This window comes from Pontitalea aquivivens, assembly GCF_046507575.1.
GTDB lineage: Bacteria > Pseudomonadota > Alphaproteobacteria > Rhodobacterales > Rhodobacteraceae > Pontitalea > Pontitalea aquivivens.
This window is the reverse complement of record NZ_JBKFEY010000003.1, coordinates 54,928-164,513: the sequence shown is the minus strand read 5'-3', so window position 1 is coordinate 164,513 and position 109,586 is coordinate 54,928. Positions and strand designations below refer to the sequence as shown.

At 66.5% G+C, this 109,586-nt stretch carries 109 protein-coding genes (2 of these 109 only partly in view); 59 read left to right on the top strand and 50 right to left on the bottom strand.

Annotation, left to right across the window (positions count from 1 at the left end):
- The 7 genes from ACK8OU_RS06845 to ACK8OU_RS06815 form a co-directional block, all read right to left on the bottom strand.
- On the bottom strand, window positions 1-638 hold the start of the coding sequence (locus tag ACK8OU_RS06845; protein WP_410302622.1) for a PHA/PHB synthase family protein. Its footprint begins 1,195 nt before the window's first position; only the first 638 of its 1,833 coding nucleotides appear in the window; it begins with the start codon at window positions 636-638; its stop codon lies off the left edge, out of view.
- A gap of 31 nt (window positions 639-669) precedes the next feature.
- Window positions 670-1,056 carry a phasin family protein gene (locus ACK8OU_RS06840; protein ID WP_410302621.1) on the bottom strand — a complete coding sequence of 129 codons (387 nt, stop codon included), beginning with the start codon at window positions 1,054-1,056 and terminating at the stop codon, window positions 670-672.
- A gap of 184 nt (window positions 1,057-1,240) precedes the next feature.
- Window positions 1,241-1,396, bottom strand: a complete 156-nt coding sequence (locus ACK8OU_RS06835) for a hypothetical protein (protein WP_410302620.1) — start codon at window positions 1,394-1,396, stop codon at window positions 1,241-1,243.
- Window position 1,397: 1 nt separating this feature from the next.
- Entirely contained in the window at window positions 1,398-2,738 is a 1,341-nt protein-coding gene (locus tag ACK8OU_RS06830) for an amidase (protein ID WP_410302759.1), read from the bottom strand.
- Window position 2,739: 1 nt separating this feature from the next.
- On the bottom strand, window positions 2,740-4,167 hold the full coding sequence (locus ACK8OU_RS06825) for a TRAP transporter large permease (protein WP_410302619.1): 1,428 nt from the start codon (window positions 4,165-4,167) through the stop codon (window positions 2,740-2,742).
- Window positions 4,164-4,754, bottom strand: coding sequence for a TRAP transporter small permease subunit (locus tag ACK8OU_RS06820; protein WP_410302617.1), 591 nt, complete (start codon window positions 4,752-4,754; stop codon window positions 4,164-4,166). The genes ACK8OU_RS06825 and ACK8OU_RS06820 overlap by 4 nt, the downstream gene beginning before the upstream one ends.
- An 82-nt stretch (window positions 4,755-4,836) precedes the next feature.
- Window positions 4,837-5,976 carry a TRAP transporter substrate-binding protein gene (locus tag ACK8OU_RS06815; RefSeq protein WP_410302616.1) on the bottom strand — a complete coding sequence of 380 codons (1,140 nt, stop codon included), beginning with the start codon at window positions 5,974-5,976 and terminating at the stop codon, window positions 4,837-4,839.
- A 315-nt stretch (window positions 5,977-6,291) separates the two neighbouring features.
- Here ACK8OU_RS06815 and ACK8OU_RS06810 point away from each other — a divergent pair, with 315 nt between their 5' ends.
- The gene (locus ACK8OU_RS06810) at window positions 6,292-6,531 is read left to right on the top strand and encodes a sulfurtransferase TusA family protein (protein ID WP_410302615.1); all 240 of its coding nucleotides are present in this window, start codon (window positions 6,292-6,294) and stop codon (window positions 6,529-6,531) included.
- Here ACK8OU_RS06810 and mobA read toward each other — a convergent pair.
- Window positions 6,528-7,175 carry a molybdenum cofactor guanylyltransferase MobA gene (mobA, locus tag ACK8OU_RS06805; RefSeq protein WP_410302614.1) on the bottom strand — a complete coding sequence of 216 codons (648 nt, stop codon included), beginning with the start codon at window positions 7,173-7,175 and terminating at the stop codon, window positions 6,528-6,530. The two genes, ACK8OU_RS06810 and mobA, sit on opposite strands and share 4 nt — an antisense overlap.
- Before the next feature lie 83 nt (window positions 7,176-7,258).
- Between mobA and ACK8OU_RS06800 the strand changes: the two genes are divergently transcribed.
- The 4 genes from ACK8OU_RS06800 (at window position 7,259) to ACK8OU_RS06785 (ending at window position 10,810) form a co-directional block, all read left to right on the top strand.
- Complete coding sequence (locus ACK8OU_RS06800) at window positions 7,259-7,786, top strand: DUF2478 domain-containing protein (protein ID WP_410302613.1); 528 nt, start codon at window positions 7,259-7,261, stop codon at window positions 7,784-7,786.
- A gap of 242 nt (window positions 7,787-8,028) precedes the next feature.
- Complete coding sequence (rpsD, locus tag ACK8OU_RS06795; RefSeq protein WP_410302612.1) at window positions 8,029-8,649, top strand: 30S ribosomal protein S4; 621 nt, start codon at window positions 8,029-8,031, stop codon at window positions 8,647-8,649.
- A gap of 140 nt (window positions 8,650-8,789) precedes the next feature.
- The gene (hisC, locus tag ACK8OU_RS06790; protein ID WP_410302610.1) at window positions 8,790-9,881 is read left to right on the top strand and encodes a histidinol-phosphate transaminase; all 1,092 of its coding nucleotides are present in this window, start codon (window positions 8,790-8,792) and stop codon (window positions 9,879-9,881) included.
- On the top strand, window positions 9,878-10,810 hold the full coding sequence (locus ACK8OU_RS06785) for a prephenate/arogenate dehydrogenase family protein (protein ID WP_410302609.1): 933 nt from the start codon (window positions 9,878-9,880) through the stop codon (window positions 10,808-10,810). Before hisC ends, ACK8OU_RS06785 begins: the two co-directional genes overlap by 4 nt.
- A 3-nt stretch (window positions 10,811-10,813) precedes the next feature.
- On the opposite strand, the gene ACK8OU_RS06780 is transcribed toward ACK8OU_RS06785, so the two are convergent.
- Window positions 10,814-11,785, bottom strand: a complete 972-nt coding sequence (locus tag ACK8OU_RS06780) for a DUF2125 domain-containing protein (protein ID WP_410302608.1) — start codon at window positions 11,783-11,785, stop codon at window positions 10,814-10,816.
- A gap of 62 nt (window positions 11,786-11,847) precedes the next feature.
- Here ACK8OU_RS06780 and ACK8OU_RS06775 point away from each other — a divergent pair, with 62 nt between their 5' ends.
- The 3 genes from ACK8OU_RS06775 (at window position 11,848) to ACK8OU_RS06765 (ending at window position 15,060) form a co-directional block, all read left to right on the top strand.
- A complete protein-coding gene (locus ACK8OU_RS06775) occupies window positions 11,848-12,384 on the top strand; it encodes a gamma-glutamylcyclotransferase (protein WP_410302607.1) in 537 nt (178 codons plus the stop codon).
- A 63-nt stretch (window positions 12,385-12,447) separates the two neighbouring features.
- Window positions 12,448-13,644 carry a biopolymer transporter ExbB gene (locus tag ACK8OU_RS06770; RefSeq protein ID WP_410302606.1) on the top strand — a complete coding sequence of 399 codons (1,197 nt, stop codon included), beginning with the start codon at window positions 12,448-12,450 and terminating at the stop codon, window positions 13,642-13,644.
- A gap of 3 nt (window positions 13,645-13,647) precedes the next feature.
- A complete protein-coding gene (locus tag ACK8OU_RS06765) occupies window positions 13,648-15,060 on the top strand; it encodes a peptidoglycan -binding protein (protein ID WP_410302605.1) in 1,413 nt (470 codons plus the stop codon).
- Window positions 15,061-15,249: 189 nt separating this feature from the next.
- Here ACK8OU_RS06765 and clpA read toward each other — a convergent pair whose 3' ends face one another.
- The 3 genes from clpA to gloB all read right to left on the bottom strand — a co-directional run bounded on the left by clpA (window position 15,250) and on the right by gloB (window position 19,780).
- Entirely contained in the window at window positions 15,250-17,565 is a 2,316-nt protein-coding gene (gene clpA, locus ACK8OU_RS06760; protein ID WP_410302604.1) for an ATP-dependent Clp protease ATP-binding subunit ClpA, read from the bottom strand.
- A 192-nt stretch (window positions 17,566-17,757) separates the two neighbouring features.
- On the bottom strand, window positions 17,758-19,005 hold the full coding sequence (locus ACK8OU_RS06755; RefSeq protein WP_410302603.1) for an HPP family protein: 1,248 nt from the start codon (window positions 19,003-19,005) through the stop codon (window positions 17,758-17,760).
- A gap of 7 nt (window positions 19,006-19,012) precedes the next feature.
- On the bottom strand, window positions 19,013-19,780 hold the full coding sequence (gene gloB, locus ACK8OU_RS06750) for a hydroxyacylglutathione hydrolase (RefSeq protein WP_410302602.1): 768 nt from the start codon (window positions 19,778-19,780) through the stop codon (window positions 19,013-19,015).
- A 62-nt stretch (window positions 19,781-19,842) separates the two neighbouring features.
- Between gloB and ACK8OU_RS06745 the strand changes: the two genes are divergently transcribed.
- The 7 genes from ACK8OU_RS06745 (at window position 19,843) to ACK8OU_RS06715 (ending at window position 26,171) form a co-directional block, all read left to right on the top strand.
- The gene (locus ACK8OU_RS06745) at window positions 19,843-20,601 is read left to right on the top strand and encodes a class I SAM-dependent methyltransferase (RefSeq protein WP_410302601.1); all 759 of its coding nucleotides are present in this window, start codon (window positions 19,843-19,845) and stop codon (window positions 20,599-20,601) included.
- Between the two features lie 290 nt (window positions 20,602-20,891).
- Complete coding sequence (locus ACK8OU_RS06740; protein ID WP_410302600.1) at window positions 20,892-21,452, top strand: F0F1 ATP synthase subunit delta; 561 nt, start codon at window positions 20,892-20,894, stop codon at window positions 21,450-21,452.
- Window positions 21,452-22,981, top strand: coding sequence for a F0F1 ATP synthase subunit alpha (gene atpA, locus ACK8OU_RS06735; protein WP_410302599.1), 1,530 nt, complete (start codon window positions 21,452-21,454; stop codon window positions 22,979-22,981). Before ACK8OU_RS06740 ends, atpA begins: the two co-directional genes overlap by 1 nt.
- A gap of 21 nt (window positions 22,982-23,002) precedes the next feature.
- Window positions 23,003-23,872: a F0F1 ATP synthase subunit gamma gene (locus tag ACK8OU_RS06730; RefSeq protein ID WP_410302598.1), complete on the top strand. Its 870-nt coding sequence runs from the start codon at window positions 23,003-23,005 to the stop codon at window positions 23,870-23,872.
- An 18-nt stretch (window positions 23,873-23,890) separates the two neighbouring features.
- A complete protein-coding gene (atpD, locus tag ACK8OU_RS06725) occupies window positions 23,891-25,312 on the top strand; it encodes a F0F1 ATP synthase subunit beta (RefSeq protein WP_410302597.1) in 1,422 nt (473 codons plus the stop codon).
- Window positions 25,313-25,322: 10 nt separating this feature from the next.
- The gene (locus tag ACK8OU_RS06720) at window positions 25,323-25,721 is read left to right on the top strand and encodes a F0F1 ATP synthase subunit epsilon (RefSeq protein ID WP_410302596.1); all 399 of its coding nucleotides are present in this window, start codon (window positions 25,323-25,325) and stop codon (window positions 25,719-25,721) included.
- A gap of 99 nt (window positions 25,722-25,820) precedes the next feature.
- Window positions 25,821-26,171 (top strand): H-type lectin domain-containing protein, encoded by a 351-nt coding sequence (locus tag ACK8OU_RS06715; protein WP_410302595.1) that lies wholly within the window; start codon window positions 25,821-25,823, stop codon window positions 26,169-26,171.
- Window positions 26,172-26,253: 82 nt separating this feature from the next.
- On the opposite strand, the gene groL is transcribed toward ACK8OU_RS06715, so the two are convergent.
- On the bottom strand, window positions 26,254-27,894 hold the full coding sequence (gene groL, locus ACK8OU_RS06710) for a chaperonin GroEL (RefSeq protein ID WP_410302594.1): 1,641 nt from the start codon (window positions 27,892-27,894) through the stop codon (window positions 26,254-26,256).
- A gap of 54 nt (window positions 27,895-27,948) precedes the next feature.
- The gene (locus ACK8OU_RS06705) at window positions 27,949-28,236 is read right to left on the bottom strand and encodes a co-chaperone GroES (protein WP_410302592.1); all 288 of its coding nucleotides are present in this window, start codon (window positions 28,234-28,236) and stop codon (window positions 27,949-27,951) included.
- A gap of 180 nt (window positions 28,237-28,416) precedes the next feature.
- Here ACK8OU_RS06705 and ACK8OU_RS06700 point away from each other — a divergent pair, with 180 nt between their 5' ends.
- The 7 genes from ACK8OU_RS06700 (at window position 28,417) to ACK8OU_RS06670 (ending at window position 34,501) form a co-directional block, all read left to right on the top strand.
- The gene (locus ACK8OU_RS06700; RefSeq protein ID WP_410302590.1) at window positions 28,417-29,412 is read left to right on the top strand and encodes a TraB/GumN family protein; all 996 of its coding nucleotides are present in this window, start codon (window positions 28,417-28,419) and stop codon (window positions 29,410-29,412) included.
- An 89-nt stretch (window positions 29,413-29,501) separates the two neighbouring features.
- Window positions 29,502-30,422 carry a manganese-dependent inorganic pyrophosphatase gene (locus ACK8OU_RS06695; protein ID WP_410302589.1) on the top strand — a complete coding sequence of 307 codons (921 nt, stop codon included), beginning with the start codon at window positions 29,502-29,504 and terminating at the stop codon, window positions 30,420-30,422.
- A gap of 97 nt (window positions 30,423-30,519) precedes the next feature.
- Entirely contained in the window at window positions 30,520-31,398 is an 879-nt protein-coding gene (locus ACK8OU_RS06690; protein ID WP_410302588.1) for a TIGR01459 family HAD-type hydrolase, read from the top strand.
- A gap of 160 nt (window positions 31,399-31,558) precedes the next feature.
- Window positions 31,559-32,002 carry a MaoC family dehydratase gene (locus ACK8OU_RS06685; protein ID WP_410302758.1) on the top strand — a complete coding sequence of 148 codons (444 nt, stop codon included), beginning with the start codon at window positions 31,559-31,561 and terminating at the stop codon, window positions 32,000-32,002.
- 31 nt (window positions 32,003-32,033) lie between these two features.
- Window positions 32,034-32,957 (top strand): bifunctional riboflavin kinase/FAD synthetase, encoded by a 924-nt coding sequence (locus tag ACK8OU_RS06680; RefSeq protein WP_410302587.1) that lies wholly within the window; start codon window positions 32,034-32,036, stop codon window positions 32,955-32,957.
- A 45-nt stretch (window positions 32,958-33,002) separates the two neighbouring features.
- Window positions 33,003-33,452: a YcgN family cysteine cluster protein gene (locus ACK8OU_RS06675; protein ID WP_410302585.1), complete on the top strand. Its 450-nt coding sequence runs from the start codon at window positions 33,003-33,005 to the stop codon at window positions 33,450-33,452.
- Entirely contained in the window at window positions 33,449-34,501 is a 1,053-nt protein-coding gene (locus ACK8OU_RS06670) for a threonine aldolase family protein (RefSeq protein ID WP_410302584.1), read from the top strand. Before ACK8OU_RS06675 ends, ACK8OU_RS06670 begins: the two co-directional genes overlap by 4 nt.
- Before the next feature lie 143 nt (window positions 34,502-34,644).
- Here ACK8OU_RS06670 and ACK8OU_RS06665 read toward each other — a convergent pair whose 3' ends face one another.
- Window positions 34,645-35,439 carry an alpha/beta fold hydrolase gene (locus ACK8OU_RS06665; protein ID WP_410302582.1) on the bottom strand — a complete coding sequence of 265 codons (795 nt, stop codon included), beginning with the start codon at window positions 35,437-35,439 and terminating at the stop codon, window positions 34,645-34,647.
- Window positions 35,439-36,050: a 2-hydroxychromene-2-carboxylate isomerase gene (locus ACK8OU_RS06660; RefSeq protein ID WP_410302581.1), complete on the bottom strand. Its 612-nt coding sequence runs from the start codon at window positions 36,048-36,050 to the stop codon at window positions 35,439-35,441. Before ACK8OU_RS06660 ends, ACK8OU_RS06665 begins: the two co-directional genes overlap by 1 nt.
- 117 nt (window positions 36,051-36,167) lie before the next feature.
- On the opposite strand from ACK8OU_RS06660, the gene ACK8OU_RS06655 reads away from it, so the two are divergent.
- Entirely contained in the window at window positions 36,168-37,187 is a 1,020-nt protein-coding gene (locus ACK8OU_RS06655) for a ribose-phosphate pyrophosphokinase (RefSeq protein WP_410302580.1), read from the top strand.
- Here ACK8OU_RS06655 and ACK8OU_RS06650 read toward each other — a convergent pair whose 3' ends face one another.
- The 4 genes from ACK8OU_RS06650 to ACK8OU_RS06635 form a co-directional block, all read right to left on the bottom strand.
- Window positions 37,188-37,637 (bottom strand): NUDIX domain-containing protein, encoded by a 450-nt coding sequence (locus ACK8OU_RS06650; RefSeq protein WP_410302579.1) that lies wholly within the window; start codon window positions 37,635-37,637, stop codon window positions 37,188-37,190. It lies immediately after the preceding gene.
- 40 nt (window positions 37,638-37,677) lie between these two features.
- On the bottom strand, window positions 37,678-38,751 hold the full coding sequence (locus ACK8OU_RS06645) for a 5-(carboxyamino)imidazole ribonucleotide synthase (RefSeq protein ID WP_410302577.1): 1,074 nt from the start codon (window positions 38,749-38,751) through the stop codon (window positions 37,678-37,680).
- A complete protein-coding gene (gene purE, locus ACK8OU_RS06640) occupies window positions 38,744-39,229 on the bottom strand; it encodes a 5-(carboxyamino)imidazole ribonucleotide mutase (RefSeq protein WP_410302576.1) in 486 nt (161 codons plus the stop codon). The genes ACK8OU_RS06645 and purE overlap by 8 nt, the downstream gene beginning before the upstream one ends.
- 89 nt (window positions 39,230-39,318) lie before the next feature.
- Complete coding sequence (locus ACK8OU_RS06635; RefSeq protein ID WP_250041659.1) at window positions 39,319-39,537, bottom strand: YdcH family protein; 219 nt, start codon at window positions 39,535-39,537, stop codon at window positions 39,319-39,321.
- A gap of 237 nt (window positions 39,538-39,774) precedes the next feature.
- Between ACK8OU_RS06635 and ACK8OU_RS06630 the strand changes: the two genes are divergently transcribed.
- Window positions 39,775-40,188: an Hsp20 family protein gene (locus tag ACK8OU_RS06630; protein WP_410302574.1), complete on the top strand. Its 414-nt coding sequence runs from the start codon at window positions 39,775-39,777 to the stop codon at window positions 40,186-40,188.
- A gap of 15 nt (window positions 40,189-40,203) precedes the next feature.
- On the top strand, window positions 40,204-40,431 hold the full coding sequence (locus ACK8OU_RS06625; protein ID WP_410302573.1) for a DUF1150 family protein: 228 nt from the start codon (window positions 40,204-40,206) through the stop codon (window positions 40,429-40,431).
- A gap of 184 nt (window positions 40,432-40,615) precedes the next feature.
- Here ACK8OU_RS06625 and ACK8OU_RS06620 read toward each other — a convergent pair whose 3' ends face one another.
- Both ACK8OU_RS06620 and trxB read right to left on the bottom strand, forming a co-directional pair.
- The gene (locus tag ACK8OU_RS06620; RefSeq protein WP_410302572.1) at window positions 40,616-41,650 is read right to left on the bottom strand and encodes a Hint domain-containing protein; all 1,035 of its coding nucleotides are present in this window, start codon (window positions 41,648-41,650) and stop codon (window positions 40,616-40,618) included.
- A gap of 102 nt (window positions 41,651-41,752) precedes the next feature.
- Entirely contained in the window at window positions 41,753-42,694 is a 942-nt protein-coding gene (gene trxB, locus ACK8OU_RS06615) for a thioredoxin-disulfide reductase (protein ID WP_410302571.1), read from the bottom strand.
- A 183-nt stretch (window positions 42,695-42,877) separates the two neighbouring features.
- Here trxB and ACK8OU_RS06610 point away from each other — a divergent pair, with 183 nt between their 5' ends.
- Entirely contained in the window at window positions 42,878-43,378 is a 501-nt protein-coding gene (locus tag ACK8OU_RS06610) for an Lrp/AsnC family transcriptional regulator (protein ID WP_410302570.1), read from the top strand.
- Between the two features lie 231 nt (window positions 43,379-43,609).
- Here the strand turns inward: ACK8OU_RS06610 and rpoH are convergent, their stop codons facing one another.
- Window positions 43,610-44,509 carry an RNA polymerase sigma factor RpoH gene (gene rpoH / locus ACK8OU_RS06605; protein WP_410302569.1) on the bottom strand — a complete coding sequence of 300 codons (900 nt, stop codon included), beginning with the start codon at window positions 44,507-44,509 and terminating at the stop codon, window positions 43,610-43,612.
- Between the two features lie 176 nt (window positions 44,510-44,685).
- Window positions 44,686-45,720: an RluA family pseudouridine synthase gene (locus tag ACK8OU_RS06600; RefSeq protein ID WP_410302568.1), complete on the bottom strand. Its 1,035-nt coding sequence runs from the start codon at window positions 45,718-45,720 to the stop codon at window positions 44,686-44,688.
- On the opposite strand from ACK8OU_RS06600, the gene ACK8OU_RS06595 reads away from it, so the two are divergent.
- Entirely contained in the window at window positions 45,710-46,033 is a 324-nt protein-coding gene (locus ACK8OU_RS06595) for a DUF6476 family protein (protein ID WP_410302567.1), read from the top strand. The genes ACK8OU_RS06600 and ACK8OU_RS06595 overlap by 11 nt on opposite strands.
- Window positions 46,034-46,110: 77 nt before the next feature.
- Here the strand turns inward: ACK8OU_RS06595 and ACK8OU_RS06590 are convergent, their stop codons facing one another.
- The gene (locus tag ACK8OU_RS06590; RefSeq protein ID WP_410302566.1) at window positions 46,111-46,401 is read right to left on the bottom strand and encodes an accessory factor UbiK family protein; all 291 of its coding nucleotides are present in this window, start codon (window positions 46,399-46,401) and stop codon (window positions 46,111-46,113) included.
- Between the two features lie 110 nt (window positions 46,402-46,511).
- Here ACK8OU_RS06590 and lgt point away from each other — a divergent pair, with 110 nt between their 5' ends.
- Genes lgt through pgeF form a run of 3 tightly spaced genes read left to right on the top strand, consistent with a single transcriptional unit; the run spans window position 46,512 to window position 49,228 of the window.
- The gene (gene lgt / locus ACK8OU_RS06585) at window positions 46,512-47,390 is read left to right on the top strand and encodes a prolipoprotein diacylglyceryl transferase (protein ID WP_410302565.1); all 879 of its coding nucleotides are present in this window, start codon (window positions 46,512-46,514) and stop codon (window positions 47,388-47,390) included.
- Window positions 47,387-48,463, top strand: a complete 1,077-nt coding sequence (locus ACK8OU_RS06580) for a class I SAM-dependent methyltransferase (protein ID WP_410302564.1) — start codon at window positions 47,387-47,389, stop codon at window positions 48,461-48,463. The genes lgt and ACK8OU_RS06580 overlap by 4 nt, the downstream gene beginning before the upstream one ends.
- A gap of 3 nt (window positions 48,464-48,466) precedes the next feature.
- Window positions 48,467-49,228, top strand: a complete 762-nt coding sequence (pgeF, locus tag ACK8OU_RS06575) for a peptidoglycan editing factor PgeF (RefSeq protein WP_410302563.1) — start codon at window positions 48,467-48,469, stop codon at window positions 49,226-49,228.
- A 66-nt stretch (window positions 49,229-49,294) separates the two neighbouring features.
- Here the strand turns inward: pgeF and ACK8OU_RS06570 are convergent, their stop codons facing one another.
- From ACK8OU_RS06570 to ACK8OU_RS06545, 6 genes are all read right to left on the bottom strand, one after another.
- Entirely contained in the window at window positions 49,295-51,112 is a 1,818-nt protein-coding gene (locus ACK8OU_RS06570) for a M3 family oligoendopeptidase (RefSeq protein WP_410302562.1), read from the bottom strand.
- 135 nt (window positions 51,113-51,247) lie between these two features.
- Window positions 51,248-52,294, bottom strand: coding sequence for an ABC transporter ATP-binding protein (locus ACK8OU_RS06565; RefSeq protein WP_410302561.1), 1,047 nt, complete (start codon window positions 52,292-52,294; stop codon window positions 51,248-51,250).
- A gap of 1 nt (window position 52,295) precedes the next feature.
- A complete protein-coding gene (locus ACK8OU_RS06560; RefSeq protein ID WP_410302560.1) occupies window positions 52,296-53,078 on the bottom strand; it encodes an ABC transporter permease in 783 nt (260 codons plus the stop codon).
- Entirely contained in the window at window positions 53,075-53,956 is an 882-nt protein-coding gene (locus ACK8OU_RS06555) for an ABC transporter permease (RefSeq protein WP_410302559.1), read from the bottom strand. The genes ACK8OU_RS06560 and ACK8OU_RS06555 overlap by 4 nt, the downstream gene beginning before the upstream one ends.
- Before the next feature lie 83 nt (window positions 53,957-54,039).
- Window positions 54,040-55,143 carry an ABC transporter substrate-binding protein gene (locus ACK8OU_RS06550; RefSeq protein ID WP_410302558.1) on the bottom strand — a complete coding sequence of 368 codons (1,104 nt, stop codon included), beginning with the start codon at window positions 55,141-55,143 and terminating at the stop codon, window positions 54,040-54,042.
- Window positions 55,144-55,316: 173 nt separating this feature from the next.
- The gene (locus tag ACK8OU_RS06545; protein ID WP_410302557.1) at window positions 55,317-56,369 is read right to left on the bottom strand and encodes a dipeptidase; all 1,053 of its coding nucleotides are present in this window, start codon (window positions 56,367-56,369) and stop codon (window positions 55,317-55,319) included.
- Between the two features lie 118 nt (window positions 56,370-56,487).
- Here ACK8OU_RS06545 and ACK8OU_RS06540 point away from each other — a divergent pair, with 118 nt between their 5' ends.
- Entirely contained in the window at window positions 56,488-57,342 is an 855-nt protein-coding gene (locus ACK8OU_RS06540; RefSeq protein WP_410302556.1) for a fumarylacetoacetate hydrolase family protein, read from the top strand.
- Between the two features lie 83 nt (window positions 57,343-57,425).
- On the opposite strand, the gene ACK8OU_RS06535 is transcribed toward ACK8OU_RS06540, so the two are convergent.
- Together ACK8OU_RS06535 and secG are read right to left on the bottom strand one after the other, a co-directional pair.
- A complete protein-coding gene (locus ACK8OU_RS06535) occupies window positions 57,426-59,069 on the bottom strand; it encodes a CTP synthase (RefSeq protein WP_410302555.1) in 1,644 nt (547 codons plus the stop codon).
- Between the two features lie 174 nt (window positions 59,070-59,243).
- Complete coding sequence (gene secG / locus ACK8OU_RS06530; RefSeq protein ID WP_410302554.1) at window positions 59,244-59,597, bottom strand: preprotein translocase subunit SecG; 354 nt, start codon at window positions 59,595-59,597, stop codon at window positions 59,244-59,246.
- A 187-nt stretch (window positions 59,598-59,784) separates the two neighbouring features.
- Between secG and ACK8OU_RS06525 the strand changes: the two genes are divergently transcribed.
- The gene (locus tag ACK8OU_RS06525) at window positions 59,785-61,077 is read left to right on the top strand and encodes an adenylosuccinate synthase (protein WP_410302553.1); all 1,293 of its coding nucleotides are present in this window, start codon (window positions 59,785-59,787) and stop codon (window positions 61,075-61,077) included.
- A gap of 4 nt (window positions 61,078-61,081) precedes the next feature.
- Entirely contained in the window at window positions 61,082-61,339 is a 258-nt protein-coding gene (locus ACK8OU_RS06520) for a DUF2842 domain-containing protein (RefSeq protein ID WP_410302552.1), read from the top strand.
- A 21-nt stretch (window positions 61,340-61,360) separates the two neighbouring features.
- On the opposite strand, the gene ACK8OU_RS06515 is transcribed toward ACK8OU_RS06520, so the two are convergent.
- Complete coding sequence (locus ACK8OU_RS06515; protein WP_410302551.1) at window positions 61,361-63,853, bottom strand: hypothetical protein; 2,493 nt, start codon at window positions 63,851-63,853, stop codon at window positions 61,361-61,363.
- A gap of 143 nt (window positions 63,854-63,996) precedes the next feature.
- On the opposite strand from ACK8OU_RS06515, the gene ACK8OU_RS06510 reads away from it, so the two are divergent.
- On the top strand, window positions 63,997-64,653 hold the full coding sequence (locus ACK8OU_RS06510; protein ID WP_410302550.1) for a thiamine diphosphokinase: 657 nt from the start codon (window positions 63,997-63,999) through the stop codon (window positions 64,651-64,653).
- On the opposite strand, the gene ACK8OU_RS06505 is transcribed toward ACK8OU_RS06510, so the two are convergent.
- The 9 genes from ACK8OU_RS06505 to rpiA all read right to left on the bottom strand — a co-directional run bounded on the left by ACK8OU_RS06505 (window position 64,556) and on the right by rpiA (window position 73,280).
- Window positions 64,556-65,533 (bottom strand): DMT family transporter, encoded by a 978-nt coding sequence (locus tag ACK8OU_RS06505; protein WP_410302549.1) that lies wholly within the window; start codon window positions 65,531-65,533, stop codon window positions 64,556-64,558. The genes ACK8OU_RS06510 and ACK8OU_RS06505 overlap by 98 nt on opposite strands.
- 113 nt (window positions 65,534-65,646) lie before the next feature.
- The gene (purU, locus tag ACK8OU_RS06500) at window positions 65,647-66,531 is read right to left on the bottom strand and encodes a formyltetrahydrofolate deformylase (protein ID WP_410302548.1); all 885 of its coding nucleotides are present in this window, start codon (window positions 66,529-66,531) and stop codon (window positions 65,647-65,649) included.
- A gap of 131 nt (window positions 66,532-66,662) precedes the next feature.
- Complete coding sequence (locus ACK8OU_RS06495) at window positions 66,663-66,986, bottom strand: 2Fe-2S iron-sulfur cluster-binding protein (protein WP_410302757.1); 324 nt, start codon at window positions 66,984-66,986, stop codon at window positions 66,663-66,665.
- Between the two features lie 175 nt (window positions 66,987-67,161).
- Window positions 67,162-68,625, bottom strand: a complete 1,464-nt coding sequence (locus ACK8OU_RS06490) for a Do family serine endopeptidase (RefSeq protein ID WP_410302547.1) — start codon at window positions 68,623-68,625, stop codon at window positions 67,162-67,164.
- A gap of 133 nt (window positions 68,626-68,758) precedes the next feature.
- Window positions 68,759-68,956, bottom strand: coding sequence for a DUF2065 family protein (locus tag ACK8OU_RS06485; RefSeq protein ID WP_410302546.1), 198 nt, complete (start codon window positions 68,954-68,956; stop codon window positions 68,759-68,761).
- Window positions 68,953-69,867, bottom strand: a complete 915-nt coding sequence (hflC, locus tag ACK8OU_RS06480) for a protease modulator HflC (protein WP_410302545.1) — start codon at window positions 69,865-69,867, stop codon at window positions 68,953-68,955. Before hflC ends, ACK8OU_RS06485 begins: the two co-directional genes overlap by 4 nt.
- Window positions 69,867-71,036, bottom strand: coding sequence for an FtsH protease activity modulator HflK (gene hflK, locus ACK8OU_RS06475; protein WP_410302544.1), 1,170 nt, complete (start codon window positions 71,034-71,036; stop codon window positions 69,867-69,869). Before hflK ends, hflC begins: the two co-directional genes overlap by 1 nt.
- 57 nt (window positions 71,037-71,093) lie before the next feature.
- Window positions 71,094-72,455: a glutathione-disulfide reductase gene (gene gor, locus ACK8OU_RS06470; RefSeq protein ID WP_410302543.1), complete on the bottom strand. Its 1,362-nt coding sequence runs from the start codon at window positions 72,453-72,455 to the stop codon at window positions 71,094-71,096.
- A gap of 39 nt (window positions 72,456-72,494) precedes the next feature.
- The gene (gene rpiA / locus ACK8OU_RS06465) at window positions 72,495-73,280 is read right to left on the bottom strand and encodes a ribose-5-phosphate isomerase RpiA (protein WP_410302542.1); all 786 of its coding nucleotides are present in this window, start codon (window positions 73,278-73,280) and stop codon (window positions 72,495-72,497) included.
- A 192-nt stretch (window positions 73,281-73,472) separates the two neighbouring features.
- Between rpiA and ACK8OU_RS06460 the strand changes: the two genes are divergently transcribed.
- Entirely contained in the window at window positions 73,473-74,852 is a 1,380-nt protein-coding gene (locus ACK8OU_RS06460; protein WP_410302541.1) for an L-serine ammonia-lyase, read from the top strand.
- Between the two features lie 62 nt (window positions 74,853-74,914).
- Here ACK8OU_RS06460 and purD read toward each other — a convergent pair whose 3' ends face one another.
- Entirely contained in the window at window positions 74,915-76,177 is a 1,263-nt protein-coding gene (purD, locus tag ACK8OU_RS06455; RefSeq protein ID WP_410302756.1) for a phosphoribosylamine--glycine ligase, read from the bottom strand.
- Window positions 76,178-76,253: 76 nt separating this feature from the next.
- Here purD and xseA point away from each other — a divergent pair, with 76 nt between their 5' ends.
- Window positions 76,254-77,813 (top strand): exodeoxyribonuclease VII large subunit, encoded by a 1,560-nt coding sequence (xseA, locus tag ACK8OU_RS06450; protein ID WP_410302540.1) that lies wholly within the window; start codon window positions 76,254-76,256, stop codon window positions 77,811-77,813.
- 4 nt (window positions 77,814-77,817) lie between these two features.
- Here the strand turns inward: xseA and ACK8OU_RS06445 are convergent, their stop codons facing one another.
- Together ACK8OU_RS06445 and ACK8OU_RS06440 are read right to left on the bottom strand one after the other, a co-directional pair.
- A complete protein-coding gene (locus ACK8OU_RS06445) occupies window positions 77,818-78,327 on the bottom strand; it encodes a hypothetical protein (protein ID WP_410302539.1) in 510 nt (169 codons plus the stop codon).
- 117 nt (window positions 78,328-78,444) lie between these two features.
- Entirely contained in the window at window positions 78,445-79,524 is a 1,080-nt protein-coding gene (locus ACK8OU_RS06440) for an alkane 1-monooxygenase (RefSeq protein WP_410302538.1), read from the bottom strand.
- Window positions 79,525-79,805: 281 nt separating this feature from the next.
- Between ACK8OU_RS06440 and ftsY the strand changes: the two genes are divergently transcribed.
- The 3 genes from ftsY to ACK8OU_RS06425 all read left to right on the top strand — a co-directional run bounded on the left by ftsY (window position 79,806) and on the right by ACK8OU_RS06425 (window position 82,519).
- A complete protein-coding gene (ftsY, locus tag ACK8OU_RS06435; RefSeq protein ID WP_410302537.1) occupies window positions 79,806-80,912 on the top strand; it encodes a signal recognition particle-docking protein FtsY in 1,107 nt (368 codons plus the stop codon).
- Between the two features lie 90 nt (window positions 80,913-81,002).
- Window positions 81,003-81,902 carry an EamA family transporter gene (locus ACK8OU_RS06430; protein ID WP_410302536.1) on the top strand — a complete coding sequence of 300 codons (900 nt, stop codon included), beginning with the start codon at window positions 81,003-81,005 and terminating at the stop codon, window positions 81,900-81,902.
- Window positions 81,903-81,907: 5 nt separating this feature from the next.
- The gene (locus tag ACK8OU_RS06425; RefSeq protein ID WP_410302535.1) at window positions 81,908-82,519 is read left to right on the top strand and encodes an inner membrane-spanning protein YciB; all 612 of its coding nucleotides are present in this window, start codon (window positions 81,908-81,910) and stop codon (window positions 82,517-82,519) included.
- On the opposite strand, the gene ACK8OU_RS06420 is transcribed toward ACK8OU_RS06425, so the two are convergent.
- The gene (locus ACK8OU_RS06420; protein ID WP_410302534.1) at window positions 82,516-83,208 is read right to left on the bottom strand and encodes a glutathione S-transferase N-terminal domain-containing protein; all 693 of its coding nucleotides are present in this window, start codon (window positions 83,206-83,208) and stop codon (window positions 82,516-82,518) included. The two genes, ACK8OU_RS06425 and ACK8OU_RS06420, sit on opposite strands and share 4 nt — an antisense overlap.
- Window positions 83,209-83,329: 121 nt before the next feature.
- Here ACK8OU_RS06420 and ACK8OU_RS06415 point away from each other — a divergent pair, with 121 nt between their 5' ends.
- The 3 genes from ACK8OU_RS06415 (at window position 83,330) to ACK8OU_RS06405 (ending at window position 88,194) form a co-directional block, all read left to right on the top strand.
- A complete protein-coding gene (locus ACK8OU_RS06415) occupies window positions 83,330-84,505 on the top strand; it encodes an aminotransferase class V-fold PLP-dependent enzyme (protein WP_410302533.1) in 1,176 nt (391 codons plus the stop codon).
- A gap of 109 nt (window positions 84,506-84,614) precedes the next feature.
- Window positions 84,615-85,709 (top strand): GTP cyclohydrolase FolE2, encoded by a 1,095-nt coding sequence (gene folE2 / locus ACK8OU_RS06410; RefSeq protein WP_410302532.1) that lies wholly within the window; start codon window positions 84,615-84,617, stop codon window positions 85,707-85,709.
- Between the two features lie 118 nt (window positions 85,710-85,827).
- Window positions 85,828-88,194, top strand: a complete 2,367-nt coding sequence (locus tag ACK8OU_RS06405; protein ID WP_410302531.1) for an ATP-dependent helicase — start codon at window positions 85,828-85,830, stop codon at window positions 88,192-88,194.
- A gap of 21 nt (window positions 88,195-88,215) precedes the next feature.
- Here the strand turns inward: ACK8OU_RS06405 and ACK8OU_RS06400 are convergent, their stop codons facing one another.
- Window positions 88,216-88,998 carry a 23S rRNA (adenine(2030)-N(6))-methyltransferase RlmJ gene (locus ACK8OU_RS06400; protein WP_410302530.1) on the bottom strand — a complete coding sequence of 261 codons (783 nt, stop codon included), beginning with the start codon at window positions 88,996-88,998 and terminating at the stop codon, window positions 88,216-88,218.
- Window positions 88,999-89,473: 475 nt separating this feature from the next.
- A complete protein-coding gene (locus tag ACK8OU_RS06395; RefSeq protein WP_410302529.1) occupies window positions 89,474-89,698 on the bottom strand; it encodes a DUF1127 domain-containing protein in 225 nt (74 codons plus the stop codon).
- 249 nt (window positions 89,699-89,947) lie between these two features.
- Between ACK8OU_RS06395 and ACK8OU_RS06390 the strand changes: the two genes are divergently transcribed.
- From ACK8OU_RS06390 to murD, 9 genes are all read left to right on the top strand, one after another.
- The gene (locus ACK8OU_RS06390; protein ID WP_410302528.1) at window positions 89,948-91,018 is read left to right on the top strand and encodes an Mrp/NBP35 family ATP-binding protein; all 1,071 of its coding nucleotides are present in this window, start codon (window positions 89,948-89,950) and stop codon (window positions 91,016-91,018) included.
- Between the two features lie 683 nt (window positions 91,019-91,701).
- Entirely contained in the window at window positions 91,702-92,220 is a 519-nt protein-coding gene (mraZ, locus tag ACK8OU_RS06385) for a division/cell wall cluster transcriptional repressor MraZ (RefSeq protein WP_410302527.1), read from the top strand.
- The gene (gene rsmH / locus ACK8OU_RS06380) at window positions 92,217-93,200 is read left to right on the top strand and encodes a 16S rRNA (cytosine(1402)-N(4))-methyltransferase RsmH (RefSeq protein WP_410302526.1); all 984 of its coding nucleotides are present in this window, start codon (window positions 92,217-92,219) and stop codon (window positions 93,198-93,200) included. Before mraZ ends, rsmH begins: the two co-directional genes overlap by 4 nt.
- Window positions 93,197-93,568 carry a cell division protein FtsL gene (gene ftsL / locus ACK8OU_RS06375; RefSeq protein WP_410302525.1) on the top strand — a complete coding sequence of 124 codons (372 nt, stop codon included), beginning with the start codon at window positions 93,197-93,199 and terminating at the stop codon, window positions 93,566-93,568. Before rsmH ends, ftsL begins: the two co-directional genes overlap by 4 nt.
- The gene (locus ACK8OU_RS06370; RefSeq protein ID WP_410302524.1) at window positions 93,565-95,346 is read left to right on the top strand and encodes a peptidoglycan D,D-transpeptidase FtsI family protein; all 1,782 of its coding nucleotides are present in this window, start codon (window positions 93,565-93,567) and stop codon (window positions 95,344-95,346) included. The genes ftsL and ACK8OU_RS06370 overlap by 4 nt, the downstream gene beginning before the upstream one ends.
- 54 nt (window positions 95,347-95,400) lie before the next feature.
- Window positions 95,401-96,897: a UDP-N-acetylmuramoyl-L-alanyl-D-glutamate--2,6-diaminopimelate ligase gene (locus ACK8OU_RS06365; protein WP_410302523.1), complete on the top strand. Its 1,497-nt coding sequence runs from the start codon at window positions 95,401-95,403 to the stop codon at window positions 96,895-96,897.
- Window position 96,898: 1 nt separating this feature from the next.
- Entirely contained in the window at window positions 96,899-98,392 is a 1,494-nt protein-coding gene (locus ACK8OU_RS06360; RefSeq protein ID WP_410302522.1) for a UDP-N-acetylmuramoyl-tripeptide--D-alanyl-D-alanine ligase, read from the top strand.
- Complete coding sequence (gene mraY / locus ACK8OU_RS06355) at window positions 98,392-99,474, top strand: phospho-N-acetylmuramoyl-pentapeptide-transferase (RefSeq protein WP_410302521.1); 1,083 nt, start codon at window positions 98,392-98,394, stop codon at window positions 99,472-99,474. The genes ACK8OU_RS06360 and mraY overlap by 1 nt, the downstream gene beginning before the upstream one ends.
- A gap of 204 nt (window positions 99,475-99,678) precedes the next feature.
- The gene (gene murD, locus ACK8OU_RS06350) at window positions 99,679-101,076 is read left to right on the top strand and encodes a UDP-N-acetylmuramoyl-L-alanine--D-glutamate ligase (RefSeq protein ID WP_410302520.1); all 1,398 of its coding nucleotides are present in this window, start codon (window positions 99,679-99,681) and stop codon (window positions 101,074-101,076) included.
- Window positions 101,077-101,116: 40 nt separating this feature from the next.
- Here murD and ACK8OU_RS06345 read toward each other — a convergent pair whose 3' ends face one another.
- Window positions 101,117-101,572 (bottom strand): HIT family protein, encoded by a 456-nt coding sequence (locus ACK8OU_RS06345; protein WP_410302519.1) that lies wholly within the window; start codon window positions 101,570-101,572, stop codon window positions 101,117-101,119.
- Between the two features lie 235 nt (window positions 101,573-101,807).
- On the opposite strand from ACK8OU_RS06345, the gene ftsW reads away from it, so the two are divergent.
- The 8 genes from ftsW to ftsA all read left to right on the top strand — a co-directional run.
- Window positions 101,808-102,974 (top strand): putative lipid II flippase FtsW, encoded by a 1,167-nt coding sequence (gene ftsW, locus ACK8OU_RS06340; protein WP_410302518.1) that lies wholly within the window; start codon window positions 101,808-101,810, stop codon window positions 102,972-102,974.
- The gene (locus ACK8OU_RS06335; protein ID WP_410302517.1) at window positions 102,974-104,080 is read left to right on the top strand and encodes a UDP-N-acetylglucosamine--N-acetylmuramyl-(pentapeptide) pyrophosphoryl-undecaprenol N-acetylglucosamine transferase; all 1,107 of its coding nucleotides are present in this window, start codon (window positions 102,974-102,976) and stop codon (window positions 104,078-104,080) included. Before ftsW ends, ACK8OU_RS06335 begins: the two co-directional genes overlap by 1 nt.
- A complete protein-coding gene (gene murC, locus ACK8OU_RS06330; protein ID WP_410302516.1) occupies window positions 104,077-105,495 on the top strand; it encodes a UDP-N-acetylmuramate--L-alanine ligase in 1,419 nt (472 codons plus the stop codon). The genes ACK8OU_RS06335 and murC overlap by 4 nt, the downstream gene beginning before the upstream one ends.
- 4 nt (window positions 105,496-105,499) lie before the next feature.
- Window positions 105,500-105,751, top strand: a complete 252-nt coding sequence (locus ACK8OU_RS06325; protein WP_410302515.1) for a DUF2484 family protein — start codon at window positions 105,500-105,502, stop codon at window positions 105,749-105,751.
- A gap of 38 nt (window positions 105,752-105,789) precedes the next feature.
- On the top strand, window positions 105,790-106,749 hold the full coding sequence (murB, locus tag ACK8OU_RS06320) for a UDP-N-acetylmuramate dehydrogenase (protein WP_410302514.1): 960 nt from the start codon (window positions 105,790-105,792) through the stop codon (window positions 106,747-106,749).
- Between the two features lie 31 nt (window positions 106,750-106,780).
- Window positions 106,781-107,704: a D-alanine--D-alanine ligase gene (locus tag ACK8OU_RS06315; protein ID WP_410302513.1), complete on the top strand. Its 924-nt coding sequence runs from the start codon at window positions 106,781-106,783 to the stop codon at window positions 107,702-107,704.
- Window positions 107,705-107,772: 68 nt separating this feature from the next.
- Window positions 107,773-108,660 carry a cell division protein FtsQ/DivIB gene (locus ACK8OU_RS06310; RefSeq protein WP_410302755.1) on the top strand — a complete coding sequence of 296 codons (888 nt, stop codon included), beginning with the start codon at window positions 107,773-107,775 and terminating at the stop codon, window positions 108,658-108,660.
- A protein-coding gene (ftsA, locus tag ACK8OU_RS06305; protein ID WP_410302512.1) for a cell division protein FtsA crosses the window boundary here: on the top strand, window positions 108,657-109,586 show its 5' portion. 405 nt of this gene lie beyond the right edge of the window; the window shows 930 of its 1,335 coding nt (coding positions 1-930); the start codon lies at window positions 108,657-108,659; its stop codon lies beyond the right edge, outside the window. The genes ACK8OU_RS06310 and ftsA overlap by 4 nt, the downstream gene beginning before the upstream one ends.

The following is a 109,586-nucleotide window of genomic DNA, read 5'->3' as shown; positions in this document are numbered from 1 at the left end:
CCTGCGGCATCCTCGGCCCAGGCGCCAAGCCCGCGGATCAGGTTCTGCCCGCCCTCTTGCACCGTGCGGTCCATCAGCTGCGGATTGGTGGCCAGAAAGTTCGACGGCGACAACATGTCCAGAAACTGGCGGCTGTAGAATTCCACCAGCCGTTCATTGTCGCGCGACACGCCGGGGATGCCGGTGGTGGCATTGTGCCACCATTGCTGCGTCAGCAGGAAGGATTGCCAGATCGCGCGATAGGGCATGCGCTGCCATTCAGGCGCGCTGAAGCGGCGGTCCTGGGGCAGCGGTTCAATGCAGGCGTCGTCGGGGTCATGCCCGGTCATGCCCGACCACAGCGCGGTGTTCAGCCGCTGCCACTTGCGCCAGCCTTTCCAGACCAGCTCCATCTGCTTGCCCGGCGAAATGGCCAGATGCGCCGCCCAATCGGCCCAGGCCTGCGCCAGGCCGATCACCGAAAGCCCGCCCACGGCCGTGCCCAGATGGGCATGGACATGGCGGTCGAGGCTGCGAAAGGCGGCCTCGGCGGCCAGTTTCCGGGCCTCAGCCTCGGGGCAGGGGGCGGTGTTTTCGGCAGCGGGCCGCGGCGGCGTCGCCGCCAACTGCGGCGTCAGGTGGACGTCGGCATCCTTCATCATATCTTCCTTCGGCGCGCCCGGCTGCGGCTCAGGCCCCCCGGCGCGGCGCGCCGCCGGCCATCGCGCGGGCCTCGTCGGTCAGGCCCTCGATCATCTGTTCGGTCGTGGCCGCCGCGAACGAACTGAGCTTGCCCGCCTCATTAGTGTAGTCCGAGGCCGCATTCGACCAGAACCCGGTCCAGACCGCCATCATCGTGCTGGGGTCCTTGGCCTCGGTCAGGGCGGCCAGCATGGCGCGGTCCTTTTCGTAGCGGGTTTTCAGGAAGTCCAGCGTTTCGATGTTCTGGCGCAGCAATGCATCCACCATCTTTGCCTGCGCGCGCAAAACCGAGGTCATCATGTCGCCCATATGGGCGGGGTCAACGGGCGGCGTCATGCAGCCAAGGGCGGGGCCATTCGTCTTTGCTTTGCTCATGGGGAAACCTTTCCTTGTGACAGACCAGCCGGTTCCCGCCGGACAGAACCGGCGTGACACCGCCACACAATAGCATGGTTGGCCAGAAAGCCGAAGCTTTCATGACAAGGTCGCGGCAAGATGCCACGACCGACGCCGCCCTATTTGGCGAAAACGTGGCCGTGGCGCCGGAAAAACGGGCGCTTCAGATATGCTTCTTGCCAAAGAAATCCCACGCCGCCAGGACAAGCGTCGCCACGATGGCGATGCCAAGGTCAAGGCGCGGCACATGCATCAGGATGATTCCCAGAAAGCCCGCAAGGATCAGAAAGGCGACAAGCGCCATAAGACGGTCAATCATGTCAGGTCTCCGTCGAAAGGGTGGCGACATGGCGCGATAGCCAGGCCGCGGTGCGCAAAAGCCGCGCGTCATCGCCACGCCGGCCGACAAGCTGAAGCCCCATCGGCAGGCCATTTTCGGCGGTGAACAGCGGCAGGGTGATGGCGGGGGACCCGGTCAGGGTCCAGATCCCGTTGAAGATGGAACTGCCGGTCGAGCCAAGCCCCTCGGGGGCGGGGCCGGGGGCGGCGGGGCACAGGATCGCATCGCAGCGCGCAAAGATTTCCTCCAGCGCGGCATTGAAGATGTCACGCCAGTCCAGCGCGGCCAGATAGTCGCGCGCCGAAATTGCGCGGCCCTGTTCCATCGCGCCGCGGGTTTCGGCGGACAGCTGGTCCCAGCCGCGCCGTTCGTAGGCGTAATAGCACTTGGCCATTTCGGCAAAGTTGATGCGTTCGCGCAGGGCGGCGGCATCGTCAAAGGCGCGGGGCAGGGGGGCCTCAAAGACCTGATCGCCCAGAAGGCCGGTCAGTTCCGCAAGCGCGCCCAGCATTTCGGGATGGGCCGCATCAAAGCCCGGCAGCCGGACGAAGGCAAAGCCGGGCGTGACGGGCGGCTGGGCGCGCGTCGTGTCCAGAAGCCGCGGCGGCGCCAGCGGTTCGGTGGCCGGATCGGTCGGGTCATGGCCGAACATCACCTCGGCCAGAAGCGCCGCGCCCTCAACCTCGCGGGCGAAGACGCCGATCGTGTCCAGCGTGGGCGATTGCGTCAGCACGCCGCTGCGCGGGATGCGCCCGAAGCTGGGCTTGAAGCCGACGACGCCGCAATAACTGGCCGGGCGGATCACCGATCCGCCGGTCTGCGTGCCCACCGCCAGCGGCACCATGCCCGCCGCCACCGCCGCCGCCGACCCTTGCGAAGACCCGCCCGGCGTATGCGCGGGGTTGTGCGGATTGCGGGTTTTGCCCGGGTGCAGGAAGGCCAGCTCGGTGGTGACGGTCTTGCCCATGATCAGCGCCCCCGCCGCCTTCAGCCGCGCCACAAGCGCCGCGTCGCGTTCGGGTACGCGGCCAAGGTCCAGCGCGCAGCCGTTTTCGGTGGGGATGGCGCGGGTGTCGATGACGTCCTTCAACGCCACCGGAACCCCATGCAGGGGCCCGATCGGGGCCCCGGCGCGGCGCAGGCCTTCCAGGCGGTTGGCCTCGGCCATGATGTGATCTTCGTCCAGCCAGGCCCAGGCCTGAACGCCGGGTTCCACCGCGCGGATACGGTCAAGGCAGGCGCGGGCCACCTCGGGGACGCGCAGCGCCCCCGAAGCCAGCCGGTCGCGCAGCTCGATCAGGGGAAGAGACAGCACCCCCATCTCAGCGACTTGCCGCGCCATAGAAGTAATCCGGCAGGTAGAAGACGATCTGCGGATACAGATACATCATCGCCATGCACAGGAAGACCATCCCCACATAGGGCAGCGATCCCGCGAAGATCTCGGTCAGCTTGATCGTCGGGGGCGCGATGCCCTTGAGGTAATAGGCCGACATCGCCATCGGTGGTGTCAGGAACGAGGTCTGCAGGTTCAGCGCCACCAGAACGCCGAAGAACAGCGGGTCGATCCCGAAATGCGGCAGCAGCGGCAGGAAGATCGGCACGAAGATGATGATGATCTCGGACCATTCCAGCGGCCAGCCAAGGATGAAGATGATCAGCTGTGCCACGATCAGGAACTGCCAGGGTTCCATGTCGAGGCCTTGCACGAATTCCGAAATCACCTGCTCGCCGCCCAGATAGCTGAATACCGCCGAGAAGGTGTAGGATCCGATGAACAGCCAGCACACCATGGCCGTGGTGCGCACCGTCAGATAAACGCTTTCGCGCAGCCGCTGAAAGGTCATCGCGCGGTAGGCGATGGCCAGCATCATGCCCCCCAGCGCCCCGATCGCAGCGGCTTCGGTGGGCGTGGCCAGGCCGAAGATGATCGAGCCCAGAACCGCCAGGATCAGCGCCGCCAGCGGCAGGAACGACGTCGCCAGCAGCCACAGCACCTTCAGCAGGGGAACGTCCGGCATTTCTTCCCTGGTGGGGCGCGGGGCGACACTGGGGTTCAGGATCGCGCGCCCGATGATATAGACCAGATACAGTCCCACCAGCGTCAGGCCAGGCAGCAGCGCACCCGCGTAAAGCCGCACGATCGACACCCCCGACGACGCCGCATAGACGATCAGCATGATCGACGGCGGGATCAGGATGCCCAGCGTGCCGCCCGCGCAGATGATGCCCGAGGCGAAGGAATTGTCATAGCGCACCTTGAGCATCTGCGGCAGCGCCAGCAGGCCCATCAGCGTCACCACCGCGCCCACGATGCCGGTGGCCGTGGCAAACAGCGCGCAGGTGATCAGCGCCGCAACCCCCAGCGAGCCGGGAATGTTGCGCGCCGCCACCGCCAGCGTGCCGAACAGCCGGTCGACGATGTTGGCGCGTTCAACGATATAACCCATGAACAGGAACAGCGGGATCGCGGTCAGCACCTCGTTCGACATCACCGTGTAGGACTGGTTGATGAACAGATCGAAGATGCGGTTGTTGAAGAACCCCTCGATCCACAGGCTTGTGCTGTCCCACCAGCCGGCGTCCTCGCCCAGGCGGTTGTAGCCGCGCCACATCCGGCCGGCGTCGAAATAGGCATAATAGCCAAAGAAGATGCCCATCGCCATCAGCGTGAAAGCGATCGGGAAACCCAGAAAGACGATCAGGATGAACAGCCCCAGCATCATCAGGGCGATTTGCGGATCGGTCACTTGCTCTCTCCTGTCGGGGCGTCATGGGCGTGGGCCTGCTCGATCAGCAGTTCCTCGGTTTCCTTCACATCGGCCTCGGCCTTCAGCCACTGGCCGGTACGGATGCAGATCAGGCAGCGCATCACCTGGGCAATCCCCTGGATCGCCAGCAGGATGCCCGACGCGACCAGCACCGCCTTGAGCTGATAGATCGGGATGCCGGCGGGGCTGTTCACGCTGACTTCGCCATAGCCCCAGGACCGGCTGGCGTATTTGTAGCCCGAAAAGATCAGCGCCAGCACGCCGGGGAAGAAGAAGAAGATGTAGAGCACCAGGTCCATCGTGGCCTGGGTCCGCGCGCTCCAGGTGCGGTAGAGAAAGTCGCCGCGCACATGGCCGCCCAGCGACAGCGTGTAGGCGCCGCCCATCATGAACAGCGCCCCATATCCGATGTAGGACAGATCATAGGACCAGGGCGTCGGCGCGTTGAACAGGTAACGCATCACGACCTCATAGGCGGTCCCGAGCGTCATCAGCAGAATCAGCCACCCGAAGGAGCGGCCGAACCATGCCGACAGCCGGTCGGCAAAGTCGATGAAGGCAATCATGGTGGGAAGATCCTTCCGTTGCGATCAAAAATCCCGGGGGCGTTTGCGCGCCCCCGGGTCATCCAGGCCGAAGACGCCCGGATCAGAGTTTCAGTTTGCCCGGGAAATAGTGTTCGTAGGCAAGCGAATAATCCGGGGCGCCCATCAGTTCATAGTAGCCGACTTTCTCGGCCCAGGCGCGCTGGCTTTCCATGATCTTCTTGTTCATCGGATCGCCTTCCAGATCCGCGATCAGCTTGTCCCAGGCTTCCAGCTGGGCGGCCATGATCTCTGTCGGGGTGCGATAGACGGTCACGCCATTGTCCGCCTGCAGGCCCTGAAGGTCGTTGGAATATTCCTTCATGGCCATCGCCAGGTTCGACGTCGCCGAAGCCTCGACCGCGTATTTCACGATCGCCTGCAGATCGGGATCCAGATCGTCGTAGAAGTCCTTGTTGAAGATGAATTCAAAGGCTTCCGCGGCCTGGTGGTACGACGCCAGGTAGTAGTTCTTGGCCACGTCCTGCGCGCCAAAGCGGCGGTCGGACGAAGGGTTGTTGAATTCGAACGCGTCGATCACGCCGCGTTCCATCGCCGGCACGATCTCGCCGCCCGGCAGCTGGGCCACCGACATGCCCATCGACTGCAGCAGGTCAGCCGCCAGGCCCACGGTGCGGTATTTGAAGCCCTGGATGTCGGCGACACCGTTGATCGGGTTCTTGAACCAGCCAAACGGCTGCGCCGGCATCGGCATGCCCATGAAGCCCACCACGTTCAGCCCCAGCACGTCCTGGGTCAGTTCGCGGTACAGATCGGCCCCGCCGCCCTGGTAGAACCAGGCCAGCATCGCCGGCGACGAGCCGCCGAACACCGGGCCGGTGCCAAAGAAGGACGCGGCCTTGTGCTTGCCATACCAATAGGCCGAAACGCTGTGTGCCGCGTCGATCACGCCGTCATGGCAGGCATCCATCACCTGGAAGGCGCCCACGACCGCGCCCGCGGGCAGCAGGTCGACCTTGAGACGGCCGCCCGACATTTCTTCGACCCGGGTGGTGTATTCGCGCGCCATGTCCATCCAGATGTCCGAGGCAGGCCACGAGGTCTGCATCTTCATCACAAGCGGCGCCTGCGCCAGAACCGCGGGGGCGGCCAAAGCGCCCGTCGCCGCGACGCCGCCAGCCAGCGCGCCCTTGGTCAGGAAAGAACGGCGCGACACCGGCGCCGGGGTTTTTGTAGTCGTCATGATTTCCTCCCAGAAATGGATGCGGAACTGCCGTTGCCAGCGTTTTCGCAATATTGGTAAGGTTTACTGGCCGATTTCGGCAATTCAAGAAAAAACGTCTCGGAGGGGCGCAACAATCTTGCACAAGGTGATCCGCGGGCCGTGTTGCTGTTGCATACCTAACCTTTAGTATAGGGTGCTGCCCCGGTTTGTCGCGCCTTTCCGCAGGCTTGGTACCTGCCTGGCGGCGGCCCGGGGAATCACACCGCCCGCACGGCAGCAATCGATGGAGCAGACCATTGGAGCGGCGCGCCGGTTCTGCTATGGCCTGCCGGCATGAGCAAGGATCAGATCTGGGACAGGGAAATCGATGCGGTCGGGCTTTTGTGCCCGCTGCCCGTGCTGCGGGCGCGCAAGGCGCTTCTGGGCATGGCGCCGGGCCAGGTGCTGCGGCTGCTGGCCAGCGATCCCGCCGCGGTGATCGATGTGCCGCATTTCTGCGCCGAGGCGGGGCACGACCTGTTGTCGTCTTCCGGCGCGGGTTCGGCGCAGGCCTATCTGATCCGGCGCGGCTAGGCCTGGTCCGCCGCGCCGGCCAGTCGCGCGGCGGTGGCGATGTCGTCGGGCGTGTTGATGTTGAAAAACGGGTCGAAGGGGATGCTGTCAAAGGCGGCGAGGCCCGCGCCCTGCATTTCGGCCCAGTGCCCGATCCGGCGTTGGCCCCGCGCGATGGCGGCGCGCAGATCTGCGCGCAGCGCAACCGGCCAAAGCCCAAAGGTCGGATGCCGCCGAAGCCGCCCCTGTGCATCGGGCGACGCGGCCGTTGCCAGCCCCGATTCGCCCGCCGCCGCCTGCAGTCGCGCAACAAGGTCGGGCGGGAAAAAGGGTGTGTCGGCGGCAGCGGTGACGATCGCGGACGCGCCAAGACCGGCGGCCCAGTCCAGCCCCGCCAGAACCCCGGCCAGCGGCCCGGGCTGGCCAGGAATGCTGTCGGCCACGACCGGCAGGCCGAACCCGGCAAGCCGGGCCGGATCTCCATTGGCATTGATCGCCATCCGCGGCACCTGCGGGCCAAGCCTGTCGATCACATGCGCGATCAGGGCCCGCCCCGCGACGATGCGCAGCCCCTTGTCCCCGCCGCCCATACGGCTGGCCTGGCCGCCGGCCAGAATCACCCCGAGGGGGGCGGGGGTGCGGTCATGCATGGCGGCGGCGGGCATGGCTTGGCCTTTCCTGGTGGCGGGCCATTGTGTAAGCAGGCCCGGGGACAGGCAAGGGGCGGACAGCCAGGGGGGCATGCGGGATGCTGGGCTATGTGGTCGCGGATGGTCGCGGGGCGGCGGACAGGCTTCTGGCCGGGGTGGCGCGGCGGCTGCGGGCCGACGGCTGGCCGCTGGCCGGTGCGGTGCAGGTGAATGTCAGCCCTGGCCCCGGGGTGCGTTCTGCGATGGACCTGCATCTCTTGCATTCCGGGGTGGGGACCGGGGCGGTTGTGCGCATCAGCCAGGATCTGGGCGCGCTGGCGCAGGGGTGCCGGCTGGACCCGGCGGCGCTGGCGCAGGCGGCGGGGCTGATCGAGGCGGCGCTTGGGGCCGGGCCGCGGCTGCTGATCGCCAACAAGTTCGGCAAGGCCGAGGCAGAGGGCGGCGGTCTGCGCCCCGCGATCGGGCAGGCGCTGGCGCGGGGAATCCCGGTGCTGACGGCGGTCGCGCCGAAGAACCTGCCCGCCTTCGAGGATTTTGCCGGCGATTTCGGCGAATGCCTGCCCGCCGGGGTGGGGGCGGTTCTGGACTGGTGCCGTCGGACCCAAGGGGCGGAGACAGGGGTCTAGGGGGCGCTGCCCCCAACGCGCGTGCCGCGCGTTTCCCCCGGGATATTTGGGCAAATCCGAAGGGGCGCGGTGTTGACAGGGCCGCGCGGGGCTGTATAAGCCCGCCATCCCGGTGCGGCGACGCGCCGGGCAATTCATTGGTGTTGGTGGACCCCGCAAGGGGAAACCTGTCGCCCGAAACCTCGCGGATGGGGTGGAGGGAGGAGGACAACGCCCTTCGATACACATGAAGGAGATCAGCCGTGACCAAACGCACGTCTGCCAAGTACAAGATCGATCGCCGCATGGGCGAAAACATCTGGGGGCGCGCCAAGTCCCCGGTGAACAAGCGCGAATACGGCCCCGGTCAGCACGGCCAGCGCCGCAAGAACAAGCTGTCGGATTTCGGCACCCAGCTGCGCGCCAAGCAGAAGCTGAAGGGCTATTATGGCGACCTGACCGAAAAGCAGTTCCGCCGCATCTATGCCGAGGCCGAGCGCGTCAAGGGCGACACCGGTGAAAACCTGGTTGGTCTGCTGGAGCGCCGCCTGGACGCGGTCGTCTACCGCGCCAAGTTCGTCCCGACCATCTTTGCCGCGCGTCAGTTCGTGAACCACGGCCATGTCACGGTGAACGGCAAGCGTGTCAACATCGCGTCCTATCGCGTGAAGGAAGGCGATGTGATCGCGGTGCGCGACCGGTCGCGCCAGCTGGCCATCGTGCTGGAATCGGTCGGCCTGACCGAACGTGACGTGCCCGACTATATGGAAGTCGACCACAACAAGATGACCGCCACCTTCGTGCGCACCCCGGCGCTGGGCGATGTGCCCTATCCGGTGGTGATGGAACCGAACCTGGTCGTCGAATTCTACGCGAAGAACTGATCCTTTCGCGTTGCATGCCATACGAAGGGCCGGGGTTTCCCGGCCCTTTTTGCTTGCGCCTTTTGCACGCCGGCGGCACCGATGCCGCTGGCAAAGCGCCGTCTTGCCCGCTAGAAAGCGCTGGAATTGGGGAGTCTGCCATGAACGATCATATCCGTCCGCAACCCGGCATCATGGATATCGCGCTTTATGAGGGCGGGGCCGCGCAGGTGGCGGGCGTGACCGACGCGATCAAGCTGTCGTCGAACGAAAATCCCTTTGGCGCCTCGGACAAGGCCAAGGATGCCTTTGCCCGCGCCGTCCACAAGCTGCACCGTTATCCCAACACCGATCATGCCGGCCTGCGCCGCGCGATCGGCGATGTGCATGGGCTGGACCCGGATCGCATCATCTGCGGTGTGGGCAGTGACGAGATCATCCATTTCCTGTGCCAGGCCTATGTCGGCCCGCGTGATGAGGTGGTGTTCACCGAACACGGCTTTCTGATGTACCGGATTTCGACCATGGCCGCGGGGGGCAAGCCCGTGGCCGTGCCCGAACGCGAACGCACCACCGATGTCGATGCGATCCTGGCGGCCTGCAACAAGCGCACGAAGCTGGTGTTCCTGGCCAATCCCAACAATCCCACCGGCACGATGATCGGCCTGGCCGAGCTGGAGCGGCTGGCGCTGGCGCTGCCGAAGCAGGCGATTCTGGTCATCGACGGGGCCTATGCCGAATATGTCGAGGGTTACGACGGCGGCGCGGATCTGGCCACGCGCCTGCCCAATGTCTTCATGACGCGGACCTTTTCCAAGATCTACGGTCTGGGCGGGCTGCGCATCGGCTGGGGCTATGGCCCGCGGGCGATCGTGGATGTTCTCAACCGTATCCGCGGCCCCTTCAACCTGTCCAGCGCGCAGCTGGAAACCGCCGAGGCGGCCGTGCGCGATCAGGACTGGGTCAACCGTTGCCGCGATGACAACACCCGCCTGCGCGCCTGGCTGGCCGAGGCGCTGGCCGAAAAGGGCGTGCCCTCGGACACATCGACCGCGAATTTCATCCTGGCGCGTTTTGGGTCCGAGGCCGAGGCGGTGGCCTGCGACGACTTTCTGCAGCGCGAGGGGCTGATCGTGCGGCGCGTGGCGGGCTATGGCCTGCCCAACTGCCTGCGCATCACCGTCGGTGATGAGGCCTCGTGCCGCCGCGTGGCCCATGTGATCGGCCAGTTCAAGGCGGGCGCCGGGCAATGAGCACGCGCGTATACAACCGTGTGGCGCTGATCGGGCTGGGGCTGATCGCCTCGTCCATGGCACATGCGATGCGCTGGAAGGGGCTGGCGGGGGAAATCGTCGGCCATGCGAAATCGCCCGAAAGCCGCGCAACCGCGCTGGAAATCGGCATCTGCGACCGGGTCTGCGACACTGCGGCCGAGGCCGTGGCCGGTGCCGATCTGGTGGTTCTGGCGGTGCCGGTGGGCGCGATGGCGGCGGTCGCGGCGGACATCGCGCCATGTCTGGCGCCGGGGGCCACGGTCACGGATGTGGGCTCGGTCAAGCAGGCGGTGATCGAGGCGGTGGCGCCGCATATCCCCGCGCATGCCCATTTCATTCCGGGGCATCCGTTGGCGGGGACCGAACATTCCGGGCCCCGGTCGGGCTTTGCCACGCTGTTCGTGAACCGCTGGTGGCTGCTGACCCCGCCCGAGGGCGCCGATCCGCAGGCGGTCACGCGGCTGACGCGGCTGTGCCAGGGCATGGGCGCCAATGTGGAAACGATGGACGCGCAGCATCACGATCTGGTGCTGGCCGTCACCTCGCACACGCCGCATCTGATCGCCTATACGATGGTGGGCGTGGCCGATCACCTGCGCCGGGTGACGGAATCCGAGATCATCAAGTATTCCGCCGCGGGTTTTCGCGATTTCACGCGGATCGCGGCCTCGGACCCGGTGATGTGGCGCGATGTCTTTCTGACCAACAAGGACGCGACGCTGGACATCCTGGGCCGCTTTACCGAGGAACTGTTCGTGCTGCAACGCGCCATCCGCATGGGGGACGGGGCGTTGCTGCACGACTATTTCACCCGCACCCGCGCGATCCGCCGCGGCATCATCGAGGCGGGGCAGGATACCGCCGCCCCCGATTTCGGCCGCGGCGCGCCGCCCGTTGCCAAGGGCTGATCCTTAGCGCAGATAGGGGGCGGGGCCAAGCGGCATCGGGCCAAGCGCCATCTGGCCCTGGCGGAAGATCAGCGGCAATTCCAGCGCGCCATCGGCGCTTTGGCTGGCCATCTGCCCGCCGATCAGCAGCAGCATCGGCAGACGTTCCGGCGGCAGCAGGCCCGTTTCGGCGGCCAGTTTGATCGCCTTTTGCCAATCGCGTGTGCGCAGCAGGATGCGGCCTTCGGGCTGGCCGGTGGCGGTGATCTCCAGCGTGCCATCGGCGGTCAGCACCATGCCGCCCCAATCCAGCGTCCCGCTGCGCAGGGTCAGCGTGGACAGCATCGGCGGGCGGGCCAGCGCGTGTCGGTCCAGCGGTGCCGTCAGGCCAAGGGCGGCATCCAGATGCAGCCGCGCGATGCGGGCGGGCAGGCGGCCATTGGTCAGTATCGCGGGCGGCAGGTCCAGATCCAGCAGTTCCACGCCCAGGTCATAGGCGGGCCCGTCCCCCGCACGCAGGGCGGCGCGCAATTCACGCGCGGCCAGCGCGGGGCCATCGCCCTGGGGCTGCAGGCGGGGGGCGGCCAGAACGGCGGTGGCCCGGTCAAGCGCCAGGTCGCTGCCGATCCGGACCGCGGCCGAGGCACGCATGTCTTCGTTGATCAGCGCAAAGATCTGCCGGCCCAGCCGCAGGCTTTGTTGCGGCGGGGCATACAGGATCACCTCTTGCGGGCGATAGGACAGCGCCAGGATCTGTGCCACGGGCGCCGACCAGGCCAGCATGCCATCGCGGCTTTGCAGCCGCGGTTCGGTTACCGTCAGGTCAAAGCGCGAGGGGAACCCCGCCAGATCGACCGCCGCCGCATCGGCCCGGCCATCGGCCCGCGCCGCCGCCAGCGCCGCCTGGGCGCCCCGTTCCACCGCTTGCGCCCCAAGAACCCAATAGCCGCCATAAAGCGCCATCAGGGTGACCGTCAGCCAGATCAATCGCCGCATCGCATCCCTTTCCAATCCGCCTGTGCGGTGTTTATCTGCCCCGTGAAAGGAGAGCCAGACACATGACCGAGACCCTGTGGATCTTTGGCTATGGGTCGCTGATCTGGAACCCGGGTTTTGATCCGGCCGAGCGCGTTCTGGCGCGGGCCCAGGGCTGGCACCGGTCGTTCTGCATGCGATCACTGCACCATCGTGGCACGCCTGAACGCCCGGGCCTGGTGCTGGCGCTGGATGCGGCGCCTGTTGCGGCCTGTGCGGGGCTGGCCTTTGCCGTCCGGCGCGGTCAGGAAGACCCGGTTCTGGATGCCTTGCGCGAACGCGAACTGGTGTCGGCCGCCTATCTGGAACAGCAGCTGGACATCCAGCTGGCCGATGGCCGGCAGGTGCAGGCGCTGACCTATGTGATCGACCCCGGTCATGTGCAGTATTGCGGTGGCCTGGATCTGGAGGAACAGGCCCGGATCATCGCGCAGGCCGCGGGCGGGCGGGGCCCGAATGCCGAATACCTGTTCAACACGGCCGCGCATCTGCACGAACTGGGCATTGCCGACCCCGATCTGGACTGGCTGGCTGCACGGGTGCGCGCGCTGTTGGGTTAACGCTTGGCAGCGGGCATCGGCGCGCCTATCCTCGCGACCAAAGAACAGGCAAAGAGGCAGAGAATGCGCACCCCCGCCCGGCAGGCCGCGCCGCAATTTTCCCAACCCGTGCGTCAGGTCCTGATGATGCTGATCGTCCTGGGGCTGGTGGGCCTGGGCGGCTGGGTCGCCTATGCGCGCATCTATCCGATCTTCCTGTCGAACCCCTGGCTGAACGGGGCGATCCTGGCGGTGTTCGTGGTCGGTGTGCTGGCCTGTTTCTGGCAGGTGGTGCAGCTGATCAAATCCGTCAGCTGGATCGAATCCTTCGCCGCCGACCGCAACGGCCCGCGCGCGGCCCGCGCGCCTTCGCTTCTGGCACCGCTGGCGGCCCTTCTGGGCAGCCGCAGCGCGCAGCGCGAAATTGCCACATCCTCGGCCCGGTCGATCCTGGAATCGGTAGCAACCCGGATCGACGAGGCGCGCGACATTACCCGCTATGTTGCCAACCTGCTGATTTTCCTTGGTCTTCTGGGGACGTTCTATGGCCTTGCCACGACCGTCCCGGCGGTGGTCGAAACCATCCGCGCGCTTGCCCCGCAGGAAGGCGAATCGGGGATTGAGGTGTTCGACAAGCTGATGACCGGCCTTGAGGCGCAACTGGGCGGCATGGGCACGGCCTTTTCCTCATCGCTGCTGGGGCTGGCCGGGTCGTTGGTGGTGGGGCTGCTGGAACTGTTCGTGACCCACGGCCAGAACCGTTTTTTCCGTGAACTGGAGGAATGGATTTCCTCGATCACGCGGCTGTCCTTTGCCGGGGCCGATGCCGAAGGCGAGGCGAATATGGCGGTGGCCGTGCTTGACCATATGGCCGAGCAGATGGAGGAATTGCGCGCGCTGTTCGCAGGGTCGGACGTGGCCGCCCGGGCGCTGGATCAGCGCATCGGGCATCTGGTGGCGGGGGTCGAACAGCTGACCGACCAGCTGGGCACCGAGGCCGATGCCGGCGCGCTGCTGACGCGCATCGCCGAAGGCCAGGACCGGATGATCGCCGGCATGGCCGCGCTGGCCGAACGCATTGAAAACAGCCTTGGCAGCGGTGCCGACGCCGAGGCCGAGGCGCGGATGCGCCTGCGGTCCATCGACGCACAGCTGTTGCGCCTGCTGGAAGAGCTTTCGGCCGGCAGGCAGGAAACCATGGCCGACCTGCGCCACGATTTCGCGTCACTGACGCGGGCGATCCTGTCGCAGCGCGCATTCCGCCCGGCACAGGAGGGCTAGGCCATGGCGCTTGCCCGGCGCGGCCAGCAGCGGTTTTCGGCAACCATCTGGCCGGGCTTCGTCGATGCGATGACGGCGCTTTTGCTGGTGCTGATGTTCGTGCTGACCATATTCATGGTGGTGCAATCGGTCCTGCGCGAAACGATCTCGTCCAAGGAAAACGAACTTTCGGCGCTGTCGGAACAGGTGGCGGGGCTTGCCCGCGCGCTGGCGCTGGAAGAATCGCGTGCCGCAGACCTGGAAAATTCGCTGGCGGGCGCTCGCCAGGAGGTCAGCGTACAGGCCGCGCTGATCGCGACGCTCAGCACCCGGCTGGACGAACGCACCGCCGAACTGGACGCCGCGGGCCAGCGTATCACCGCCTTTGAGGCGCAGGTGGCCGCCCTGCTGACCCAGCGCGACACCGCCCTTGCCGAACGCGACAGCGCGCGTGCGGATGCGACGGCGCGCGCCGATGAGCTGCGTCTTGACCGCGCCACGATCGATGAGTTGCGCGCCAGGCTGCAGGCGTCGGGCGATGAACTGGCGGCGATGACGCTGGCACTGGAAGAAAGCCGCCGCCGGGCCGAGGAAACATTGACGCTTCTGGCCGCGGCCGAGGCTGCAAGGCGCGATCTGCAACTGGACATCGACAAACAACTGGGCGCGGCGGAAAAACAGGCAGCTCTTCTGGCAGTGGCTGAAGTCGCGCTGGCCGATCAGCAGGTGGTGTCCGCCGAGTCGGCACGCCGGGTGACGCTTCTGAACGAACAGGTCGCGGCCCTGCGGGGCCAGTTGGCCGAGCTGCAGGGCATTCTGGATGCCGCGAAGGCCCGCGATACCGAGGCGCAGGTGCAGGTGGAAACCCTGGGCGCCCAGCTGAACGCGGCGCTGGCACAGGTGGCGGCCGAACAGAAGCGCCGCGCCGAGCTTGAGGCCGAGGCGCGCCGCAAGGCCGAAGAAGAGGCGCGCGATCTGGCGCGCTATCGATCCGAATTTTTCGGACGGTTGTCGCAGATCCTTGCGGGGCGCGAAGGTGTCAGGGTTGTGGGCGACCGCTTCGTCTTTTCCTCGGAAGTGCTGTTCGAACCCGGATCGGCGGATCTTTCCCCGGAAGGATGGGCGCAGATCGCGCAGGTGGCCACAATGCTCAACACGCTTTCAAACCAGATTCCGCCTGAAATCGACTGGATCATCCGGGTCGACGGGCATACCGACGATACGCCATTGTCGGGCCAGGGCGCATTTGCCGATAACTGGGAACTAAGCCAGGCGCGCGCCCTGTCGGTGGTGCGTGCGATGATTGCCGATTTCGATTTCCCGCCAGAGCGTCTGGCTGCCACAGGCTTTGGCGAACACCGTCCCGTGCTGACCGGCACATCCGCCGAAGCGCGTGCCGCAAACCGACGCATCGAACTGAAACTGACGGAACGCTGAGGAACCGCCGCAAGGCGCAGCAGGGCGGCCTGTGTTGCAGGGGGCTGTCTGCCCCCTCTTGGCCTGCGGCCAATTCACCCCCGAGGATATTTGGGCAAATCCGAAGGGATAAGTGTTCGGCTTTGTCCAAATATCCCCGGGGGTCCGGGGGCAGGCAGCCCCCGGCCTTGCCGTTAGCGCGCCGGCCGATCAGCCCGCGGTCAGCAGCGGCGGCTTGCTGCCCGACAAGCGGGGCTTCTGCGGTTCTTCGATATCAAGCGTGATCGTGCCGTCTTTCACGGCCACCCGCACGACGCCCCCCTTGGTCAGTCTGCCAAAAAGCAGTTCCTCGGCGAGCGGCTTCTTGATGTGTTCCTGGATCACGCGCCCAAGGGGCCGGGCGCCCATGCGGTCGTCATACCCCTTTTCCGCCAGCCAGTTCGCGGCTTCAGGGGTCAGTTCGATATGCACGTTCCTGTCGATCAGCTGGGCTTCCAGCTGCAATACGAATTTGTCGACTACCTGCAGGATCACATCGCGCGACAGCGGTGCAAAGCTGACAATGGCGTCAAGGCGGTTGCGGAATTCCGGCGTGAAGGTCCGCTCGATCGCGGCAGTATCCTCACCCTCGCGGCGTTCGCGGCCAAAGCCGATGGCAGCCCTGGCTTGTTCGGTCGCGCCGGCATTCGACGTCATGATCAGGATCACGTTGCGGAAGTCCACCTGCCGGCCGTTGTGGTCGGTCAGCTTGCCGTGATCCATGACCTGCAGAAGGATGTTGTAGACATCCGGATGGGCCTTTTCGATCTCATCAAGCAGCAGCACGCAATGCGGATGCTGGTCCACGCCATCGGTCAGCATCCCGCCCTGATCGAAGCCGACATAGCCCGGAGGCGCGCCAATCAGGCGGGACACCGCATGTTTCTCCATGTATTCGGACATGTCGAAGCGCAGAAGTTCCACCCCCAGCGTATCGGCCAGTTGTTTGGCCACCTCGGTCTTGCCGACGCCGGTGGGGCCGGCGAAAAGGTAGTTGCCGATGGGCTTTTCGGGTTCGCGCAGGCCCGCGCGCGCCAGTTTGATCGCCGAAGACAGCGTGACGATTGCCTTGTCCTGGCCGAAGACCACGCGCTTGAGCGTCTTTTCCAGATCGCGCAGCACCTCGGCATCGTCCTTGGACACGTTCTTGGGCGGAATGCGGGCGATCTTGGCGACCACGGCCTCGATTTCCCTGGCGCCGATGGTCTTGCGGCGTTTGGATTCCACGATCAGGTGCTGGGCTGCGCCAGCCTCATCGATCACGTCGATCGCCTTGTCGGGCAGCTTGCGGTCGTGGATGTAACGGGCCGACAGTTCGACCGCCGCCTTGATCGCATCATTGGTGTATCGGATGTCGTGGTGATCTTCGAAATAGGGTTTCAGGCCCATCAGGATCTTGATGGAATCACCGACCGAGGGTTCGTTCACGTCGATCTTCTGGAACCGGCGGGCAAGCGCGCGGTCCTTTTCGAAGTGCTGGCGGAATTCCTTGTAGGTGGTTGAGCCCATGCAGCGCAGCTTGCCGCCCGCCAGCGCGGGTTTGAGCAGGTTGGAGGCATCCATCGCCCCGCCCGAGGTGGCGCCCGCGCCGATCACGGTGTGGATTTCGTCGATGAACAGGATCGCGTCGGGGTGATCTTCCAGTTCTTTCACCACCGCCTTCAGCCGTTCTTCAAAATCGCCGCGATAGCGGGTGCCGGCCAGAAGCGCGCCCATGTCGAGCGAAAAGATCGTGGCCTTCTTCAGGATGTCGGGGGTTTCGCCGCGGGTGATCTTGAGCGCGAGACCTTCGGCGATGGCGGTCTTGCCCACGCCCGGGTCGCCCACCAGCAGCGGGTTGTTCTTGCGCCGGCGGCACAGCACCTGGATGCAGCGTTCCACCTCGGCCTCGCGGCCGATCAGCGGGTCGACGTCGCCCTTTTTCGATTTGGCGTTCAGGTCCACGCAATATTTCGCCAGCGCGGATTCCTTGGCCTCGGCGGGGTTGGGGTCGGATTTCTGTTCATCCTCTGCGCCCAGAACGGGGCGGGCTTCGCCGAATTCCGGGTCTTTCGCCACGCCGTGTGCGATGAAATTCACCGCGTCATAGCGGGTCATGTCCTGTTCCTGCAGGAAGAAGGCGGCGTTGGATTCGCGTTCGGCAAAGATCGCGACCAGGACGTTGGCGCCCGTCACCTCGGTCCGGCCCGAGGATTGCACATGGATCGCCGCGCGCTGGATCACGCGCTGGAAGGCGGCGGTCGGCACCGCCTCGGACCCTTCGACCTCGGTGATCAGGGTGGACAGGTCATCGTCGATGAATTCGGTCAGGACCTGGCGCAATTCTTCCAGATCGACCGAGCAGGCGCGCATCACCCGCGCGGCATCGGGTTCGTCGATCAGTGCCAGCAGCAGGTGTTCCAGCGTGGCCAGTTCATGGCGTCGCGCATTTGCCAGCGCCAGTGCACCATGAATGGCTTGTTCGAGAGTGGTCGAGAACGAAGGCATCTGGTGCTCCTTTATCGGTCGAGGGGTTGGGTCGGCCCGTTGCCGATCCTTGCCCCCATAAGGTTAAACTTCGGTGGAAATCCGCCGGCTTCAAGTCCTTTCTCGCAGAAAGGTGGTCTGGCGGGGGGTGTTGGGGGAAATGTGATCGCGCGGGCGACCGGGTGGCGCGGGAACGGGCGCAGGCCCAGTGTGTCAGATAGGGTCTGGCGGGGCGGGTGCAAGGGCGGCCGGGCCGTGATGGGCCAGAAGCAGGGCGATCAGATCGGTGCGGGTGATCACGCCGACCAGATGGCCGCCCGAGGTGACCGGAACCACCCGTGCCGCGCGTTCGGACAACTGTTCCAGCAAGGCGCCGACGGGGGTTGCGGCATCCACGGGAACGATGTCCGATGACATCAGCGCCGCGGCTTCGGCCTCGGGGACGGCGGGGCGCAACGCCACGATCCGGCGCCGTGCGGCGGCCAGTTCGCGCGCCAGTTCCCGGACCACCGCAGCCAGATCCACCAGCCCCAGATATCGCCCCTCGCTGTCGGTGACGGGCAGGCTTTTGGTGCCGGTCTGGTCGAATTTGTTCAGGATTTCGGACAGTGGCGCGTCGGGGCCGATCGTGACCGGCGCGGGGGTCATGATCCGGGCCACGGTCGTGCCGGAAAAGAGCGCCTGTGTGGCGCGCGTCTCGGCGGCGGCGATCAGGCGGGCCAGATCGGCGGGGCCCAGGTTGGCGGATTGGTTGAATTCGCTCAGCAGCCGTTCCAGTTCGGCCCGGGGCAGGGGGGGGGCGCGGCGTGCGGGGCCCTGGGCGGTGCGCACGGTGTGCAGCTGGCGCAGCGGATAGGCACGGCCCGTCAGCCGGTGCCAGCCGATGCCCAGAAGCACCAGAACCAGCGTCAGCGCCGCGACCGGCATCAGGGCGAAGGAAAAGCCAAGCTGACGCCCCGCCTCATATTCCAGCGCCGCCAGCAGGGCGATGCCTGCTGCGGGCGGATGCAGCGCGCGCAGGGCCATCATGGCGGCGATGGAAACGGCCACCGCCAGCCCGTCCGCAAAGGGCGGCGGAACCAGCCGCAGCACGGCGACCGAGACCAGGGCGGACACGGTATTGCCGACTACCGCCGGCCAGGGCTGTGCCAGGGGGCTGTTGGGCAGCACGAAGATCAGCACCGCCGTCGAGGCCAGCGAGGACACCAGATAGATCCCCGTCGTCCGTGCGCCGGGCAGGGCGTGGACCATCAGCGCCGCGATCAGAATGCCCAAGCCCGCCCCCAGCGCCGTGCGCCCGATGTCGACCCAGGGCCGCCGCCCCATCGGGGGGCCGAAGGCGCGCAGCGTTGGCTTGCGGGGGGGCGTGTCGGGTGGCCCGGTGTCGGGTGGTCCGGTGTCGGGTGGCCCGGTGTCCGGGGGCACGGTGTCGGTTGCGGGGCGGGCTGTGCGGGCCGGCATCCGGATCTCAGAACCTGTCCTTGCGGGAGCGCGTCTCGGTGAAGACGGCCAGCGGGTCGGCGCCATCCATCCCCAGCGCCCGCGCCAGCGCCGGATCGCCAGCGCGCAGGAAGGGATTTGTGGCGCATTCCAGCGCAAGCGGCACAGGCACCGTCGGGTGGCCCGCCGCGCGCGCGGCGCGGACCTGATCCATCCGGGCACAAAGCCCCGGGTGATCGGGTTCCAGCGACAGGGCAAAGCGGCCATTGGCCTCGGTATATTCATGCCCGGAACAGACCAGCGTATTGCCCGGCAGCGCGGCCAGACGGGTCAGCGTGTCATGCATCTGGGCGGGCGTGCCCTCAAACAGGCGGCCGCAGCCCCAGGCCATCAGGCTGTCGCCGGTGAACAGCAGGCCCGCATCGGGGAAGTGATAGGCGACATGGCCCAGCGTGTGGCCCGGTGCGTCGATCACCGCGACCGATTCCATGCCGATGTGCAGCGTGTCGCCGGGGGCGACGGCCTCGGTCAGGGGGGGCAGGCGGTGCGCGTCGGCCGCGGCCCCGATCACCCGTGCGCCGGTGGCCGCGGCCAGGGCCGCCACCCCGTCGATATGGTCATTGTGGTGATGCGTCAGCAGGATATGGCTCAGCTTCCAGCCGCGTGCATCCAGCGCGCGCAGCACCGGCACCGCATCGGGGACATCGACCACCGTGGTGGTGTCGGTTGCCGGGTCATGGACGATATAGGCATAGTTGTCCGCGCGGCAGGGAATGGTGACAAGATCCAGGGGCATGGCTTTTTGCATCGGCTTGCTTATGTTGGGGGCCAGCTTCGCCCAAGGGACGCCGCGACGCAATGCATCTTGATGTGCTGGACCTGCGCAATTTCTATTACCGCACGCAGCTTGGCCGCGCGGCGCAAAAGGCGGTGCGTGACCGGGTGGTGGCGCTGTGGCCTGCGACCGCGGCGGAAATGGCGGGGCAGACGGTGGTGGGTTACGGCTTTGCCGTGCCCTTGCTGCGCCCCTATCTGGACCCTGCGCGCCGGGTGATCGGGCTGATGCCGGGCCAGCAGGGGGTGATGCCCTGGCCCGCGGGGCTGCCCAATGTATCGGTCCTGTGCGAAGAGGCGCGCTGGCCGGTCGAGACGGGGATGGTGGACCGGCTGATCCTGATGCACGGGCTGGAAACCTCGGACCATCCGGCGGCGCTGCTGGCGGAATGCCGGCGCGTGCTGGGCCCGGGGGGGCGGGCGCTGCTGATCGTGCCCAACCGGGTGGGGCTTTGGGCACCACGCGAAACCACCCCGTTCGGCTTTGGCCGCCCCTACACGATGGGCCAGCTGGAGGCGCAGGCCCGGCGCGCGGGGTTCATGCCCGAACGCCATGCCGCGGCGCTGTATATTCCGCCGTCGGATCGCCGCTTCTGGCTGCGCTCGGCACCGATGTGGGAACGCATGGGCCAGCGTGTCTCGGGGCTTTTGGCGGCGGGGGTGCTGATGCTGGAGGTGTCCCGGCAGGTCCATGCCGCGCGCGGGCCGCGTCTGCCGGCGGCGGTGCGCAAACCGCTGGCCATTCTGGAAGGTGCTGCCCGCCCCGCCGCCGATCCGGCCTGAGGCCGGAGGTGAATCACCCGCCCCTGCGCGCGGGGGCGCAGGGCCGTCCGCGCTGTTAGCGCCGCGACTTTCCCCGCCCCCCGCCCGGCCCCGCGCAGGCGCGCCCGGATCGGGGCCAAAAAGCGGCGCATGGGGTCACTTTCTGGTGTGCAAGACGGTTGCGAGGGTGGGGAGGCTCTGCTACACGCGGGGCCGATTGAGACGTGCGGGCGACCGCACGCCACGGGGGGCCTCTGGCCCGGCGCCATCCGGCACGGGAAGACAGGGGCGAAGTCATCGGAAGGGTGGACGTGTCCGAACCAGCTTCGATTTCCGCAGCCATCGCCGGGCGCTATGCCACGGCCGTTTTCGAACTTGCACGCGAGGCCAGGGGCCTCAAGGCGCTTGAAGCCGATGTGGACGCGCTGGGCGCGGCGCTGGACGGTTCGGCCGACCTGGCCGATCTGATCAGCTCGCCGGTCTACACGCGTGAACAGCAGGGCGCCGCGATTGGCGCGCTGGCGGCCAGGATGGGCCTGTCGGCGCCGCTGGCCAACGGCCTTGCGCTGATGGCGCAAAAGCGCCGGCTTTTCGCGCTGCCGGCGATGATCAAGGCGCTTGCCGCGCTGATCGCCGAAGAAAAGGGCGAAGTGACCGCCGAGGTCACCTCTGCCACCGCGCTGACCAAGGCGCAGGCCGACAAACTGGCCGCCGCGCTGAAGGCGCAGACGGGCAAGACCGTCAAACTGAACATGTCCGTCGATGAAAAGCTCATCGGCGGGATGATCGTCAAACTGGGTTCGAAGATGATCGACACTTCGGTCGCCTCGAAGCTCGCGTCTCTCCAGAATGCCATGAAAGAGGTCGGATAATGGGAATCCAAGCCGCAGAGATCTCTGCTATCCTCAAAGAGCAGATCAAGAACTTCGGGCAGGACGCCCAGGTTGCCGAAGTCGGCCGCGTGCTGTCGGTCGGTGACGGTATCGCCCGTGTGCACGGGCTCGACAACGTCCAGGCGGGCGAGATGGTCGAATTCCCCGGTGGTATCCGCGGGATGGCGCTGAACCTTGAAATCGACAACGTCGGCGTCGTTATCTTCGGTTCGGACCGTGACATCAAGGAAGGCGACACCGTCAAGCGCACCCAGTCCATCGTGGACGTGCCGGTGGGCGAGGCGCTGCTGGGCCGCGTGGTCGATGGCCTTGGTAACCCGATCGACGGCAAGGGCCCGATCGCCGCGACCGAGCGTCGCGTGGCCGACGTCAAGGCCCCGGGCATCATTCCGCGCAAATCGGTGCATGAACCGATGGCCACCGGCCTGAAGTCGGTCGACGCCATGATCCCCGTTGGCCGCGGTCAGCGCGAACTGATCATTGGCGACCGTCAGACCGGCAAGACCGCGATCGCGCTGGACACGATCCTGAACCAGAAAGTCTATAACGACGCCGACCCGGCGAACAAGCTGCACTGCTTCTACGTCGCCGTGGGTCAGAAGCGTTCGACCGTGGCGCAGCTGGTGAAGAAACTGGAAGAAACCGGCGCGATGGAATACACCACCGTCATCGCCGCGACCGCCTCGGACCCGGCGCCGATGCAGTTCCTGGCGCCCTATTCGGGCACCGCGATGGCGGAATATTTCCGCGACTCTGGCCGCCATGCGCTGATCATCTATGATGACCTGTCCAAGCAGGCCGTGTCCTACCGTCAGATGTCGCTGCTGCTGCGCCGCCCGCCGGGGCGCGAAGCCTATCCGGGCGACGTGTTCTACCTGCACAGCCGCCTGCTGGAACGTTCGGCCAAGCTGAACGAGGATTTCGGCTCGGGCTCGCTGACCGCGCTGCCGATCATCGAAACCCAGGGCGGCGACGTGTCGGCCTTTATTCCGACCAACGTGATCTCGATCACCGACGGCCAGATCTTCCTGGAAACCGAACTGTTCTACCAGGGTATCCGCCCGGCCGTGAACACCGGTCTGTCGGTGTCGCGCGTGGGTTCGTCGGCGCAGACCAACGCGATGAAATCGGTCGCGGGCCCGGTGAAGCTGGAACTGGCGCAGTACCGCGAAATGGCGGCCTTTGCGCAGTTCGGTTCCGACCTGGATGCCGCCACGCAGAAGCTGCTGAACCGCGGCGCCCGCCTGACGGAACTGATGAAGCAGCCGCAGTATTCGCCGCTGACCAACGCGGAAATCGTGGCCGTCATCTTTGCCGGCACCAAGGGCTTCCTCGACGCCATTCCGGTCAAGGACGTGGGCCGTTGGGAACAGGGCCTGCTGGCCTATCTGCGGTCCAACCGCCACGATATCCTGGACTGGCTGACCAAGGACGACCCCAAGATCAAGGGCGAGGCCGAAGACAAGCTGAAAGCTGCGATCGAAGAATTCGCCAAGACCTTCGCGTAAGCGTCACGAGAGGACAGGGACATGCCCAGCCTTAAGGACCTTAAGAACCGGATCCAGAGCGTCAAGAACACGCGAAAGATCACCAAGGCGATGCAGATGGTCGCGGCCGCGAAATTGCGCCGTGCCCAGGAAGCCGCCGAAAGCGCCCGGCCCTATGCCGAGCGTATGGAAGCTGTCATGACCGGGCTTGCCGCTTCGGTTGGCGGCTCGACCAGCGCGCCCCGGCTTCTGGCCGGGACGGGCTCCGATCGGGTCCACCTGCTGGTGGTGATGACCGGCGAACGCGGGCTTTGCGGTGGCTTCAACGCCAATATCGCCAAGCTCGCCAAGCAGCGCGCCACGGAGCTGATCGCCCAGGGCAAGACGGTCAAGATCCTGACCGTCGGCAAGAAGGGGCGCGATGCGCTGCGCCGCGATTTTGGCCAGTATTTCGTGGCCCATATCGATCTGTCCGAGGTCAAGCGTATCGGCTATGCCAATGCGCAAGAGATCGCCCGCGACCTGCTGGCCCGTTTCGACGCGGGTGAGTTCGACGTGGCCACGATCTTCTTCTCGCGCTTCGAAAGCGTGATCAGCCAGGTGCCGACGGCACGCCAGATCATCCCCGCCGAGTTCGATGGCGAGGCCACGGTTTCCGCGGTCTACGACTATGAACCCAGCGAGGAGGCGATCCTGGCCGATCTTCTGCCCCGTGGCGTCGCAACGCAGATCTTCGCGGCCCTTCTGGAAAACAACGCCTCGTTCAACGGGGCGCAGATGTCGGCGATGGACAACGCGACGCGCAACGCGGGCGAAATGATCGACAAGCTGACGATCGAGTTCAACCGCTCGCGTCAGGCCGTGATCACCAACGAGCTTATCGAAATCATTTCGGGCGCCGAGGCGCTCTGACGGAACCGGAGATAGACAATGGCAAGCAAAGGCAAAGTCACGCAGGTGATCGGCGCCGTCGTGGACGTGCAGTTCGAAGACGGCCTGCCTGCGATTCTGAACGCTCTCGAAACCGAGAACAACGGCAGGAAACTGGTGCTGGAAGTGGCCCAGCACCTTGGTGAAAACACCATTCGCGCCATCGCCATGGACGCGACCGAGGGTCTGGTCCGTGGCGCGCCCGTGTCCGATACCGGCGCCCCGATCTCGGTTCCGGTCGGCAATGCGACGCTGGGCCGCATCCTGAACGTCATCGGCGAGCCGGTGGACGAAAAGGGCCCGGTCGTGGCGTCCGAACACCGGGCCATCCACCAGCCCGCCCCGGATTTCGCGGCCCAGTCGACGGCCTCGGAAATTCTGGTGACCGGCATCAAGGTCATCGACCTGCTGGCCCCCTATTCCAAGGGCGGCAAGATCGGCCTGTTCGGCGGCGCCGGCGTGGGCAAGACCGTTCTGATCATGGAACTGATCAACAACATCGCCAAGGTGCACTCGGGCTTCTCGGTGTTCGCGGGTGTTGGTGAACGGACCCGTGAAGGCAACGACCTTTACCACGAGATGATCGAATCGGGCGTTATCGTCCCTGACAATCTGGAAGAGTCCAAGGTGGCGCTGGTCTATGGCCAGATGAACGAACCGCCGGGTGCGCGTATGCGCGTTGCGCTGTCGGGTCTGACGCTGGCGGAACAGTTCCGCGACCAGTCGGGCACGGACGTTCTGTTCTTCGTCGACAACATCTTCCGCTTCACCCAGGCGGGTTCCGAGGTGTCGGCGCTTCTGGGCCGTATCCCGTCCGCCGTGGGCTATCAGCCGACGCTGGCCACCGACATGGGCGCGCTGCAGGAACGCATCACCTCGACCAAGGCGGGTTCGATCACCTCGGTGCAGGCGATCTACGTTCCGGCCGATGACCTGACCGACCCGGCGCCGGCGACCTCGTTCGCGCACCTCGACGCCACCACCGTTCTGTCGCGTGCGATTTCGGAACTGGGCATCTATCCGGCGGTGGACCCGCTCGACTCGACCTCGCGGATCCTTGACCCGCAGGTGGTGGGGCAGGAACACTATGAAACCGCCCGTGCCGTGCAGGGTATCCTGCAGCGTTACAAGTCGCTTCAGGACATCATCGCCATCCTCGGGATGGACGAACTGTCCGAAGAGGACAAGCTGACCGTGGCCCGCGCCCGCAAGATCCAGCGTTTCCTGTCGCAGCCCTTCGACGTTGCGAAGGTCTTCACCGGCTCGGACGGTGTGCAGGTGCCGCTGGAAGATACCATCCGTTCGTTCAAGGCGGTGGTGAACGGCGAATACGACCATCTGCCGGAAGCGGCCTTCTATATGGTCGGCGGCATTGACGAAGTGATCGCCAAGGCGCAGCGCCTCGCCGCCGACGCGGCGTAAGGAGGCAGTCATGGCCGATACGATGCAATTCGACCTCGTGTCGCCCGAACGGAAGCTTGCTTCCGTTCAGGCCCGTGAGGTGCGGATTCCGGGCACCGAGGGCGATCTGACCGCCATGCCGGGCCATGCGGCCCTCATGACGACGCTGCGCCCCGGCATCCTGACGGTGGTTTCTGCCGAAGGCACGGCCGAATTCGCGGTGACGGGCGGTTTTGCCGACATCACCGCGGAATCGGTGACCGTCCTGGCCGAACGCAGCCTGCCCAAGGCAGAGCTGACCGCCGCGATCCACGCCGAGATGGTCGCCGAGGTGCGCGCCGCGAAAGAGGCGGCCCATCCCTCTGTTGCCGATGCGGCCGCCAAGCTGCTGTCGGACATGGAGGCCCTGGGCGGCCACATCATGGGTTGAACCAGCGCCAAGCAGACCTTCAAAAGCCCCGGAGCGATCCGGGGCTTTTCTTTTGCCTGCATCCGATTACAGTCATGTGGCATTTCAGAAAGATGTCAGATGAACAAGTTTGACGGCCACCGGCTGGGGATCGCGCAGGGATCGCTCCTGCTGTTTTCCGATTACAAGGATGGCGGCGTCATGTGGACCGGCCATGGCCCGCGGGAAATGCGCCGCCGCGTGATCTTTGCCGAGGCTTATCGCGGGGCCCCGGCGGTGCAGGTGTCGCTGTCGATGTGGGACATTGACGCGGCGCATAACGGGCGGATGGATATTTCGACCGATGTGGTGACGCGCGAAGGCTTTGACATCGTGTTTCGGACCTGGGGCGACAGCCGGGTGGCGCGTGTGCGGGCCGATTGGCTGGCGATCGGCCCGGTTGCACATGCCGATGACTGGATGCTGGATTGACGCGCGGACAGGCGTGACCCCGGCCGGCAACCATGAAAAAGGGCGCCCGAAGGCGCCCTTTTCCGTTCCCTTGCGGGGCAGATCACATCATGCCGCCCATGCCGCCCATGTCGGGCATGCCACCGCCGGCGGGGGCCTTGGGTTCGGGCTTGTCGGCCACCATCGCTTCGGTGGTGATCAGCAGGCCCGCGACCGAGGCCGCATCTTCCAGCGCGGTCCGCGTGACCTTGGCCGGGTCGATGACGCCGAACTTGAACATGTCGCCATATTCTTCGGTCTGCGCGTTGAAGCCGAAGGTCAGGTCGCTGGATTCGCGGATCTTGCCGGCCACGACAGCACCGTCGACACCCGCGTTTTCCGCGATCTGACGCATCGGGGCTTCCAGTGCGCGGCGCACGATGGCGATGCCGGCGTCCTGGTCGTGGTTGGCGCCATTCAGGTTTTCCAGCGTCTTGCCGGCCTGCACCAGCGCCACGCCGCCGCCCACGACGATGCCTTCCTGCACGGCCGCACGGGTCGCGTTCAGGGCGTCATCGACGCGGTCCTTGCGCTCTTTCACTTCGACTTCGGTCATGCCGCCGACGCGGATGACCGCAACGCCGCCGGCCAGCTTGGCCACACGTTCCTGCAGCTTTTCGCGGTCGTAGTCGCTGGTGGTTTCCTCGATCTGGGTGCGGATCTGGGCCACGCGGGCTTCGATCTCGGCCTTGTCACCGGCGCCGTCCACGATCGTGGTGTTGTCCTTGGTGATCGAGACTTTCTTGGCGCGGCCCAGCATGTCCATGCCGACGTTTTCCAGCTTCATGCCCAGATCTTCCGAGATCACCTGGCCGCCGGTCAGGATCGCGATGTCCTGCAGCATGGCTTTGCGGCGATCACCGAAGCCCGGCGCCTTCACGGCGGCGATCTTCAGGCCGCCACGCAGCTTGTTCACCACGAGGGTCGCAAGGGCTTCGCCTTCCACGTCTTCGGCGATGATCAGCAGCGGCTTTTGCGACTGGATCACGGCTTCCAGCAGCGGCACCATCGGCTGCAGCGAGGACAGTTTCTTTTCGTGCAGCAGGATGAGGCAGTCTTCCAGATCCGCGATCATCTTGTCGGGGTTGGTCACGAAATAGGGCGACAGGTAGCCGCGGTCGAACTGCATGCCTTCGACGACTTCGACCTCGGTCTCCATCCCCTTGTTTTCTTCGACGGTGATCACACCCTCGTTGCCGACCTTCTGCATCGCGTCAGCGATCTGGCGGCCGATGGTGGCCTCGCCGTTGGCCGAGATGGTGCCGACCTGGGCGACTTCGTCGCTGTCCTTGACCGGGCGCGAGGCGGCCTTGATCGCTTCGACGACCTTCGAGGTCGCCAGGTCGATGCCGCGCTTGAGATCCATCGGGTTCATGCCGGCGGCAACCGCCTTCATGCCCTCTTTCACGATCGCCTGGGCCAGAACGGTCGCGGTGGTGGTGCCGTCGCCGGCCTCATCGTTGGTGCGGGAAGCGACTTCCTTCACCATCTGTGCGCCCATGTTCTCGAACTTGTCGGAAAGCTCGATTTCCTTCGCGACCGACACGCCGTCCTTGGTGATGCGCGGTGCGCCGAACGACTTTTCGATGACGACATTGCGGCCTTTCGGGCCCAGCGTGACCTTGACGGCATCCGCGAGGATGTTCACGCCTTTCAGCATGCGGTCGCGGGCATCGGTGCCGAATTTAACGTCCTTGGCAGCCATGTTGATCTGCTCCTGTCTTCAATTTCGTTGTGATAGGCGTCAGGGGACCGGCGATCAGCCGATGATCCCCATGATGTCGCCTTCCTTCATGATCAGCAGCTCTTCGCCGTCCAGCGTGACCTCGGTGCCCGACCACTTGCCGAACAGGACGCGATCGCCCACTTTCACCGAGGGCTGGATCAGTTCGCCCGAATCCTTGCGTGCGCCTTCGCCCACGGCGATCACTTCGCCCTCGGCCGGCTTTTCCTTGGCGCTGTCGGGGATGATCAGACCGCCCTTGGTCTTTTCGTCGCTTTGCACGCGCTTGACCAGCACACGGTCGTGAAGCGGTTTGAATGCCATCTGGTAACACTCCCTAAGGTTCCAGGTTTGAAATCCATTAGCACTCACCCGTGATGAGTGCCAACGGCGAAACAGTTAGGCACGGCATCGCGCGCTGTCAACGGGGGCTTGCGCGAAAATCTGTGCCTTGGCGGGGACGGCGGGGCGTGGCAGTCTGACCGCCGGTTTGTGGAGCGTCGGATGCTGCGGTTTTGCCTTGCCTTCATCCTGTGTCTTGCCGCGCCGGGGGCGCAGGCCGCCTGCGAGGGGCGCAATCTGTTTGACGCCTTGCCTGCCGAAACGCAGGCCGATCTGCGCGCCGCCGCAAGTGCCGCGCCGCATGCCGAGGGGTTGATCTGGCAGGCCCGGCGCGGGGCGCAGCGGGTCACGCTGATCGGCACCTATCATCTGGACGATCCGCGCCACGACCGGCTTCTGGCCGCGGCACTGCCCTATCTTGACGGCGCCCGGGTGCTGCTGGTCGAGGCCGGGCCGGACGAAGAGGCCGCCCTTGCCGCCGAGATCGCCCGCAACCCCGGCGCGATGTTCGAAACCGGCGCGACATTGCCGGAACGCCTGCCCGAAGCGGATTGGCAGCGCCTGGCCGCCGCCCTGTCGGACCGGGGCGTTCCGGCGTTTCTGGGCGCCAGGATGAAGCCCTGGTATGTGGCGATGACGCTGGCCCTGTCGCCCTGCGCCATGGCCGAGGTTGCCGCCGGGGCCAAGGGGCTGGACGGTCGGCTGATCGCCGCGGCGCAGGCGCGCGGGCTGGAGGTGCGGGCGCTGGAACCCCATGACACCGTGCTGCGCCTGTTCGCGCAGATCCCGCCCGAGGATCAGATCGACATGCTGCGCGTGGCCGTGGCCACGGCCGGGCAGGCCGACGACTATACAACCACCCTGGCCGATGCCTATTTCGACGAAACCCCGCGGCTGATCTGGGAATTCACCCGCCATGAGATGGAAACCCGGTCCGGCCTGCCGCCCGGGGCGGTGGCGGCCCAGCTTGCGCTGACCGAAGACCTGCTGATGACGCAGCGCAACATGGCCTGGCTGCCGGTGATCGAACAGGCGCTGGCCAATGGCCCCGTGGCGCTGGCCGCGGGCGCGTTGCATCTGCCGGGGCAGGGGGGGCTGCTGGCGCTGCTGGCCGAACGCGGCTTTGCGCTGGATCGGATCGCGCTGGACCTGCCCTGATCCGGCATGACCCGGCCGGGGCGGCGGGTGACAAGCGCCGCCGCAACGCTTATAACGCGCGCGAAACGTGACCCAGCCCGAGGTTTCCCATGACGATCAAGGTTTTCGGCCACAAGGCCCCCGACACCGATTCCACCGGCTCGCCCATCATCTGGGCTTGGTATCTGACCGAGGTGAAGGGCACCCCGGCCGAACCCGTGCTGCTGGGCGAACCCAACACCGAGGCCGCCTTTGTCCTGAAACGGTGGGACCTGCCCAAGCCGCGGATCATCGCCGATGTGGCGGCCGGCGAAACCTGCGTGGTGGTGGACACCAACAACCCCGCCGAACTGCCGCCCTCGATCAACGACGCCAACGTCATCCAGATCATCGACCATCACATGCTGGCCGGTGGCCTGAAGACCAAGGGGCCGATCGACATCACCATCCGTCCGCTGGCCTGCACGGCCACCATCATGTACGACCTGATGGGCGCGGATGCCGCGAAGATGCCCGAAAACATCAAATGCGCGATGCTGTCGTGTATCCTGTCGGACACACTGGAATTCCGCAGCCCCACCACCACCGCCCATGACCGCGCGGTGGCCGAAACGCTTGCGCGGGAACTGGGAATTTCCATCCCTGACTATGCCGCGGAACTTTTTGCCGCGAAATCCGATGTCTCGGCTTTTTCGGATGCGGACCTGCTGCGCATGGACAGCAAGGAATATGAGGTCGCGGGCAAGCAGTTGCGCGTCAGCGTGCTGGAAACCACCGCGCCCAGGGTCATCCTGGATCGCAAGGCCAGCCTGATGGCGGCGATGCCGGGGGTTGCCGCCGCGGATGGCGCCGATCAGGTGCTGTTGTTCGTGGTCGACATCCTGCGCGAAGAGGCCACGCTGCTGGTGCCCAACGATCTGGTCCGCCAGATCGCCGAGGCGTCCTTCCCCTGCAAGGTGGACGGCGATTCGGTCGTGCTGCCCGGCATCATGAGCCGGAAAAAGCAGATCATCCCCGCGCTGAAACTCTGACCATGGCGCGTTGGGCCGGGCAGACCGCGCCGTCCGGCCCGTCTTGTGTGCCGCCTGCCCGCGGGCGGCGCCTTTCCCCTTTGCCGCAGGACCCAAGATGACCCGGATCATTTCCGATCTTTCCCAGATCTCCGCCGCTTATGACACGCTGTTTTGCGATCTTTGGGGCTGTCTGCACAATGGCGTCGCCCCCTTTCCGGCGGCGGTCGCGGCGCTGCGCGGCTTTCGCGCCGGGGGCGGCAAGGTGGTGCTGCTGACCAATGCCCCGCGCCCGGCGGCCTTTGTCACCGCCACGCTGGATCGCATGGGTGTTCCGCGCGATTGCTGGGATCTGGTCGTTTCCTCGGGCGATGCGGCGCAGGATGCGATGTTCGCCGGCGCGGTCGGCCGCCGTATCTGGCACCTTGGCCCCGACAAGGACGATGGCTTTTTCAACGCCATCCCGGCGGAATGGGCCGATGCCCCCCTGATCGAGCGTGTTTCCCTGGACGAGGCCGAGGGCATCGTCTGCACCGGCCCATTTGATGAACAGACCGAGGTTCCCGAGGATTACCGCGCCCGCTTTCTTCTGGCCAAGACCCGCAACCTGCCGATGCTGTGCGCCAATCCCGATATCGTGGTGGATATGGGCGACAAGCGCATCTATTGCGCGGGCGCGCTGGCGGCGCTGTATGAGGAAATGGGCGGCACCACGCTGTATTTCGGCAAGCCCCATCCGCCGATCTACGATCTGGCGCGCCGCAGGCTGGCCACGATCGGCGCGGGCGGCGGCGGGCGTATCCTGGCGGTGGGCGACGGGATCAACACCGATATCGCGGGCGCCACGGGCGAGGGGATCGATTCCCTCTTCGTCACCTCGGGGCTGGCGGCGGGCCAGTTCGGCCCCGATCCCGACATACCCGACGCCGACCTGCTGCAACGCTGGCTTGCCACCCGGATGCAGGCCCCCACCTTCACGATCGGCGCCCTGCGCTGATCGTTGCTGCACCGGCACAGGGATTCACGCTGGCTCGGCGGGAAATTTTGTTGCGCATGATGATTTCTTAATGAAAATAAATTACGCCGCTATTGCGCGCGCGTTGGGGTGCGTGCTATGCTGCAGTGCAACATGAACCTCTGGCAGGGACTGCATGACCATGCTCGACAATTTTCCCCGTGGCACGATCTGCATCGAAGATATCGAAATCGGCATGGTGCGCTATCTGCGCAAAGAGGTGACCGACCGCGACATCGAACTGTTTGCCGAGGTTTCGACCGATCGCAACCCGGTGCATATGGATGACGCCTATGCCCGCGACACGATCTTTGAGGGGCGCATTGCCCATGGCATGTTGACCGCGGGTCTGATCTCGGCGGTGATCGGCGAACAGCTGCCGGGCCATGGCACCGTCTATCTGGGCCAGAGCCTGAAATTCATGGCCCCCGTCCGCCCCGGTGATGTGGTCTATGCCGAGGCCAAGGTGACCGCGATCGATCACGCCCGGCGCCGTGTGACCCTTGAAACCCACTGCGCGGTGGGCGATACGGTGGTCCTTAAAGGCGAGGCGCTGGTTCTGGCGCCCTCGCGCAAGTTCGACTGACCGGCGGTGCCCGCCGGCAAGGGCGGGGACGATGGAAACCTATACCCACTGGCAGGGCCTTCCACAGGCTGCGCGCGGCGCGTCTGTTGCCATGGGCAATTTCGATGGCGTGCATCTGGGCCATCAGTCGGTGATCGATCTGGCGCGTGGCAAGGGGCCGCTGGGCATCGTCACCTTTGAACCCCACCCGCGCCAGGTCTTTGCCCCGGACGCCCCGGCCTTTCGCCTGATGAACCCCGAGGCCCGCGCCCATCGCATGGCAAAGCTGGGGGTCGAACGGCTGTTCGAACTGCCCTTCAACGCCGAACTTTCAGGCATGACGCCTGAGGGTTTTGCCCGCAACGTTCTGGCAAAGGGGCTGGGCGTGGCCCATGTCACCGTCGGCGCCGATTTCCATTTTGGCAAGGGCCGGACCGGCACAGGCGCCGATCTGCAGGATCTGGGCGCGCAACTGGGCTTTGGCGTGACCGTGGCCCCGCTGATGCAGGTGTCGGGGCTGGAAATTTCCTCAACCGCGATCCGCAATGCCCTGGCCGAGGGACGCCCGCGCGATGCCGCGGCCATGCTGGGTCACTGGCACCGGATTGATGGCGCGGTTCTGCATGGCGAAAAGCGCGGCCGCGACCTGGGCTTCCCCACCGCCAACATGAGCGTGGCCGGCCTGCACCTGCCGAAACTTGGCGTCTATGCGGTCAAGGTCGATGTGCTGACCGGCCAACATGCCGGCGGCTATCACGGCGCGGCCAGCCTTGGGGTCCGGCCGATGTTCGGGGAAAACCTGCCCAATCTGGAAACCTGTCTGTTTGATTTTTCCGGCGACCTTTACGGCCAGCATCTGTCGGTGGCGCTTGTGGATTACCTGCGCCCCGAGATGACCTTTGACGGCCTGCCCGGGCTGATCGCACAGATGCAGGCCGATTGTGCCCGCGCGCGCGAAATCCTGGCCGCGCTCTGACGGGCGGGGCTTTCCAATTCCGCCCGGATCGGTCAGGTTGCGCGGATGACGAAACTGCGCCCCAACTTCTGGACCCTGCCGCTGGACCGCCTGACCCCGCCCGAATGGGAGGCGCTCTGCGATGGCTGCGGCAAATGCTGTCTCAACAAGATCGAATATGAAGATACCGGCGAGGTCGAATTCACCCGGGTCGCCTGCCGCCTTCTGGATGGGGAAACCTGTCGCTGCACCCAGTATGAAATCCGGCACCAGTTCGTGCCCGATTGCGTCCGCCTGACGCCGGCCAACATCGCCGGGATCGCCTATTGGATGCCCCGCACCTGCGCCTATCGGCTGCGGTTCGAAGGCAAGCCGCTGGAGGACTGGCACCACCTGATTTCCGGGGATCCAGATTCGATCCATCGTGCGGGCATGTCGGTGCGCGGCTGGACCGTGCCCGAATTCGAGCTCACCGAGGACGATTGGGACGATTACATCATCGAGGATCTGGCATGAATTTCGCCTCTGACAACACCTCTGGCGTAGCGCCGCAGATCATGACGGCGCTGGCGCAGGCGAACCAGGGCCATGTGGCGTCCTATGGCGGCGACGCGCTGACCCTGCAGGTACGCGACCGCCTGCGCGATATTTTCCAGGCACCCGGGGCGGCGGTCTATCTGGTGGCAACCGGCACCGCCGCCAATGCCCTGGCCTGTGCCACGCTGACCCCGCCCTGGGGCGCGATCTTTTGTCATCGCAACGCCCATATCGAGGAAGATGAATGCGGCGCCCCGGAATTCTATACCGGCGGGGCGAAACTGGTGCTGGTCGATGGCCCGCATGGCAAGATGGGACCCGATGCCCTGCGCGCGGCGATCGCCCATACCGGCCGCGCCGGGGTTCACAACATACAGCGCGGCATGGTGTCAATCACCAACGCGACCGAGGCGGGCACGGTCTATACCGCCCCCGAGGTCGCCGCCCTGTGCCAGGTTGCGCGCGATTTCGGCCTGCCCGTGCATATGGATGGCGCGCGCTTTGCCAATGCGCTGGTAACGGCGGGGGACTCACCGGCTGAACTGACCTGGAAGGCCGGGGTGGATGTGCTGTCCTTCGGTGGCACCAAGAACGGATGCATGGGCGTCGAAGCGGTGATCCTGTTCGATCCCGCCAGGGCATGGGAATTCGAACTGCGGCGCAAGCGCAGCGCGCATCTGTTTTCCAAGCATCGCTATCTGGCGGCACAGATGGCGGCCTATCTTGAGGGCGATCTGTGGCTGGATCTGGCGCGCCGGGCCAATACCGCGGCGGAACGCCTGTCCGCGGGGATCGTGGCTTTGCCGGGTGCACAGCTTGATCACCCGACCCAGGCCAATGCCGTCTTCGCCCGCTTCCCGCGCCGTTGCCACCGCGCGGCCATGGCCGCCGGGGCCAGCTATTACTTCTGGCCTTTCGACCAGTCGCTTGAGGGGCCGGAGGACGAGCTTTTGTCGGCGCGTCTGGTCTGTTCCTGGTCCACGCAACCCGAGGCGATCGACGCCTTTCTGTCCACGCTGAACGGATAGCGGGGCAGGGGGGCACTGCCCCCCTCTTGGCTGCGCCAATTCACCCCCCGGGATATTTGGACAAAGCCGAAGGCAGCTTCATCTTCGGCTTTGCAAAAATATCCCGGGGGGAGCGCGGAACGCGCGTGGGGGGCAGCGCCCCCCTAGCTGCGGTCGAGGTTCATCGCGACCAGTCCGGCCACCTGCGCGGCATGCGTCATCGGTGCCATGTGGCCGGCGCCGGGGATGCGCGCGGTCGCGACATCGGCCAAACGCGCGGCCAGGCGTTCGTGAATGCGGTGGATGATTTCCGGGCTGTCGCCGCCTTCGATCAGCATGACTGGCGCGTCTATGGATTCCAGCCCGCCTGCGCGCAGGATATTTCCTGTATCGCCGAAATTATCCCGGCTTGCCGCAGCGATCAGGTGTATCCGGTCCGCCATGCCCTGCTGCATCCGGTCCGACATGTCTTGCCAGGGACTTGCCCCCCAGCGGCCGACAAACTGACGGGCGGCCTGGGTGGTGTTGCCGCTGTCCAGCAGTCGGCTGAGTGTGTCATGTTCGGCGCATTCCTGATCCCATTCAGCCGTGTCGATTGCCGCGCGGAACAGGACCGGCTCGATCAGGGTCAGGCTGCGCACCGCTTCGGGGGCGGCCACGGCCAGCCGCAGCGCGATGCAGGCGCCGAAGCTGTGGCCGATCAGGTCGACGGGCCGGGTGATGAAGCTGGCCAGGATCTGGGTGGACAACTTCTGGTAGGGCCCGGCGCCGTCATAGGGGCCGCTTTTGCCTTGCCCGGGCAGGTCGAAGGCGGTCATCGTCAGTTGCGGCAGAAAGGGGGCAAGCGTGCCCCAGTAGCGGCCAGACGCCAGCATGCAATGCACCGCGACCGCGGGGCGGTCGCCCGTGCCGAAGGTCTGCCAATGCACCGACTGGCCCGCGCGCAGGTCAACGGGCATCACAGGCCCCCCAGATGCGCGTCCAGGAAATCCAGCCGGTCCTGGCCCCAGAACCGCTGGTCGGTGTCGCGCAGGATATAAAAGGGCGCGCCGAAGACGCCGCGTTCGACAGCCTCTTCCAGGTTGCGTTCATAGGTTTCGGCGCCGGTGAACAGGCCGGATGTGACAAGGTTACCGTCAAAGCCATTCGCCACAAGTGCGGCGCGGATCACCTCATCCTCGGCGATGTTGCGATCCTCGGCCCAGCAGGCGCGCAGGATGGCATGGACGAGCCCGCCCAGATCGCCCGCCCCGCCCTGTTTCACCGCCTTTTGCGCGGCGATGATCGCATAGGCGGCAGGCGCCTGATTGGTGGGGAAATGCGCGGGCGCAGGCGTCAGCGGCAGGCCCAGCCGGTCCGACCAGCGGGCCAGTTCCTGGGCGCGATAGGCCAGTCGGCTGGGGTGGCGCGCGGCGGGGCGGGTGCCCCCCGTCCGGTCGAACAGCGCCAGAATGTCGATCGGCTTGTAGGTGATCGTCGCCCCGTGCCGGGCGGCGGTTTCCTCAAGGCGCAGGCCTGCCAGGTAGCACCAGGGTGAGATGGGCGAGAAAAAATAGTCTATATGAGCCATTCGGGCGGTCCTTGGTGCGTGGGATGTTTGCGGGGAAGCTAGCCCGGTGCTAAGGCAGGCGCAATCTTCCCGAATCCGCCGGTCTGCCCCGGCGCAGCGTGCAAAGGATGCCCGTCAATGGCTGCCATGACCGAACCCAAGCTGATTTCCGGCAATGCGAACCGTCCGCTGGCCACCGCGATCGCGCGGCGGATGTCGATGCATCGGGGCATGAGCGTGGGGCTGGTCGACGCCCGGGTCGAGCGTTTCAACGATCAGGAAATCTTCGTCGAGGTTTATGAAAACGTCCGCGGCGAGGATATGTACATCATCCAGCCGACCTCGAACCCGGCCAATGACAACCTGATGGAACTGCTGATCATCACCGATGCGCTGAAACGGTCCTCGGCCGATCGCATCACCGCGGTGATCCCTTATTTCGGTTATGCCCGTCAGGACCGCCGCGCCAAGGCGCGCACGCCGATTTCGGCCAAGCTGGTCGCGAATTTGCTGACCGAGGCGGGGGTGGACCGGGTGCTGACGCTGGACCTGCATGCAGCCCAGATCCAGGGCTTCTTCGACATTCCGGTAGATAACCTTTACGCCTCGCCGATTTTCGCGCTGGACATCCTGCACCATTTCAAGGGCCAGCTGGAGGATGTGATGGTGGTTTCGCCCGACGTGGGGGGCGTGGCGCGGGCGCGCGAACTGGCCAAGCGCATCGGCGCGCCGCTGTCGATCGTGGACAAGCGCCGCGAAAAGGCGGGCGAGGTCGCGGGCATGACGGTGATCGGCGATGTGGCGGGCAAGAAATGCATCATCGTCGATGACATCTGCGATACCGCCGGCACGCTGTGCAAGGCGGCCGAGGTGCTGATGGAAAACGGCGCGACCGAGGTTCACAGCTACATCACCCACGGCGTCCTGTCGGGCCCGGCGGTCGAGCGGGTCAGCAATTCGGTGATGAAGTCGCTGGTCATCACCGATTCGATCGAGCCGACGGCGGCGGTGAAATCGGCCCATAACATCCGCATCGTGCCGACCGCGCCGATGTTTGCGCAGGCGATCCTGAACACCTGGTCCGGGACCTCGGTGTCGTCGCTGTTTGAAACCGACACGCTGATGCCGATCTATGAGGGGATGTATTCCGCGCTTTGATCAGCGCAGAATGCGTTCCAGGGGATCGTAACCGATTGCGCCCGCGTCGCCCCAGGCCGCGGGCGCAAGGCTGTCAGGCTTGTGTGGCAGGCGGGCCAGTTCCTCGCGGGTGACAAAGCGGCGGTGGGTCACGATGCCCTCGGGCTCGGTCCAGTGCGCGGGAACCGGCCCGACCGGGGTGGCGCGGAAAAAGATCTCGATCTGATGAAACCCGCTGTCGGGGTCGTGGAATTCATTGACCAGCGCGGGCGCGCCCACCGTGATCGCGATGCCGGTTTCCTCATGTATCTCTCGCGCCAGGTTTTCGGGCAACGAGGCGCCGGCATGCACCCCCCCGCCGGGCGCGCACCACAGCACGGGCTGGCCGCCGGGCCAGGCATTGACGATCAGCAGGCGGTTGTCATGCAGGATCAGGGCACGGACGCCGATCCGGGGGATGCGTGGTTTCATGCGCGCAGGATGACGCCCGCGCCCGCGCCGTCAAGGGGGATCAGCCCCGGGTCAGGACCCGGTTCACATGGCCCATCTTGCGGCCCGGCTTGGCCTCGGCCTTGCCATACAAATGGATCGACAGGTTCTTTTCGCGCGCCAGCTGTGGCACCTGCAGCACGTCGTCGCCGATCAGATTGGTCATTTCCACATCGGCATGGCGCGACCCGTCGCCCAAAGGCCAGCCCGCCACCGCGCGGATATGCTGTTCGAACTGATCAACGGCGCAGCCCTGCTGTGTCCAATGGCCCGAATTATGCACCCGCGGCGCGATTTCATTGACCAACAGGCCCTGCGGCGTCACGAACAGTTCCACCCCCAGTACACCGACATAGTCCAGCGCGTTCAGGATGCGGGCCGCGATCAGCACCGCATCGCTGCGTTGCGCGGGCGTGATGCGGGCGGGCACGGTCGTGGTGTGCAGAATGCCGGTGCGATGGACGTTTTCGCCGGGATCGAAACAGGCGACCTCACCCGTCACACCGCGCGCCGCGATGACCGAGATCTCGCGGCTGAAATCGACAAAGCCTTCCAGAATGGCCTCGGCCCCCGCCATCGCGGCCAGACCGACGGGCGCATCGGCGGGCGCCATGATCCGGGCCTGGCCCTTGCCGTCATAGCCCAGCCGCGTGGTTTTCAGGATCGCGGGCGTGCCGATCCGGTCAATCGCTTGCGCCAGGCTGTCGGCATCGGTGACCACGGCCCAGGGGGCGGTCGGCAGGCCGATATCATTCAGGAAGGTCTTTTCCGCGATCCGGTCCTGGCTGACGGCCAGCGCACGCCGGCCCGGGCGGATCGGGCGGGCAGCCTCAAGAATGTCCAGCGCCGCGGTGGGAATATTCTCAAACTCATAGGTGATCACATCGACCGAGGCGGCGAATTCCGCCAGCGCCGCGGTGTCGTCATAGGCGGCGGTGGTCACGCGATCGGCGACATGGCCCGCGGGCGGGTTCGCGCCGGGTTCATAGATGTGGGTTCGCAGCCCAAGGCGCGAGGCCGCGACCGACAGCATCCGGCCCAGCTGGCCGCCGCCCAGAATGCCGATGGTGGAACCGGGGGGCAGGGCGTCAGACATCGGTCGGCTCATCGGGGATCGAGGCGGACAGCGCATCGCGCCAGGCATCCAGCCGGGCGGCCAGCGCGGGATCATTCAGCGCCAGGATGCCCGCGGCCATCAGGCCCGCATTGGCCGCCCCCGCCGCCCCGATCGCCATTGTGGCGACGGGATAGCCCTTGGGCATCTGGACGATGGAATACAGGCTGTCGACGCCCGACAGCGCCCGGGTCTGCACCGGCACGCCGATCACCGGCACCCGGGTTTTCGAGGCCATCATGCCGGGCAGATGTGCCGCCCCGCCCGCGCCCGCGATGATCACCTGCAGCCCGCGGTCCACAGCTGCCTTGCCATAGGCCCAAAGCCGGTCAGGCGTGCGATGCGCCGAGACGATCCTGGCCTCGTAGGCCAGGCCCAGTTCATCCAGGATTGCGGCGGCCTCCTGCATCGTGGGCCAGTCCGACTGGCTGCCCATGATGATTCCCACTTTCACGCCCATACATGGCCCCTTGGTCAACTTGGGGGCACTATAGCCAAGGGGGGGCGGGGCGCAATGCCTGCCCGATCCGACAGGGGCGGGCAGGGGGGTCAGGCGATGATGTCGGGCGTCAGCTGATCCTGCAGCCGGGCGATTTCATCCTTCAGCCGCAGCTTCTGCTTTTTCAGGCGCACCAGCGCCAGCTGATCGCCGCGCCCCGATACCGTCAGCGCGTGGATCGCATCGTCAAGATCCCGATGTTCGCGGCGCAACACCTCCAGCTTCACGCGAAGCACCTCTTCGGGGTTCATCTCGATCTGCGCGTTCATGTGCGGTTCCGATACAGGATGGCAAGGCAACAAGGCTTGACGTCCCATGTGATTCGTTCGCATGGGGCCGACCTTCGGTTTAGTATAGCAATTTCCGGCCCTTGCGGGGGGAATTTTCCTGCCCCGGGCGCGGTCCCGCCCCCTTGCAGTGGGCCCCGGCCTTGCCCATATTTCCAGCAAGGGTTGCCGATGATCGGGACCTTCCCAGGGCAATGTCGCTTTGAAAAGGGCTTGCAGATGACGAAACTAAGCTTTGGCGCGCATCCCCATCTGCTGGGGTTCGATCAGCTGGAACGGCTGGTGGAACGGACGGCGAAGGGCGGATCGGATGCCTATCCCCCTTATAATATCGAACAATGCGGGGCGGATGCCTTCCGCATCACGCTGGCCGTCGCGGGTTTTGCCGAACCTGATCTGGCGATCACCATGGAAGATCGCGCCCTGGTCATTCGTGGGCGTCAGGCCGAGGATGCCGCGGCCCGTGTGTTCCTGCATCGCGGCATCGCCGCGCGGGCCTTCCAGCGCAGCTTCGTTCTGGCCGACGGGGTTGAGGTTGCCGGGGCGTTGCTGGAAAACGGCTTGCTGCACATCGACCTCAAGCGCGCGGCACCCGAGCCGGTGGTCCAGCGGATTCCGATCCGGCGCAGTTAAGAAAGGGGTGACACCATGGATGTGAAATTCGATTTCGGGGCCGAAACCGGCGAGCGGATCGTTTATGTCCGCCCGGTTGCCGTGGCTGACCTGCCCGAGGAAATCCGGGCCCAGGCCATGGGCCTTCAGACGCTTTATGCGCTGCATGACGAAAGCGGCGAGCGGCTTGCCCTGGTCAAGGACCGCTGGATGGCCTTCGCGCTGGCACGGCAGAACGATCGCACCCCCGTCAACGTGCATTGACACCAGATTGCAGCCCCCCGGCGCGGCGTACGGGGGGCTTTCGTGGGGGCGGCGGTTGTCGGGGGCGATCCAATCGGTTGCGCCCCCCAGGGCAAGGCCCCCGATCTGATCCTTTCTGACCGGGTGATCCGTCCTGCGCATCATTGTGCCCCCGCTTTTGCCCGGTGCGCGCCCTTGCCCGCGATCAGGCCGACATCATCGCCTGGGCCTCTTTGCCGGTTGCGCACATCCGCGCCGTTGGGCCGCCGCCCTGAAACCCCGGGCCCAGTTCCGGGAACAGCGCCAGAACCTCGGCGCCGGTGACTTCATCCATCAGCGTTGCAGCATGGGGGCCGGGATGGAAGCTTTCGCTCAGCAACCCGTCAGAGGCGACGATTTCGTGCCGCTCGAACAGGATATGGACATAGGTGACCCAGTCGCACGGGGCCCGCACAACATCGGACCCGTTCACCAGATCCTTGGCCGCCACCAGAACCTCGGGTGTGCCACACCCCAATTCCGCCCGCCAGCCCGACACCAGCACACGGTGCTGCGGTGACAACCGGATATCGGTTCCATTGTCGAACGCGCCCGCGCGGATCAGCACCGGGGCATGAATCCCGTCGCCACGGACCCGCCGCATGCCGATCCAGCGCAGGGGTTGCAGCCCGTTATCCAGCGTCGCCACCAGGTCCCCCGGGCGCAGCCGTTCGATCGGGACCGGCCCCCGCGCCGTGTCGATCGGCGTGCCCGCGGTAAAGCAGACGAAGGGTGTGTCGAACGTGGCCACATAGAAGCCACTGTATTCGACCCCGTCAAAGGTACCAAGCGTGATCTGGCTGACCTTGGTATACTTGGCACCAACGGGGATGCTGCTGTCCAGCAAGCGCACCGCATATGTGCCATCGGTGAACAACACCACGCCCATGCGCGCATCCGAATAGGTCGTGCCATCGATCACAATCGTGCTGCCAGGATATTGCGCGACTTCCAGGACGGTCTTTTCAACGTCGCCGATGATCACGCGGTCCTCGGTTGCGATGCTTTCGGCACCGTCATCGGCATCGGCGTCATGGATGATGCCGTCATCATTGGCATCGCGATGGATGCTGGAGGTATAGGCCCTGGGGTCAACGGACAGGCCATTTCCGTTCGCACCAAGATTGTCCTGCAAATTCAACGAGAATCCGGGCCAAAGCGTATTGCCCGAATACCAAAGCCAGCTTTCCGTGTCGGTCATCTCTATCATGCTCCGCAACCAGTTCTGGCAGGGATACGCAACAGACGTGAACAAACCGGAAATACCGGGCCGATTCGGCGCGCGAACCGGCCCGGGCCAGGATCAGCCTTCGCCCGCCAGGAACCGTTCGGCATCCAGCGCGGCCATGCACCCCATGCCGGCGCTGGTCACGGCCTGACGGTAGACATGGTCGGTCAGATCACCCGCAGCGAAGACCCCGGGGACCGAGGTACGGGTCGATCCGGGTTCAACCTTCACATAGCCGCCGTTGTGCAGCTCCAGCTGGTCCTTGACCAGCTCCGAGGCGGGGGCATGCCCGATCGCCACGAAGAAGCCATCGCAGGGCACGACGGTTTCGGCGCCGGTGCCGACATGACGCGCGCGCACGCCGGTTACCCCCAGCGGCGCCTCGGTTCCAATCACCTCTTCCACGGTGTGGTTCCACAACACCTCGACTTTGGGGTTCTTGAACAGGCGGTCCTGCATGATCTTTTCGGCGCGCAGCGTGTCGCGGCGGTGGATCAGCGTAACCCTGGTGGCGAAATTGGTCAGGAACAGCGCCTCTTCCACGGCCGTGTTGCCACCGCCGATCACCACCACCTCGCGGCCGCGGTAGAAGAACCCGTCGCAGGTCGCACAGGCCGAAACGCCGAAGCCCTTGAACTTCTCCTCCGACGGCAGGCCGATCCATTTTGCCTGCGCCCCGGTGGCCAGGATTACCGCCTCCGCCTCATAGCGCGTGCCCGAATCCCCCTGGGCCACGAAGGGACGACGCGACAGATCAAGGCTTGAAATGTGATCGCCCACGATCTCGGCCCCCATGGCGCGGGCGTGTTCCTCCATTTTCACCATCAGGTCAGGTCCCTGCACATGGGTCTCTCCGGGCCAGTTCTCAACCTCGGTGGTGATGGTCAGCTGACCGCCGGGCTGAATGCCCTGCACAAGCACCGGTTGCAGCATGGCGCGTGCCGAATAGACCGCGGCCGTATAGCCCGCGGGACCCGACCCGATGATCAGCACCTTCGTCTTCTTCGTCTCGGCCATCTCTGCCTCCTTCTGTGTCGGCCAAGGATATAAGGCCCGGGGCAGGGCGGGAAAAGCCCCGATCGGCCGGTTCGGCCCGGCCCGTGCCCCGGGCCTTGCGTTGCGGTGCTGCGCCATCCGGCGAAATAATATTGCGCATTCCCGGTCGGACAGATAAGTTCCCGCAAAATTCCGGAGGATAGAATGGCCAGCAACAAGCTTGACGAGATCGACCGCAAGATCCTGGCCGAGCTGCAGGCCGATGGCCGGATGACGAATGTCGAACTGGCCAAGCGCGTCGGCATTTCCGCGCCGCCCTGCCTGCGGCGTGTGCGCACGCTGGAAGAGGCGGGCTTTATCCGGGGCTATCATGCCGATGTGAACCCGCGCGAGCTGGGCTTTGAGGTGCAGGTCTTCGCCATGGTACGCCTGCACAGCCAGGCCGAGGCCGATCTGGCCGCCTTTGAGGCCCGCTGCCGCGCCTGGCCGCTGGTGCGTGAATGCCACATGCTCAACGGCGAAATCGACTTCGTGCTGAAATGCGTGGCCCCGGACCTGTCAACCTTCCAGTCATTCCTGACCGGGGCACTGACGGCGGCCGAGAATGTGGCCAGCGTCAAGACCAGCCTGGTGATCCGCTGCGCCAAGGACGATCCCGGCGTGCCTTTTGACGTGCTGGAAGAACGGATCGCGCGCCTCGCCTGATCCACGGGCAGCCGCGTGCCCCGTCGAGGGGCCCCCGGCTGCGGGGCTTTGCGCCCCGGGGTCCCGCACCTGCGCCCCCTTCGGTTTTGCAGAAATATCCCGGGGTGCGGGGCAGAGCCCCGCTTTTGCCCCTTGATCCGGCGCAGCGCCGGGTTTGCGCTCCGCGCGGGAGTATTTTTGCCAAGAAGAAGACGCCCCGGAATTTACCCAACGCCGAGGTCATTGCACCGATCAGGCCGGGATCACCATGCCCTTTTCGCGCGCCAGAACGCGCATCCTGCCCTGCAACTTTTCGAAGGCGCGCACCTCGATCTGGCGGATACGTTCGCGGCTGACATCATATTGCGCGGACAGCTCTTCAAGCGTGACTGGTTCGTCGCGCAGCCGGCGCTGCATCAGGATGTCGCGTTCACGTTCGTTCAGCACATCCATTGCCGCTACCAGCATGGCCCGCCGGGTCTGCAGTTCATCAGCTTCGGCATAGGCCTCGGCCTGGTTGGCATCTTCGTCTTCCAGCCAGTCCTGCCATTGTGCCGACGAATCGCCATCGGCCGACCCGATCTGCGCGTTCAGCGAGGCATCGCCCCCCGACATTCGCCGGTTCATCGCGATGACCTCATCTTCGGTCACGCTCAGATCACGCGCGATCTGGGCCACGTTTTCGGGACGCAGATCGCCTTCCTCCAGTGCGCCGATTTTCGATTTCGCCTTGCGCAGGTTGAAGAACAATTTTTTTTGTGCCGAGGTGGTACCCAGTTTCACCAGGCTCCAGGACCGCAGGATATATTCCTGGATCGCGGCGCGGATCCACCACATCGCATAAGTGGCCAGCCGGAAGCCCTTTTCCGGGTCAAAGCGTTTCACCGCCTGCATCAGTCCCACATTCGCCTCGGAAATAACCTCGGCCTGTGGCAGCCCGTAGCCGCGATAGCCCATCGCGATCTTTGCCGCCAGTCGCAGATGCGAGGTCACAAGCCGATGCGCTGCCTGGGGGTCCTGGTGGTCGACCCAGGCCTTGGCGAGCATGTATTCCTCTTCCGGCTCCAGAAGGGGAAACTTCCGGATTTCCTGCAGATAACGGTTCAGCCCCTGTTCGGGGCTGGGCGCGGGCAGGTTGGCATAGCTGGTCATCAGCGTCTCTTCTCCCTCCTCAAGACCGGCTTGCATGGGGGTCCGATGCATCCGGTTCAAGGACAACGCGCCGGGTGGCTTGCGGTTCCGGCGGGTGGTTAGCATGTATTCTTTAACGCAGGATGAAAGGGTTTCCGGCGCGGTGCAACAACTGAACCGTTTGGTTCACGCGCTTGTCAACCCCGCAGCGCGGCCAACAGCGCCCGCATGTCGGCCGGAAGTGGCGAGGCAAAGGACATCTCCTCGCCGCTGACCGGATGCACAAAGCCCAGGGTCGCCGCGTGAAGCGCCTGCCGCGCAAAGGTCGCGGCCGTGGCCACGGCGGTCTCTCCCACCGCCTTTGCGGGCAGTTTTCGCCGCCCCCCATAGGTCGGATCACCGATCAGCCCGTGGCCGGCATGGGCCAGATGCACCCGGATCTGATGCGTGCGGCCCGTCTCCAGCCAGCAATCCAGCAATGCCGCAACGGGTGGGGTGCCAAAAGCCTCCACCACGCGCGCGCGGGTTACCGCATGGCGCCCACCTTCGAACAGCACCGCCTGGCGCTGCCTGTCGGTCTTGTGCCGCGCCAGATGCGAGGTGATTTTCAGCACATTTCCCGCCTCGAAGCTGACCCCGCGGGTGCCCCGCAGGCGCGGATCGGCGGCGTCAGGCAGGCCGTGGACCACGGCCATATAGTGGCGGTGCACCGTATGCTTTTCGAACTGCGCGGCAAGGCCATGATGCGCCCGGTCGGATTTCGCCACCACCAGAAGGCCCGATGTGTCCTTGTCGATCCGGTGCACGATGCCCGGGCGCGCCTCGCCGCCCACGCCCGACAGCCGCCCGCCGAAATGGTGCAGAAGCGCATTGACCAGCGTGCCATCGGCCGATCCGGGGGCCGGATGCACCACCATCCCCGCGGGCTTGTTGATGACGATCAGATCCTCATCCTCCCACAGCACGGTCAGGGGGATGTCCTGGGCCTCGGTTTCCACCGGGCGGGCGGGGTCCAGTGCAATCTCATAGACCTCGCCGGGGCTGACCCTTGCTTTCTGGTCGGTCACCGCCACGCCATCGCGCGTGACCGCGCCTTCGGCAATCAGCCGCGCCAGGCGTGAACGTGACAGGGCGGCTTGCTCTGGCACTTCGGCTGCAAGCGCCTTATCAAGACGTTCGGCCGGGGCCTCGCCCATCACCACCCGCAGGATACGCTGTTCAATGTCCGACATGATGCCTTCCGATGGCCCCCAAGCCCCGCCGCCCGAGGCGCCCTTGCCCGAGGTCCGCTTTCTCAAGATCCTGGTGACGACGCTGACCGCCACGATGATCGCCGGTCTTGTAGCGATCATCGCGCTGCTTGTCATCCGCTTGCCGGGCGCAGCCCCCTTGCCGGAACTGCCCGCCGCGATCACCCTGCCCGATGGCGCGCAGCCGCAATCCGTCACCTTCGCACGCGATCACCTGATCGTGCTGACCGATCAGGGCATGGTCCTGATCTACACGCCCAAGGGAGAGTTGCGCCAAAGCCTGACCCTGAACTGACCGTGCCCCTTCGGCTTTGTCCAAATATCCCCGCCGGAGGCTTCCGTACCAACCGCGCGCGACCGGCCGGGGCGGGATCAGCCGTCCGCCTTCTTCGCGCGGCCCCGTGCGGGCTTTGCGGCCGGTGCGGCGGCAGCCTCAAGCGCGTCCAGCCGTGCCTTCAGCGCCTCATTCTCCTCACGCGCCTTTTGCGCCATGGCGCGCACGGCATCAAATTCCTCGCGGGTGACAAAGTCGCGCTCGGCCAGCCAGCGGTCCATCCAGGATTTCATCGCCGTCTCGGCCTCGGTCCGGGCGCCCTGCGCCACGCCCATGGCACTGGTCATCAGGCGGGACATTTCGTCGAAGAACTTGTTGGGCGTCTGCATGGCTTCCTCCGCTCACGGGGTTTTGCCCTATATGGGCGGGGCGGGCGGAAAGCTCAAGGTTGACTTCGCCGCGGGGGCGGGGCTTTCTCCGCCCGATCGCAGAGGACCCCATGGCCATACCCTTTCCCGAAATCGACCCGAATGCCCTTGTCATCCCGGTGCTGGATCTGCCGCTGCGCTGGTATGCGCTGGCCTATATCGCGGGCCTGATCCTGGGCTGGCGGATCATCGTGGGGCTGATGAAGCGTCCTGCGCTGTGGGGTGGGCAGGCGCCGATGGCGCCCGCACGGGTCGAGGATCTGCTGACCGCGGTGATCCTTGGCGTGGTGATCGGCGGGCGGCTGGGTTTCGTGCTGTTCTACCAGCCGGGCTATTACCTGGCCAACCCGGTTGAGATCGTGAAGGTCTGGCAGGGCGGCATGTCCTTTCACGGCGGTTTTCTGGGCGTCGTGGCCGCCGCCTGGTGGTTCTGCCGCCGCAACGCGATCGCGGCCCTGCCAGTGGCCGATGCCTTCGCGCTGGCCGCGCCCGTGGGCCTGTTTTTTGGCCGGATTGCCAATTTCATCAATGCCGAGTTGTGGGGCCGCCCGACCGGGGCGCCCTGGGGCGTGATCTTTCCCGGTGCGGCGGCGCAGGATTGCCCGGGTGCCATGGGCCCCTGCGCGCGCCATCCCTCGCAGCTGTATGAGGCGGGGCTGGAAGGGCTTTTGCTGGGCGCGGTGCTGTGGCTGTGCATGTCGCGCGGCGGCCTGCGCCGGCCGGGCCTGCTGCTGGGGGTGTTTCTGGCGGGATATGGCGCCGCGCGCTTCTTTGTTGAGCTGTTCCGTCAGGCCGATGCGCAATTCATCACGCCCGACAATCCTCTGGGCCATGCCATCCAGTTCGGCGGCTTTGGCCTGTCGATGGGACAGTTGCTGTCGCTGCCGATGATCGTGATCGGCCTGGCCTTCATGGCCCGCGCGCTGGCGCGGCCGCGCGTGGCGGCATGACGCCGCTTGCGGCGATCCTGGCGCGCCGCATCGCCGCAAGCGGGCCGATGCGGCTGGATCACTACATGGCCGAATGCCTGCTGCATCCGCGCCACGGCTATTACGCCACCCGCGATCCCTTTGGGGCGGCGGGCGATTTCACCACCGCGCCCGAAATCTCGCAGATGTTCGGTGAAATGCTGGGCCTGTGTCTGGCGCAGGTCTGGCTGGATCAGGGCCGCCCCGATCCCTTTGCCCTGGCCGAGCTTGGCCCCGGCCGGGGCACGTTGATGGCCGATGTGCTGCGCGCGATCACCGCCGTTCCGGGCATGGCGGCAGCGGCCCGCGTGCATCTGGTTGAGGCATCCGCCACCCTGCGCGACGTGCAGCGCGCAACGCTTCGCGGCCACGCGGTCAGCTGGCACGACAGCGTGGACACGCTGCCCGACCTGCCCTTGTTCCTGCTGGCCAACGAATTTTTCGATGCCCTGCCGATCCGCCAGTTTCAGCGCCAGGGCGCGGGCTGGTGCGAACGCCATGTCGGCCTGTCGCCCGATGGCGCGCTGCAGCCGGGCCTGTCGCCCGCCCATCCGGTGGCGGATCTGGCGCATCGGCTGACGGACACGGCCGAGGGGGCGGTGGTCGAAACCTGCCCCGCCGCCGCGCCGATCGTGGCGGCGATAGCGGCCCGAATCGCCGCGCAGGGCGGGGTGGCGATCGTGGTCGACTATGGCCATTGGCATTCGCTGGGCGATACCTTTCAGGCGCTGCGCGGCCATCGCCCCGAAAGCCCCTATGCCCACCCGGGCGAGGCCGATCTGACGGCGCATGTCGATTTCGAACCGCTGGCCGCCGCCGCCCGTGCCGCCGGGGTGGCGGTTTCGGGCATGACCGCGCAGGGGGTGCTGCTGGAACGGCTGGGCATCACCGCGCGGGCGCAGGCATTGGCCGCGCGGCTGACCGGGGCGGCGCTGGACAGCCACATTGCCGCGCATCGCCGCTTGACCCATCCTGCGGAAATGGGAAACCTGTTCCAAAGCCTTGCCATCCATCCCCGCAACATGCCCCTTCCGCCGGGCTTCGACGGTGCCTGACCCATGACCACTTCGCTGGAAATCCTGACCTCGCCGGCCCTGCGCGGCCTTCGCCACGGGTTTTTCACCCGCAAGGGCGGGGTGTCGTCGGGGGTGTTCGCGGGGCTGAACTGCGGGCAGGGATCATCCGATCAGGCCCAGGCGGTGCAGATGAACCGTGCCCGCGTGGCCGAGGCGATGGCCGTCCCCACCGCGGCGCTGATCGGTCTGCACCAGGTCCATTCCGCCGATGTTGTCACCGTCACCGCGCCGCCCGATGCCCCGGTGCGGGCCGATGCGATGGTCAGCGCCACGCCCGGTCTGGTGCTGACGGTGCTGTCGGCGGATTGCCAGCCGGTGCTGTTCGCCGATGCGCAGGCCGGCGTGATCGGTGCTGCGCATGCGGGCTGGCGCGGCGCGCTGGATGGGGTTCTGGAGGCGACGGTGGACGCAATGGTGGCGCTGGGCGCGGACCGTGCCCGCATCACCGCCGTGATCGGCCCCTGCATCTCGCAGCGCGCCTATGAGGTTGGGCATGATTTCATGGAAACCTTCCTTGTCGAGGACGAAGGCTACGGGCGTTTCTTTTCCGGCGGGCCGGGGGGCAAGCCGATGTTCGACCTGCCGGCCTTTGGGCTGCACCGGCTGCGGCAGGCCGGGGTCGGCCATGCCGAATGGACGCGCCATTGCACCTATTCCGATCCCGGCCGGTTCTATTCCTATCGCCGTACCACCCATGCGGGCGAGGCCGATTATGGCCGCCTGATTTCGGCCATCGGCCTTTAGGCACGACAGAGCGGGACATGAAAAAGGCGCGCCGGGGGCGCGCCTTTTCGGTCTGCGGGCGGGGGATCAGTCCTCCATCGCCTCCAGCTCGTCGATCATCCCGGCGATCATCGACAGGCCCTTGTCCCAGAACGCCGGGTCCGACGCATCCAGCCCGAAGGGCGCCAGAAGATCCCTGTGGTGCTTGGACCCGCCCGCCTTGAGCATGTCGAAATATTTGTCGGTGAACCCCGGCAGGCCGCTTTCGTAAACCGCATAAAGCGCGTTCACCAGCCCGTCGCCGAAGGCATAGGCATAGACGTAGAAGGGCGAATGCACGAAATGCGGGATATAGGCCCAGAAGGTTTCATAGCCCGGCATGAATTCAAACGCATCGCCCAGCGATTCGCCCTGCACCGACATCCACAGCGCGTTGATATCCTGGGGTGTCAGTTCGCCTTGCGCGCGCGCGGCATGCAGCTTGCATTCGAAATCGTAAAACGCGATCTGGCGCACGACCGTGTTGATCATATCCTCGACCTTGCCGGCCAGCAGGGTCTTTTTCTCGGCCGGGGTCGAGGCGGCCTCCAGCAGGCGGCGGAAGGTGAGCATTTCGCCAAAGACGGATGCGGTTTCGGCCAGCGTCAGCGGGGTTGAGGCCAGAAGCTCGCCTTGCCCCGCCGCCAGCACCTGATGCACGCCGTGGCCCAGTTCATGCGCCAGCGTCATCACATCGCGCGGTTTGCCCAGATAGTTCAGCATCACATAAGGATGCACGGTGGTCACCGTCGGATGGGCAAAGGCACCGGGGGCCTTGCCGGGCTTGACCCCCGCGTCGATCCAGCCGCGCGAAAAGAACGGCATCGCCAGCCGCGCCATTTCGGGGCTGAAGGCCGAATAGGCCGACAGCACCGTATCGCGCGCCTCATCCCACAGGATCTTGCGTGGGGCTTCGGTCGGCAGGGGGGCGTTGCGGTCCCAGATCTGCAGCTTGTCAAGGCCAAGCCACTTTGCCTTCAGCCGATAGTAGCGGTGCGACAGCTTGGGATAGGCCGCGACGACAGCGTCGCGCAGCGCCTGCACCACCTCGGGTTCGACATGGTTGGACAGGTGGCGGGCGTGCTGGGGCGTGGGCATCTTGCGCCAGCGGTCCTCGATTTCCTTTTCCTTGGCCAGGGTGTTGTGGACGCGGGCAAAGATCTTGATGTTGTCGCCAAAGACGCGGGCCAGCGCGCGTGCGCCCGCCTCGCGCCGGGTGCGGTCGTGGTCGGACAGAAGGTTGGTGGTGGCTTCCAGGTTCAGCGTTTCGCCATCGACCTGGAATTCCAGGCCCGCGATATGTTCATCAAACAGCCGGTTCCAGGCGGCGGCGCCGACAACGGATTGGTCGTGCAGGAATTTTTCAAGCTCGTCCGACAACTGATGCGGCTTCATCGCGCGCATCCGGTCGAAGACGGGCTTGTAGCGCGCCACCGCCGGATCCGCGAAAAGCGCGGCATAGGCGGCATCGTCGATGCGGTTGAATTCCAGGCTGAAGAACACCAGCGGCGTGGTGAAGGCGGTGATGCGGTCGCCCAGATCGGCCATCGCCTTGGCGCGTTCGGCATCGGTGGTGTTCTGATAGTAGCGCAGCCCCGCGTAGGACATGATCCGCCCGGCGGTCACGTCGATGTCTTCGTAGCGGCGGATGCATTCGGCCATGCCGGCGGCATTCAGGCTGGCCAGCTTGCCTTCGTAATCGGCGGCAAAGCTGGCGCAGGCGGTGTCCAGCCGCGCCATGTCCTGCGCGATTTCGGGGGCATCGGGGGCGGTGTACAGGTCGCTCAGATCCCAGTCGGGCAGATCGCCGAAGCCCCCGGAATGCGCATTGGCGTCAAAGACAGGGCGGGGCAGGGGCAGGGTCATGGCATCCTCATGTTCACTGTGATCGCCTGACAGATAGGGGCTGGGGGGCGGCCCTGGCAAGGGGCAGGGCGCGCGGGGGCCCGGCGGCGGACCGCTCCGCGGGGAGTATTTCGGCCAAGAAGAAGCCGGCGCGGGTCAGTCCTGCAGCCAAAGCAGGTCGGCGGCGTTCAGGCCAAGCTGCACGGTTTCACCGACCCGGGGCGGGCGCGCATGCGAGGTGTTGAACGTGTCGAAGGCCAGCGTCGCCCCGCCCAGATCGGCGCGGATGCGGATGACCGAGCCCAGGAAATCCACCTCGGTGATCCGGCCCTGCAGCGCGGTATCGCGGCCTTCGGCGCCCAGTTTTATCATCTCGGGGCGGGCGGCCAGCGTCACCCGGCCCGCAGGCAGCGGCCGGCCCAGCCGGGCCTGGCCGCCGGGCAGGCGCACATGGCCATCGGCCGGGCCGATCACTTCGGCCTCAAGGGTGTTCAGGGTGCCGACGAAATTGGCGACAAAGCGTGTGGCGGGCTGGTTGTAGATTTCGAACGGGGTGCCGACCTGATCGGCCACGCCCTGATGCATCACCACCACGCGGTCCGACATCGACAATGCCTCTTCCTGGTCATGGGTCACGAAGATCGTGGTGATGCCCAGTTCGCGCTGAATCGCGCGGATTTCGTTGCGAAGGCTGACGCGTACCTTGGCATCCAGCGCCGACAGCGGTTCATCCAGCAACAGCACCTGCGGCTTGGGTGCCAGTGCGCGGGCCAGCGCCACGCGCTGCTGTTGTCCACCCGACAGCTGGAACGGATAGCGCCCGCCCAGATCGGACAGGCCGATCAGCGCCAGCATTTCGGCCACGCGGGCTTCGATCTGTGCGCGTGGGGTGCCCTTGACCTTGAGCCCGAAGCCCACATTCTGCGCCACCGTCAGGTTGGGGAACAGCGCATAGGCCTGAAACACCATGCCGATGTTGCGCTGGTTCGGGCGCAGGCGCACGACATCGGCGCCGTCGATGGCGATCCGCCCCGTGCTTGGGCTTTCAAAGCCCGCCACCATCCGCAGCACTGTTGTCTTGCCGCAGCCCGACGGCCCCAGAAGTGAAACGAATTCGCCCTTTTCGACGGTCAGGCTGAAATCCTTTACCACGCGGTTCGGGCCAAAGGATTTTTCCAGATGTTCGATCGTCAGAAAGGTCATGTCAGCGTGCCGCCTTGGTATGTTTGGAAAAACGGGTAACCAGCTGGATCAGCCCCATGCAGGCCCAGGTGATGACAAAGGCGATGACCGCCAGGGCAAAGGGTTCATAGGCCTTGTTGGCGCCCATCAGCTGCAGATAGGGCCCGAAGGCGGGGCGGTTCAGCAGCGCCGCCATGGTGAATTCGCCCATCACGATGGCAAAGGTGACAAAGGCCCCCGACAGCACCGCGACCAGTACATTGGGCAGGATCACCCGCGTCAGGATCGTGGTCCAGCCCGCGCCCAGGCTTTGCGCGGCCTCGGTCAGGGTGGCCACGTCGATGGTCCGCAGCCCGGTATCCACCGCGCGATACATGTAGGGCAGCGACAGCGTGGCATAGCCCAGCATCAGAAGCAGGTTGGTGCCAAAGGTCGTGCCCGTCAGCGGCAACCAGCTGGAGGTATTGTAAAGCCGGATATAGCCGAACACGATGACGATCGCCGGAATGACCAGCGGCAACAGCGTCACGAATTCCACCACCGGGCGCAGATGCGGCATTTTCAGCTGCACCCAGAAGGCGGTCGGAACGACCAGAACCACGCCAAAGACGATGGTCAGCAGCGCCATGATCACCGAATAGCCGAAGGTCTGGTGAAACCGCGGATCGGCCAGAACCGCGCGATAGGCATCCAGCGAATAGACGCCCCGGCGCATCGACAGCGAAAACTCGGTCATGCCGACCAGCGGCAGGACAAAATAGATGATCCCCAGCAACAGGATCGCCCAGGCCAGCAGCTTTTTCATTTCAGCCACCTTTCCGACCGCATCCGCAGCCAGATGTAGATGACATTGGCCACGCCCGTGACCAGAATCATGCCAAAGGCCATTGCATAGCCCAGGTTGGGGTTGCCCAGCACATCGCCCCGGATCTGTGCGAACAGCATGATCGGCACGATGTTCAGCGACGATCCCGTCAGGGCGATCGCGGTGGCCACCGCGCCGAAGGCATTGGCGAACAACAGCGCGAAGGTGCCCAGCAGCGCGGGAAACAGGATCGGCAGCGCCACCATGCGCCAGTATTGCGCGCCCGTCGCGCCCAGCACGCTGGCCGCCTCGCGCCATTCGCGTTTCAGCCCGTCCAGCGCGGGGGTGATGATCAGGATCATCAGCGGGATCTGAAAGAACAGATAGGTGATCGTCAGGCCCCAGAACGACAGGATGTTGAACCCCAGCGCGCGCAGGTTGATGCCGAATTCGGACCGCAGCCAGACGGTGATCAGCCCCAGCGGCCCAAGTGTTGCCAGAAAGGCAAAGGCCAGCGGCACGCCGGCAAAATTCGAGGCCACGCCGGAAAATGTCAGCAGAGGCGACCGGATCCAGCCGGGCAGGCCGCCCAGCACCACCGCCGCCGCCATCAGAAAGCCCACCAGACAGCCAAGCGCCGCCGAAGCCGCCGAAATCTTGATGGAAATCCAGTAGGATGACAGGATGGATGTGGTGAACAGCCCGCGAATATTGTCCAGCGTCAGGCCGCCTTCGGGCGTCTGGAAGGCGCCGATCACGATTTTCATGGTGGGGGCAAACAGGAACAGCCCGATGAACAGCGCGAAGGGCAGCACGCCAAGCCACGTCAGTGGCAGGCGCCGCCGCGCGCGGGGCGGGGCTTGGGCGGGGGCAGTCATGCGGTCTTGTCCGTCCTGTCGGTCGTCTTGTGATTATGGGCCCACCCCGGGCGGACCGGGGCGGGCAGGGTCAGGTCAGCCGTTTACTGGACGTTGGCGCCCACGACCGCATCCCAGCCGCCGGTGACGGCGGCCTTGTTGGCATCCTGTTCTGCCAGCGTCGGGAAATAGGCGGCCTCATAGGCTTCGGCCGGGGGCAGCGCATCGACCAGTTCCTGCGGCAGCTTGCCCGCCGCGGCCATCGCGTTAAAGCGCGCCGGGTGGCAATAGCCCTTCAGCCAAAGGTTCTGGCCTTCGTCAGAATACAGGTATTCCATCCACAGTTTCGCGGCATTGGGATGGGGCGCATAGGCCGAAATCGCCTGCACATAGACGCCCGCCAGAACGCCGGTCTTGGGCACGACCACCTCGACCGGGGGGTTCCCGTTCAGGTCATCACGCCAGGTCAGCGCGTTATAATCCCAGGCCAGCACGATCGGCGTGGCGCCCTGGGCCAGCGTGCCGGCCTTGCCGATGACGGGGACGAAGTTGCCGTTCTTGTTCATCCCGGCAAAGTATTCCAGGCCCTTTTCGCCCGATTCCGTTCCCGCAGCGCCGCCCGCGGCCATGCCTGCGGCCAGAACGCCCAGGATCGCCTGGTTCGAGGCGCGCGGATCGCCCGCCAGCGCGACCTGGCCCGCATATTCGGGCTTCAGCAGATCGGCCCAGTCGGTGGGCGTGTTTTCCACCAGATCCTTGTTCACCATAAAGGACATGACGCCATAGTAATCGGCATACCAATAGCCATCGGGGTCCTTGATGTCGTCGGGGATCTCATCCCAGGTCGATACCTTGTAGGGCTGCAGCAGGCCTTCGTCTTTGGCCTGCGGACCGAAGGCCAGCCCCACGTCGATCACGTCGGGGGCCTGCGGGCCGGTGTTGCCCTTGTTGGCGCGCACCGCCTCCAGCTCGTCGGCGGACCCGGCATCGGGGTTCAGTTCATTCACGGTGATTTCGGGGTACTTGGCCTTGAAGCCGGCGATCACCTCACCGTAGTTGCACCAGCTGTGCGGCAGCGCGATCGTGGTCAGCATGCCTTCGGCCTTGGCGGCGGTCTCAAGCGCGGCCAGATCCTGCGCCTGCACCAGCGCCGTGGTGGCCAGAAGCGCCGCGGCGCCCGCAAGCCAGGTCATCGGTTTCATCGTCATTCGGACAGTCTCCCGTTGGTCGGATCTCAGGGCCCGGAATGGGCACCGGATGGCTTTAGGCGCCTTCTGTGACAGTCTTGCGACGTGGACGCCCTGCACGTCAGAGATTTGCCGCGAATCGCGCGTCATGCAACAAAACTGTTACCGCGCCGTTACGTCAGCGGCGGCGCAGGTCACCCGCCCCAGGTCCGTTCCAGCAGCGACAGCCAGTTCCGGTGGGCAATTTTTTCAACAAGTTCCGTGCCATAGCCATGCGCCATCATGGCATCCAGCAGCCGTGGAAGGCCCGCCACATCCCCCAGTTCGGCGGGCACGGTCGCGCCGTCGAAATCCGATCCAAGGCCCAGATGATCCTCGCCCAGGTGATGCAGCAGGTGATCCAGGTGGCGCAGGACCGGGTCCCAGCCCGCAAAAGGGCGTTGCCGGCCATCGGGGGACAGGAAGGCGGTGGCAAAGTTCAGCCCCACCATGCCGCCGCTGTCGCGGATCATCGCCAGCTGGCGATCGGTCAGGTTGCGCGACGACGGCGTGATCGCATGGGCGTTGGAATGGGTCGCCACCAGCGGTGCATCGGACAGGGCCGCGACCTCATCAAAGCCGCGCGCGTTCAGGTGGCTCAGGTCCACCATGATCTTCAGCTGGCCGCATTCGCGGATCAGGGCCTTGCCCGCGGGTGTCAGGCCCGGGCCGGTGTCGGGATCGGCGGGGTAGGCAAAGGGCACGCCATGGCCAAAGACGGTGGGCCGCGACCAGACCGGGCCCAGGCTGCGCAGCCCCATCGCGTGCCAGACATGCAGCGCATCCAGATCGGGGCCGATCGGTTCGGCGCCCTCGAAATGCATCACCGCCGCGATCTGGTCCGCCGCCATCGCCGCGCGGATGTCCGCCACGCTGCGACAGATGCGCAGCGTGCCGGTGCGTTCCAGCCACATCAGCTGCCCCGCCATGGCCATCGCCACGGGCAGCGCCGCGGCCTGTCCGATCGGGTCAGGCAGCGGCAAGGCATAAGGCGGCGCATCCATCAGCGCGTCGAAATCCAGGCTTTGTGCGGTTTCTGCCGAGGGGATGTAGATCGCAAAGAATCCGCCCGCAAATCCGCCCGCCTTGCAGCGCGGCAGGTCCAGATGGCCCTTGCCCTCGCCGGTCAGCCAGATCGCCTCGCGCCGGGTCGGATCGGCCATCAGGCGCAGCAGAAAATCATTGTGGCCATCGAATACCGGAATCATTGTCGCCCCCTTGTTGTGGGCGCAGCCTGCCCCAGCCGCGCCCCGAAGGCGAGGGGGCGGTGCGGTCTTTTCTTTGCCCGATCCGCAGATTAGCACTGTTCCAACACGGAGGAGCCTGATGAAACTGTTGCGTTATGGTCCCAAGGGCCAGGAAAGACCGGGGATGCTGGATGCGGCGGGGCGGGTGCGCGACCTGTCCGCCCATGTGCCCGATATCGGCGGGGCGGCGCTGTTGCCCGACACGCTGGCGCGGCTGGCGGCGCTGGATCCCGACAGCCTGCCGCTGGTGCCCGGCACGCCGCAGCAGGATCTGCGGCTGGGGCCCTGTGTCGCGGGCGTGGGCAAGTTCGTCTGCATCGGGCTGAATTATGCCGATCACGCCGCCGAGGCGGGGATGCCGGTTCCTGCCGAACCGATCGTCTTTGGCAAATGGACCTCGTGCCTGTCGGGGCCGGATGATGATGTGGAACTGCCGCGCGGATCGGTGAAAACCGATTGGGAGGTGGAACTGGGCGTCGTCATCGGCCGGGGCGGCAAATACATTGATCGCGCCGCCGCGATGGACCATGTGGCGGGCTATTGCGTCGTCAACGACATCTCGGAACGCGAATACCAGTCTGAACGCGGCGGCACCTGGGACAAGGGCAAGGGCTGCGATACCTTTGGCCCGATCGGTCCCTGGCTTGTCACGCGCGATGCGGTGCCCGATCCGCAGGCCTTGCGCCTGTGGCTGTCGGTCGATGGCGCCCTGTGCCAGCAGGGCAGCACCGCCACGATGATCTTTCCGGTCGATGAAATCGTGGCCTATGTCAGCCGCTTCATGTCGTTGCAGCCTGGCGACATCATCGCCACCGGCACGCCGCCGGGCGTGGGCATGGGGATGAAGCCGCCGCGGTTCCTGCGCGCGGGCCAGACCATGCGCCTGGGGATCGAGGGGCTGGGCTGCCAGACCCAGCGCGTCGTGCAAGGCTGATCCGGTCATGATGCCGTGCCGGCGGGGGCGCCCCGCCGACCCGGCCAGCCGACCCGGTCAGCCGACCCGGTCAGCCGACCCGGTCAGACCAGCCGGCTTTGGTCCAGCGCGGCCTTGACGAAGCCCGCGAACAGCGGATGCGGCGCAAAGGGCTTGGACTTCAGTTCCGGGTGGAACTGCACACCGATGAACCAGGGATGGCCCTTGTGTTCCACGATCTCGGGCAGGCGGCCATCGGGGGACATGCCCGAAAACACCAGCCCGCAGCTTTCCAGCTGCTCGCGGTAGCGCACGTCCACCTCATAGCGGTGGCGGTGGCGTTCCTCGATGTCGCACTGGCCATAGACCCCGGCCACGCGCGACCCGGGCGTCAGCGCCGCCGAATAGGCGCCAAGGCGCATCGTGCCGCCCTTGTCGTCATCCAGCTTGCGTTCCACCCGGTGATTGCCCTGCACCCATTCCTTCAGGTGATAGACCACGGGGGTAAAGCGTTTCTGCCCTGCCTCATGATCGAATTCCTCGGACCCCGCATCGGCGATGCCGGCCAGATTGCGCGCGGCCTCGATCACCGCCATCTGCATGCCCAGGCAGATGCCCAGATAGGGGATGCCCTTTTCGCGGGCATATTGCGCGGCGCGGATCTTGCCTTCGGTGCCGCGTTCGCCAAAGCCGCCGGGCACCAGGATCGCATGAAAACCTTCCAGATGCGGCGAGGGATCTTCGCGTTCGAAGATCTCGGCGTCGATCCATTCGGCCTTGACGCGCACCCGGTTGGCCATGCCGCCATGGGTCAGCGCCTCGGCGATGGATTTGTAGGCGTCTTCCAGCTGGACATATTTGCCCACGATGGCCACGCGCACCACGCCCTCGGCATTTTCCAGCCGGTCCATCACATCTTCCCAGCGCGCCAGATCGGGGCGCGGTGCGGGGCTGATGCCGAACGCATCCAGCACCGCCTGGTCCAGCCCCATCCGGTGATAGGCCAGCGGCGCCTCATAGATGGATTTCAGGTCATAGGCCGGGATCACCGCCTCGGGGCGGACGTTGCAGAACAACGCGATCTTGGCGCGTTCCTTTTCCGGAATCGGATGTTCCGACCGGCAGACAAGCACATCGGGCTGCAACCCGATCGAGCGCAGTTCCTTGACCGAATGCTGGGTCGGCTTGGTCTTCAATTCGCCGCTGGCCGCCAGATAGGGCAGCAGCGTCAGATGCATGAAGATGCATTGCCCGCGGGGGCGGTCCTGCGCGAACTGGCGGATCGCCTCAAAGAAGGGCAGGCCCTCGATATCGCCGACGGTGCCGCCGATTTCACACAGCATGAAATCAACCTCATCCTCGCCCACGGCCAGGAAGTCTTTGATTTCATTTGTTACATGCGGGATCACCTGGATCGTCTTGCCCAAATAGGCGCCCCGGCGTTCCTTTTCCAGAACGTTGGAATAGATCCGGCCCGAGGATACGGAATCGGTCTTGCGCGCCGACACGCCGGTGAAGCGTTCGTAATGGCCCAGGTCCAGGTCGGTTTCCGCCCCGTCATCGGTCACGAACACCTCGCCATGTTCAAACGGGCTCATGGTGCCGGGATCGACGTTCAGATAGGGGTCCAGCTTGCGCAACCGCACCGAAAAGCCGCGTGCCTGCAGCAGCGCCCCCAGCGCGGCCGAGGCCAGCCCCTTGCCAAGCGAGGACACCACACCGCCGGTGATGAAAACATAACGTGCCATGGAAGCCCCCGTGATCTTGTCAAAATCCAATAGAATCTGCCGAACCGAGGTTTGGCATCACGGGATTTAATGCTTACACGATTCGCAGTCCGCCCGCAACCGGACCGCAAGCAGTTGGGTCAGGTGCGGCGTCATGCCCCAAGGCTTGTGACGCCGCCGGTTCGGTCCACCGTCTTAATTCGCGGGCGGCGGGGTCATCGGCGCATCTGCCGCAGACGGCGGCAGGGTCAGGTCGGGCAGGGCGGGGGTGCTGACCTCGTTGCCCGCGGCGGGCAGCTGATCGACGACCGAGCCGCCGGTTGCATTGCGCGCCGCCACCACCGTCAAGGCGATCGAGGTGACGATGAAGGCCGAGGCGATGATCCAGGTCAGCCTGGACAGCGCATTGGCGGCCTGCCGCCCGCTCATGACGCCGCCACCGCCGCCGCCGCCCATGCCAAGCCCGCCCCCTTCGGAACGTTGCAGCAGCACCACGCCGATCAAGAGCAGCGCCAGGATCAGGTGGACGGTAAGGATGACGTTTTCCATGCGGGCCCTGGCCTTCTTGCGAACTGACGCGCCTATCTAGGCGCATGAGGCCGGGCGCGCAAGCCGTTTCCCGGCGCGCGGTGCCCCATGCCGGCCGCACGGCGCCGAAATCTGCGAAAAACTGGTTCCCCCGGGGCAGCAGCCCCGCTATAGGTGACGCGGTTTTGCGAACCTGTAGGAGAAAGACATGGCCAATGTCGTGGTGGTCGGCGCCCAGTGGGGCGACGAGGGCAAGGGCAAGATCGTCGACTGGCTGAGCGAGCGCGCCGATGTGATCGCGCGCTTTCAGGGCGGCCACAACGCGGGCCACACGCTGGTGATCGACGGCAAGGTCTACAAGCTGAACGCGCTGCCCTCGGGCGTGGTGCGCGGCGGCAAGCTTTCCGTTATCGGCAATGGCGTGGTGCTGGACCCCTGGCATCTGTTGAAAGAGATCGAGGCGATCCGCGGCCAGGGCGTCGAGATCAGCCCCGAAACGCTGATGATCGCGGAAAACACCCCGCTGATCATGCCCTTCCACGGCGAACTGGACCGCGCGCGTGAGGCCCATGCCTCGGTTGCCAAGATCGGCACAACCGGGCGCGGCATCGGGCCGTGCTATGAAGACAAGGTGGGCCGGCGCGTGATCCGCGTGGCCGACCTGTCGGATGATGACACGCTGCAACTGCGCGTCGACCGGGCGCTTGTGCATCACAACGCCCTGCGCGCGGGCCTGGGCCTGGAAGCCATCGACCGCGAGGCGCTGCTGACCAGCCTGCGCGCGATCGCCCCCGAAATCCTGAAATACGCCGCCCCCGTCTGGAAGGTGCTGGACGAAGACCGCCGCGCCGGCAAGCGCATCCTGTTTGAAGGCGCGCAGGGCTCGTTGCTGGACATCGACTTTGGCACCTATCCCTTCGTCACCTCGTCCAACGTGATCGCGGGGCAGGCGGCGACGGGCGTGGGCCTTGGCCCGAATGCCATCGATTTCGTGCTGGGCATCGTCAAGGCCTATACCACCCGCGTCGGCGAAGGCCCCTTCCCGACCGAGTTGAACGATGACGATGGCGAACGGCTGGGCACGCGGGGTCATGAATTCGGCACCGTCACCGGGCGCAAGCGCCGCTGCGGCTGGTTCGACGCGGTTCTGGTCCGCCAGACCTGCGCGATTTCCGGCGTCAAGGGCATCGCGCTGACCAAGCTGGATGTGCTGGACGGGTTCGAAACGCTGAAAATCTGCGTCGGCTATGAGGTGGACGGCGTCCGCTATGACTATCTGCCGACGCAGGCCGCGCTGCAGGCTCGCGCCACCCCGATCTATGAAGAGATGGAGGGCTGGTCCGAATCGACCGCCGGGGCGCGCAGCTGGGCCGATCTGCCCGGTGCCGCGGTGAAATACGTCCGCCGGATCGAGGAACTGATCCATTGCCCGGTGGCGATGCTGTCCACCAGCCCGGAACGTGATGACACCATCCTTGTCACCGATCCTTTTGAGGATTGATCCGATGGCGCTGTCCTACCGGGCGCGTCGGCGCTGGTCGCTTCTGATCCTGGTCGTGGGCCTGCCGCTTTATGTCGCGGCGGCCGTGACGGTGGTGAACTGGGCCGATGCCACCTTCGGGCGGCTGCCGATCTGGGCCGAACTGATGGTCTATCTTGGTCTGGGGTTCCTGTGGGCGCTGCCGTTCCGCGCGGTTTTTCGCGGCATCGGCCAGGCCGACCCCGCAAAACGCGAAACAAAGGGGCGGGGCCCCTCGGCCTGATCGGTCCCGAACCGCGGCGCGTCAATGCGCGGCGCGGTTCGTTTCGTCGTAAAAGCGCGACTGTTCAGTGATCGCATATTGGCCGCGCTTCACCTTGGCGATCTTGCCCTGACGCAGAAGCTGGCCAAAGGACCGCAGCCGGTCCTCGCGGCTGAAGGCGTTTTCATCGGCCACGGTCGCCACCTGTTTCATGATCTGCGGCGGCGAGAAATGCGGTCGCCCCTCGACCGTCGCGGTATAGGCCGCCGCCGCTTCCAGCAGATCGGCAAGGCCGTCCGACCCGGCCTCTTGCGCGAATTCAGCGAAACTGCGGGCCTCGACGGGGTCTGGTCGGCCTGCGGGGGCGTCATCGGTGCCGGTGTCGGGCGCGGCGGCTGCCGCCCTGCGCCCCGCGATCTGCCCGGCTGAAACCCTGCGCGGGCGCACCAGCTGGGCGGCGGGGACCATGCGGTCCGCGGCCCGGTCAACGCGCTGTTCGGACACCAGAACCAGCGGCGCGGGGCGGTTTTCGGGCCGCGCCGTGCGCGTGGCTTCGGGCTGTGCAAGCTGTGGGCGGGCGGTCTGCGGCTGGCCGGCGGGCGCGGGGCGGCGCGGGCGGACCGCCTGGCTCAGGTCTTCGCGATAGGCATTGGTGTCATCGGCGGCAGAGGCGGCGGATTTCCCCACCAGCGTGCCGCGCAGCAGGCGATCGGCCACGGTCGCGGCAACCGCCGCTTTCAGATGCGCGATGGCGGAAAACCGGCGACGATTCTCGGCGCCCTCAAGCTTGGTGTTGGTCTCTTCCAGCAGCCGTGACAGGTCCGCCTCTTCGGGCGGGCTTGCAACGGGGTGGTCGGCGCCATGGCTGCGCGCGGCCTGCGCCTCGGGCGCGGCTTGCGGATCTGTCCCGGTCGGTTCGGCGGCCCCATCGGCGCTTTGCGGCAAATCCTCAAGTGCCTGATCGGCGGCCTCGTCTGGCCCGGTCTCCAGGTCATCGGTTTCAAGCGCGGCCAATTCATTCAGCAATTCGGCCTCGGCTTCGGGGGACAGCCCGTCCGCGGTCAGCGCGGCGCCATCGATCACCGCCGCAACCGTCTTGTCCGTCATCGCAGCATCGACCGCGATCGCGTCATGCGCGATGTCCTGCGCGGCTTCGGCGGTTTCATCCACCAGATCCTCGGCGCCAGGCGGCTCTGCTGTTTCGGCGGCAACATCGGCATGCGCCCCTGCGTCGGTCCCATCCTCTGCCGCAAGCGCAGCCAGCACCGATTCGGCCAGATCGCCATCCGTATCGGTCGTCTCTTGCCCCGCTGCGTCTAGTATATCGACGGCCGGGACACATTGCGCATTGGTCGCTGTTGCATCATCCAGGGACAGAAGAGGGTCGGCCTCATCCTGCGCCGCAACCTCTTCGGCCGCCTCATCGTCAGCGGTCACATCGTCAGCGGTCACATCGACCGGACCGGCCGGATGCAGCACGAAGATCCGCCCGGCCGGGGGCTCAGTGGCCAAAGCACCTTGTGCCTGTTCATTCGCCGGTTCAGCGGGTTCCTGCGCCACGGCGGTGATCCCGGCCTTGGTCAGGGCGCTGTCGATGGGGGCAAGTGCCTCATCCCGCGCGTCCTTACCCTCGGGCGCGTCAGATTCGGGCAGGGCGGCGTCCGGTCGTGCGCCGTCGTCCGCCTGAATCAGTTCGGTATCCATCGGCGGGGCTTGCGCGGGCGGCGGGGCTTGCGCGGGTTCGCCGGCGGCTGCGGCCAGCGCGGCTGCCCGCGCAGCGCGACGCCGGGCGCGGCGGCGGGCCGCGGCTTCGTCCGACAGCGGTACAAGCGGTTCGGCCTGCGCCTCGGGGACTGCACCTGCCTCTGCCACCCCGGTCTCCTCTGCCAGGGGGGCAGGGGGGGCATCTTCGGCGATGGTCCTGGCTGCGACCGGCGCGGGGGGCTCGTCCTCTTCGCTCAGCAAGGGGCCCGACAGGTCCAGCTCATAGCCGAAATCCTCGGGCGCGTTTTCCGCAACCGAAGGCCAGAGTGGCCCGGCCTCCTCATCTTCCGCATAGGCCTGGGCGGAACTGCGCGCGCTGGCCACCGCCGCGCGAATCCGTTGCAGCTTGGCCGCGACACTTTCGGGGCCGCCCAGATCGGGCGCCTGTCCGGTTGCCGCCAGCGCAACAGGCGCCGCCTGGGGCACGGCATCCGCCACCGGCGTGGTGGGCTGTTCCACCGCCGGTTCCGGCACCGGGGCGGGGGCCGTGCCGCGTGGTTCATCCGCCGCCGCGTCGGCCTGCGGGCGCAACACGATTCCATTGACCTGAACCTTCGCCTCAACCCGGCGCTGAATCTCGCGTTCGGCGATGCGGTGCAGCATCTCGGCATCGGGGGTCGGCGGCTCGGCGCCGAAATAGCGGTCCTCGGCGGCGAGATCGCGGAAATATTCCGCGATGGCCTTCATCGTGTTGAAAGGCTCATCGAAACCCTCCAGCGTGCAGGAAAAGGTCCCGTAGGACACGGTGAGAATCTTGCTCGCACCAACCATGGAACGCTCGCTTTCTTCTGTGCCAATCCGGATCATATCACCCTTGAACTGGTGCTTAAGCGTGAACGGAAAAGGGCAAGAACAAGGAATTTTGCCGAAGCGGATTGTGCTTGCGTGCCTTAATCGTAATCAATGCGTCCATGATGCAAGATATTGTTCAATCATCCAACGGGGTCACATTGCTGGGCCGGGGCGATTCCACCGCGGCGGATGTTGCCGAAGCGTTGACAATCGCGCCCCTGCTGATCGCCGCCGATGGCGGTGCGGACCGCGCGCTGGACCTTGGGCTGATGCCGCAGGCGGTGATCGGGGATCTGGACAGCCTCTCGGCGCGGGCACGCGCGGCGATCGCAGCCGACCGGCTGCACCGGATTGCCGAACAGGACAGCACCGATTTCACCAAATGCCTGATGCATGTCCGCGCGCCGTTCTACCTGGCGCTGGGCTTTACCGGCCGGCGGCTGGATCACACGCTGGCAACGCTGGGCGCGGTCGCGCGCCATGCCGATCACTGCGTGATGGTGGTGGGCGAACATGACATCGCCTTCCGCGCACCGCCCTGTCTGGCGCTTGACCTGCCGGTGGGCACGCGGCTGTCGCTGTTTCCTTTCGGCCCGGCGCAGGGCCGGTCCACCGGCCTGCGCTGGCCGATCGACGGCATCGCCATGGAACCGGCCGGCGTGACCGGCACCTCGAACGAGGTTACGGGTCCCGTGCGTCTGTGGCTGGACGGGCCGGTGCTGATCCTCTTGCCAAAAGCGCATCTGCGCCCCGCACTGGGCGCAGTCGGGCGGCTGTGACGCGTTCACGATGGATCACATACAGCCCCGAGGCGACGATGATCCCCACCCCGACCCAGGTCAGCGCATTCGGAAAATCGCGGAAGAACAGATAGCCAAACAGCGTCGCCGTCACGATCTCCAGGTAATGCAGCGGCGCCAGCGTGGATGAGGGCGCGAATTTCAGCGCATAGGTCATCGCCATGTGGCTGATCGTGGCTGCCAGCCCCACGCAGAACATCCACAGCCAGAAAATCCCCTGTGGCAGCACCACCACCAATGACGGCTCTGCCATCCGCGCGCCAAGGCCCAGAAGCGGCAGGCACAGCGCCGCCGCCGCCAGCGCGGTGTGCAATTGCATCGTCACCGGATGCACCTCATTCGACAGGGCGCGCGTCACCAGCATGTAGGCTGCAAAGAAGACAGCCGTGGCCAGCGGAAACAGCGCGATCGCGCCAAAGGCAGCAAAGGACGGCTGGATCACGAACAGCGCGCCCACGAACCCCGCCACCGCGGCGCCAAGCCGGCGGGGGCCGACCTGTTCGCCCAGCACCAGCCGCCCGATCAGCAGGATCACGAAGGGCTCCACGAACGCAATCGCCAGCGCATCGGCAATCGGCATCACCTTGACCGCGGCCACGAAACAATAGGTCGAACCGATCGCGCACAGCGCCCGCAGCGCCGTCAGCCGCAGCGCCCGCCGGCTCAGCCGCAAACTCAGCCCCAGCAGCGCCACGATCGGTGCCATCAGCGCGCCCTGCACCACGAAACGACCCAGCGTGACCATGCCCACCGGCACCTCTTGCGCGGCCAGTTTCGCGGCCACATCGATCAGCGGCGCAACCACGCAGAAAAAGATCATCAGCGCCACGCCGGGCAGGATACGGTCAGTCTCGCGCATGCCTGTGCCAGCCTTTCAGATCGAAACCCCGCATCGGGTCTTCGGCTTTGTCCAAATATCCCGGGGGTGAGGGCCGCAGGCCCGAGGGGGCAGCGCCCCCTGGAAACGGCGCCTCAGCCCATCCGCTCCGAGGCATATGACCCGGGCGAGGCGGGAAAGACCACCGTCTTGTTGCCATTCAGGAAAACCCGGTGATGGATATGCGCATGGATCGCGCGGGCCAGGACCTGGGCCTCGACATCCCGGCCCAGGCTTACATAATCCTCGGGGCTCTGGGCATGGGTGATGCGCACCGTATCCTGTTCGATGATCGGGCCTTCATCCAGATCGGCGGTGACGTAATGCGCGGTCGCGCCGATCAGCTTCACCCCGCGTTCATAGGCCTGCTTGTAGGGATTGGCACCCTTGAAGCTGGGCAGGAAGGAATGGTGGATGTTGATGATCCGCCCCGACATCCTGGCGCAGAACGCGTCCGACAGCACCTGCATGTAACGCGCCAGCACCACCAGCTCGGCTCCTGTCTCCTCGACGATCGCCATCAACTGCGCTTCGGCCTGGGGCTTGTTGTCCTTGTTCACCTTGACCAGGTGGAAGGGAATATCGTGGTTTACCACCACCTTCTGATAGGTCAGATGGTTCGATACCACCCCCACGATCTCGATGGGCAGCGCGCCGATGCGCCAGCGATACAGCAGATCGTTCAGGCAATGGCCGAAGTTCGACACCATCAGCAGAACCTTCATCCGCCGGGCGCCATCGTGGATCGCCCAGTCCATGGCGAATTCCGCCGCCAGCGCGGCAAAGGCCGCGCGCAGATCGGCGACCGTCGCCCCGGTTTCCGGCCGGAAGGTGATTCGCGTGAAGAACTGTCCCGTCAGCGGATCGTCATATTGATGGGAATCTGTGATATTGCAGCCGTTCGCGGCCAGAAAATTCGCAATCGCCGCCACGATCCCGCGGCGCGAAGGGCAGTTCACCGTCAACACACAAAAGGCCATGTCCGTTCCTTTTCTGGGGCATCAGTGCCGCGCCCCGGCCATCATTCCCCGCATCGCCACGCGCCGGCGCGCCCCGCAGCAGCCCGGCGCCCGTCGCGTGTGCCGCCGGTGCGCCCGTGGCCCGCAGGGGCTCAGATCTGCTTTTCTGGAATGTGAACGACCAGGCCTTCCAGCGCCGGGGTCACCGAAATCTGGCAGGTCAGCCGCGATCGCACCGGGTCCGGGTTCCAGGCAAAGTCGAGCATATCCTCTTCCATCGCCTCTTTCGGGGCCAGCTTGCCCACCCAGGCCGCATCCACATAGACATGGCAGGTGGAACAGGCGCAGGCGCCGCCGCAATCGGCATCGATGCCGGGCACGCCATTGTCGCGCGCGCCTTCCATCACCGTCATGCCGGGTTTGACGTCAACCACATGCTCGGTGCCGTTCTGTTCCACATAGGTGATCTTGACCATGTCCGTTCCCCGCTTTTCGGCGCGCATCGGGGCGCACCCTTCGGAAAACGGGATTTATGCGATCGCGGCGGATTTGGCCAGAGCCTGCCGCCCGCACCCCTGTGGCCTTTTGGCACCGCGAATGGAAACGGGCGCCCGAAGGCGCCCGTGGCAAGGGTCCGGCCCGGTTGGGGGGTCAATCCACCGGCAGCGCCACGAACCGCGGCTCGCCGCCGCGCCGGATCAGCAACAGTACCGATTTGCGCCCGGCCTCGCGCGCGTCTTCGATGCGGGTGTCCAGATCGTCCAGCGTCGCCACCGCCTGCTGGCCCGCCTCGACGATCAGATCGCCCGCGCGCATGCCCTTGGCAAAGGCCTCGCTGTCTTCGGGGACGGATTTGACCACCAGCCCCGTGGCCCCCGCCGACAGCCCCAGTTCGGAACTGAGCGCGGGTGTCAGCGGCGTCACGGTCATGCCCAGCATGTCGCGTTCGGCATCCTGCGGACGCGCGACCGCGGCGGGAACCGCCTCGCCCTCGGCCAGCTCACGCCGGCCCAGCGTGACCAGCAGCGTCTCGCTCTTGCCTTCGCGCATCACGGTAACGCGAACCGCCTGGCCCACAGGCGCATCGGCCACGCGCCGCACCAGTTCCCGCGTGTCCTTGACCGGTGCACTGTCGAAGCTGGTGATGACATCGCCCGGCAGCATCCCGGCATCGCGCGCGGGGCCTTCGGGCACCTCGGTGACCATCGCGCCGGTGGCTTCGGCCAGGCCCATCGCCTCGGCCATGTCCGGGGTCAGATCCTGGATCTTCACGCCCAGCCAGCCGCGCCGCGTTTCGCCAAAGTCCTTCAGCTGCGTGACAACCTTCTGCACCACATTCGAGGCCATCGAGAAGCCGATCCCGATCGACCCGCCGTTGGGCGACAGGATCGCGGTGTTCACGCCCACGACCTCGCCCGACATATTGAACAGCGGGCCGCCCGAATTGCCCCTGTTGATCGCGGCATCGGTCTGCAGATAGTCGTCATAGGTGCCCGACAGTTCGCGGTTGCGCGCCGACACGATGCCCGCGCTGACCGAAAACCCCTGACCCAGCGGGTTGCCCATCGCCATCACCCAGTCGCCCACGCGCATCTGGTCGCTGTCGCCGAATTTCACGAATTTCAGCGGCTTGTCGCTTTCCACCTTCAGCAGCGCGACATCGGTCTTGGGGTCGGTGCCGATCAGCCTGGCCTTCAGCGTCCGGCCCGAGAAGAATTCGATCTCGATCTCATCGGCGCCTTCGATGACATGGTTGTTGGTGACGATGAAGCCGTCCTCGGAAATCACGAAGCCCGATCCCAGCGCGTTTGAACGCCGCGGGCCGGGGCCGCCATTGGGGCCGGGGGGGAAACCAAAGTCGCGGAACAGGTCCTCAAAAGGCGACCCGGGCGGGAACATCGGGCCAGGCCCGGTTGGCGCCGCGACGGTGGTCGAGGTGGTGATGTTGACCACCGCGTCGCTGACCTTCTGTGCCAGATCGGCGAAACTTTCCGGCGCCGCCTGCGCCGGTGCCAGAACCCCTGGCGCAAGGGCAAGTGATAGTGCCAGCATCGACGCGGTCAGGATGCGGCGGACCCCCCGCGGCGTTGCAAGCGTCAGAACCTGTGCTGTCATGCGATGCTCCCCTCTCAGCCGGATCACGGGCTTTGCCATAGTGGGACCAAAACCCGCATCTTGCATAGATACCTAGGGCGCGCCCGGTGCAATTGAAAGCCCATCGCGCCGCGTCACATCGACGTGAGCCCGCTTATCCCGCTATCGCGCGCGCCAGCCACAAGGCCGCAATGCCCCCGCCCAGCACCACAAGCCCCAGCAGGCGCCGCCGGTCACGGCCCATCGCGCGCAACAGCTCCAGCATCTCTTCCATGCGCGAAGGGGCCAGCGCAAGCGCCAGCCCCTCGATCACAAGCACCAGCCCGATCCCCCACAGGATCGTGGCGATCATTGCCCGGGCCCTGCCGGGCCGCCCGCTTGCGCGCCACGCTCGCCGATCGATTTCAGGAAACGGTCATAGTCGAAATAGACGCTGTCGGGCTGCGTCACCAACGAGGAACTGTCCGCCTTCATGCTTTGGGCGTAGAATTCCAGCGATCGGGTGAAGGCAAAGAATTCGGGGTCGCGTCCGAAGGCGTCGGCATAGATCGCGTTGCGTTCGGCATCGGCCTCACCGCGGATGATTTCGGCCTGCTTGCGCGCCTCGGACGTCAGTTCGACCACGGTCCGGTCGGCGGTGGCGCGCACGCGCTGCGCCGCCTCGCCGCCGCGGGCGCGTTCATCGGCCGCCTCGCGTTCGCGTTCCGCCCGCATCCGCGCGAATGTCGCGGCCAGGTTCTGTTCGGGCAGTTCGGTGCGCGTCAGGCGCACGTCGATCACATCGACGCCCAGGGCGGCCGCCTCACGCCGGGCGATGTCGCGGATGCGGGTCATCAGCACGGTCCGGTCCGCCGACAGCACCGCCGTGGACGGGACCGAGCCCAGAATTTCGCGGATGGCGGCATTGACGATGCTGTCCAGCCGCGACTTGGCCACCTGTTCGCCACCCGCGCCAACGGCCTCGCGGAATTCGATCAGGTTGACGATGCGCCAGCGTGCGAAGGCATCGACCACAAGGCGGCGGTCATCCAGCGGCGTCACCTCCAGCGGCTGGGTCGGCAGGCTGAGGATGCGGTCTTCATAGGTCACCACCTCCTGGATCAGCGGGATCTTGAACCCCAGGCCGGGCGTTTCCTTGACCTGCTTGACCTGGCCGAATTGCAGCACAAGCGCCTTTTCGCGTTCATCCACGACGAACAGCGACGACAGCACGGCCCCCGCGACGACCACCAGCGCGGGAATGGCGAATTGCATGCGGCTCATCAGTTGTTCCCCCCGTTGGTCGTGGCAGCCGGCGCGCGGCGCAGCTGATCAAGCGGCAGATAGGGCACAACCCCACCGCTACCGCCCTGGCCGGACACGCCGTCCAGGATCACCTTGTTCACCGGACCCAACACCTTTTCCATGGTTTCCAGATACATCCGGCGCTTGGTCACCTCGGGGGCCTTCACATATTCATCATAGACAGACACAAAGCGGGCGGCCTGGCCCTGGGCATCGTTGACCACACGGGCGCGGTAGGCCTCGGCATCCTCCAGCAGGCGCGCCGCCTCGCCGCGGGCGCCTGCGGTGACCTGGTTGGCATAGGCATCGGCCTCTTTTTCCAGCCGGTCGCGTTCCTGCTGGGCGGCCTGCACCTCGCGGAAGCTGTCGATCACGTCGCGCGGCGGGTCGGCGCGGTTGAAGTTCACGCGCACCACGTTGATGCCCGATTCATAGCTGTCCAGCGTTTCCTGCACCGCGAGGCGCAGATCCGCGGCGATCACGCCGCGGTCGCGGTTCAGGATCGGCGACAGTTCGGATCGCGCGATGATGTCGCGCATCGCCGATTCCGATACCGCGCGGATCGTGTCTTCCGGGTCGGCCAGGTTGAACAGGTAGGCGGCCGGATCGCTGATGTTCCAGACCACCTGGAATTCGATGTCGACGATGTTCTGGTCGCGCGTCAGCATCAGCCCGTTGTCGGCGGGGCCGCCCCGGCCCGATCCGACCTCGGTGGTGCGTTCGCCCGTCACCTGCACGATTTCCGCCGTGACCACGGGCCAGGGCGCAAAGTTCAGGCCCGGGTTGCCGGTCGCCTGATACTGGCCGAACATCAGCTCGACCGAGCGTTCTTCGGGCTTGACGGTGTAGAAGGACGAAAAGGCCCAAAGCCCCGTCGCCGCCAGCATCACCAGCCCCAGCGTCCCGCGGGTCAGGGCCGGCCCGCCGGGGGCCCCGCCGCGCGGGCCCCGGCCGCCGCCCTGACCGCCGCGCCCGCCCATCAGCACGCGCAGCTGCTCGGAGCCCTTCTTCATGATCTCCTCGATCTCGGGGATCGGCGCGCCCTCGCCGGGGCGGCGCGGGCCGCTGCCGCGCGGGCGGTTGTTGCGGTCGTCATCATCGCCGCCGCCCGAACCGCCACCCGATCCCCAGGGTCCTCCGTTGCTCATCCGTTCCTCACTTCTTCTAAAGGTCTGCCCTGCGAATTGGGCACAAATCGCGGAAAATCAAGCGCTCCGCACAGGTTTTCGCATCGTCACCAGTTCTTCGGCCATGGTCGGGTGGACCGCGCAGGTGCGGTCGAAATCCTCTTTGGTGGCGCCCATCTTGATCGCGATGGCGGCCAGCTGGATCATCTCGCCGGCCTCGGGGGCGACGATATGGCAGCCCAGCACCCGGCGCGTATCGGCGCAGACGATCAGCTTCATCATCACCCGGGCATTGCGCCCGGCAAACAGCGTCTTCATCGGCCGGAACGAGGTCGCATAAACCTCGATCGGCCCGGCTTCGCGCGCGGTCTCTTCGGTCAGCCCGACGGATCCCAGCTCAAAGGGTTGGGTGAACACGGCCGAGGCGACAAGGTCGTGATCGGCCTTGCGCGGCGTCGCGCCAAAGACGGTATCGGCAAAGGCATGCCCTTCGCGGATCGCCACCGGGGTCAGGTTGATGCGGTCGGTCACATCGCCCACCGCATAGATGGATGGCACATTGGTCTGCGACCAGTCGTCCACCAGCACCGCGCCGCGCCGCCCTGACGCCACGCCGGCCCGGTCCAGCCCAAGGCCCTGCGTGTTGGGCACCCGGCCCGTGGCATAGACCACCGCGTCATAGGTGCGGTCGGACCCGTCGGTGGCCTTGACGCGGATGCCCTCTGCCGTCTTGCGCAGTTCCAGCACATCGGTGCCGCAATGGATGGTCACCCCCGTCTCGGCCATCAGCCCCGCGACATGGCCGCGCGCCTCATCGTCAAAGCCGCGCAGGATCTGCGCGCCGCGGTAGAACTGTGTCACCTCGACGCCCAGCCCGTTCAGGATGCAGGCGAATTCGCAGGCGATGAACCCGCCGCCCACGATCAGAACCGACCGGGGCAGGGCGTCCATCAGGAAGATCTCGTTCGAGGTCATCACCAGCCCGGCCCCCGGCAGATCGGGCACAAAGGGCCGCCCGCCGGTGGCGATCAGGATGTGCTTGGCACGCAGCCTGCGGCCATCGGCCAGCTCGACCGTATGCGGATCGACCAGCGTGGCGCGGCAATCATGCACCGTCACGCCCGCGCCCGCCAGCCCGCCGCGATAGGCCGCCTCCAGCCGGTCCAGTTCCACATCCAGCGCGGCACGGAATTTCGACCAGTCGAACCCGCCCGCCCGCACATCCCAGCCATAGGCGCGGGCATCTTCCATCGCCGCCGGATAGCCCGAGGCAAAGACCATCAGCTTCTTGGGGACGCAGCCGCGGATCACGCAGGTCCCGCCCATGCGGTATTCCTCGGCCAGGCCCACGCGCGCGCCATGTTCGCCCGCCGCGATGCGCGCCGCGCGCACCCCGCCCGAGCCGCCGCCGATCACGAACAGATCATAGTCGAACGTCATGCCTGCTTCCTTGCCCTGCGGTCCCGCGCCCCGGGCCCTTCAATCCAGATCGGCGAAGATGTTCTCCGCCTCGTTGAAATCGATCTGATCGGTCTCGACCGTGCCTTCGTTGATGTCGCGCAGTTCCACCGTGCCATCGCCATGGCCGATGATGACCACGTCGCAGATGTCGATGAACAGACCGTTTTCCACCACGCCGGGGATCTGGTTCAGCATCAGGCCCAGCTGGCGCGGATTGCCGATCCGGTTCAGGTGCAGATCGACGATGTAATTGCCCTCATCTGTGACAAAGGGCTGGCTGCCGTTCACCCGCAGCGTGGTGTTGCGCCCCAGCACATCCATGCTGACCAGCGTTTCCTCGATCAGCGCGCGGGTGGTCTGCCAGCCAAAGGGCACAACCTCGACCGGCAGCGGGAAGGCGCCCAGCTGGGCCACCTCTTTCGCGGCATCGGCAATCACGATCATCCGGTCGGATGCGGTGGCCACGATCTTTTCCTGCAACAGCGCGCCGCCGCCACCCTTGATCAGGTTCAGCTCGTTGTCGAATTCATCCGCCCCGTCGATCGTCAGATCAAGCCATTTCGCCTCATCCAGACTGACGACCCTGATGCCAAGCTGGCGCGCCAGATCGGCGGTGCGGGTGCTGGTCGGAACGCCCGTGATCCGCAGCCCCTCTTCGCGCACCAGTTCGCCCAGGCAGCGCACCATCCAGGCCGCGGTCGATCCGGTGCCCAGCCCCACGCGCATCCCGTCCTCGATGAAGTCGACGGCGCGGCGGGCAGCGGCGAATTTGGCCTTGTCGATGGGCGAAAGTTCGGCGGGCATGGATGGCTCCTGGCTGATGGGATGGTCAGGTTATAGGCAATCGCGCCCCGGGGTGCGAGTGCCAATTCGCCCGATCCGCCCGCCCGATGGCGCGCAAATGCCCCGTGTCGGGTCGATTCCGGGAATTTCGGGAATTCCGGGCTTGCCGCGCGCGCACACTGCGCCATTGTGGGGCCAGGCAAGGAGGCACGGATGTTCCTAAGCGTGTTCGACATGTTCAAGGTGGGGGTGGGGCCGTCCTCCTCGCACACGATGGGGCCGATGGTCGCGGGGGGGCGGTTTCTGGACCGCCTGCGCGCCTCGCCCTTTCAGGCGCATGGCCTGCGCGCCAGCCTGCACGGCGCGCTGGCTTTCACCGGCAAGGGCCACGCCACCGACCGCGCCACGATCCTCGGGCTGGCGGGATTTCTGCCTGAAACCTACGACGCCACCGCCGCCGAAGCCGCCCTTGCGGCCAATACGGAAACCGGGCTGCTGTCCCCGCCCGGCCTTGCGCCGCTGCGCTTTGATCCCGCGACCGACCTGATCTTCGATTTCGGCCCCGCGCTGGCGGGCCATGCCAACGGCATGATCCTGATGGCGCTGGATGCGCAGGGCGACGTGATCGCGCAGGAAACCTATTATTCCATCGGCGGTGGCTTCGTGCTGACCGCGGCCGAGGCGGCGGCGGTGGATGACCGCGCCCTTGCCGCGCCCTCGCCCGTGCCCTTTCCCTTCCGCAGCGCCGCGGAAATGCTGACCATGGCCCATGCCTCGGGGCTGACCATCGCGCAGATGAAACGTGCAAATGAACGCCGTTTCCGCCCGGATGCCGACATCGACGCGGGGCTCGCCCGGATCTGGTCGGTGATGAACGCCTGCATCGAGCGCGGCCTTGCCGCCGAGGGCCTCCTGCCCGGCGGCCTGAAGGTCCGCCGCCGTGCGCGCGCGATCCACGAAAGCCTGATCGCCGAACGCGGCATGAACCTGACCGCGCCGCATGTGATCAACGACTGGATGTCAACCTATGCCATGGCCGTGAACGAGGAAAACGCCGCCGGCGGCCAGGTCGTCACCGCCCCCACCAACGGCGCGGCGGGCGTGGTGCCCGCCGTGATCCGCTACTGGCTGGACCATGTGCCCGGCGCAAGTTCCGCGCGCATCGGTGAATTCCTGCTGACCGCCGCCGCGGTGGGCGGGCTGATCAAGCACAACGCCTCGATCTCGGGGGCTGAATGCGGCTGCCAGGCCGAGGTCGGATCGGCTGCCGCCATGGCCGCCGCGGGCCTTGCCGCCGTGCTTGGCGCCACCCCCGAACAGGTCGAAAACGCCGCTGAAATCGCGCTGGAACATCACCTCGGCATGACCTGTGACCCGGTCAAGGGCCTTGTCCAGGTGCCTTGCATCGAACGCAACGGCCTTGGCGCGATCAAGGCGGTTTCCGCCGCCTCGCTTGCCCTGCGCGGCGACGGCACCCACCTCGTCCCCCTTGACGCCGCGATCGAGACGATGCGCCAGACCGGCCGCGACATGCATGACAAATACAAGGAAACCTCGCTGGGCGGCCTTGCCGTCAATGTCCCCAACTGCTGAGGTTTCCCTTCATCTTGCCCGAAATACCTCGGGGGTGCGGGGGCAGCGCCCCCGCCGCAGGATCACAGCGCGCGCCAGCCGATATCGCGCCGGCAGAACCCTTCCGGCCAGTCGATCGCATCGACCATCGCATAGGCCCGGGCCTGCGCGTCGCGCAGGCTGGTGCCGCGCGCGGTGACGTTCAGCACCCGCCCGCCCGTGGCCAGCACGGCGCCGTCCCTGGCCGTGGTGCCCGCATGGAACACCATGTTGAAACTGTCCGCGGGCAGGGCGTCCAGCCCCTTGATCGCGCTGCCCTTGGCATAGCTGCCCGGATAGCCCCGCGCCGCCATCACCACGGTCAGCGCGTGATCCTCCGCCCATTGCGCGCGGACCTGATCCAGCCGGCCTTCGGCGCAGGCAATCATCAGGTCCAGCACCTGACCACCCAGCCGCATCATCAGCACCTGACATTCCGGATCGCCAAAGCGGACGTTGTATTCCACCAGCCGCGCCCGGCCATCCCTGATCATCAGCCCGGCGTAAAGCACGCCCTGGAACGGGGTGCCGCGCCGCGCCATCTCGGCCACCGTGGGGCGCACGATTTCGGCCAGGACCTGGTCCTGGATCGCGGGCGTCAGCACCGGGGCGGGGGAATAGGCGCCCATGCCGCCGGTGTTCGGGCCGGTGTCGCCATCACCCACGCGCTTGTGGTCCTGCGCGGTGCCGACGGGCAGGACGTTCACGCCGTCCGAAAGGATGAAGAAGCTGGCCTCTTCGCCCTCCATGAATTCCTCGATCACCACCTCGGCGCCGGCCGCACCAAAGGCGCCGCCGAAAATTTCGTCGATCCCGGCCAGCGCCTCATCCAGCGTCATTGCCACGATCACGCCCTTGCCGGCGGCCAGCCCGTCGGCCTTGACCACGATCGGCGCGCCCTGGGCGCGGACGTAATCCGCCGCCGCCCCGGCATCGGTAAACCGCGCATAGGCGGCGGTCGGCGCACCGCAGGCATCGCAGATTTCCTTGGTGAATGCCTTCGACGCCTCCAGCCGTGCGGCCGCGGCCGAGGGGCCAAAGCACAGCACGCCCGCCTCGCGCAGGCGGTCGGCCACGCCCGCGGCCAAGGGGGCCTCGGGGCCGATCACGACGAAGTCGATGGCGTTTTCTTCACAGAAATTCACCACCGCCGCGCCGTTCAGCGGGTCCAGATCCGACATTTCGGCAATCATTGCGATCCCGGCATTGCCAGGCGCCACGATCAGCCGGTCGCATTTGGGGTTCTGCTTGATCGCCCAGGCCAGCGCATGTTCGCGCCCGCCGCCGCCCAGCACCAGAATATTCATCATCCGTCCCCCTTGGCCTTCGGTTGCGCGCCTTCTAAGGTCTGGGGCGCTGTCAGGCAAGCGAACAGGGGTACGGATGGAGCTTTTCGAGAATGACCCGGCCCCGGGGGGCGGCAATGCCCCCGGCAATGCCCATGAATACACCGTGTCCGAGCTGTCGGGCGCGGTCAAACGGGTGATCGAGGGCCAGTTCGACCGCGTCCGCGTGCGCGGCGAGGTGGGCCGCGTGTCGCGCCCCGCGTCGGGGCACATGTATTTCGACCTGAAAGACGATCGTTCCGTCATCGCAGCCGTCAGCTGGAAGGGCCAGGTCGCCCGGATGCAGGTCCGCCCCGAGGAAGGCATGGAGGTCATCGCCACCGGCCGCATGACCACCTTTCCCGGCCAGTCGAAATACCAGCTGATCGTCGACGATGTGGAACCCGCGGGTGCGGGCGCATTGATGGCCATGCTGGAAAAGCGCCGGCAGGTGCTGGCGGCCGAAGGCCTGTTCGCGCCAGACCGCAAGAAGCCCATTCCCTTCCTGCCGCAGGTGATCGGCGTCGTCACCTCGCCCTCGGGGGCGGTGATCCGCGACATCCTGCACCGGCTGCGCGACCGCTTTCCGCGCCGCGTGCTGATCTGGCCGGTGGCGGTGCAGGGCCAGGCCTGCGCCCCCGAGGTCGCCCGTGCGATCCGCGGCTTCAACGCGCTGGCGCCGGGCGCGGCGATCCCGCGGCCCGATCTGATCATCGTGGCGCGTGGCGGCGGCAGCCTTGAAGACCTTTGGGGCTTCAATGAGGAAATCGTGGTTCGCGCCGCCGCCGACAGCCAGATCCCGCTGATATCCGCCGTGGGCCATGAAACGGATACCACGCTGATCGACTTTGCCGCCGACCGGCGCGCGCCCACGCCCACGGCGGCGGCGGAAATGGCGGTACCGGTGCGGCTTGACCTGCTGGCCCGGGTGAATGAGGGCAGCGCGCGCATGGCCGGCGTCATGACCCAGCGGGGGCAGGCGCGGCGGCAGCGGCTGGTGGACTTGTCGCGCGGGCTTGGCCGGCCGCAGGCGCTGACCGCCCCGGCGCGGCAGCGGTTCGACCTGTGGTCCGACCGGCTGGGCCCTGCGCTGCGCGCGCTGACCGGGCGCAAGCGGGAACAGTTCGGCCCCGTGGCGGCGCTGGTGCGCCCCGATCTGCTGCGCCTGTTCATCCGGCGCGAGCAGGCGGCGATCGACAAGCTGGGCGCGCGCCTTGGCCCCGCGCTGGGCCGCCTGCGCGATGAGGCCGCACGGCGCAACCGCGATGCCCGCGCGCGGCTGGACGATCTGTCCGACCGGCTGGCGCTGGCCCCACGCGCGCGCCTTGGCGCGCTGGCCGAACGGCTGGACCGGCTGGACCGGATGCGCCAGACGCTGGGCTATACCGAAACGCTGCGGCGCGGCTATGCGGTGGTGCGCGGCCCCGACGGCCTGATCACCGCGCGCGCGCAGGCCCAGGGCCAGACCGCGCTGGAGATTGAATTCCACGACGGCCGGCTGTCGGTCCTGCCTGCGGGGGACGGGGATGGGGCGCCCGCGCCGCAGCGCCCGCGAAAGCCCGGCGCTGGCAAATCCGGCACAGGCAAGCCCCCGCCCGATCAGGGCAGCCTGTTCTGACGGGTCACACCCCGACTTCGGGGCCGGGGCAGTTCAGCGGTTCGGGGCTTTCGGACAGCGACACCAGCGGCTCGGCCCCGGCATCGCCCAGAAACCGCGCCATCAGCCCTTCGGGTGTGTCGTGGAAGGTCCAGCATTGCAGACCGCCTTCATCGCGGTAATCAAAGCAGATCATCTCGCCCTGCTGGAACCAGGTGCCTTCCTTGCATACGCCCCCTTCAAACGCCCAGAGCACGCGGCGCCCGGGCAGATATTGTTCCACCCCGTAGGGCTGGCCATAGGCGGAATAGGTGATGGTCCTGCCCTGGGTGCGGGCGTCGAATTCCGCGGCCCCCAGCGGCGCGGTGTGCAGCGGCGGCGGTCCGGGCGGTACGATGCCCGGCGGGCCAGTGACCGGGCCAGTGATAGGGCCAGTGATCGGGTCAGTGATCGGGTCGGTGACCTGCTCGGCGGCGGCGGGCAGCACCATCAGCAGCGCGGCGCAAAGGGGCAGCAGGATGCGGATCGGGGGCATGGCCTGTCCTTGGTGGCGCGGCCGGGGCGTGGGCCGCCATGCGGCCAGCCTGCCAGAAACCCCGGCCCACCGCCAGCCACAGCGCCGTGAAGATCCGCGCGCCCGGCCCCCCGCTTGTCACCCCCGGCCGCCGCGCAGGGCCAGCGCGCGCCGGTCCATCACCCGCCGCCACAGCGGCGGGATCAGCGCCAGCGTTGCCATCACCGGCAGCGATCGCGGCAGCACCGGCCGGCCCGGCGCCCCGATCGCGCCCAGACGCAGCGCGGGGTATTCGCGCCCCGGATGGGCGTGATGGTCGGAATGGCGCGGTGCGTTCAGCATCCACAGCGAGGACACCCGCTGCGGCGCATCCCAGCTGTGCGCGGGGCCGACGGGTTCATAGCGGTCCATCCCCAGACGCCGACGGCTCAGGCCATAGTGCTGAACGTAATCGGCCAACAGCAGCTGCATCTGGGCATGTGCGCACAAAAGCAGATAGGCCAGAAACCCGCCAATCCCGAACAGCGCCAGCACGGCCAGCGCAATGCCCGCCCCGCCCGCCAGATAGATGACATAGGGATGCACCCGCCGCAGCCGCGCCCGCAGGCTGCCGCCCGGGGGCAGGGTCTTGCGCAGGTTCGTCTCCATCTCATGGCCGGCCACGAACGACCCCGCCCAGGCGCGGCGCGCGAAATCCCAGAACCCCTCGCCCAGTTCGGCGCTGTTAGGATCGTCGGGGGTTGCGACAAAACGGTGATGCACCAGCCGATGCGCCGAGGTGTGATGCCCGAACAGCAATGAGATATAGACCCACATCCCAAGACGGAACAGCCGCCGGTCGGCGCGGTGGATCAGCTCATGCGCGTTGGAATTCGACACCTGCCCGAAAAACAGGCCAAACCCCAGGAACAGCGCCAGGCGATCCCCCCAGCCCAGCCCCGATCCACCCGACAGCGCCCAGACCGCAACCGCCAGCGCCATGAAATGCGCAATCGCCAGCGTCGCCGAAAGACGGTTGGCGGCGGGAAATTCCGCACCCTCGGGGGCATCGGGCGCGGCCCCCGCGATCAGCCGGTCCAGCACGGTGATCAGCACCGCCACATAGGCCAGCGCCCCCCAGGCAAAGGCGCCGCCAAACACCGCCCCCAGCGCCAGGAACGGCAAGGGCAGCAGCGTCACCAGCGCGAAGGCCGCAACGGGGGGAACCCGCGCGCGCATCTTTCCCGCCAGGGTTGCGGGGCGCGGTATCCGGGGCGGGGCGGGCATCGGGTGTGTGGGCATATCTGTATCTCGCCGCTTGCGCCCCGCGACGGGGGCAGTCCGGGACAGGTGTCTGTTCCAAATCGCTCTGCCTGATCTTGAACAGACCGGGGCGTCTGTCCACCCTCTTTGTGCATGCGCGGCTGTGGCAAGGCGGGCATGGGGGCGTCTGCGTGGCACCGGGCCCTTCCATCACGCGGCGGGATTGATTAGGTGTCTGGAAACCGAAAGGGCCGCAGATGTCTTTCTTCCAGAAATTGAAATCCCGCCTGACGAAATCCTCCGCCAAGCTGGAAGAGGGGCTTGATGCCATCGTGGCCGAAGCCCCGGTCCCGGATGTGCCGGGACCAGAAACGGCGGGACCAGCGCCTGCTGCGCCAGCGTTGACGGTGCCCCACGCCCCCACGCCCGGCCCCGCCCCCACGCCCGGCCCCGCCCCGGCGGCCGCAGAACCCGCCCGCAAGCCCGGTCTGCTGGGCCGCATCCTGGGCCGGGCCGAGGATGCCGCGCCCCGCCGGGTGCTGGATGATGCGATGCTCGAAAGCCTTGAGGAATTGCTGATCCGTTCGGACATGGGGGTGGAAACGGCGCTGCGCGTCACCGCCAACCTGGCCGAGGGGCGCATGGGCAAACGCCTGTCGGTGCCGGAAATCCAGGACCTTCTGGCGGGGGAAATCGCGCGCATCATGGACCCCGTCGCGCGCCCCATGCCGCTTTACCCGAAAAAACCACAGGTCGTGCTGGTGGTGGGCGTGAATGGCTCGGGCAAGACCACGACGATCGGGAAACTCGCCAGCCAGTTCCGCGCCGCCGGCAAAACGGTGGTGATCGCCGCGGGCGATACCTTCCGCGCGGCGGCGGTGGAACAGCTGCAGGTCTGGGGCCAGCGCGCGGGCGTGCCGGTGCTGACCGCGCCCGAAGGCTCGGATCCCGCCAGCCTGGCCTTCGACGCGATGACGCGCGCCCAGGCCGATGGCGCGGACCTTCTGCTGATCGACACCGCGGGCCGGCTGCAGAACCGCGCCGACCTGATGGAGGAACTGGCCAAGATCGTCCGCGTGATCCGCAAGAAGGATGAAACCGCCCCGCACAATACGCTTCTGGTGCTGGACGCCACCACCGGCCAGAACGCGCTGAGCCAGGTGGAAACCTTCCGCAAGATCTCGGATGTGTCGGGGCTGGTGATGACCAAACTCGACGGCACCGCCAAGGGCGGCGTTCTGGTCGCGCTGGCCGATCGCTTCGGCCTGCCGATCCACGCCATCGGCATCGGCGAACAGATCGACGATCTCGCCCCCTTCGACCCCGGGGATTTCGCCCGCGCCCTTGTGGGTCAGGATGCCTGATCCCTTCGGATTTGCCCAAATATCCTCGGGGGGGGCGGGGGGCAGACAGCCCCCCGCTTCCGCCCCCTCCACGATCGCCGCGGATCGGACATGAGCACGTTCCTGATCGCCCTTGAAGGCACCGAGGCGGGCCATCGAGCGGCGCTGATGCTGGCGCTGGCGGCGGCGCTCCTGCATGCGATCTTCGGCGCGCTGCAAAAGGGCCGGCACGATCCCTGGCTGTCGCGCGCGGCGATCGACAGCAGCTACGGGCTGATCGCGGCGCCGGTCGCGCTGTTCGTCGTGCCCTGGCCCGAGCCGCACATGTGGCCGATCTTCGCGGGCGCCTTCGTCATCCATGCGCTCTACAAGCTGGCGCAGGCGATGACCTATGCCCGCGGCGCCTATACGGTGGTCTATCCGGTGGTGCGCGGTACCGGCCCGTTGTTCGCGGTGATCGGGGCGGGGCTGGTCTTTGGCGAAAGCTTCACCCCCGGGCAATGGCTGGGGGTGGGCGTGCTGGTGGCCGGGATCTTCGGACTTGCGCTCTACAACCTGCGCACCATCACGGTCGCGCGCGACACGCTGGGCCCGGCGCTGGGCCTTGCGGTGCTGACCGGGGGCTTTGTCGCGGCCTATACCACCTATGACGCCTATGGCATCCGCGCCACGGCCGATCCGTTCACCTTTCTGGCCTGGTTCTTCTTCATCGACGGCTGGTTCATGCCGGCGCTGACCTGGCGGCGCTGGCGCCATCTGCCGGCATCCGAAGTCCTGCCGTTGCTGAAAAGGGGTGTCATCGGCGCCTTTGTCGCCTATTTCTCATTCGGGGCGATCATGCTGGCCACCCGGCTTGACACTGTGGGGCAGGCGGCGGTGCTGCGCGAAACCTCGACCGTCTTTGCCGCGCTGATCGGCTGGCTGATCCTGGGGGAAAAGGTGGGACCGCGGCGCGCGGCGCTGATGGGGTTGATCGCGGCCGGGGCGGTGATCGTTGAAATGGCAGGGTAAGGGACATGGCAGAGGCAGGACGGAAAAAAATCAGACCCTGGGTCAAGGCGGCGCTGGAATTCGGCCCGCTGATTGCCTTCTTCGTGGCCTTCGTAAAGCTGAAGGATCAAAGCTACACGATCGGCGGCACCGACTATTCGGGCTTTATCCTGGCCACGGCGGGCTTCGTGCCGCTTCTGGTGGTCACCACGCTGATCCTGTGGCGGCTGACGGGGCGGCTGGCGCCGATGCAGATCGCCACGCTGGTTCTGGTGGTGGTGTTCGGGGGGCTGTCGGTCTGGCTGAACGATGAACGTTTCTTCAAGATGAAGCCGACGATCATCTACCTTCTGTTCGCCGCGATCCTGGGCCTTGGCCTGATGCTGCGCCGGCCCTGGCTTGCGCTGGTGATGGAAGAGACCCTGCCGATGGAGCCCGAGGGCTGGCGCATCCTGACCCAGCGCATGGCGCTGTTTTTCCTGGGGCTGGCGGTCGCCAATGAGGTTGTCTGGCGCAGCATGTCCGATCAGGCCTGGGTCAATTTCAAGACCTTCGGCCTGACCGTTCTGATGTTCGGCTTTTTCATGGTGCAGGGGCGGTTGTTCGCCCGCTACGGGATCGGGAAGAAGGCCGATTAGCGCCGGAACAGGATGTCCTGCGCCTTGCGGTCCTGTGCCGCGTCTGCGCGCAGGTCAGCCCCCACCGCGCGGCCGCGTTGCACGGCGGGGCGGTCGGCCATCGCGTCCAGCCATCGCGCCAGATGGGGCTTGTCATCCAGGCTTTGCTGCTGGCCTTCCCAAAGGCTGGCCCAGGGCCAGATCGCGAAATCCGCGATCGACAGGAAATCGCCCGCCACGAATTCGGCCCGGGCCAGTTGCCGGTCCAGAACACCGTAAAGCCGCGCGACCTCGCGCCGGTAGCGGTCCTTGGCATAGGGCAGGTCCTGCGGCGGGTCCATCGCGGGGGCATATTTCAGGAAATGATGCGCCTGTCCTGCCATGGGGCCAAGGCCCCCCATCTGCCACATCAGCCATTGTTCGACCGCGATCCGGTCGCGCGCGGTCTGCCCGATGAACCGGCCGGTCTTGCGCGCCAGATACAGAAGGATCGCCCCCGATTCGAAGATCGACACCGGGGCGCCATCGGGGCCGTCAGGGTCCACGATCGCGGGCATGCGGTTGTTCGGCGCGATCTTCAGGAATTCGGGGTCGAACTGGTCGCCGGCCCCGATGTTGACCAGACGCACCTGGTAGGGCAGGCCCATTTCCTCCAGCGCGATGGTGATTTTCCAGCCGTTCGGCGTGGGCCAGTAATACAGATCGATCATGGTATCTCCTTTGGGGTCAGCATGGCGCAACGCGCGTCAAAGGCAAGGGCGCGGCATTGACCGCCCGCCTGCCCCTTGGTAACGCCAGCACAACCGAAGGTCCGCCGCAGGGGAGGCGCAGATGAGCGACTGGAACACCCGCACCAAACTGATCCACGAAGGTATCCGCCGCAGCCAGTATGGCGAGATGGCCGAGGCGATCTTTCTGACCCAGGGCTTTGTCTATCCTTCGGCCGAAGCTGCCGAGGCGCGGTTTCTCAACCAGTCCGATGACGAATTCATCTATGCCCGTTACGGCAACCCGACGACGCGGATGTTCGAGGACCGCATGGCCTCGGTCGAGGGTACCGAGGATGCCTTTGCCTGCGCCTCTGGCATGGCGGCGATCAATGGCGCGCTGTGCGCATTGGTGAAGGCGGGCGATCATATCGTCGCGGCACGGCAGATGTTCGGCTCGTGCCTGCATGTGCTCAGGGTGCTCGAAGGCTTCGGCGTCGCGGTCACGCTGGTCGATGGCACGAAACTGGACGAATGGCGCGCCGCGATGCGGCCCGAAACCAGGGTCTGCTTCTTTGAAAGCGTGTCGAACCCCGGCCTTGAGGTGATCGACATGGCGGGCGTGGCGGAAATCGCCCATGCGGGCGGCGCGGTGGTGCTGGTGGACAATGCCTTCGCCTCGCCGATCTTTTCGCGCGCGGTGGAACTGGGCGTCGATATCGTCGTCTATTCCGCCACCAAGCATATCGACGGTGGCGGGCGGGTGCTGGGCGGCGTGATCTGCGGCACGCGCGACTTCATCCGCGGCCCGCTGGAGACCTATGTCAAACATACCGGCGGTGCGATGAGCCCTTTTCATGCCTGGGTGCTGCTAAATGGCCTGCAGACGCTGGACCTGCGGGTGCGCGCGCAGGCGGCCAATGCGGCGGCGGTCGCCTCGGCGGTGGCGGGGCACAAGGCGCTGTCGCGCACCGTCTATCCCGGGCTGGCCGATCACCCCCAGCACGCGCTGGCGATGGAGCAGATGGGCTCGGGCGGTACGATGGTGGCGCTGGACCTTGCGGGCGGCAAACCCGCCGCCTTCGCTTTCCTGAACGCGCTGCGGGTGATGTCGATCTCGAACAATCTGGGGGATGCGAAATCCATCGCCACCCACCCGGCCACCACCACCCACAAGAACCTTGCCGAAGAGGACCGCGCGCGCATCGGCATCACGCCGGGGATGGTGCGGATCTCGCTTGGGATCGAGGATGGCCGCGATCTGGTCGCCGATGTGCTGGCCGCGCTGGACGCGGTGTGACCCGCACCGATCCGGGTGATCCGGTGGCGCGCGGGATGCGTATCCCCTTGGACAAACGCGCCGCACCCCCCATATTGGTGGGGTTGGGCCAGCCCGAGGGGGATCAGCGATGAACATTCACGGCAAGATCGAGGCGCCCGATACCGCAGAGGCGAAAGCGGCGTTGGATGTGCTGCGCCAGTGGGCCGCCGGCGCGACGGAAACCGAAATCGCCCGGCTTGATCCCGCGATTGCCCGGCTGCTGCCGGGGCGGGCGGTCGGCAATTATCCCGAACTGCGCCGTGTCTACCCCGAGGATTTCAACGCCGACGAAAGCTATCGCGCGGGTTTGCCCGATCTGCAGAACGGCCCGGCAAGCCTGATCGTGGGCGCCAGGACGCAGATCCAGCATGTCGGCATTTCCAACTTCCGCCTGCCGATCCGCTATCACACCCGCGACAATGGCGATCTGGCGCTGGAAACCAGCGTGACCGGCACCGTCAGCCTTGATGCCGAAAAGAAGGGCATCAACATGAGCCGGATCATGCGGTCATTTTATGGGCATGCCGAGCGGACCTTTTCCTTTGAGGTGATCGAGGCGGCGCTGGATGACTACAAGGACCATCTGGACAGCTTTGATGCCCGCATCCAGATGCGCCTGTCCTTCCCGATGAAGGTGTCCAGCCTGCGGTCCGGCCTGTCGGGATGGCAGTATTACGACATCGCGCTGGAGGTGGTGGAAACCGCGGGCGTGCGCAAGAAGATCGTGCATCTGGATTACGTCTATTCCTCGACCTGTCCGTGTTCGCTGGAACTGTCGGAACATGCGCGGATGGTGCGCGCGCAGTTGGCGACGCCGCATTCGCAGCGATCGGTTGCGCGGGTTTCCGTGGTGGTGGAACCCGGCCGCGTGCTGTGGTTCGAAGACCTGATCGACATGGCGCGCCGCGCGGTGCCGACGGAAACGCAGGTGATGGTCAAGCGCGAGGACGAACAGGCCTTTGCCGAGCTGAACGCCGCCAACCCGATCTTTGTGGAAGATGCCGCCCGCGCCTTTGCCGGCGTGTTGCTGGCCGATCCGCGGATCGGTGATTTCCGTGTGCTGGCCAGCCATCAGGAAAGCCTGCACAGCCATGATGCGGTCAGCCTGCTGACCGAGGGGCCGACCTTTGCCGCCGAAAGCCTGGATCCGCGGCTGTTCGCCTCGCTGATCCATCACGGGTAAGGGGGGCGCTGCCCCCCTTCGCGGCAAAGCCGCTTCCCCCCGGAGTATTTTGGCCAAGAAGAAGAACATTCGCGGAACTTGTCTTGGCGGCGGCGCCGGGGCGGGTTAAGTTGGCGCCATGAGCGGATTTGACGAAGAGAGCGCCTTCGAGGCGGCGGTGCCCCTGTCGCAGCGGGCGATGGCGGCGCGGGGCGCGCCTTATCTGGACGGGTTGAACCCCGCCCAGCGGGCGGCTGTCGAGGCGATGGACGGGCCGGTGCTGATGCTGGCGGGGGCGGGTACGGGCAAGACCAAGGCGCTGACGGCGCGGATTGCCCATTTGCTGACCACCGGGCGGGCGCGGCCGAATGAGATTCTGGCCGTGACCTTCACCAACAAGGCCGCGCGCGAGATGAAGGACCGGATCGGGCGGTTGTTGGACCATTCGCTGGAGGGGATGCCCTGGCTGGGCACGTTCCATTCGGTCTGTGTCAAGCTGCTGCGCCGGCATGCCGAACTGGTGGGTCTTAAATCCAACTTCACGATCCTGGATACGGATGACCAGATCCGGCTGCTGAAACAGTTGATCGTGGCGGCGAACATGGATGAAAAACGCTGGCCTGCGCGGCAGCTGGCGGGGATCATCGACGGCTGGAAGAACCGCGCGCTGACACCCGATCGGGTTTCGGGCGGCGAGGCGGGGGCCTTCAACAACCGCGGGGGCGAGCTTTATGCCGCCTATCAGGAACGGTTGCGGACCCTGAACGCGGTCGATTTCGGCGATCTGCTGTTGCACATGGTTACGATCTTTCAGGCGCATCCGGATGTTTTGCAACAGTATCAACGCTGGTTCCGCTATATCCTTGTGGATGAGTATCAGGATACCAACGTGGCCCAGTATCTGTGGCTGCGGCTTTTGGCGCAGGGGCATCGCAACATCTGCTGTGTGGGTGATGACGACCAGTCGATCTATGGCTGGCGCGGTGCCGAGGTGGGCAATATCCTGCGGTTTGAAAAGGATTTTCCGGGTGCGGTGGTGATCCGGCTGGAACAGAACTACCGCTCGACCGAACATATTCTGGCGGCCGCCTCGGGGGTGATTGCGCAGAATGCGGGGCGGCTGGGCAAGACGTTGTGGACCCAGGCGGCAGGCGGCGAAAAGGTGCGCCTGATCGGCCATTGGGACGGCGAGGAAGAGGCGCGCTGGATCGGCGATGAGATCGAGGCCCTGCAGCGCGGCAGCCGGGGCATGGCGCCGGTGGGGCTGAACGGGCAGGCGATTCTGGTGCGCGCCAGCCATCAGATGCGCGCCTTTGAGGACCGTTTTCTGACCATCGGTCTGCCCTATCGGGTGATCGGCGGGCCGCGATTCTACGAACGGCTGGAGATTCGGGATGCGATGGCCTATTTCCGGCTGGCGGTCAGCCCCGATGATGATCTGGCGTTTGAACGGGTGGTGAACACGCCCAGGCGCGGCCTGGGTGACAAGGCGCAGCAACTGATCCAGCGCCGCGCGCGCGATGGCGGGCTGGGTCTGTTGACGGGCGCGCGGGCCGCCCTGGCCGAGGGGCTGGTTTCCGGCAAGGGGGCGGGGCAGTTGCGCGCCTTTGTGGAAGGTGTCGGGCGCTGGCACGCGGCGGTGCTGGCGGGCGACGATCACGTTCGGCTGGCCGAGGCGATCCTGGAGGAATCGGGCTATACCGCGATGTGGGTCAACGACAAGACGCCCGAGGCGCCGGGGCGTCTGGAAAACCTGAAGGAACTGGTCAAGGCGCTGGAGCAGTTCGACAATCTTCAGGGCTTTCTGGAACATGTGGCGCTGATCATGGACAATGACAGCGAAGAGGCCGAGGAAAAGGTTTCCATCATGACGCTGCATGCGGCCAAGGGGCTGGAATTCCCCGTGGTCTTTCTGCCGGGGTGGGAAGACGGGCTGTTTCCCAGCCAGCGTGCGATGGATGAAACCGGCCTGAAGGGTTTGGAGGAGGAACGCCGGCTGGCCTATGTCGGCATCACGCGGGCGGAACGGCTGTGCACCATCAGTTTCGCGGGCAATCGGCGGGTTTATGGCCAGTGGCAAAGCCAGCTGCCCTCACGTTTCATCGACGAACTGCCCGAGGCGCATGTCGAGGTGCTGACCCCGCCGGGCCTTTATCGCGGGGGCTATGGCGCGGCGGGCGGCTTTGGCGGGGGCTTTGGCAGCGGGGTCGAGGATCGCGCGATGCGGGCCGATGTCTATAACTCGCCGGGCTGGAAGCGGATGCAGGATCGCAGCGCCACGCGCCCCATGACCCCGCCGCGGGAAACCCGCCATGCGGTGATCGACCTGGTGGCGGTCAGCGCGTTTTCGGTTGGCGACCGGGTCTTCCACCAGAAATTCGGCTATGGTCATGTCCGTGGCATCGAGGGCGACAAGCTGACCGTCGATTTCGACAAAGCGGGCGAGAAGAACCTGATGGCAAGCTATGTGACGCCCGCAGATGCGGTGGATGACCTGCCGTTCTAGGCGGGCGATCGCGGCCCGTGGTCAAAGCGTTGCGAACAGCGCCGAAAGGCGGGCGGCCTCGGCATCCAGGCCCCAGGGCGGGTTCAGGATGAACATTCCCGATCCCACCATGCCGTGGCCTTCGCGCGCGGGGGCAAAGCGCACCTCATGGATCAGCGCGTCGGGATGGGCCGCGCGCAGGGCGCGGACCATCGGTTCCTGCGCGCCCGAGGCCAGGATCGGGTACCACAGAACGATGGTGCCGACGTTCCATTTGCGCGCGATTTGCCCGATCAGCCGGGGCAGGGCCTGATAGTCGGATTTCACTTCATAGCTGGGGTCGATCACCAGAAGGCCGCGCCGCGGGGTCGGTGGCGTCAGCGCCAGGGCCATCTGCAACCCGTCCTTCGGGTGGAAGATGCCGCCATGGGGTGCCATCGATTCGCGCAGTGCGGCAAATTCACGCGGGTGCAGTTCGCACAGATGGATCGTGTCGACCGGGCGCAGCAGATGCGCGGCGACCAGCGGCGATCCGGGATAGGCCAGCGGGCCATGGGCCGCGCGGGTGGCGGCCAGGGCACGCGCATAGGGGTGACCGGGGTCGAACCAACCCAGTGATTCGACGCGCTGGATGCCCTGCGCCGCCTCGCCCGTTTTCAGCGCCTCGGCCGCATCCAGCGCATAAAGCCCGCGCCCGGCATGGGTTTCCAGGTAGCTTAGCGGCTTGTCCTTGCGGGTCAGATAGTCCAGCACGCAGGCCAGCAGCGCGTGTTTGTGCACATCGGCCAGGTTTCCGGCGTGATAGATGTGTTGATAGGACAGCATCCCGTTTCCCCTGTCAGTCATGTCTGGTGATGACGCGCCCCGGCGCGTGGTGCAAGCCCGCTGGCGCCAAAAGAAAACGGCGGCGCCCGGGAGGAGGTGGGCACCGCCGCATCTTTTCCGTCAGCCCCAGGGAGGAGGAGGGGGCCTTCGGTATTGTCAGCGATGACCCCGGGAGGAGGGTGAGGTCACCGCCTTCGAACGGTCGGCCCGGGGAGGAGGAGGGCTTTCCGTATTCCGCAGGGCCAAAGCCCTTGTCTTGTGCCCGGTTGGAAGCGCGGCGGCCCCAGGGAGGAGGAGGGGGCCGCCGCCTTCATCACGAGACCTCAGGGAGGAGGAGGAGGCCTTCGCTTGGGCGTCCGGCGGGGATCATGCGATCCTGTGGCCGGTATCTGGGGGCGGCACCCTCAGGGAGGAGGAGGAGGGTGCCGCCGATTTCCGAGACCCAGGGAGGAGGAAGGGCCTCAGGAACTGAAACTTACTTGCCGTAGGCTGCTTCCAGCGCGACACGGGTAATCATCGAGCGGTTGACGCCCATATCCGCCAGTTCGCGGTTCGACAGGCCACGCAGTTCACGCACGGTCAGCGCATAGACCTTGCGGCGGGCGCGGGCCTCGCCAATGGCGGTAAAGAACGCCAGGATACGCGCACCGATGCCGCCGGTGCGGGCGTTGGCGTGATGGATGTCCTGAGCGAGTGCCATTGTCATCGTCCTGATCTGGGTCGTTTCGTGCTGCAGCCCTGTGCCGCCGTTGAAGCCAAAATGGGACGAATGCTGCGTATGCACAATACCTATAAGCCGCAATGCTGCCATGCGGAAACTGCATAACGCCTGCTGACCTAATACAGGCTAACGCCGCGTCACAATGTATAAAACTTGTGCAAATTCCTGATCGCTTGCCTTCCGCGCGGAATGCGCCAGATTGTCGGGGTCAGCATCCAGGGGGAAAACATGTCTGTCAGCAAGCAAACGGTTCTTGAGGCGCTTGGCAGCGTGGGGTTGCCCGGCGGGGGCGATGTCGTGTCGCGCGATTACCTGCGCGCGCTGGCCGTCGAAGGGGGCGCGGTGCGCTTCGTGCTGGAGGCCGATGCCCCCGCCACCGCGCAGATGCTGGAATCCATCCGTCCCGCGATCGAGGCGGCGGTGCGCGCTTTGCCGGGGGTGGACAGCCTGTCGATCGTCACCACCGCGCAGGCCCCCAAGGGATTTGGCGCCCCGCAGATCGGCGGCCATCCCAAGCCACAGGCCGGGCCTTTGCCGGTGCCCGGTGTGGCGCGCATCATCGCGGTGGGGTCCGGCAAGGGGGGGGTCGGAAAGTCGACCGTTTCGTCGAACCTTGCGGTGGCGCTGGCGCGGGCGGGCAGGCGGGTTGGTCTGCTGGATGCCGACATCTACGGGCCCAGTCAGCCGCGCATGATGGGGGTGAACCGCCGTCCGTCCTCGCCCGATGGCAAGACGATTCTGCCGCTGCAGGCGCATGGCGTCACGCTGATGTCGATCGGTCTGATGCTGAAAGAGGATGAGGCCGTGATCTGGCGCGGCCCGATGCTGATGGGCGCGATGCAGCAGATGCTGGGCCAGGTGAAATGGGATGAATATGGCCCGCTGGATGTGCTGATCATCGACTTGCCGCCGGGCACGGGCGATGTGCAGCTGTCGCTGTGCCAGAAGACGCGGCTGGACGGGGCGATCATCGTGTCCACCCCGCAGGATGTGGCGCTGCTGGATGCACGCAAGGCGATCGACATGTTCCGCCGCCTGGGCACGCCGGTTCTGGGCCTGATCGAGAACATGTCCACCTATATCTGCCCCAATTGCGGGCATGAGGCACATCTGTTCGGCCATGGCGGCGTCGCCGCCGAGGCCAGGAAGCTGGACCTGCCCTATCTGGGCGAGTTGCCGCTGGATCTGTCGGTGCGGCTTGCGGGCGATGCCGGAACCCCGGTCGCGGCCGGCGAGGGGCCGGTGGCGGGCACCTATGCGGCGCTGGCGGCCCGGCTGATCGCCGCGGGCGCGGTCTGATCCCGCCGCCGGCCCGGGATTTCACGGGAACAGGATTTCGGAACGGGATTTCATGGCCCCGGGCGGGATACGGCCCGGGGCCATGGTATTTCACGGGAATGGTGCAGCCACTTCGCGGATCAAGCCGAATCATCCGGGCGTGATCCGCCGTGATCGCGCGTGGATCCAGGTGTCTTGGGGTGTTTGTACCCGGCTTTCGACGGCTTTCGGATGAAATTTTGTGATCCAATGGGAAATCATGGGGCGAACTGTGGCGCGGCGCGGTTAACAAGATATTGTGTCCTGTGGGTCATTATTTGCTATTTGTTCCATTTTCTGCGGGGTCGTGCCCCGCTATGCGGTCTCTTGTACGACTGGAAGGCCGCGTGGTTCGTGGGTTTGGCCATAATTTCCTGTTGCTTCCCATGAAATCCCATGTCATCCCTTGGTCATCGGGAAGACGGGCGAACGAGGCACCAAGACCTCACGGCGAAAAGAGCAGGTTTCATACAGGCACCCGCTTCACGACCAAGAACGATCCGGCGCGCGGGCGAGCAGACATCCCCCAAGGTGGCGCGTGTAGCCGGACATACCCAGTGATGGGACGAGGGCGGCGGATCGGGCAGTGGCAGCAGCCCGACCGCCGTTTTCCTTTGCTAGGCCCCGGGATGACCCGGGCAGGGGAATGGGACAGGAGCGCGCCAGTGGCACGCAGGTTCAGAGGGTCGGAGACGTTCAAGGTGGACGCGAAGGGTCGCGTTTCCATCCCCGCTTCCTTCCGTCGTGTGATCGAGGCCTGCGACCCCGACTGGACCCCCGGCAACCGCCCCAATATCGTCATCGTCTACGGCGGCCCGCAACAGACCTGGCTGCAGGTCTACACGATGGAGGCGATCGCCGAGATCGACGCGCAGATCGACATGATGCAGCGCGGATCGGTCGAGCGGGCCGAGATCGAAGATCTGATGTATGGCCAGTCGCATGAGGCCCAGATCGACGACGACGGTCGTCTGGTCCTGCCGCAGAAGCTGCGTGAAAAGATCGGGCTGAAGTCCGAGGCCTTCTTTGTTTCGGCCGGCACCTCGTTCAAGATCTGGGACCCCGCAACCTATGAGGCCGGACAGGCCGAACTTTACGCCGAACGCGCGACCCAGCGGCCCCGCGGCTATGATCCGCTGGTCCATCTGCCGAACCTGCCACCCGCCGCCCCGAGGCAAACATGACCGCCGATGCCCCCCACATCCCCGTTCTGCTGCGGCCGCTTCTGAAAGCGGTCGCGCCTGTCTCTGGGGTCTGGCTGGATGGCACCTTCGGCGCGGGCGGCTATGCGCGCGGCCTGCTGGATGCGGGGGCGGATCGCGTGATCGGGGTGGACCGCGACCCGATGGTGTTTCGCATGGCCGAAAGCTGGCGCGGGGCCTATGGCGACCGGCTGCGGCTGGTGCAGGGGACGTTTTCCGATCTGGACGCGCTGGCGGGCGAGCCGCTGGATGGCGTCGTGCTGGACCTTGGCGTCAGCTCGATGCAGCTTGACATGCCCGAACGCGGCTTTTCCTTCCTGCGCGACGGGCCGCTGGACATGCGCATGGGCGACACCGGCCCATCCGCCGCCGATCTGGTCAATACGCTGGATGAGGGCGATCTGGCCGACATCCTGTATCATTACGGCGAGGAACGCGCCTCGCGCCGGATCGCGCGGGCCATCGTCGAGGCGCGCAGGGCCGCGCCGTTTGAAACCACGCTGCAACTGGTCGCGGTGGTCGAACGCTGTCTGCCGCGCCCGAAACCGGGGCAAAGCCATCCCGCGACGCGGTCCTTCCAGGCGATCCGCATCGCGGTGAACGACGAATTCGGCCAGCTGATCGAGGGGCTGGAGGCCGCCGAACGCGCGCTTAAACCCGGCGGGCGGCTGGCGGTGGTCACCTTCCATTCGCTCGAAGATCGCGTGGTCAAGCGTTTCCTGCAGGCGCGTTCCGGCGGCGAGGGGCAGGGGTCGCGGTATGCGCCTGCCCGCGCGGCGGTGGAACCGGCCTTTCGCCTGCTGTGCAAGGCGATCGGCCCCGATGATGCGGAACTGGCGGAAAATCCCCGCGCGCGCTCGGCCAGGCTGCGCGTGGCGGCACGCACCGATGCCCCCGCCGGGCGGGCGGATCGTAAAAACCTTGGCCTGCCCGCGCCGGTGTTGAAAGGACATCCCCGATGAGATCGCTGATCTATCTTGCGACGGCGCTGTGCGTGATGGGGCTGGCTTTCTGGGCCTACCGCGAGAATTACGAAACCCAGTCCCGCCAGGCCGAGATGAAGCGCCTGCAGCGCGAAATCGCCTCGCTGCGCGAGGGGCTTGGCGTGTTGCGCGCCGAATGGGCCTATCTGAACCGTCCTGACCGGCTGCGCGAACTGGTGAACCTGAACTTTGCCAGCCTTGGCCTGCTGCCGCTGTTGCCCGGACAATTCGGCTCGGTCGCGCAGGTGGCCTATCCGCCGCAACCCGAATTGCCCGGCGTGGATCCCATTGACGTAATTGCCCCCAGTGCCGATCCCGGCCAGACCGTCCCGGAGGGTGCCGAATGATCCGTACACCGCTGCGTCCGCTGGCCCGCATCCTGGACGCCCGCGCCAGGGGTGAAAACCCCGATGCGATCGAACGTGAGAACATCCGCCTGCGCGGCGAGGCGACGCGTGACCGCGCCCGCGCCCGGGCCGAGGGGCGGCTTCTGGTGATGGCGGCGCTGTTTCTGGCCGGGTTCGTCACCGTGGGCACGCGCATGGGCATGCTGGCCGCGGTTGAACCGCAAGAACCCCAGCTGGCCAGTTCCGGCGAGGCGATCCTGGCGCAGCGCGCCGACATCCTGGACCGCAATGGCCGGGTGCTGGCCACCAACCTTGTGACCCATGCGCTTTATGCCCAGCCGATGATGATGGTGGACCCGGTGGGCACCGCCGACAAGCTGGTGGACATCTTCCCCGACCTGGACCGCGACCGCCTGGTGCGCGACTTTACCGGCGGGCGCAAGTTCCTGTGGATCAGGAAGAAGATCAGCCCCGAACAGATGCAGGCGGTGCATGACATCGGCGATCCGGGGCTGCTGTTCGGCCCGCGCGAGATGCGCCTGTATCCCAACGGTGCATTGGCCGCGCATATCATGGGCGGGGCCAGTTTCGGCCGCGAGGGCGTGGATTCCGCCGAGGTGATCGGCGTGGCGGGCGTGGAAAAGGCCTTTGACGGCTGGCTGCGCGATCCCGCGAATGCGGGCGCGCCGCTGCGTCTGTCGATTGACCTGACGGTTCAGGCCGCGATGGAAGAGGTGCTTTACGGTGGCATGAAGCTGATGGATGCCAAGGGCGCCACCGGCATCCTGATGGAGGTCGCCACCGGCGAGATCGTGGCGATGGCCAGCCTGCCCGATTTCGACCCCAACAACCGCCCCGCGCCGCTGACCAAGGGCGATGCGTCCGACAGCCCGCTGTTCAACCGCGCGGTGCAGGGGGTCTATGAACTGGGGTCCACCTTCAAGATCTTCGCGGTGGCGCAGGCGCTGGACATGGGGCTGGTAAATCCCCAGACCATGATCGAGACCAAGACGCCGATGTATTTCGGCAAGCACCGGATCAAGGATTTCAGGAACTATGGCCCGCAACTGTCGGTGACGCAGGTGATCGCAAAATCCTCGAACGTGGGCACGGCGCGGATCGCCACCATGATCGGCGGCGAGGCGCAGCAGGATTTCCTGCGCCGCATGGGGTTCTTTGAGCCGACCACGGTCGAACTGGCCGAGGCGCCCACCGGCCGGCCGCTTCTGCCGCCGCGCTGGGGCGAACTGGTCACTCTGACCGTGTCCTATGGCCACGGCATGTCGGCAAGCCCGCTGCATCTGGCGGCCGGTTATGCGATGCTGGCCAATGGCGGACGGCGCGTGACGCCCACGCTGATCCATGGCGCGGCCCGCCCCCCCGGCGAACAGATCGTCCGCCCCGAGGTCGCCCGTCAGGCGGTCGACATGATGCGCAAGGTGGTGACCGAGGGCACCGCATCCTTTGGCGAGGTGGCCGGCTATCAGGTCGCGGGCAAGACCGGCACCGCCGAAAAGCCCAAACCCGGCGGCGGATACTGGGATGAACGCAACATCAATACCTTCGCCAGCGTCTTTCCGGCCTCGGACCCGAAATATGTGCTGATCGTGTCGATGGACGAGGCGGTCGATACCTCGGGGTCGGAACCGCGCCGCACCGCGGGCTGGACCGCGGTTCCCGTGGCGGCCGAAGTGGTGCGTCGCACCGCGCCGTTGCTGGGCCTGCGCCCCCTGCCGGAACCCGCCGAACCCGGGGCGATCACGCTGGTGCGCAATTGACGCCCCAGGGCGCGCGGCGATAAATGGCGGCGCCGGCGAGGAAAGGACACCGATATGGGCGAGGGCGCAAAAGCCTTGAGCGAACTGGGCCTGACCGCCCTGCAGGGTCACGATGTGGCGGTGACGGGGCTGTCGGCGGACAGCCGTCAGGTCAAGCCCGGCCACCTGTTCGCCGCCCTGCCGGGTGTCAGGGCGCATGGCGCCGAATTCGTGGTCTATGCGCTGCGCATGGGCGCGGCGGCCATTCTGACCGACCGCGCAGGGCTGGACATCGCGCGTGACGCACTTGCGGGTGCAGATGCGTCGGTGGTGGTGACCGAAGATCCACGCCAGGCGCTGGCCTTTGCCGCGGCGCTGTTCTTTGGCCGCCAGCCCGAAACCATGGTCGCCGTCACCGGCACCAACGGCAAGACCAGCGTGGCGACCTTTACCCGCCAGATCTGGCAGCTGATCGGGCTGGAAGGCGCCAATATCGGCACCACCGGGGTCGAGGGCGCCTTTGCCGCCCCCTCCAGCCACACCACGCCCGAACCGATCACCCTGCACCGGCTGCTGGCGCAGATGGCGGATGCGGGCGTGACCCATGCCGCGATGGAGGCGTCGTCCCACGGGCTGGCGCAGCGCCGCCTTGATGGGGTGCGGCTGGCGGCGGCGGCCTTCACCAACTTTACCCAGGACCATCTGGATTACCACGAAAGCTTTGACGACTATTTCGCCGCCAAGGCGGGGCTGTTCACCCGCGTCCTGCCCGAGGATGGCGTGGCGGTCATCAATATCGATGATCCGCGCGGGGCCGAGCTTGCGAAATACGTCACCGCGCGCGGCCAGCGGCTGATCGCGGTGGGCCAGGCCGAGGGCTGCGACATGCGCCTGCTGGGCCAGCGGTTCGATGCCACGGGACAGGACCTGCGATTTTCCTGGCACGATCAGGTGCATCTGGTCCGGCTGAACCTGATCGGCGGGTTTCAGGCGATGAACGTGCTGGCGGCGGCGGCGCTGGCGATCGGGGCAGGGGCGGATGCGGCGGCGGTCTTTGCCGCGCTGCCGCGCCTGACCACGGTGCGCGGCCGGATGCAACTGGCTGCCACGCGTGACAATGGCGCGGCGGTTTTTGTCGATTACGCCCACACGCCCGATGCGGTGCAGACCGCGCTGCGCGCGCTGCGCCCGCATGTGATGGGCCGGCTGATCGTTGTTCTTGGTGCGGGCGGCGATCGTGACCGGACCAAGCGGCCGCTGATGGGGCGCGCGGCGGCGGAAAACGCCGATGTCGTCTATGTCACCGACGACAATCCCCGCACCGAAGACCCCGCCGCGATCCGCGCCGCGGTGCTGGATGGCGCGCGCCTGCCCGGCGGCCCCGGCCTGCATGAGGTGGGCGACCGGGCCGAAGCCATCCTGCGCGCCGTCGACGCGCTGGGCCCGGGCGATGCGGCGCTGATCGCGGGCAAGGGACATGAAAGCGGGCAGGTGATCGGAACGGATATCTATCCTTTCGACGATGCCGAACAGGCCAGCGTTGCGGTGGCCGCTCTGGACGGAAAGATCTGACATGGCGATCCTGTGGACCTCTGCCGATGCGGTCGCCGCCACGGGCGGGCGGGCGACGCGCGACTTTGCGGTGACGGGCCTGTCGATCGACACCCGGACCCTGCGGCCGGGCGATCTGTTCGTGGCGCTGAAGGATGTCCGCGACGGCCATGATTTCGTGGCCGACGCGCTGGCGCGCGGCGCGGGCGCGGCGCTGGTCAGCCGCATTCCGCCGGGCTGCCATGAAACCGATCCGCTGCTGGTGGTGCCCGACGTTCTGGCCGCGCTTGAGGCGCTGGGCCGCGCGGGCCGGGCACGGTCGCGCGCGCGGGTGATCGCGGTGACCGGATCGGTCGGCAAGACCTCGACCAAGGAAATGCTGCGCGCGGTCCTGTCCGCGCAGGGCAAGGTGCATGCCGCCGAGGCCAGCTTCAACAATCACTGGGGGGTGCCGGTCACGCTGGCGCGCCTGCCGCGCGACGCCGATTTTGCGGTGATTGAAATCGGCATGAACCACCCCGGCGAAATCGCGCCGCTGGCGCGGATGGCCCGGCCCCATGCGGCGATGATCACCACCGTGGCCGCCGCCCATCTGGAGGCCTTTGACAGCATCGAGGGGATCGCGCGGGAAAAGGCCGCGATCTTTGAAGGGCTGGAACCCGGCGGTGTCGCGGTCATCCCGACCGGGCTGCCGGTGACCCCGATCCTGGAAACCGCTGCCGCAGCGGCCGCAACGCGCGCGGGCCGCATCCTGCGCTTTGGTCCCACGGGCGACAGCGATTACCGCCTGATCGCGGCGACGGTGGCGGGCGATGCGACCATCGTGCAGGCCACCCGTGGGGGCGAGCCCCTGTTGTTCAAGGTCATGACGCCGGGCCGCCATTTCGCGTCCAATGCGCTGGGCGTGCTGGCGCTGGCCGAGGCGGTCGGCGCCGATCCGGCGGTGGCGGCCTGCGACATGGGCCTGTGGGTACCGCCTGCGGGGCGGGGCGCGCGCGAACGGATCTTCATGGACATCGTCGATGCGGGGCAAAGCTTCGATCTGTTCGACGATGCCTTCAACGCCAATCCCGCCTCGATGGCGGCCGCGCTTGAGGTGCTGGCCGGGGCCGAGCCGCGCAACGGGGTCGGGCGGGTAAAGCGTGGCCGCCGCGTCGCGGTGCTGGGCGACATGCTGGAACTGGGCCCCGACGAGGCCGCGCTGCATGCCGCGATCGCCGATCTGCCGGCGCTGGCGGCGGTGGACGTGGTGCATTGCGCAGGGCCGCGGATGCGGGCGCTGTACCAGGTTCTGCCACGCGCCAGGCGCGGCGAATGGCATGAAACAGCCCAGGGGCTGGCCGCGCGCGCCGCCCATCTGGCCGATGCGGGCGATGTGGTGCTGGTCAAGGGCTCCAAGGGGTCGAAGGTCAGCCTGGTGGTTGACGCGCTGCGCAAACTGGGGCAGGCGGGCGCCGCAGAGGCGCATGAGGTCGACGGCCCCCGCCCCCCCGGCGCCGCAAGAGGGCTTTCGTAATGCTGTATTGGCTGACCAACTTTTCCGACGGTGGCGATTTCTTCAACCTGTTCCGCTACATCACGTTCCGGGCAGGGGGGGCGTTCTTCACCGCGCTGATCTTCGGCTTTCTGTTCGGCCGCCCGCTGATCGACATTCTGCGGCGCAAGCAGGGCAAGGGGCAGCCGATCCGCGATGACGGCCCGGCGACGCATTTCGCCAAGGCGGGCACGCCCACGATGGGGGGGCTGCTGATCCTGTCGGCGCTGGCGGTGGGTACATTGCTGTGGGCGCGGCTGGACAATGGGTATATCTGGATCGTGCTGGCGGTGACCTATGGCTACGCGCTGATCGGTTTTGCCGACGACTATGCCAAGGTAACCAAACAGAACACCCGGGGCGTGTCGTCGCGCGTTCGGATGGCGCTGGGGCTGGCGCTGGCGGCGCTGGCCGCGGCGGCGGCGTCCTGGCTGCACCCGGCGGGGCTGACCAATCAGCTGGCCATGCCGGTGTTCAAGGATGCGCTGATCAATCTGGGCCTGCTGTTCGTGCCCTTCGCGATGATCGTGATCGTGGGCGCGGCCAATGCGGTGAACCTGACCGACGGGCTGGACGGGCTGGCGATCATGCCGGTGATGATTGCCGCCGGAACGCTGGGGGCGATCGCCTATATCGTGGGGCGGGTCGACTTCACCACCTATCTGGGCGTGCATTTTGTGCCTGGAACGGGGGAAATCCTGGTCTTTGTCGCCGCGCTGATCGGCGGGGGGCTGGGCTTTCTGTGGTACAATGCCCCGCCCGCGGCCGTCTTCATGGGCGATACCGGCTCGCTGGCGCTGGGCGGCGCGCTGGGCGCCATCGCGGTCTGCACCAAGCACGAAATCGTGCTGGCCATCGTCGGCGGCCTGTTCGTGGTCGAGGCGCTGTCGGTGATCATCCAGGTGCTTTATTTCAAGCGTACCGGAAAGCGGGTCTTCCTGATGGCGCCGATCCACCATCATTTCGAAAAGAAAGGCTGGGCCGAACCGCAGATCGTGATCCGGTTCTGGATCATTTCGCTGATCCTGGCGCTGATCGGTCTTGCCACGCTGAAGCTGCGCTAGGTCCGGCGGGCAAGGGGGGCTGTCTGCCCCCCTCTTGGCCTGTCGGCCAATTCACCCCCCGAGGATATTTGGACAAAGCCGAAGGGATCTGCGTTCGGCTTTGTCCAAATATCCCCGGGGGTCCGGGGGCAGGCGCCCCCGGCCTGACCGCTTGCGGTGCGGTTCGGCGCGGGGCAATGTCGCAGACGCAAGCAGGGGGTAGGGATGATTCCGGTTCAGGGTTTTGCGGGCGCGCGGGTCGCGGTGCTTGGGCTGGGGCGGTCCGGACTTGCGACGGCCGCCGCCTTGACGGCGGGCGGGGCCAGGCCGCTGTGCTGGGACGACAGTCCCGAGGCGCGCGAGCGTGCCCGGGCGGCGGGATGTGCACTGCATGACCTGACGCGGGCCGATGCATTCGAGGGGGTCGCGGCGCTGATCGTCTCGCCCGGCATCCCGCATCTTTACCCCGCGCCAAACCGCCTGATTGCCCGCGCGATGGCGGCTGGCGTGCCGGTCGACAATGACATCGGGCTGTTCTTCCGCAGCTGGGCCAGCGCGGATTGGGACGGCTTTGACGTGACCCCGCGCACCATCTGTGTCACCGGATCGAACGGCAAGTCGACGACAACGGCGCTGATCCATCACATCCTGCAGGCGGCGGGGCGGCGGGTGCAGATGGCGGGCAATATCGGGCGCGGCGTGCTGGATCTGGAGCCTGCCGGGGATGGTGAGGTGGTGGTGCTGGAGCTGTCCTCCTACCAGACTGATCTTGCGCGTGCGCTGACGCCGGATGTCGCGGTCTTCACCAATCTGTCGCCCGATCATCTGGACCGGCATGGCGGGATGGGGGGCTATTTCGCGGCGAAGCGGCGGCTGTTTGCCGAAGGCGGGCCCGACCGCGCGATCATCGGGGTGGATGAGCCCGAGGGTGTTTTCCTGGCCAATCAGCTGGCCACGGGGCCCGAGGATGACCGGGTGATCCGCATTTCGGCGGCGCGCAAGCTGGGTGATTACGGCTGGTCCATTTTTGCGCGCAAGGGGTTTCTGGCGGAATGGCGCAAGGGGCGGCAGGTGGCCGCGATCGACCTGCGCGAGGTCCGGGGCCTGCCCGGCGCGCACAACCACCAGAATGCCTGCGCCGCCTATGCCGCCTGCCGCACGCTGGGCCTTGCCCCGCGTGAGATTGAGGCGGCCTTCCATTCCTTTGCCGGCCTGCCGCACAGATCGCAGCTGGTTGCGGAACGGGGCGGGGTGCGGTTCGTGAATGATTCCAAGGCCACCAATGTCGACAGTGCCGCCAAGGCGTTGCAGGCCTTTCCCCGCATCCGCTGGATTGCGGGGGGGCTTGGCAAGGATGGCGGTCTGGGCGGGCTGGCGCCGTTTCTGGGGGCTGTGGTCAAGACCTATCTGATCGGCCATTCGGCGCGCGATTTCGCGCTGGAACTGGGCGACCTGCCGCATGAGATCTGTGAAACGATGGACCGTGCGGTGGCCCGCGCCGCCGCCGAGGCCGAGCCGGGTGACACCGTGCTTTTGGCCCCCGCTGCGGCTTCGTTCGACCAGTATCCGAATTTCGAGAAGCGCGGCGAGCATTTCACCGCGCTGGTGCGTGCCTTGCCCTGAACGACGGGGCCCTGAACGACGGGGTTCTGAACGACGGAGCTTAACCGACGGGGTCCTGCCCGGCGCGGGCCAGCCCAGCGCGCAGCGCCGTTGCCGTGGCGGCCAGGGTTTCGGCGGGGGGCGAGGGGGGCGCGGTAAAGCGATCCGGCCCTTCGGTCAGATAGGCGGCCGAGGTGATGTCATGGATGTCGTGCATCGGCACCAGATGGGCATGGGCATGGGCGACATGGATGCCGGTATAGACCATTGCCACCCGTTCCACCCCGTAAAGCGCCTTCATCGTCCGGGCGATCCGCTGGGACAGGGTGGTGACCCGGCAGGCCAGGTCGGCGGGAATCTCCTCAAACCAGGGGTGATGGGCGCGCGGGATCACCAGCGCATGGCCCGGGCGCACCGGATGCAGGTCAAGGAAGGCCAGAACGTGGTCATCCTCATGCAGCTTGTGGCAGGGCAGATCGCCTGTGGCGATGCGGCAGAACAGGCAGGCTTCGGTCATGGCTGGTCCTTGGGGCGGGGCCGTTCAGGCGTGGGTGGTCGGTCTGGCCCCAGCTTGCCCCGCCCGCGCGCGCACCGCAATCGCCCCGTGCCGCGCAAGTCGCGCCAATGGCGGCAAAAATCGGCCGTGGCCGGGCCGCGTGGCCAAGTCCGTTCTGGTAAGGCGCCCGCGAATGGGGTAGAGTTTTCATCAGACCCGGCAAACGGGCGATCTGAGGCAGTGACGGCGGTAGCCCATGACAGAGATGGTCTTTGGCACCGTGCCCGTGCGGGCCGGTGAACCGATTCTTCCCCGCTGGTGGCGGACAATCGACAAATGGGCGCTGACCAGTGTCCTTTTGCTGTTCATGCTGGGCATGTTGCTGGGGCTGGCGGCCTCGGTGCCGCTGGCGGAAAAGAACGGGCTTGAACCCTTCTATTACGTCAAGCGGCAGGCTTTTTTCGGCGTGGTCGCGCTGGGCGTCATGGCGCTTGTGTCGATGCTGAGCCCGGTCCAGGTGCGCCGGCTGGGCGTGATCGGCTTTGCCGGCGCCTTCATCGCAATCCTGGCCCTGCCGTTCCTGGGCACCGATTTCGGCAAGGGGGCGGTGCGCTGGTTGTCCTTCGGCTTCGCCTCGGTGCAGCCTTCGGAATTCCTGAAACCCGGTTTCGTGGTGCTGGCCGCCTGGTTCATGGCCGCCAGCCAGGAGGTCGCGGGCCCGCCGGGGCGGCTTTATTCCTTTGTCCTGGCGCTGGTGATCGTGCTGTTGCTGGCGCTGCAGCCCGATTTCGGGCAGGCAAGCCTGGTGCTGTTTTCCTGGGGGGTGATGTATTTCATCGCCGGGGCGCCGATCGTTCTGTTGACGGTGCTGGCGGGGATGACGGTGCTGGGTGGCGTGGTGGCCTATAATTCCTCGGAACATTTCGCGCGCCGCATCGATGGTTTTCTGTCCGCCGAAATCGACCCGCGCACCCAGATCGGCTATGCCACCAACGCCATTCAGGAAGGCGGCTTCTTTGGCGTGGGCGTGGGCGAGGGCACGGTGAAATGGTCGCTGCCCGATGCCCATACCGATTTCATCATCGCCGTCGCGGCCGAGGAATACGGCCTGATCCTGGTGCTGATGATCATCGCGCTTTACGCCACCATCGTGGTGCGGTCTCTGATCCGGCTGATGCGCGAACGTGATACCTTCACCCGTCTCGCGGGGGCGGGTCTGGCCTGTGCCTTTGGCGTGCAGGCCTTCATCAACATGGGGGTCGCGGTGCGGCTGTTGCCGGCCAAGGGGATGACGCTGCCCTTTGTCAGCTATGGCGGATCGTCGGTCATCGCCTCGGGCATCGCGTTGGGCATGTTGCTGGCGCTGACCCGGACCCGCCCGCAGGGGCAGTTCTCGGATATTCTGGCGCGCAGGGGGTGGTGATGTCGCGGACACGCGAACCGCTGTTGCTGATCGCGGCCGGGGGCACGGGGGGGCACATGTTCCCCGCCCAGGCCCTGGCCGAGGCAATGGTGCGCCGGGGCTGGCGCGTCAAGCTGTCGACGGATGCGCGTGGCGCGCGCTATGCGGGTGGCTTTCCCCATGTGGTGCGGGTCGAGCAGGTCCCCTCGGCCACCTTCGCGCGCGGTGGCGCATTGGCCCGGGCCGCGGTGCCGCTGCGTATCGCGGGCGGCGTGGCCAAGGCGATCGCGGCGGGGCTGTCGGACCGGCCCACGGTGGTGGTGGGCTTTGGCGGCTATCCGACGATCCCGGCGCTGGCGGCGGCGGTTGCGCTGCGCATTCCGCGCGCGATCCATGAACAAAACGGGCTTCTGGGCAGGGTGAACCGGCTGTTTGCCCCGCGCGTCGATGTGCTGGCCTGCGGCACCTGGCCTACGGCGCTGCCCGAAAAGGTGCAGGCCGTTCACACCGGCAACCCGGTGCGCGCCGCCGTGCGCGACCGTGCCGCGGCGCCCTATATTCCGCCCGGCGATTATCCGATGAGCGTGCTGGTCATCGGCGGCAGCCAGGGCGCGCGGATCCTGTCGGATATGGTTCCCGCCGCGCTGGCCACCCTTCCCGACCGGCTGCGCGCCAATCTGCGCGTCGCCCATCAGGCCCGCGAAGAGGATATGGCCCGCGTGATCGCCACCTATGACGCCGCCGGCATCGCCGCCGAGGTGCAGCCCTTCTTCACCGATGTGCCCCGCCGCCTGTCCGAGGCGCAGCTGGTGATTTCCCGCGCGGGGGCGTCGTCTGTGGCCGATATTTCGGTCATCGGGCGGCCCGCGATCCTGATCCCCTATGCCGCAGCGACGGGCGATCACCAGACCGCCAATGCCCGCGGGCTGGTGGAAGCGGGGGGCGCGATCCTGATCCCCGAAGCGCGGCTTGATCCCGAAACCCTGGCCGAACAGGTCGCGCTTGTGCTGGACAATCCCGCCGGGGCCGTGCAGATGGCCCACTCCGCGTTGAACTATGGCATCCCCGATGCCACCGCCCGGCTGGTCGATCTGGTCGAGGCGCTTGCACGAAAGACCAGGACATGAACGCAGCCGCTACGAAACTTCCCGGGGAACTGGGCCCCATCCACTTTGTCGGGATCGGCGGCATCGGCATGTCGGGCATCGCCGAGGTGCTGATGACCCAGGGCTTCACGGTGCAGGGGTCCGACGCCAAGGCCAGCAAGATCACCGACCGGCTGGTGCAACTGGGCGCGACGGTGTTCGAGGGCCAGCGCGTGGAAAACCTGGGCGATGCGGCGGTGGTGGTGATTTCCTCGGCAATCAAGGCCGGCAACCCCGAACTGGAGGAAGCGCGCCGGCGCGGCCTGCCCGTGGTGCGCCGGGCCGAGATGCTGGCCGAACTGATGCGGCTGCGGTCCAACATCGCGGTCGCGGGCACGCATGGCAAGACCACGACAACGACGATGGTGGCCACGCTGCTGGACAAGGGCGGGTTTGACCCCACCGTGATCAACGGCGGCGTGATCCATGCCTATGGATCAAACGCGCGGGCCGGGGCGGGCGAATGGATGGTGGTCGAGGCCGACGAATCCGACGGCAGCTTCAACCGGCTGCCCGCGACGATCGCCATCGTGACGAACATCGACCCCGAACACATGGAGCACTGGGGCAGCTTCGATGCGCTGCGCAAGGGTTTTTACGATTTTGTCTCGAATATTCCCTTCTACGGTCTGGCGGTCTGCTGCACCGACAATGCCGAGGTGCAGGCGCTGGTGGGCAAGCTGACCGACCGCCGCGTCGTGACCTTTGGCTTCAATGCCCAGGCCGATGTGCGCGCGGTCAACCTGCGGTTCGAACAGGGCAAGGCTTTCTTCGATATTCTGCTGCAATCCGAGGGCGAAGGTTCGAAAATTGAAAACTGTTCCCTGCCGATGCCGGGCGATCACAACGTCTCGAACGCGTTGGCGGCGGTTGCGGTGGCGCGCCATCTGGGCATGAAGCGCGCGGAAATCCGCGAGGCGCTGGCCGGTTTCGGCGGCGTGAACCGGCGCTTTACCAGGCTGGGCGAGGTGCTGGGCGGTGTCAGCATCATCGACGATTACGGCCACCATCCGGTGGAAATCGCCGCCGTGCTGAAAGCCGCGCGGCAGGCGGTATCGGGCCAGCCCGGCGCGCGCGTCATCGCCGTGCATCAGCCACACCGCTACACCCGCCTGTCCAGCCTGTTCGAGGATTTCTGCACCGCCTTCAACGAGGCCGACGTGGTCGCCATTGCCGATGTCTATGCGGCGGGCGAAGAGCCCATTCCCGGCGCTTCGCGCGATGATCTGGTGGCCGGGCTGATCCGGCACGGCCATCGCCATGCCCGCGCGCTGTTGCATGAAGAGGATCTGGCGCGCCTGGTGCGCGAACAGGCCCGGCCGGGCGATATCGTCGTGTGTCTGGGCGCGGGCACGATTTCGGCCTGGGCGCACGGCCTGATCGCGAAGCTGACCTGATCGGATGGTGACGCCGTCGCTTCTTGCCGCATGCCTCTGGACGGTGCTGGCCATGCTGATCGCGCTTGCCCCGGCCCGGTTTCACTGGCGCGCGGCCTGGGCGCTGATCGCATCGGGCGTGCCGATCCTGGGTTGGGTCACCTATGAAAACGGCCCGGTCTGGGGGCTGGCGGTGCTGATCGGCGGCATGAGCGTGCTGCGCTGGCCGCTGATCCACCTGATGCGGCGCCTGTGCCAGCCCGACCCGGCCGAGTGACGCTTGCGCCCCCGCGCGGGCCGGATTAGACCCCGGCCATGGATACGCTGTTTGCCACCGAATTCACCCCCCGCGGGGTGCTGACCCCGAACCGGCCACTGGCCGATCTGACCTGGCTGCGCGTGGGTGGCCCGGCGGACTGGCTGTTCCAGCCCGCGGATGAGGCCGATCTGGCCGCGTTCCTGGCGGCGCTGGATCCGGGCGTGGCGGTGTTTCCGATGGGGGTGGGGTCCAACCTGATCGTGCGCGATGGCGGTCTGCGCGCGGTGGTGATCCGGCTGGGGCGGGGCTTCAACGGTATCACCGTTGCGGGCAGCCGGGTGACGGCGGGGGCGGCGGCGCTGGATGCCCATGTCGCGCGCCGCGCCGCCGAGGCGGGGGTGGACCTGACCTTCCTGCGCACCATTCCGGGCAGCATCGGCGGCGCGGTGCGGATGAATGCGGGGTGCTATGGCGAATATGTCGCCGACCATCTGATCGCGGTCCGGGCGATCACCCGCGCGGGGCAGGCGGTGACGCTGACCCCCGCCGATCTGCGCCTGTCCTATCGCCAAAGCCACCTGCCCGAGGGCTGGGTGCTGGTCGAGGCGGTGTTCGAAGGCACACCGGGCGACCCGGCCGCGCTGGAGGCGAAGATGACCGGCCAGATCGCCCGCCGCGATGCCAGCCAGCCCACGCGCGAACGGTCCGCCGGGTCCACCTTTCGCAATCCGGCGGGCTATTCCTCGACGGGCCGGGCCGATGATGTGCATGATCTGAAGGCCTGGGCGGTGATCGACAAGGCGGGTATGCGCGGCGCGCGGCGCGGCGGCGCGCAGATGTCGGAAATGCATTCCAACTTTCTGATCAACGCGGGCGGCGCCACCGCCGCCGACCTTGAGACGCTTGGCGAAGAGGTGCGCAAAAAGGTTTTGCAGACGCAGGGAATTTCGCTAGAGTGGGAAATCATGCGCATCGGCGATTTTGCGGCGCCTGATACGGCAGAAAAAGATCAATAATCCACGGGGATAACCCCGGGAAGAGGCGAAAGTGGCGGGTGTGTCGAGCAGGGCAGCCCACCGTGTGGCGGTTTTGATGGGCGGCCCCTCGGCAGAGCGGGCGGTGTCCCTGTCTTCGGGGCGCGAATGCGCCCGGGCGCTGCGGGTGGCGGGCTATGAGGTGGTCGAGGTCGATGCCGGCCCCGATCTGGCCGTGCGCCTTGCCGAAATCCGGCCCGATGTGGTCTTCAACGCCCTGCATGGCCGCTGGGGCGAGGATGGCTGTGTGCAGGGCCTGCTGGAATGGCTGCGCATTCCCTATACGCATTCGGGTGTTCTGGCCTCGGCGCTGGCGATGGACAAGACCCGCGCCAAGGATGTCTTCCGTGCTGCCGGCCTGCCGGTGGTGCAAAGCGTGCTGGCGCCCAGGGCCGAGGTGATGGCCCGCCATGTCCTGCCCGCGCCCTATGTGGTCAAGCCCAACAACGAGGGGTCCTCGGTCGGGGTCTATCTGGTGCTGGACGGCGCGAACCGCCCGCCGCAGCTGTCCGATGAAATGCCGCAGATGGTGATGGTGGAAAGCTATGCCCCCGGACGAGAGCTGACCTGTTCCGTCATGGGCGATCGGGCCCTGTGCGTGACCGAGATCCAGACCACCGGCTGGTATGATTACGACGCGAAATACAGCCCCGGCGGGTCACGCCATGTGCTGCCCGCCGATCTGCCGCCCGCGATCACCGCGGCTTGTCTGGACCATGCCCTGCGCGCCCATCGCGCGCTGGGGTGCCGGGGCCTGTCGCGCACCGATTTCCGCTGGGATGAGGCGCGCGGTCCGGCGGGTCTTGTGCTGCTGGAAACCAATACCCAGCCGGGAATGACGCCGACGTCGCTGTTGCCCGAACAGGCGGCGCATATGGGGATCGGTTTCCCCGACCTGTGCCGCTGGATCGTCGAGGATGCTTCATGCGACCGCTAGGTGCCCCGCCCCCGCGGCCGCAGTTGCGCGCTGAACCCCGTCCGGGCGCGGCCCCGCGCGCACCGCAGATGGCCGCCGCCGCCCCGCGCCCGCCGCGCCGTGACCCCGCGCCGTCGCGCCTGGCTTATCGGTTGCAACGGCTGTGGCTGACGCCTGTCGTGCGCGCGCTGACCCGCATCGGTCTGCCGGTCTTTGCCGTGGTGCTGGGTCTGGGCATCTGGCTGGGCGATGAGGGGCGCCGCGCCGATCTGGCCGCGACCTATGAAGACATCAAGCTGTCGATCCAGAACCGCCCCGAATTCATGGTCGGCCTGCTGAAGATCGAGGGCGCCAGCCCCGAGGTCGATGCCGCGATCCGGGCGATGCTGCCGGTGCAGCTGCCGGCCTCGTCCTTCGCGATCGATCTGGACGCGTTCCGCGCGATGATCCGGCGGCTGGATGCTGTGGCCGATGTCGGGCTGATGATCCGCCCCGGCGGCGTGCTTGAGGCGGCGGTGACCGAACGCGTCCCCGCGATCCTGTGGCGCGCGCCCACGGGCCTTGAGATGCTGGATGCGACGGGTCACCGCGTCGCCACGCTGATCGCGCGTGAGGCGCGCCCCGACCTGGCGCTGATCGCGGGTGTGGGCGCCGACCGTGCCGTGCCCGAGGCGCTGGCCGTGCTGGCCGCCGCCGCCCCGATCCTGCCGCGGGCGCGCGGTCTGGTGCGGGTGGGCGAACGGCGCTGGGATCTGGTGCTGGAACGCGACCAGCGCATTCTGTTGCCCGACCAGAACCCGGTGCGTGCGATCGAACGCGTGCTGGCGCTGGATGCCGCCGAAGACATTCTGGACCGCGATTTTACCCATCTGGACATGCGCAACGAAACCCGGCCCACGATCCGCCTTTCCGCCGCCGCTCTGGAGGAATTCCGCAGGATCACCGGCCCGGACACGAAGGCGAGGGCTGTACGATGACTGACCTTTACGAATTCCAGCGCGCGATGCGCAACATGCGCAAGACTGCGATGCAGCGCGGCGTGATCGCCATTCTGGATGTCGGCACATCCAAGATCGCCTGTCTGGTGCTGCGCTTTGACGGCGCCGATGCGATGCGCAAGGGCGACGGGCTGGGTCCCCTGGCGGGGCAGGCGGGTTTTCGGGTGATCGGCGCGGCCACGACCCGGTCGCGCGGGGTGCGCTTTGGTGAAATCGACGCGATGGCCGAAACCGAACGCGCGATCCGCACCGCGGTGCAGGCCGCGCAGAAGATGGCCAATACGCGGGTCGATCACGTCATTGCCTGTTTTTCCGGCGCGGGGCCGCGCAGCTATGGGCTGGCGGGCGATGTCGCGCTGAACGACGGTCATGTCAGCGAACAGGATGTGGCGCGCGTGCTGGCAGCCTGCGACATGCCCGACATCGGCCCCGGACGCGAGGTGCTGCACGCCCAGCCGGTGAACTTTACGCTGGACCACCGCACCGGGCTTGGCGATCCGCGCGGGCAGGTGGGGCACCGGCTGGCGGTGGACATGCACATGCTGACGATCGAGGCCGATGCGGTGCAGAACCTGATCCATGTGATCCGGCGCTGCGATCTGGAACTGGCGGGGGTGGCTTCATCCGCCTATGTCTCGGGGATCGCAAGCCTGGTCGAGGATGAACAGGAACTGGGCGCGGCCTGCATCGACATGGGTGGTGGCGCCACGGGGGTGTCGATCTTCATGAAAAAGCACATGATCTTTGCCGATGCGGTGCGCATGGGGGGCGATCTGGTGACCAAGGACATCGCCGCGGGGCTGCAGGCGCCGATGGCGCTGGCCGAACGCATCAAGACCTTTCACGGCGGGGTCTATGCCACCGGCATGGACGACCGCGAGATGATCGAGCTGTCGGGCAATTCG

What these genes read in the sequence shown, in the direction of transcription:
- ACK8OU_RS06835 (WP_410302620.1), bottom strand. Translation starts at nt 1,396, where the DNA reads ATGATTGACCGTCTTATGGCGCTTGTCGCCTTTCTGATCCTTGCGGGC.
- purU (WP_410302548.1), bottom strand. Translation starts at nt 66,531, where the DNA reads ATGGCCTTTTGTGTGTTGACGGTGAACTGCCCTTCGCGCCGCGGGATC.
- ACK8OU_RS06445 (WP_410302539.1), bottom strand. Translation starts at nt 78,327, where the DNA reads ATGCCCCCGATCCGCATCCTGCTGCCCCTTTGCGCCGCGCTGCTGATG.
- ACK8OU_RS06775 (WP_410302607.1), top strand. Translation starts at nt 11,848, where the DNA reads ATGACCGAGACCCTGTGGATCTTTGGCTATGGGTCGCTGATCTGGAAC.
- ACK8OU_RS06570 (WP_410302562.1), bottom strand. Translation starts at nt 51,112, where the DNA reads ATGACCCTGCCCCTGCCCCGCCCTGTCTTTGACGCCAATGCGCATTCC.
- ACK8OU_RS06310 (WP_410302755.1), top strand. Translation starts at nt 107,773, where the DNA reads ATGGCCGCCGCCGCCCCGCGCCCGCCGCGCCGTGACCCCGCGCCGTCG.
- rpiA (WP_410302542.1), bottom strand. Translation starts at nt 73,280, where the DNA reads ATGCCCGCCGAACTTTCGCCCATCGACAAGGCCAAATTCGCCGCTGCC.
- murC (WP_410302516.1), top strand. Translation starts at nt 104,077, where the DNA reads ATGAACGCAGCCGCTACGAAACTTCCCGGGGAACTGGGCCCCATCCAC.
- gloB (WP_410302602.1), bottom strand. Translation starts at nt 19,780, where the DNA reads ATGCCCCTGGATCTTGTCACCATTCCCTGCCGCGCGGACAACTATGCC.
- ACK8OU_RS06370 (WP_410302524.1), top strand. Translation starts at nt 93,565, where the DNA reads ATGATCCGTACACCGCTGCGTCCGCTGGCCCGCATCCTGGACGCCCGC.
- ACK8OU_RS06655 (WP_410302580.1), top strand. Translation starts at nt 36,168, where the DNA reads ATGGCTGCCATGACCGAACCCAAGCTGATTTCCGGCAATGCGAACCGT.
- ACK8OU_RS06590 (WP_410302566.1), bottom strand. Translation starts at nt 46,401, where the DNA reads ATGCAGACGCCCAACAAGTTCTTCGACGAAATGTCCCGCCTGATGACC.
- atpD (WP_410302597.1), top strand. Translation starts at nt 23,891, where the DNA reads ATGGCAAGCAAAGGCAAAGTCACGCAGGTGATCGGCGCCGTCGTGGAC.
- rpoH (WP_410302569.1), bottom strand. Translation starts at nt 44,509, where the DNA reads ATGACCAGCTATGCCAACCTGCCCGCGCCCAGCCCCGAACAGGGGCTG.
- murD (WP_410302520.1), top strand. Translation starts at nt 99,679, where the DNA reads ATGATTCCGGTTCAGGGTTTTGCGGGCGCGCGGGTCGCGGTGCTTGGG.
- ACK8OU_RS06425 (WP_410302535.1), top strand. Translation starts at nt 81,908, where the DNA reads ATGGCAGAGGCAGGACGGAAAAAAATCAGACCCTGGGTCAAGGCGGCG.
- pgeF (WP_410302563.1), top strand. Translation starts at nt 48,467, where the DNA reads ATGACCACTTCGCTGGAAATCCTGACCTCGCCGGCCCTGCGCGGCCTT.
- ACK8OU_RS06780 (WP_410302608.1), bottom strand. Translation starts at nt 11,785, where the DNA reads ATGCGGCGATTGATCTGGCTGACGGTCACCCTGATGGCGCTTTATGGC.
- ACK8OU_RS06545 (WP_410302557.1), bottom strand. Translation starts at nt 56,369, where the DNA reads ATGATTCCGGTATTCGATGGCCACAATGATTTTCTGCTGCGCCTGATG.
- ACK8OU_RS06610 (WP_410302570.1), top strand. Translation starts at nt 42,878, where the DNA reads ATGGCCAGCAACAAGCTTGACGAGATCGACCGCAAGATCCTGGCCGAG.
- ACK8OU_RS06460 (WP_410302541.1), top strand. Translation starts at nt 73,473, where the DNA reads ATGTTCCTAAGCGTGTTCGACATGTTCAAGGTGGGGGTGGGGCCGTCC.
- ACK8OU_RS06510 (WP_410302550.1), top strand. Translation starts at nt 63,997, where the DNA reads ATGCAAGATATTGTTCAATCATCCAACGGGGTCACATTGCTGGGCCGG.
- ACK8OU_RS06665 (WP_410302582.1), bottom strand. Translation starts at nt 35,439, where the DNA reads ATGCCCGTTGACCTGCGCGCGGGCCAGTCGGTGCATTGGCAGACCTTC.
- ACK8OU_RS06810 (WP_410302615.1), top strand. Translation starts at nt 6,292, where the DNA reads ATGAGCAAGGATCAGATCTGGGACAGGGAAATCGATGCGGTCGGGCTT.
- ACK8OU_RS06525 (WP_410302553.1), top strand. Translation starts at nt 59,785, where the DNA reads ATGGCCAATGTCGTGGTGGTCGGCGCCCAGTGGGGCGACGAGGGCAAG.
- ftsL (WP_410302525.1), top strand. Translation starts at nt 93,197, where the DNA reads ATGAGATCGCTGATCTATCTTGCGACGGCGCTGTGCGTGATGGGGCTG.
- ACK8OU_RS06540 (WP_410302556.1), top strand. Translation starts at nt 56,488, where the DNA reads ATGAAACTGTTGCGTTATGGTCCCAAGGGCCAGGAAAGACCGGGGATG.
- ACK8OU_RS06755 (WP_410302603.1), bottom strand. Translation starts at nt 19,005, where the DNA reads ATGCCGGCCCGCACAGCCCGCCCCGCAACCGACACCGTGCCCCCGGAC.
- ACK8OU_RS06765 (WP_410302605.1), top strand. Translation starts at nt 13,648, where the DNA reads ATGGCGCTTGCCCGGCGCGGCCAGCAGCGGTTTTCGGCAACCATCTGG.
- ACK8OU_RS06695 (WP_410302589.1), top strand. Translation starts at nt 29,502, where the DNA reads ATGACGATCAAGGTTTTCGGCCACAAGGCCCCCGACACCGATTCCACC.
- ACK8OU_RS06580 (WP_410302564.1), top strand. Translation starts at nt 47,387, where the DNA reads ATGACGCCGCTTGCGGCGATCCTGGCGCGCCGCATCGCCGCAAGCGGG.
- ACK8OU_RS06520 (WP_410302552.1), top strand. Translation starts at nt 61,082, where the DNA reads ATGGCGCTGTCCTACCGGGCGCGTCGGCGCTGGTCGCTTCTGATCCTG.
- purD (WP_410302756.1), bottom strand. Translation starts at nt 76,177, where the DNA reads ATGAATATTCTGGTGCTGGGCGGCGGCGGGCGCGAACATGCGCTGGCC.
- ACK8OU_RS06360 (WP_410302522.1), top strand. Translation starts at nt 96,899, where the DNA reads ATGGCGATCCTGTGGACCTCTGCCGATGCGGTCGCCGCCACGGGCGGG.
- murB (WP_410302514.1), top strand. Translation starts at nt 105,790, where the DNA reads ATGGATACGCTGTTTGCCACCGAATTCACCCCCCGCGGGGTGCTGACC.
- ACK8OU_RS06620 (WP_410302572.1), bottom strand. Translation starts at nt 41,650, where the DNA reads ATGACCGACACGGAAAGCTGGCTTTGGTATTCGGGCAATACGCTTTGG.
- ACK8OU_RS06685 (WP_410302758.1), top strand. Translation starts at nt 31,559, where the DNA reads ATGCTCGACAATTTTCCCCGTGGCACGATCTGCATCGAAGATATCGAA.
- clpA (WP_410302604.1), bottom strand. Translation starts at nt 17,565, where the DNA reads ATGCCTTCGTTCTCGACCACTCTCGAACAAGCCATTCATGGTGCACTG.
- ACK8OU_RS06650 (WP_410302579.1), bottom strand. Translation starts at nt 37,637, where the DNA reads ATGAAACCACGCATCCCCCGGATCGGCGTCCGTGCCCTGATCCTGCAT.
- ACK8OU_RS06560 (WP_410302560.1), bottom strand. Translation starts at nt 53,078, where the DNA reads ATGAAAAAGCTGCTGGCCTGGGCGATCCTGTTGCTGGGGATCATCTAT.
- ACK8OU_RS06430 (WP_410302536.1), top strand. Translation starts at nt 81,003, where the DNA reads ATGAGCACGTTCCTGATCGCCCTTGAAGGCACCGAGGCGGGCCATCGA.
- atpA (WP_410302599.1), top strand. Translation starts at nt 21,452, where the DNA reads ATGGGAATCCAAGCCGCAGAGATCTCTGCTATCCTCAAAGAGCAGATC.
- ACK8OU_RS06705 (WP_410302592.1), bottom strand. Translation starts at nt 28,236, where the DNA reads ATGGCATTCAAACCGCTTCACGACCGTGTGCTGGTCAAGCGCGTGCAA.
- hflK (WP_410302544.1), bottom strand. Translation starts at nt 71,036, where the DNA reads ATGAGCAACGGAGGACCCTGGGGATCGGGTGGCGGTTCGGGCGGCGGC.
- ACK8OU_RS06625 (WP_410302573.1), top strand. Translation starts at nt 40,204, where the DNA reads ATGGATGTGAAATTCGATTTCGGGGCCGAAACCGGCGAGCGGATCGTT.
- ftsW (WP_410302518.1), top strand. Translation starts at nt 101,808, where the DNA reads ATGACAGAGATGGTCTTTGGCACCGTGCCCGTGCGGGCCGGTGAACCG.
- ACK8OU_RS06680 (WP_410302587.1), top strand. Translation starts at nt 32,034, where the DNA reads ATGGAAACCTATACCCACTGGCAGGGCCTTCCACAGGCTGCGCGCGGC.
- trxB (WP_410302571.1), bottom strand. Translation starts at nt 42,694, where the DNA reads ATGGCCGAGACGAAGAAGACGAAGGTGCTGATCATCGGGTCGGGTCCC.
- ACK8OU_RS06630 (WP_410302574.1), top strand. Translation starts at nt 39,775, where the DNA reads ATGACGAAACTAAGCTTTGGCGCGCATCCCCATCTGCTGGGGTTCGAT.
- ACK8OU_RS06800 (WP_410302613.1), top strand. Translation starts at nt 7,259, where the DNA reads ATGCTGGGCTATGTGGTCGCGGATGGTCGCGGGGCGGCGGACAGGCTT.
- ACK8OU_RS06490 (WP_410302547.1), bottom strand. Translation starts at nt 68,625, where the DNA reads ATGACAGCACAGGTTCTGACGCTTGCAACGCCGCGGGGGGTCCGCCGC.
- ACK8OU_RS06840 (WP_410302621.1), bottom strand. Translation starts at nt 1,056, where the DNA reads ATGAGCAAAGCAAAGACGAATGGCCCCGCCCTTGGCTGCATGACGCCG.
- ACK8OU_RS06440 (WP_410302538.1), bottom strand. Translation starts at nt 79,524, where the DNA reads ATGCGCGCGCGGGTTCCCCCCGTTGCGGCCTTCGCGCTGGTGACGCTG.
- ftsY (WP_410302537.1), top strand. Translation starts at nt 79,806, where the DNA reads ATGTCTTTCTTCCAGAAATTGAAATCCCGCCTGACGAAATCCTCCGCC.
- ACK8OU_RS06660 (WP_410302581.1), bottom strand. Translation starts at nt 36,050, where the DNA reads ATGGCTCATATAGACTATTTTTTCTCGCCCATCTCACCCTGGTGCTAC.
- ACK8OU_RS06565 (WP_410302561.1), bottom strand. Translation starts at nt 52,294, where the DNA reads ATGACCTTTCTGACGATCGAACATCTGGAAAAATCCTTTGGCCCGAAC.
- ACK8OU_RS06675 (WP_410302585.1), top strand. Translation starts at nt 33,003, where the DNA reads ATGACGAAACTGCGCCCCAACTTCTGGACCCTGCCGCTGGACCGCCTG.
- ACK8OU_RS06700 (WP_410302590.1), top strand. Translation starts at nt 28,417, where the DNA reads ATGCTGCGGTTTTGCCTTGCCTTCATCCTGTGTCTTGCCGCGCCGGGG.
- ACK8OU_RS06515 (WP_410302551.1), bottom strand. Translation starts at nt 63,853, where the DNA reads ATGGTTGGTGCGAGCAAGATTCTCACCGTGTCCTACGGGACCTTTTCC.
- ACK8OU_RS06670 (WP_410302584.1), top strand. Translation starts at nt 33,449, where the DNA reads ATGAATTTCGCCTCTGACAACACCTCTGGCGTAGCGCCGCAGATCATG.
- folE2 (WP_410302532.1), top strand. Translation starts at nt 84,615, where the DNA reads ATGAACATTCACGGCAAGATCGAGGCGCCCGATACCGCAGAGGCGAAA.
- ACK8OU_RS06335 (WP_410302517.1), top strand. Translation starts at nt 102,974, where the DNA reads ATGTCGCGGACACGCGAACCGCTGTTGCTGATCGCGGCCGGGGGCACG.
- rsmH (WP_410302526.1), top strand. Translation starts at nt 92,217, where the DNA reads ATGACCGCCGATGCCCCCCACATCCCCGTTCTGCTGCGGCCGCTTCTG.
- ACK8OU_RS06485 (WP_410302546.1), bottom strand. Translation starts at nt 68,956, where the DNA reads ATGATCGCCACGATCCTGTGGGGGATCGGGCTGGTGCTTGTGATCGAG.
- mobA (WP_410302614.1), bottom strand. Translation starts at nt 7,175, where the DNA reads ATGCCCGCCGCCGCCATGCATGACCGCACCCCCGCCCCCCTCGGGGTG.
- mraY (WP_410302521.1), top strand. Translation starts at nt 98,392, where the DNA reads ATGCTGTATTGGCTGACCAACTTTTCCGACGGTGGCGATTTCTTCAAC.
- ACK8OU_RS06495 (WP_410302757.1), bottom strand. Translation starts at nt 66,986, where the DNA reads ATGGTCAAGATCACCTATGTGGAACAGAACGGCACCGAGCATGTGGTT.
- groL (WP_410302594.1), bottom strand. Translation starts at nt 27,894, where the DNA reads ATGGCTGCCAAGGACGTTAAATTCGGCACCGATGCCCGCGACCGCATG.
- ACK8OU_RS06400 (WP_410302530.1), bottom strand. Translation starts at nt 88,998, where the DNA reads ATGCTGTCCTATCAACACATCTATCACGCCGGAAACCTGGCCGATGTG.
- ACK8OU_RS06730 (WP_410302598.1), top strand. Translation starts at nt 23,003, where the DNA reads ATGCCCAGCCTTAAGGACCTTAAGAACCGGATCCAGAGCGTCAAGAAC.
- ACK8OU_RS06365 (WP_410302523.1), top strand. Translation starts at nt 95,401, where the DNA reads ATGGGCGAGGGCGCAAAAGCCTTGAGCGAACTGGGCCTGACCGCCCTG.
- ACK8OU_RS06600 (WP_410302568.1), bottom strand. Translation starts at nt 45,720, where the DNA reads ATGTCGGACATTGAACAGCGTATCCTGCGGGTGGTGATGGGCGAGGCC.
- hflC (WP_410302545.1), bottom strand. Translation starts at nt 69,867, where the DNA reads ATGAGCCGCATGCAATTCGCCATTCCCGCGCTGGTGGTCGTCGCGGGG.
- ACK8OU_RS06550 (WP_410302558.1), bottom strand. Translation starts at nt 55,143, where the DNA reads ATGACGATGAAACCGATGACCTGGCTTGCGGGCGCCGCGGCGCTTCTG.
- ACK8OU_RS06770 (WP_410302606.1), top strand. Translation starts at nt 12,448, where the DNA reads ATGCGCACCCCCGCCCGGCAGGCCGCGCCGCAATTTTCCCAACCCGTG.
- ACK8OU_RS06830 (WP_410302759.1), bottom strand. Translation starts at nt 2,738, where the DNA reads ATGGGGGTGCTGTCTCTTCCCCTGATCGAGCTGCGCGACCGGCTGGCT.
- ACK8OU_RS06745 (WP_410302601.1), top strand. Translation starts at nt 19,843, where the DNA reads ATGCATCTTGATGTGCTGGACCTGCGCAATTTCTATTACCGCACGCAG.
- ACK8OU_RS06720 (WP_410302596.1), top strand. Translation starts at nt 25,323, where the DNA reads ATGGCCGATACGATGCAATTCGACCTCGTGTCGCCCGAACGGAAGCTT.
- ACK8OU_RS06405 (WP_410302531.1), top strand. Translation starts at nt 85,828, where the DNA reads ATGAGCGGATTTGACGAAGAGAGCGCCTTCGAGGCGGCGGTGCCCCTG.
- secG (WP_410302554.1), bottom strand. Translation starts at nt 59,597, where the DNA reads ATGGAAAACGTCATCCTTACCGTCCACCTGATCCTGGCGCTGCTCTTG.
- ACK8OU_RS06390 (WP_410302528.1), top strand. Translation starts at nt 89,948, where the DNA reads ATGTCTGTCAGCAAGCAAACGGTTCTTGAGGCGCTTGGCAGCGTGGGG.
- ACK8OU_RS06555 (WP_410302559.1), bottom strand. Translation starts at nt 53,956, where the DNA reads ATGACTGCCCCCGCCCAAGCCCCGCCCCGCGCGCGGCGGCGCCTGCCA.
- ACK8OU_RS06325 (WP_410302515.1), top strand. Translation starts at nt 105,500, where the DNA reads ATGGTGACGCCGTCGCTTCTTGCCGCATGCCTCTGGACGGTGCTGGCC.
- ACK8OU_RS06420 (WP_410302534.1), bottom strand. Translation starts at nt 83,208, where the DNA reads ATGATCGATCTGTATTACTGGCCCACGCCGAACGGCTGGAAAATCACC.
- ACK8OU_RS06690 (WP_410302588.1), top strand. Translation starts at nt 30,520, where the DNA reads ATGACCCGGATCATTTCCGATCTTTCCCAGATCTCCGCCGCTTATGAC.
- ACK8OU_RS06415 (WP_410302533.1), top strand. Translation starts at nt 83,330, where the DNA reads ATGAGCGACTGGAACACCCGCACCAAACTGATCCACGAAGGTATCCGC.
- lgt (WP_410302565.1), top strand. Translation starts at nt 46,512, where the DNA reads ATGGCCATACCCTTTCCCGAAATCGACCCGAATGCCCTTGTCATCCCG.
- ACK8OU_RS06645 (WP_410302577.1), bottom strand. Translation starts at nt 38,751, where the DNA reads ATGTCTGACGCCCTGCCCCCCGGTTCCACCATCGGCATTCTGGGCGGC.
- ACK8OU_RS06505 (WP_410302549.1), bottom strand. Translation starts at nt 65,533, where the DNA reads ATGCGCGAGACTGACCGTATCCTGCCCGGCGTGGCGCTGATGATCTTT.
- ACK8OU_RS06395 (WP_410302529.1), bottom strand. Translation starts at nt 89,698, where the DNA reads ATGGCACTCGCTCAGGACATCCATCACGCCAACGCCCGCACCGGCGGC.
- ACK8OU_RS06535 (WP_410302555.1), bottom strand. Translation starts at nt 59,069, where the DNA reads ATGGCACGTTATGTTTTCATCACCGGCGGTGTGGTGTCCTCGCTTGGC.
- ACK8OU_RS06635 (WP_250041659.1), bottom strand. Translation starts at nt 39,537, where the DNA reads ATGAACGCGCAGATCGAGATGAACCCCGAAGAGGTGCTTCGCGTGAAG.
- ACK8OU_RS06785 (WP_410302609.1), top strand. Translation starts at nt 9,878, where the DNA reads ATGAGCACGCGCGTATACAACCGTGTGGCGCTGATCGGGCTGGGGCTG.
- purE (WP_410302576.1), bottom strand. Translation starts at nt 39,229, where the DNA reads ATGGGCGTGAAAGTGGGAATCATCATGGGCAGCCAGTCGGACTGGCCC.
- hisC (WP_410302610.1), top strand. Translation starts at nt 8,790, where the DNA reads ATGAACGATCATATCCGTCCGCAACCCGGCATCATGGATATCGCGCTT.
- gor (WP_410302543.1), bottom strand. Translation starts at nt 72,455, where the DNA reads ATGACGTTCGACTATGATCTGTTCGTGATCGGCGGCGGCTCGGGCGGG.
- ACK8OU_RS06345 (WP_410302519.1), bottom strand. Translation starts at nt 101,572, where the DNA reads ATGACCGAAGCCTGCCTGTTCTGCCGCATCGCCACAGGCGATCTGCCC.
- ACK8OU_RS06815 (WP_410302616.1), bottom strand. Translation starts at nt 5,976, where the DNA reads ATGACGACTACAAAAACCCCGGCGCCGGTGTCGCGCCGTTCTTTCCTG.
- ACK8OU_RS06715 (WP_410302595.1), top strand. Translation starts at nt 25,821, where the DNA reads ATGAACAAGTTTGACGGCCACCGGCTGGGGATCGCGCAGGGATCGCTC.
- xseA (WP_410302540.1), top strand. Translation starts at nt 76,254, where the DNA reads ATGGAGCTTTTCGAGAATGACCCGGCCCCGGGGGGCGGCAATGCCCCC.
- ACK8OU_RS06595 (WP_410302567.1), top strand. Translation starts at nt 45,710, where the DNA reads ATGTCCGACATGATGCCTTCCGATGGCCCCCAAGCCCCGCCGCCCGAG.
- ACK8OU_RS06820 (WP_410302617.1), bottom strand. Translation starts at nt 4,754, where the DNA reads ATGATTGCCTTCATCGACTTTGCCGACCGGCTGTCGGCATGGTTCGGC.